At 34.7% G+C, this 115,343-nt stretch carries 76 protein-coding genes, 2 pseudogenes and 1 CRISPR repeat array (1 of these 79 running past the window's edge); of the genes and pseudogenes, 18 read left to right on the top strand and 60 right to left on the bottom strand.

The genetic code is table 11. The features are described from left to right. Positions 1 to 1,154, top strand: the 3' portion of a protein-coding gene (locus ACHRWY_RS03760; protein ID WP_395352649.1) for a TonB-dependent receptor. 1,747 nt of this gene lie to the left of the window's left edge; 1,154 of the gene's 2,901 nt are visible here — the last part of the coding sequence; its start codon lies off the left edge, out of view; its stop codon occupies positions 1,152 to 1,154. A gap of 27 nt (positions 1,155 to 1,181) precedes the next feature. Then, the gene (locus ACHRWY_RS03755; protein ID WP_395352647.1) at positions 1,182 to 1,997 is read left to right on the top strand and encodes a tyrosine-protein phosphatase; all 816 of its coding nucleotides are present in this window, start codon (positions 1,182 to 1,184) and stop codon (positions 1,995 to 1,997) included. 124 nt (positions 1,998 to 2,121) lie between these two features. Here ACHRWY_RS03755 and ppk1 read toward each other — a convergent pair whose 3' ends face one another. Next, positions 2,122 to 4,140: a polyphosphate kinase 1 gene (gene ppk1, locus ACHRWY_RS03750; RefSeq protein WP_395352645.1), complete on the bottom strand. Its 2,019-nt coding sequence runs from the start codon at positions 4,138 to 4,140 to the stop codon at positions 2,122 to 2,124. A 346-nt stretch (positions 4,141 to 4,486) separates the two neighbouring features. On the opposite strand from ppk1, the gene ACHRWY_RS03745 reads away from it, so the two are divergent. Next, positions 4,487 to 5,071, top strand: coding sequence for a helix-turn-helix domain-containing protein (locus ACHRWY_RS03745; RefSeq protein ID WP_395352643.1), 585 nt, complete (start codon positions 4,487 to 4,489; stop codon positions 5,069 to 5,071). A 63-nt stretch (positions 5,072 to 5,134) separates the two neighbouring features. On the opposite strand, the gene ACHRWY_RS03740 is transcribed toward ACHRWY_RS03745, so the two are convergent. From ACHRWY_RS03740 to ACHRWY_RS03725, 4 genes are all read right to left on the bottom strand, one after another. Then, positions 5,135 to 6,817 (bottom strand): DUF4983 domain-containing protein, encoded by a 1,683-nt coding sequence (locus ACHRWY_RS03740; protein ID WP_395352641.1) that lies wholly within the window; start codon positions 6,815 to 6,817, stop codon positions 5,135 to 5,137. Positions 6,818 to 7,032: 215 nt separating this feature from the next. Continuing rightward, positions 7,033 to 7,713: a phosphonatase-like hydrolase gene (locus tag ACHRWY_RS03735; protein ID WP_395352639.1), complete on the bottom strand. Its 681-nt coding sequence runs from the start codon at positions 7,711 to 7,713 to the stop codon at positions 7,033 to 7,035. A gap of 128 nt (positions 7,714 to 7,841) precedes the next feature. Further along, on the bottom strand, positions 7,842 to 8,999 hold the full coding sequence (locus ACHRWY_RS03730; protein ID WP_395352637.1) for a TIGR03364 family FAD-dependent oxidoreductase: 1,158 nt from the start codon (positions 8,997 to 8,999) through the stop codon (positions 7,842 to 7,844). A gap of 18 nt (positions 9,000 to 9,017) precedes the next feature. After that, positions 9,018 to 10,313, bottom strand: a complete 1,296-nt coding sequence (locus ACHRWY_RS03725) for a DUF5690 family protein (RefSeq protein WP_395352634.1) — start codon at positions 10,311 to 10,313, stop codon at positions 9,018 to 9,020. A gap of 303 nt (positions 10,314 to 10,616) precedes the next feature. Here ACHRWY_RS03725 and ACHRWY_RS03720 point away from each other — a divergent pair, with 303 nt between their 5' ends. Continuing rightward, a complete protein-coding gene (locus ACHRWY_RS03720; protein ID WP_395352632.1) occupies positions 10,617 to 11,693 on the top strand; it encodes a zinc-binding dehydrogenase in 1,077 nt (358 codons plus the stop codon). Positions 11,694 to 11,876: 183 nt separating this feature from the next. On the opposite strand, the gene ACHRWY_RS03715 is transcribed toward ACHRWY_RS03720, so the two are convergent. The 29 genes and pseudogenes from ACHRWY_RS03715 to ACHRWY_RS03575 form a co-directional block, all read right to left on the bottom strand. After that, positions 11,877 to 13,505, bottom strand: a complete 1,629-nt coding sequence (locus ACHRWY_RS03715; RefSeq protein ID WP_395352630.1) for a SusD/RagB family nutrient-binding outer membrane lipoprotein — start codon at positions 13,503 to 13,505, stop codon at positions 11,877 to 11,879. Positions 13,506 to 13,518: 13 nt separating this feature from the next. Continuing rightward, positions 13,519 to 16,851: a SusC/RagA family TonB-linked outer membrane protein gene (locus ACHRWY_RS03710; protein ID WP_395352628.1), complete on the bottom strand. Its 3,333-nt coding sequence runs from the start codon at positions 16,849 to 16,851 to the stop codon at positions 13,519 to 13,521. Between the two features lie 989 nt (positions 16,852 to 17,840). Next, a complete protein-coding gene (locus ACHRWY_RS03705) occupies positions 17,841 to 19,805 on the bottom strand; it encodes a KUP/HAK/KT family potassium transporter (protein WP_395352626.1) in 1,965 nt (654 codons plus the stop codon). Positions 19,806 to 19,900: 95 nt separating this feature from the next. Beyond that, entirely contained in the window at positions 19,901 to 20,578 is a 678-nt protein-coding gene (locus ACHRWY_RS03700) for a response regulator (protein WP_395352624.1), read from the bottom strand. Continuing rightward, positions 20,571 to 21,665 (bottom strand): ATP-binding protein, encoded by a 1,095-nt coding sequence (locus ACHRWY_RS03695; protein WP_395352622.1) that lies wholly within the window; start codon positions 21,663 to 21,665, stop codon positions 20,571 to 20,573. Before ACHRWY_RS03695 ends, ACHRWY_RS03700 begins: the two co-directional genes overlap by 8 nt. A 366-nt stretch (positions 21,666 to 22,031) precedes the next feature. Then, positions 22,032 to 22,430 (bottom strand): nuclear transport factor 2 family protein, encoded by a 399-nt coding sequence (locus ACHRWY_RS03690; protein WP_395352620.1) that lies wholly within the window; start codon positions 22,428 to 22,430, stop codon positions 22,032 to 22,034. A 68-nt stretch (positions 22,431 to 22,498) separates the two neighbouring features. After that, complete coding sequence (locus ACHRWY_RS03685; RefSeq protein ID WP_395352619.1) at positions 22,499 to 23,389, bottom strand: MBL fold metallo-hydrolase; 891 nt, start codon at positions 23,387 to 23,389, stop codon at positions 22,499 to 22,501. Positions 23,390 to 23,456: 67 nt separating this feature from the next. Further along, positions 23,457 to 24,077 (bottom strand): DsbA family protein, encoded by a 621-nt coding sequence (locus ACHRWY_RS03680; RefSeq protein WP_395352617.1) that lies wholly within the window; start codon positions 24,075 to 24,077, stop codon positions 23,457 to 23,459. A gap of 162 nt (positions 24,078 to 24,239) precedes the next feature. Further along, the gene (locus tag ACHRWY_RS03675) at positions 24,240 to 24,821 is read right to left on the bottom strand and encodes a Crp/Fnr family transcriptional regulator (RefSeq protein WP_395353203.1); all 582 of its coding nucleotides are present in this window, start codon (positions 24,819 to 24,821) and stop codon (positions 24,240 to 24,242) included. A gap of 219 nt (positions 24,822 to 25,040) precedes the next feature. Further along, positions 25,041 to 25,928: an SDR family NAD(P)-dependent oxidoreductase gene (locus ACHRWY_RS03670; protein ID WP_395352615.1), complete on the bottom strand. Its 888-nt coding sequence runs from the start codon at positions 25,926 to 25,928 to the stop codon at positions 25,041 to 25,043. Between the two features lie 57 nt (positions 25,929 to 25,985). Then, entirely contained in the window at positions 25,986 to 26,834 is an 849-nt protein-coding gene (locus tag ACHRWY_RS03665) for a helix-turn-helix domain-containing protein (RefSeq protein WP_395352613.1), read from the bottom strand. A gap of 384 nt (positions 26,835 to 27,218) precedes the next feature. Further along, positions 27,219 to 28,571, bottom strand: a complete 1,353-nt coding sequence (locus ACHRWY_RS03660; protein ID WP_395353202.1) for an efflux RND transporter permease subunit — start codon at positions 28,569 to 28,571, stop codon at positions 27,219 to 27,221. Between the two features lie 37 nt (positions 28,572 to 28,608). Further along, positions 28,609 to 29,244 carry an efflux RND transporter permease subunit gene (locus ACHRWY_RS03655; protein WP_395352611.1) on the bottom strand — a complete coding sequence of 212 codons (636 nt, stop codon included), beginning with the start codon at positions 29,242 to 29,244 and terminating at the stop codon, positions 28,609 to 28,611. Between the two features lie 25 nt (positions 29,245 to 29,269). Continuing rightward, positions 29,270 to 29,626, bottom strand: a pseudogene (locus ACHRWY_RS03650) (response regulator transcription factor); the annotation flags it as partial. A 98-nt stretch (positions 29,627 to 29,724) separates the two neighbouring features. Beyond that, positions 29,725 to 30,243, bottom strand: a complete 519-nt coding sequence (locus ACHRWY_RS03645; RefSeq protein ID WP_395352609.1) for a hypothetical protein — start codon at positions 30,241 to 30,243, stop codon at positions 29,725 to 29,727. 137 nt (positions 30,244 to 30,380) lie between these two features. Further along, positions 30,381 to 31,052, bottom strand: a complete 672-nt coding sequence (locus ACHRWY_RS03640; protein ID WP_395352607.1) for a GNAT family N-acetyltransferase — start codon at positions 31,050 to 31,052, stop codon at positions 30,381 to 30,383. A 310-nt stretch (positions 31,053 to 31,362) separates the two neighbouring features. Beyond that, positions 31,363 to 32,016, bottom strand: a complete 654-nt coding sequence (locus ACHRWY_RS03635) for a GNAT family N-acetyltransferase (protein ID WP_395352605.1) — start codon at positions 32,014 to 32,016, stop codon at positions 31,363 to 31,365. Positions 32,017 to 32,705: 689 nt separating this feature from the next. Continuing rightward, a complete protein-coding gene (locus tag ACHRWY_RS03630) occupies positions 32,706 to 34,937 on the bottom strand; it encodes a DUF6055 domain-containing protein (protein ID WP_395352603.1) in 2,232 nt (743 codons plus the stop codon). A 190-nt stretch (positions 34,938 to 35,127) separates the two neighbouring features. Beyond that, complete coding sequence (locus ACHRWY_RS03625; RefSeq protein ID WP_395352601.1) at positions 35,128 to 37,338, bottom strand: alpha-galactosidase; 2,211 nt, start codon at positions 37,336 to 37,338, stop codon at positions 35,128 to 35,130. Positions 37,339 to 37,375: 37 nt separating this feature from the next. Continuing rightward, positions 37,376 to 39,523: a family 43 glycosylhydrolase gene (locus ACHRWY_RS03620; protein ID WP_395352599.1), complete on the bottom strand. Its 2,148-nt coding sequence runs from the start codon at positions 39,521 to 39,523 to the stop codon at positions 37,376 to 37,378. 6 nt (positions 39,524 to 39,529) lie between these two features. Beyond that, positions 39,530 to 42,220 carry a DUF5695 domain-containing protein gene (locus tag ACHRWY_RS03615; protein WP_395352597.1) on the bottom strand — a complete coding sequence of 897 codons (2,691 nt, stop codon included), beginning with the start codon at positions 42,218 to 42,220 and terminating at the stop codon, positions 39,530 to 39,532. 83 nt (positions 42,221 to 42,303) lie between these two features. Then, positions 42,304 to 43,995: a DUF885 family protein gene (locus ACHRWY_RS03610; protein WP_395352595.1), complete on the bottom strand. Its 1,692-nt coding sequence runs from the start codon at positions 43,993 to 43,995 to the stop codon at positions 42,304 to 42,306. A gap of 116 nt (positions 43,996 to 44,111) precedes the next feature. After that, entirely contained in the window at positions 44,112 to 47,165 is a 3,054-nt protein-coding gene (locus tag ACHRWY_RS03605; RefSeq protein ID WP_395352593.1) for a beta-L-arabinofuranosidase domain-containing protein, read from the bottom strand. A gap of 24 nt (positions 47,166 to 47,189) precedes the next feature. Next, entirely contained in the window at positions 47,190 to 49,439 is a 2,250-nt protein-coding gene (locus tag ACHRWY_RS03600) for a DPP IV N-terminal domain-containing protein (RefSeq protein ID WP_395352591.1), read from the bottom strand. A gap of 226 nt (positions 49,440 to 49,665) precedes the next feature. Further along, positions 49,666 to 51,081 (bottom strand): APC family permease, encoded by a 1,416-nt coding sequence (locus tag ACHRWY_RS03595; protein ID WP_395352589.1) that lies wholly within the window; start codon positions 51,079 to 51,081, stop codon positions 49,666 to 49,668. A gap of 851 nt (positions 51,082 to 51,932) precedes the next feature. Next, positions 51,933 to 53,168, bottom strand: coding sequence for an NAD(P)/FAD-dependent oxidoreductase (locus tag ACHRWY_RS03590; protein WP_395352587.1), 1,236 nt, complete (start codon positions 53,166 to 53,168; stop codon positions 51,933 to 51,935). A 75-nt stretch (positions 53,169 to 53,243) separates the two neighbouring features. Further along, entirely contained in the window at positions 53,244 to 54,254 is a 1,011-nt protein-coding gene (locus tag ACHRWY_RS03585; RefSeq protein ID WP_395352585.1) for a 4-hydroxyproline epimerase, read from the bottom strand. A 3-nt stretch (positions 54,255 to 54,257) separates the two neighbouring features. Next, the gene (locus ACHRWY_RS03580) at positions 54,258 to 55,826 is read right to left on the bottom strand and encodes an aldehyde dehydrogenase (NADP(+)) (protein ID WP_395352583.1); all 1,569 of its coding nucleotides are present in this window, start codon (positions 55,824 to 55,826) and stop codon (positions 54,258 to 54,260) included. Positions 55,827 to 55,846: 20 nt separating this feature from the next. Beyond that, positions 55,847 to 56,761: a dihydrodipicolinate synthase family protein gene (locus ACHRWY_RS03575; protein ID WP_395352581.1), complete on the bottom strand. Its 915-nt coding sequence runs from the start codon at positions 56,759 to 56,761 to the stop codon at positions 55,847 to 55,849. A 138-nt stretch (positions 56,762 to 56,899) separates the two neighbouring features. Between ACHRWY_RS03575 and ACHRWY_RS03570 the strand changes: the two genes are divergently transcribed. After that, positions 56,900 to 57,742 (top strand): AraC family transcriptional regulator, encoded by an 843-nt coding sequence (locus ACHRWY_RS03570; protein WP_395352579.1) that lies wholly within the window; start codon positions 56,900 to 56,902, stop codon positions 57,740 to 57,742. Positions 57,743 to 58,275: 533 nt separating this feature from the next. Here the strand turns inward: ACHRWY_RS03570 and ACHRWY_RS03565 are convergent. Further along, the gene (locus tag ACHRWY_RS03565) at positions 58,276 to 59,883 is read right to left on the bottom strand and encodes a RagB/SusD family nutrient uptake outer membrane protein (RefSeq protein ID WP_395352577.1); all 1,608 of its coding nucleotides are present in this window, start codon (positions 59,881 to 59,883) and stop codon (positions 58,276 to 58,278) included. Positions 59,884 to 59,894: 11 nt separating this feature from the next. Further along, positions 59,895 to 62,882 carry a SusC/RagA family TonB-linked outer membrane protein gene (locus tag ACHRWY_RS03560; RefSeq protein ID WP_395352576.1) on the bottom strand — a complete coding sequence of 996 codons (2,988 nt, stop codon included), beginning with the start codon at positions 62,880 to 62,882 and terminating at the stop codon, positions 59,895 to 59,897. Positions 62,883 to 63,226: 344 nt separating this feature from the next. Between ACHRWY_RS03560 and ACHRWY_RS03555 the strand changes: the two genes are divergently transcribed. Continuing rightward, positions 63,227 to 63,532, top strand: a complete 306-nt coding sequence (locus tag ACHRWY_RS03555; RefSeq protein WP_395353201.1) for a zinc-binding dehydrogenase — start codon at positions 63,227 to 63,229, stop codon at positions 63,530 to 63,532. Positions 63,533 to 64,100: 568 nt separating this feature from the next. Here ACHRWY_RS03555 and ACHRWY_RS03550 read toward each other — a convergent pair. From ACHRWY_RS03550 to ACHRWY_RS03540, 3 genes are all read right to left on the bottom strand, one after another. Next, positions 64,101 to 64,430: a DUF4870 domain-containing protein gene (locus ACHRWY_RS03550; RefSeq protein WP_395352574.1), complete on the bottom strand. Its 330-nt coding sequence runs from the start codon at positions 64,428 to 64,430 to the stop codon at positions 64,101 to 64,103. A 132-nt stretch (positions 64,431 to 64,562) separates the two neighbouring features. Further along, entirely contained in the window at positions 64,563 to 65,303 is a 741-nt protein-coding gene (locus ACHRWY_RS03545) for a LytR/AlgR family response regulator transcription factor (RefSeq protein ID WP_395352572.1), read from the bottom strand. Beyond that, positions 65,303 to 67,258 (bottom strand): sensor histidine kinase, encoded by a 1,956-nt coding sequence (locus ACHRWY_RS03540; RefSeq protein ID WP_395352570.1) that lies wholly within the window; start codon positions 67,256 to 67,258, stop codon positions 65,303 to 65,305. The genes ACHRWY_RS03545 and ACHRWY_RS03540 overlap by 1 nt, the downstream gene beginning before the upstream one ends. Before the next feature lie 305 nt (positions 67,259 to 67,563). Here ACHRWY_RS03540 and ACHRWY_RS03535 point away from each other — a divergent pair, with 305 nt between their 5' ends. From ACHRWY_RS03535 to cas2, 7 genes are all read left to right on the top strand, one after another. Then, positions 67,564 to 68,013: a hypothetical protein gene (locus ACHRWY_RS03535; protein ID WP_395352568.1), complete on the top strand. Its 450-nt coding sequence runs from the start codon at positions 67,564 to 67,566 to the stop codon at positions 68,011 to 68,013. Positions 68,014 to 68,019: 6 nt separating this feature from the next. Next, positions 68,020 to 68,481, top strand: a complete 462-nt coding sequence (locus ACHRWY_RS03530) for a hypothetical protein (protein WP_395352566.1) — start codon at positions 68,020 to 68,022, stop codon at positions 68,479 to 68,481. Positions 68,482 to 68,533: 52 nt separating this feature from the next. Next, complete coding sequence (locus ACHRWY_RS03525; RefSeq protein ID WP_395352564.1) at positions 68,534 to 68,992, top strand: hypothetical protein; 459 nt, start codon at positions 68,534 to 68,536, stop codon at positions 68,990 to 68,992. 452 nt (positions 68,993 to 69,444) lie between these two features. After that, a complete protein-coding gene (locus tag ACHRWY_RS03520; protein WP_395352562.1) occupies positions 69,445 to 72,759 on the top strand; it encodes a carboxypeptidase regulatory-like domain-containing protein in 3,315 nt (1,104 codons plus the stop codon). 540 nt (positions 72,760 to 73,299) lie between these two features. Next, on the top strand, positions 73,300 to 77,346 hold the full coding sequence (gene cas9 / locus ACHRWY_RS03515; protein WP_395352560.1) for a type II CRISPR RNA-guided endonuclease Cas9: 4,047 nt from the start codon (positions 73,300 to 73,302) through the stop codon (positions 77,344 to 77,346). A gap of 2 nt (positions 77,347 to 77,348) precedes the next feature. Further along, positions 77,349 to 78,245 (top strand): type II CRISPR-associated endonuclease Cas1, encoded by an 897-nt coding sequence (cas1, locus tag ACHRWY_RS03510; protein WP_395352558.1) that lies wholly within the window; start codon positions 77,349 to 77,351, stop codon positions 78,243 to 78,245. Next, complete coding sequence (cas2, locus tag ACHRWY_RS03505) at positions 78,238 to 78,585, top strand: CRISPR-associated endonuclease Cas2 (RefSeq protein ID WP_395352556.1); 348 nt, start codon at positions 78,238 to 78,240, stop codon at positions 78,583 to 78,585. The genes cas1 and cas2 overlap by 8 nt, the downstream gene beginning before the upstream one ends. Positions 78,586 to 78,710: 125 nt before the next feature. Then, positions 78,711 to 79,041: a CRISPR direct-repeat array (repeat unit 36 nt; unit sequence ATAAGTAAAAATACAATTTTGAAAGCAATTCACAAC). Between the two features lie 550 nt (positions 79,042 to 79,591). On the opposite strand, the gene ACHRWY_RS03500 is transcribed toward cas2, so the two are convergent. After that, complete coding sequence (locus ACHRWY_RS03500) at positions 79,592 to 81,445, bottom strand: RICIN domain-containing protein (RefSeq protein WP_395352554.1); 1,854 nt, start codon at positions 81,443 to 81,445, stop codon at positions 79,592 to 79,594. A gap of 782 nt (positions 81,446 to 82,227) precedes the next feature. Here ACHRWY_RS03500 and ACHRWY_RS03495 point away from each other — a divergent pair. The 3 genes from ACHRWY_RS03495 (at position 82,228) to ACHRWY_RS03485 (ending at position 85,281) form a co-directional block, all read left to right on the top strand. After that, the gene (locus ACHRWY_RS03495) at positions 82,228 to 83,133 is read left to right on the top strand and encodes a helix-turn-helix domain-containing protein (protein ID WP_395352553.1); all 906 of its coding nucleotides are present in this window, start codon (positions 82,228 to 82,230) and stop codon (positions 83,131 to 83,133) included. A gap of 81 nt (positions 83,134 to 83,214) precedes the next feature. Next, the gene (locus ACHRWY_RS03490; RefSeq protein ID WP_395352552.1) at positions 83,215 to 84,216 is read left to right on the top strand and encodes an aldo/keto reductase; all 1,002 of its coding nucleotides are present in this window, start codon (positions 83,215 to 83,217) and stop codon (positions 84,214 to 84,216) included. 705 nt (positions 84,217 to 84,921) lie between these two features. After that, positions 84,922 to 85,281: a hypothetical protein gene (locus ACHRWY_RS03485; RefSeq protein WP_395352551.1), complete on the top strand. Its 360-nt coding sequence runs from the start codon at positions 84,922 to 84,924 to the stop codon at positions 85,279 to 85,281. Between the two features lie 145 nt (positions 85,282 to 85,426). On the opposite strand, the pseudogene ACHRWY_RS03480 reads toward ACHRWY_RS03485, so the two are convergent. Further along, a pseudogene (locus ACHRWY_RS03480) lies at positions 85,427 to 86,616 on the bottom strand (MFS transporter). Between the two features lie 298 nt (positions 86,617 to 86,914). Here ACHRWY_RS03480 and ACHRWY_RS03475 point away from each other — a divergent pair. Further along, a complete protein-coding gene (locus ACHRWY_RS03475; RefSeq protein ID WP_395352549.1) occupies positions 86,915 to 88,321 on the top strand; it encodes an MFS transporter in 1,407 nt (468 codons plus the stop codon). A gap of 344 nt (positions 88,322 to 88,665) precedes the next feature. On the opposite strand, the gene ACHRWY_RS03470 is transcribed toward ACHRWY_RS03475, so the two are convergent. From ACHRWY_RS03470 to ACHRWY_RS03395, 16 genes are all read right to left on the bottom strand, one after another. Beyond that, positions 88,666 to 90,024 carry a S41 family peptidase gene (locus tag ACHRWY_RS03470; RefSeq protein ID WP_395352547.1) on the bottom strand — a complete coding sequence of 453 codons (1,359 nt, stop codon included), beginning with the start codon at positions 90,022 to 90,024 and terminating at the stop codon, positions 88,666 to 88,668. 68 nt (positions 90,025 to 90,092) lie between these two features. Then, positions 90,093 to 90,878: a hypothetical protein gene (locus ACHRWY_RS03465; protein WP_395352545.1), complete on the bottom strand. Its 786-nt coding sequence runs from the start codon at positions 90,876 to 90,878 to the stop codon at positions 90,093 to 90,095. A gap of 59 nt (positions 90,879 to 90,937) precedes the next feature. Then, positions 90,938 to 91,789 carry a T9SS type A sorting domain-containing protein gene (locus ACHRWY_RS03460; RefSeq protein ID WP_395352543.1) on the bottom strand — a complete coding sequence of 284 codons (852 nt, stop codon included), beginning with the start codon at positions 91,787 to 91,789 and terminating at the stop codon, positions 90,938 to 90,940. 66 nt (positions 91,790 to 91,855) lie between these two features. Then, complete coding sequence (locus tag ACHRWY_RS03455; RefSeq protein WP_395352542.1) at positions 91,856 to 93,157, bottom strand: hypothetical protein; 1,302 nt, start codon at positions 93,155 to 93,157, stop codon at positions 91,856 to 91,858. A gap of 469 nt (positions 93,158 to 93,626) precedes the next feature. Further along, a complete protein-coding gene (locus ACHRWY_RS03450; RefSeq protein ID WP_395352540.1) occupies positions 93,627 to 96,854 on the bottom strand; it encodes a TonB-dependent receptor domain-containing protein in 3,228 nt (1,075 codons plus the stop codon). A gap of 147 nt (positions 96,855 to 97,001) precedes the next feature. Then, the gene (locus ACHRWY_RS03445; protein WP_395352538.1) at positions 97,002 to 97,853 is read right to left on the bottom strand and encodes a FecR family protein; all 852 of its coding nucleotides are present in this window, start codon (positions 97,851 to 97,853) and stop codon (positions 97,002 to 97,004) included. A gap of 221 nt (positions 97,854 to 98,074) precedes the next feature. Next, the gene (locus ACHRWY_RS03440) at positions 98,075 to 98,653 is read right to left on the bottom strand and encodes an RNA polymerase sigma factor (RefSeq protein ID WP_395352536.1); all 579 of its coding nucleotides are present in this window, start codon (positions 98,651 to 98,653) and stop codon (positions 98,075 to 98,077) included. Positions 98,654 to 99,075: 422 nt separating this feature from the next. Beyond that, the gene (locus ACHRWY_RS03435) at positions 99,076 to 100,218 is read right to left on the bottom strand and encodes a DUF7005 family protein (protein ID WP_395352534.1); all 1,143 of its coding nucleotides are present in this window, start codon (positions 100,216 to 100,218) and stop codon (positions 99,076 to 99,078) included. Between the two features lie 5 nt (positions 100,219 to 100,223). Further along, a complete protein-coding gene (locus ACHRWY_RS03430; protein ID WP_395352532.1) occupies positions 100,224 to 103,130 on the bottom strand; it encodes an NHLP bacteriocin export ABC transporter permease/ATPase subunit in 2,907 nt (968 codons plus the stop codon). Between the two features lie 15 nt (positions 103,131 to 103,145). Continuing rightward, positions 103,146 to 105,347 carry an NHLP family bacteriocin export ABC transporter peptidase/permease/ATPase subunit gene (locus tag ACHRWY_RS03425; RefSeq protein WP_395352530.1) on the bottom strand — a complete coding sequence of 734 codons (2,202 nt, stop codon included), beginning with the start codon at positions 105,345 to 105,347 and terminating at the stop codon, positions 103,146 to 103,148. Positions 105,348 to 105,355: 8 nt separating this feature from the next. After that, positions 105,356 to 106,618, bottom strand: a complete 1,263-nt coding sequence (locus ACHRWY_RS03420; protein ID WP_395352528.1) for an NHLP bacteriocin system secretion protein — start codon at positions 106,616 to 106,618, stop codon at positions 105,356 to 105,358. 17 nt (positions 106,619 to 106,635) lie between these two features. Beyond that, positions 106,636 to 108,204, bottom strand: a complete 1,569-nt coding sequence (locus ACHRWY_RS03415; protein WP_395352526.1) for a TolC family protein — start codon at positions 108,202 to 108,204, stop codon at positions 106,636 to 106,638. 30 nt (positions 108,205 to 108,234) lie between these two features. Further along, complete coding sequence (locus ACHRWY_RS03410; RefSeq protein WP_395352524.1) at positions 108,235 to 108,756, bottom strand: cyclic nucleotide-binding domain-containing protein; 522 nt, start codon at positions 108,754 to 108,756, stop codon at positions 108,235 to 108,237. A gap of 89 nt (positions 108,757 to 108,845) precedes the next feature. Beyond that, a complete protein-coding gene (locus tag ACHRWY_RS03405) occupies positions 108,846 to 109,184 on the bottom strand; it encodes an NHLP leader peptide family RiPP precursor (protein WP_395352523.1) in 339 nt (112 codons plus the stop codon). Positions 109,185 to 109,242: 58 nt separating this feature from the next. Further along, complete coding sequence (locus ACHRWY_RS03400) at positions 109,243 to 109,887, bottom strand: helix-turn-helix domain-containing protein (RefSeq protein ID WP_395352521.1); 645 nt, start codon at positions 109,885 to 109,887, stop codon at positions 109,243 to 109,245. A gap of 168 nt (positions 109,888 to 110,055) precedes the next feature. After that, complete coding sequence (locus tag ACHRWY_RS03395) at positions 110,056 to 110,724, bottom strand: hypothetical protein (protein WP_395352519.1); 669 nt, start codon at positions 110,722 to 110,724, stop codon at positions 110,056 to 110,058. A 351-nt stretch (positions 110,725 to 111,075) separates the two neighbouring features. On the opposite strand from ACHRWY_RS03395, the gene ACHRWY_RS03390 reads away from it, so the two are divergent. Continuing rightward, positions 111,076 to 111,840 carry a response regulator transcription factor gene (locus tag ACHRWY_RS03390; RefSeq protein ID WP_395352518.1) on the top strand — a complete coding sequence of 255 codons (765 nt, stop codon included), beginning with the start codon at positions 111,076 to 111,078 and terminating at the stop codon, positions 111,838 to 111,840. Between the two features lie 42 nt (positions 111,841 to 111,882). Here ACHRWY_RS03390 and ACHRWY_RS03385 read toward each other — a convergent pair whose 3' ends face one another. From ACHRWY_RS03385 to ACHRWY_RS03375, 3 genes are all read right to left on the bottom strand, one after another. After that, complete coding sequence (locus tag ACHRWY_RS03385) at positions 111,883 to 112,773, bottom strand: hypothetical protein (RefSeq protein WP_395352516.1); 891 nt, start codon at positions 112,771 to 112,773, stop codon at positions 111,883 to 111,885. Between the two features lie 35 nt (positions 112,774 to 112,808). Further along, positions 112,809 to 114,689 carry a type 2 lanthipeptide synthetase LanM gene (gene lanM, locus ACHRWY_RS03380; protein ID WP_395352514.1) on the bottom strand — a complete coding sequence of 627 codons (1,881 nt, stop codon included), beginning with the start codon at positions 114,687 to 114,689 and terminating at the stop codon, positions 112,809 to 112,811. Positions 114,690 to 114,834: 145 nt separating this feature from the next. Beyond that, positions 114,835 to 115,152, bottom strand: a complete 318-nt coding sequence (locus ACHRWY_RS03375; RefSeq protein WP_395352512.1) for an NHLP leader peptide family RiPP precursor — start codon at positions 115,150 to 115,152, stop codon at positions 114,835 to 114,837. Positions 115,153 to 115,343 lie beyond the last annotated feature (191 nt).

The following is a 115,343-nucleotide window of genomic DNA, read 5'->3' as shown; positions in this document are numbered from 1 at the left end:
ATGGTGATTTCAGCCAGTTTATCGTAAATCCATTGACTAAAGATCAGTTGTTTAACATGTACGGGCAGTCTTTCCAAACTGCTAACGGGTTTCTGGATTTTACATCCAAAACAAATGCAACTTCTTTTTATACTGGCGATGAAAATGTAATCGCTGGTTATGCAATGGCCGAAATTGATGCTACAGACCATCTAAAGATAGTGGGAGGTTTACGTAACGAATATACTTCTATGACTTTGAACGGAACAAAAGCCACTACACAAGGAACTCCTGCTGTAATTACATTAAGTCCGTCTGTGGTGGAGAATAATTATAATTCGTTTCTTCCAATGCTTCATTTAAAATACAAGTTAAGTGACAAATCAAATCTTCGTGCTGCTTATACACGCACTTTTGTTCGTCCCAATTTTGGAGACATGACACCTGGAAGTTCAACAAATACAACCTCATCTCCTCTAACAATTACACAAGGAAATCCTGATCTAAAGCCTACTTTCAGTAATAATTATGATTTAATGGGAGAATATTATTTTGACAATGTTGGAATTTTATCAGGTGGTGCATTTTATAAAAACATTACTGATGTAGTATTTACTGATGTAAGTATGCAGCATATTGACGGAAATGATTATTTAGTTACGCAGGCAAAAAACTTAAACAAAGCTTCTTTATTCGGATTTGAAGCCGGAATCAATAAAAGGTTTGATTTTCTTAATGGTTTCTGGAGTGGTTTTGGAGTAGAATTTAACTACACTTTTATAGACTCAAATACAGAGGTACCGCGCGTTAATGGAACTACTACTTATAATGACAAAACAAGTTTGCCAAATCAATCTAAAAACTTATTTAACGCTATTCTTTTCTACGAACGTAACGGCGTAATGGTTCGTCTTGCAGGCAATTACCGCGGAAAATCAGTAGAAACTATTAATCAGCAGCTAGGCCCCGATTATTATATCCGGACAGATTCTAACTTTACTATTGATGCTTCAGCAACGGTAAATATTAACAAAAAACTTAAGGTATTTATAGAGTTAAACAACTTAAGTGATTCTCCGGTTAAAATGTACATGGGGAACGATAAACGCCGTATTACTTCACAGGAATGGTACGGAAGCCGGGGTCAGGCAGGAATACGTTATGATATATTTTAAAAACAAATAAATTAATTGAAAATAAAAATGAAAAAAACAATAATTATCGCTGCCATTTTGGTACAAACATTGGCAAACGCACAGCTTACAGACAGCATAAAAAGACTGGTTCCGGTAAAAGGAGCATTAAATTTCAGAGATGTAGGCGGATACAAGACTACAGATGGAAAAGAGGTTGTTTGGGGAAAAGTATTCAGAAGTGCCGGAATTGATAAATTAACAAATGAAGATCTGGTACTTTTAGATAAAAAGAAAATCCATACCGTTGTTGATTTTAGAGGTGTAGCTGAATCGAAAGCTGCTCCGGACCGTCTGCCTCAAAATACGGATTACACTTTAAGTCCGGCAGGAAGCGATAGTATTCCAAATCCGGCACAAATGGTTTCACTTTTGAAAGAAGGAGGTTTTCTTGAAAAATTTTATGGTGTAGACGCTGTAAAATACAGCGGTGACAGATTCCGCCCATTATTTGTAAAACTATTAACCGCAGACAAAAAAGAAGCGGTAATGTATCACTGCACCGGCGGACGAGATCGCACCGGCATGGCAACAGCATTATTTTTATATGTTTTAAATGTTCCTGAGAAAACTATCGAAGAAGATTATGTTGCCTCAAATATCTATCTTAAGAAAATGAATAAAGGAATGATGGCGCCGCTTGCAAAAATGAGCGGCTTAACTGAAGCACAGGTTGAGAATGAAATGGCATTAAAACCAGAACTTATCCGTTCGTTTTTTGGAGGCATCAAAACACAATACGGAAGTGTAGAAAACTTTTTACAGCAGGAAATGGGAATTGGACCGAAGGAAATAAATCTCTTAAGAAAAAAATATACGAAATAAAATACGCATCTGTTTCTGCATAAAACACAATTTATAATAATAAAGCCTTTGCATTTGCAAGGGCTTTATTATTCCGACTATTTCAATACTGTGAATTATTACATCTTTTTTATCTCTACTAACATTATTCCATATTGCGCTCAGCAAGCCAATTATAAATTTCGGTCTGAGCACGTCTTGGTTCGTCTATACTTAGAATATCCAATTCATTATTTCCTTCGCTATTTATGATTCTTCGTTTTGTATTATCTTCTAGTTGTAACTGAATAATTGTATTAATTTCCGCAATGTATTTTTCATCATACAACGGAAAAGCCACTTCTATTCTTCTGTTTAAATTTCGGTTTAACATATCAGCAGATGAAAGGTAGATTTTTTCCTGACCATTATTGGCAAATTTGTAAATCCTCGAATGTTCTAAAAACATATCTACAATCCTGTAAATTTTTATATTCTCACTTACATTCTTAATACCGGGCAATAAGGTACAAATTCCACGTACGATCAATGTCACGTCAACACCTGCTCTGCTTGCTTCAATAAGTTTATCAATAATATCTTTCTCATCAACTCCATTTACTTTAAAAAATAGAGCAGCTTCTCTGCCAGCTTTTTTATTTTCTATTTCGTGATCTATTAATTCTGTCAACTTTTCTTTCATGTTGAAGCCTGCTGCCAGAATATATTTTGGTGCTCCTGCTTTTTTCCTGGTTTTTAAAAATGTGAAGACTTTTTTTAAATCATCGGTGTATTTTTTTTCTGAAGTGAAAAAACCAAAATCAGAATAAACATTTGCGGTACTTTCATTAAAATTTCCCGTCGATAAATAATTATAGTATTTTTTATTTCCGTATTTATCTTTCATGGTCACCATTGCAACTTTTGCATGAACCTTTAAATTTGGCATGCTTTGAATGATTTTAATCCCTGCATTTTTCATTTCACGGGACCAGAATAAATTATTGTACTCATCAAAACGTGCTTTGACTTCTACAAAAACAGTTACTTTTTTGCCATTTTTCGCGGCACTTATCAAAGCATTTGCAATTAACGACTGTGATGAAATTCGGTATAAAGTAATTTTTATCTCAAGAACATTTCTGTTAATGGCCGCCTGATTGAAAAACTGAAGTACATAATAATACGATTGATAAGGGAATTGCAGCAGTTGATTTTGTTTATCAATAATTTCGAAAATTGGCCTGCTGCTTTCAAAAGGCAGATGCTTGAGACCCGGATAATTTGCTCCCTGAAGATTTGGTTTAACAGGATTTGGAAACTTGAACAAATCATAAAGATTATGATGGCTTCCTCCTTTTATCATTTCATTATTTTTCAGGCGGAAAGCTTTTTTACATAGCGAAATCGTTTCAGAATCCATATTAGAATCATACAGAAATCTTGTAGAGGAACCACGCTTACGCTCTTCTATTTTCGCTTCAATCTTCGCTATCAAATCTCCTGAGTTTTCATCTTCTATCAGATAATTTTCATCGCGGTTTAATTTTATGGCATTACAGGAAACAACTTTTCCGGAAGGAAATATAAAAGACAAACAATTCTTTATTATAGTATCAATCGAAATAATATAATGCGTATCTCCCTGACTTTGCAATTGTTTGTATCGATCCAGTTTATCCGAAGGAATATTCAGGTAAGCATAGTTATAGTTCCCTGCACTATCTTTTAATTTTACCAAAAAATACAAACTGCGATTATTTAAAAAATAAGTTTTAGGCTGGTTTACTGAAATATAAATCACCTGAATATAAGACAAAATAATACTTTTAAAATAATACTCGATCTCATGAAGATGTTCTTCGATTAGCTCTTGATTTTCATAGTACACAATATTATCAGATGCTAATTCCGGTAGTATTGAACTGTTCCAAATTGCTCCGAATCTATTTTGCTGGAGATTTACTTCAGTTAGAATTTTATCTAATAAATCTTTGTTCTTTTTTGAATTTTTAATCAGTAGTTTTCTGATTTTAACCCTGAAAAATTCATCCAGATTAGACGAGTGAATGGCTAAGAACTTAATTCGTTCGTATAAAGAATTATTTAAATCATCAGCTTCATCCAAAATACAGTTATTAAAAGAAAGCCACGAAATTTCCGAAGGTATAAGATAGTTTTGCACGTTTAAAAAGATACGATTTTAAGAGAATATAATTGGTTTGTAATTTTATTAATACACTGGTAAATTACAGGAATAATTATCTTAAAATACAATATAGACAGGCAGTTAACTATAATTTAATGTATGGATAACATATCGTAATCTGTGCCTTATTCCTGTCATAACGTATGTATAGATGCTGTTATAACTCTAATTGAATATAATTAGACATCATTGTTTTCCCTGACTTCACAAACAACAAGTAATTCTGGCAGTGCTTAAATAAATTTTTTTTCTCCCTCTTATTATAAAAAAGATTCCTGATACTAATTGTATTATATTTACCCTTTAAAGTGAATGTAATATTATGGAAGATTTTTTAATTGGTATTGGAAAAAGGTTAAAAGAAATTAGAAAGAAAAGTGCCTTAACCATTCATGAAGTAGCCAGCAGAGCCGGAGTGAGCAATGGACTTATTTCAAGAATTGAAAACGGCAGAACTATCCCTTCTCTTCCTGTTTTAATAGAACTTATTCACTCTTTAGATACTGATGTTACTTATTTTTTTGAAGGAGTTAAGAACATCAGAAATGCCAAGTTTATCCACATAAAAAAAGAAGATTATCAGAAGATAGAAAAAGAAGACCGATCAGAAACAAAGGGTTTTAATTACTACCATATCTTCAGTAAAAGTATTAATTCTATCGGTTTTGAAGCTGTAATTCTTGAAGTGGAACCAGATAGTAAGCGTGAAAAAGTTATTACTGATGCGTGGGAGTTCAAATATATTATAAAAGGAAGCGTCACTTATATTATTGATGATGCAGAAGTAGTTGTAAACGAAGGCGATTCACTATGTTTCAACGGAAGGCTTCCTCATGTACCTGAAAACAGAACTCAGGAAAATTGTATCATGCTTGTCCTTTATTTTTATTCTGAAAGTAATATTTAAAAGGTTACCTCCAAAATGGAGATAACCTTCAAAAAAAACAATAAACACAAATTCTAATATAGTTTAGTTTCCTGCAGGAATCCAAGAACGTCCATCCAATAACCATCCTGAATTGATTGGTACGCCGAACCACTGCAGTGATGAATAGGCAATATCTACCATTTTAGGTACTACTCCATTAGCAGTTCCGCACTTTAAGGTCGCTGTACTTGTTGTCCAGGTTGGTGTGTCAGGAAAAGTAAGGGTAACTTGTTTTGAACTCGAATCTGTAAAGCTGTTACCTGATCCGTTATCGCCTTTCCAATACCCAATAAGATTGGAATAATCAGGATGAGAAGCTGTAACAGATGAACAGGTATAATTAAGAATGGAGGCTTCCGATAAGGCTTTATTCCAAACGCGGACTTCAGCAATATTTCCGTTTACGTTTGCACCGTAAGTCAAAGTTCCGTCTTGTCCTACTGCAAAAGGCAATCCAGAAGTTAAACTTCCAAATGTGCTGACAATAGCAGCTTGTCCAACAAAAGCTCCGTCTTGATATGTTTTCACCAATTTAGCAGTACGATCCACCACTAATGTTAAATGATGCCATTTTCCGTCATTGATTGTTCCTCCGGAAATGTCTACACGATTTTGGGTATCACCAATATTTACTTTCCATGTTCCTCCGGTGTTAGCACAAATCACAAATCCACGATTTTTACCACTTAACCAGTTTTTATTAGAAACTAAAGAGGGGTCGCCTGAGTAACCTGAAGTTTTTACCCTGCATTCAACCGTAAAACTTGAAGTTCCAAAATTATACAATGCATTAGTTGTCGATGCATATATACTATTCGTATTAAAATTGGCGAATTTACCTGTAATACTTGTTGTTGGATCAACAGGTTTTTCAATTTTAGTCGAAGTAAAATTTTTATTATTAAAGATGGTAAAAATATTTCGCTCTTCATAAGATGACCCTCCGTGAGATCCTGCTGAACCGGTAACAATTCCGCCATGATCTGGTGCAACAATAACCAGCCAGTCTTCATTTGCATAATTAGGTCTGCTTTTTAGCGCCGTTAAAATCTCGCCAATATAACCATCTGTAGTTTCAACAGAAGATTTATATTGCGGTACATTGATCGAAAACCCGTAGCTGTGTCCAGCGTGATCTACATCATCAAAATGCAGGAATAAAGCGTCCGGATTGTCGTTTGTTAATGCCGCAACTACTTCATTTTTTGCGGCTAAATCAGTTGTTAGAGTTTTCTCAACATCAATTCCGTCCACAATATAAGTGTTGATTGGAGCCCAATGTACAATTGACATTGTTCTTAATGCTTCATTATATATTTCAAGACGTTTTAGGAAGCTCGGGTAAGTTCCAAAATTTGGACTTGAAAATGAATTGTCTGTTACTCCATGTTTTAAATGCGTAACACCGCTTAGCATTGTCGACCAGCCATTGCCACTCCATGTTGGGGCTTCGGTTAAAGCATCTAAACTGTAAACAGCATTCGAAAGCAAACCATGAACATTTGGTGTATTTGCTCCCATCAAAACATCGCCACGACAGCCGTCGATGCCTATAATCAGTAATTTTTTAGTACCATTGTTTAATGCAGATTTGCCTGTTTTCGAATTTTCAACAGCTTTTGCTGAATTTTCATCGCTCGCAGGCATTGCATCATTAGTACAAGAAGCGACTAAAAGTACGCTTGTCAGAATTGTAATGTAACTTAATCTAAAAATCTTTTTCATTGATTTGAATTGTTTTATGGGTTACTATTAATTTACTTTTAAAATGCTGTTTAATGCTGTAAGCAATTATTTTTTTGATACATAAATTCCTTATCCACAAACTTTAAAACACATTATAACTCAAGAATAAATCAATGAGAATATGTATATTAAATAAGTGAAGACCTTGATTGAAATAAGTAATTCTATAAGGCTATATGCTGAAAAAAGGCTGTTTAGTTTGTAATGCTATACAATGAAGCCAGAGAATCCAGAATGTAATCCGGTTTTGCTTTTTCCAGCTGGACTCTGGTTTGAGCCCCTGATAAAACACCAATTGTAATACCGCATTTCGCATTTTTACCTTCTTCGATATCTATGGCAGAATCTCCGGCTTTTAAAACTTTTGAGGCGTCTTCAATTGAAAACAATTGCATGGCTTTATGTATCATATCCGGAAAAGGGCGCCCTAATGCTACATCATCAGCAGTTATTAAAGCATCGTAGTGCGTGTTTTTTTTCCAATTTAATTTTTCTAATAACGTATTGGCAACATGACCGCTGTATCCTGTATTTAAAACTATTTTTACACCATCTTTTTTAAGGTTTCGAAGCACATTTTCGACACCTTCTATTGGTAAAACTTTGGCTGAGAAATATTCCTTATCAAGGATTTCTTTGAAATATTCAAATATTACATTTGCTTTTGCATCATCATTAATATTAATGTGATTTAAGATATCTTTTATTGCCTGATACTTTTCTTTTCCAGCACCTAAGGAAAGTACCGTTTCAAGAGAAACTTCAATACCAAAATGGTTTATAGACTTATATAGCGTTTTATAAACTATATTTTGTTCATTGATTGTAGTTCCGGCCATATCAAAAACGACCATTTCAATTTCATTAATTTTCATTTTGTGTGTATTTATTTTTTTTCACTATTAAGAGATTAAATTATATTAAGAAGCAGAACTTCATTTTTCTTACTCGCTTAATGGTTTAATCTTTTTAATCCTTTAATCTCTAGCTCTATCTTTAATAGTTAAGTATTAAAAATTTTATCAATATTATGTTTAGAAAATCCTGCGCTTCCTGTCATTCCTTTTCCTCCTATTCCTGTTATGATGTGAATGTTTTCATCAACGGTATATTCAAAAATATCTTTGGTTTTGCATTGCGAATACAGACCGAACCATCTGTTTTGAATTTCGTACGTTGGCAAATCAATGATTTTTTTGGCTTCCTCAATCATAAAATTGTCAATATCCATATTCAAATCAAATCCCAGAGAATCTATATCTTTTGCTGGCGCGTATTCGTGAGAATCTCCCAAAATTACAGATCCATCCAGCGCTTGTTTGAATAATATGTGAACACCATACCTTTTCTCAAAACTATTCGGATTTTCTTTTTCTTTGATCGCTTTGTACGATTTACATTCTTCAAAAGATTCATATCTTCTAATTGTTAATCCTGTCAAAATAGAGCCGTCTAATCTATAGTTATTCTGAGGTTTGGTTTGCAGCATCTGAAGTTTAGAAACAATCAAATCGCTGTTGTTGTAAATTTCAGGATATAGTATTTTGAAATCACTTCCATTGCAAATAATGATTTTTGAAGCTTTATATTCTTCTCCCGCCGAAGTGGTTGCTACTACTCCATCATTTCTATTTTCAGTTTGCACAACAGTGGTATTCATAAATAGCTCAAGACCTAAATTTGCGGTCATATATTGATGTAACTTATTAATCATCGTTGAAGGTTCAACCGTTACTTCCTGCGGAAAAAATAATCCTCCAGTACAATAATCCGATCGTAATCCGGGATATTTAGCCAGACATTGCTCTTTACTCAACAAATTAGATTCATAGTCATTTGAGATATTTATTTGATGCAGTTCTTCTATCAATTGCATTTCTTCTTCGTTTGAAGCCAAATAAATAGTTCCGTTTTGACGAATGCTGATATCAAACTGCGACTGAATATCTTTGTAAATCTTTAAACTTTCTTTTCCGAAATTTTGCCATTTTCTGTCCATTCCTGACGGTACAACCTGACCAAAATTTCTAACAGTAGCGCCTTCTGGTTTACTGTTTTTCTCTAAAACAACAACTGACATTCCTTTTTGTAAGGCGTGATAGGCATGAAAAGTTCCTAATGCACCTCCTCCAATAACTATCAAATCATATTTTTTATCCATTCAATTTATCTTTTATATTTAGGGAAAAGCAACTATTTGTTTCTTGCTTTTTTCATGAACACGCTTGTTAAAATAATATAAAGAGCCTATCGCGAGTAGTAATAGTAATGCAGCCGATTCCAGATTTAGCCATATAAAAAAATGACTCCACGTTTGTTTAAATCCTATTACTTCTTTAAGCAAAAGCACAACAACACTGCCCAGATATCCCATGGCGTCGGCGATATAAAATAGGAAACCAACATTTCCTCTAAACTTCATAACGGCGACTAATCTTTCAAACACAAGACAATGAAATAGTATGTAAGGCAGATAGACTCCTATTCCGGTTGTGATCATCCAAATTACAGGAGATATAAGTCCTGCATTAAACAAAAAGGTAAAAAGCATAATAACAACTGCTCCGGCAGCGGTAAGATACATCCCTACACTAAATGCCTTTTTATTATTTTTTATCAGCACACCTGCTGCTGCTATTGCCAAAACAATTACAGCTACCGGAATTTCTGTAAGAGTTACAATTTGTGGAGAACCTGAATATCCTTTTTCTGCCCAAAATTCAACCATAAAATTGTCCCGAAAATCCCTAACCACTGTCAAGAGAACATAAATACCAACTAAAGCAAAATAACCTACTCCATTATCTCTTATAAAATCTTTGCGCTCTTTACTATACATAGGCACTCTCTCGGCCCTTGCTTTGATGTCGTTTTCATCCGGGTCTTGATTTTTGTTAAGAATCCATACTGACAAAAGGAATAAAGGAAAAAACAATAATCCTGTATAAAATGGCATCGTATATTCGTTTGCATTAAAATCTCTCATCAGCAGCAATCCCACCGTTTTTACCAGTCCGGTTGAAAATATAAATGTGGCACTTAAGGATGCGGCTAACATTTCTGTATTTTTTCTTCCTTCGATATAAGAAAAGACAATCCCAAAGACCATCCCTAAAGGCAGGCCATTTAAAAACAATGCCAGTATTTTCCACTTTCCTGGAACAATAGCAAACAACCCCAGCATTAACAAACCAAAAGAAATAAAGGCAATCAGCCATTTTGCTCTTTTAGACCTCGGCATTTCAGAAATAATTTTTATTCCTATAAATTTTGAAACCATATAGCCCAAAACCTGACTTATTACTAGTACTGTTTTAGCATCTAACCCATAGCCGAAAGCAAGTGAAAGATATTGACCTGCCAAAAATGATTTGCGTACCGCATACATCCCAGTGTAACATACAAACACTGAAACCACAATTGCAAAGGTAGATATTTTTTTACTATTTGTAAATTTTTTACTTTCTTGAAACATGCTAATATTATTAAGTTTTAGCAAAAGTAAGCCTCTAATCAAATATAAATATTATCTAAATGTAAAATAATAGTTAATAAAGTTTACAAATAGTAAATATTATTTCGTAAAAATAAAAAAGATGGTAATTTTGAAACTTATAGTAAAACCTATATATAACAATACTTTATCGATTCTACATTCAATTTAAACCAAGAAAGAACTCGGGTTTTAAAAGTAAAATAGATAAATATTCAAAAACATTTTTCACTAAGAGCATTTTTTAAAACAAAATATTACAAATAGTAAACAAATTAAAAAATAATGACAATAAAAGCAACTGCAATGGTTTTTTCAGAAGTAGGTCAACCATTCAAAAACCAAGAAGTAATTTTAAACGGAATAGATAGTAATGAAGTATTGGTTCGCATCCTTTATACCACTATATGTACCAGCGACGTTCATACCTTTACAGGAAAAAGATCCACTCCTTGTCCCTGTGTTTTAGGACATGAGATAATTGGAGAAATTCTGGATAAAGGAGAAAAAATAACCCGTGATTTTAATGGTCATCTGTTGAGTATTGGAGATCTGGTTACCTGGTGCGTATATGCTTTTGATAAAAGTAGTGAAATGGCTAAAAAAGGAATACCTCAAAAATCCGAAGGCCTCTATAAATACGGGCATCACCAATTTAAGCCCAACGATGGATTAAATGGTGGATTTGCTACTCATTGTGTACTAAAAAAGGGAACTGCAATTTTCAAATTACCTGATTTTTTAAGTTATAAACAAGCAGCCCCAATAAATTGTACACATGCCACAATTGCGGGAGCTGTACGCGTAGCGGGTTATCTTGAAAATAAAAATGTCATGATTACCGGAAGTGGTATGCTGGGACTTTCAGCTTGTGCAATGGCCAGAGAAAGCGGTGCCAAAAATGTATTTGCTATGGATATCAATCCGGAACGCCTGGTGTATGCTAAAAAATTTGGCGCTAATAAGTTAGTTGATGCAAATTTGTCGCCTGATGAAATTCGAAAACTTTATCCAAATGAAAAAATCGATGTTGTTATCGATACAACCGGAATACCTGCTGTAATGGAGCTGGGAATTGAAATTCTTAACATTGGAGGTACAGCAGTCTGGATAGGAGCTGTTTTTAATCAGCCTGCTACAAAAATAAATGCCGAGATGATCGTTCGAAATCTTATCACGATAAAAGGACTTCACAATTACACTCCAAATGATCTTGGTTTTGCTGTTGATTTTATTGCCAAAAATCATTCTAAATATCCTTTTGAAGAACTCGTTGGGAAAGAGTTTCTTTTAGATGAACTTCCTGAAGCTTTTGAATCTGCCCAATCAGGAAAACATTATAGAGTTGGAATTAGACAGTAAATTTGAAATCCTATTTTTTTTTTTGAAATTCAAAATTTCAAATATCTTGTCACTTTAGGATAAAAGAAAAATCCAGAATCAATTTAGATTCTGGATTTTTTATTGAAATCTGAAATTTAATACCTTAATTAAATTTCAGATTTCAATAAAAAAGAGAAGCACTTTTGGTCTTCTCTTTTTTAATTATTTGGTTAACCAGGCATCTTTTAACGGATCATCTGCTCCTCCAAATTGATCTCGTATTGCTTTTTGATAGTTTTGTGGATTGTATGCAGATTCTGTCGCCATATACATCCATCTGCGCGGCAAAATGCCATTTGCAGTTCCAATTCCTGTACCTCCGCTCAGCAATGCCGGAATTCCTGTACGACGGTAGTTATAAAAAGCTTCCCATCCGGAATTGTTAAACATAGCCATATATTTCTGCGTTAAGATCTGATTTAAACCTGTTGCATTATCACCTGCATAAGCAACATTGGTTAAAAACTGAGCAATATTCACTGTAGCAGTTCCCCAAACATCTCCTTGTTTAAGTCCTTTAGGATTAACCTTAACATTCGAAGAACTAATTGGAAAATTGATGCTAACAGTTTGACCTTCACTTAAACCGTAAGTTGCCAGCGAAGCGTTAATTCCTTTCAGGTACCAATCTTTAGCATTTTGGCCTGTTATCCAGCCTCTGTTAATTGCTTCAGCAATATTAAAACACATCTCCGAGTAACCTATAAATATAAAAGGCTCTGCATTTGCTCCGGTTTGAGAAACATAATAACGGTTATAGTTCGCAAAAGAGTACATACCGCTATCGGAATTATTAAGTAAAACTGCCTGCGATAAATTGGGATCAGAACCTATAAAAGCAGAAAAATCGCTTACAGCTTTTCCAGCCGATATTTCTGCTGGCGCCGGAGTAGAAGTAACAAAAATCCTTGGATCTTTTGTTTGTGATCCTATATTTAAATACGTGCCACCAGGATTTGAAAAATTATTATAAGCATTTAATTGCAAAGAATAAACAGGATATCGGTTTACGGCATTATAAACATATACCATATTATCACTGTTTCCTTCCATTATTGGATATTGTGCCGGGTTGCTAATGATATTGGCAAACTTTTGAGCTACTTGTAAATCGGCATTATCTTGCGCTCTTTTACTTAGGCTTACCAAAACACGTAAAGTGTAGGTATTAATCAGTTTTTGCCATTGCAGGTATGTAAAATTGAAAATATCACCGCCCGCATCTACTTTTTGAGAAGCCAGTGTTGGCGTAGCTGCAATTAAGTTTTTTATAAGGGTATTGGCATTATCAAGCATACCCAAAGCACTTTTATAAACATCTTTTTGATTATCATAAGCCGGTGTTAAGTTCTTTGAATCCCCTGCTTGCGAAAATGGAATATCTCCCACTCTTTGTGACAACCAAATACCTGAATACGCTTTAAAGAATTGCGATAATGCAAAATAAACATTGGTATTATTACCCGATTGTTTAACAGCTTGCGTCTCTAAGCTTAAAGCGTATTTTAGAATATCATAACTATCGCTGGTATTACCATAATTATAGTTATTATTAAATCTATAATATTGATAATTAGATATATTATACTGTGCACCACCAGCAGACAAAGCCCACGGTTGCTCATCAGTACGGATCAGTGTCGCTGTTAAATGGTTTAATAGCAAGGTTCTGGGAATAATTGCATCTGCATTTGCTACGTTAGGGTTATCAATCAAATCACCTTCCTGGCAAGAGAAAAAACCTAAACAACTGATGCTTAATAAGCTGAAAATTATATTTCTTAATTTCATGGAAATAGAAAGATTAAAAAGTTAAATTAATATTGAAACCATAACGACGAACAGTTGGACTAGAAAGATCGCTTCCTGCACTACCTCCAACCAAAGCTCTGTCAGAAGCATTATAACCTGATGCGTATTGATCCAAATCAATATCCTTACGCGCTGCGAAATACAGTAAATTTCGACCTACCAATGAAAATGTTGCTTTTTTAATGAAGGAACGGGCTAAAAATTTTGCCGGCAAGCTATATCCAAAAGAAACTTCTCTAAGTTTTGCATAAGAACGGCTAATCATGTAATATTCATCTGCGTTGGCACCAATACCACTAGAGATATAACTTTGTACCGATACTGGTAAATCATTTTTAGCAAAAGTTAAATCATTTAAATTATCAATTTGTCCATTGCTAAAATGAGGTGTACCTGATATAATTTTAACTCCGGGACCAATATAGGAAGGTGTTGCTGCTTTTGTACCATTTGCAGTACTGTTCCATTCAGCTAAACGGGCTGCACCGAAATCTCCCGTAGCAGTTTCCAGATCTGTACCGCCATTCATAGCATGGTAATAAACAAAATCATACATTTTACCACCTATACGACCATCAAATTGAAAACTTAAACTATAACCTTTATATTTAAAAGTATTCGTTATACCAAAAGAAAAGTCTGGATTTGCATGTCCTAAAAAACCGTTATTTGCAATACCTCCAGGCGATTGTAAAGGCAATCCACCGCTTCCGTTTACAATATTACCGCTTCCGTCTCTTACGAATTTGGTTCCGTAAATAGCGTCAAGTCTGTCCCCAACTACAAAATTGTGGCCGTTTTGCTGTAAGTACTGCTGATCTCCATAAATTTCTTTAAGTGTTTCTTTATAAGAAGAATAATTTAAATTCACATCCCAATTTAAACCTGCCGGATTTCTCAATACTGATCCCATTAATTCAAGTTCAACACCTCTTTTAAGTGTTGTAACTCCATTAATCAACTGATTGTTTGATGTGGTTGCCGTTGAAACTGGTAACTGAAAAATGTTGGGACCATTAGTTGTTGTAAAAAAAGTAGCATTTAAACCTAGTCTGTTCGAGAAAAATTTGACATCGAAGCCTGTTTCAATTGACTCTACGTTAAAAGGTTTTATATTTTCGTTAGCAATAGTGTTTGATAACGTGATTGAGGGTGTTCCGTTATAAAAAGTACCTGAAGCAACTGGCGATTCATTTACATAGGTTGGTCCGTTGTATGGTGTATAATTTTCTGTTCCGTAACCCAGTAAACCAAATACAGGCTTGCTATTCCAGCCTGTTCCTAATGCTGTAGAATTTAACGCATTATAAGAAGTACCAATTGTTGTAGCCGTCAAACCTCCTTTTACATCAGCATACGAAGCTCGTATTTTTAAGAATGAAATAGCCTCTGGCAATTTAACATAGTCTGAAATCGCAGAACTTATTGCTACTGAAGGGTAAAAATAGGTGTTATTTCCCTTTGGTAAAGTCGATAGATTATCTACACGATTAGTGGTATTAATATTGAAATAATTTTTATATCCAATATCAAACGAATAAAAACCACTATACACCTGCATTTTAGAACCAAAATTATAACTATACGGTTTAGCTGCTGAATTGTTCATATTATAAACTCCGGGAAGTGATAAACCCTGAGTTGTTTCCCATGTAGAATCATAAGTAAAAGAACGCTGGTTAGCTCCAACTAAAGCACTAAAATCCCAATTACCAAATTTATGTTTGTAATTTAAAATTAAATCGGTGTTGTTCTCTAATAAATTTCTTTGATCTCTTCTGTAATCCCCGTACCAGCCAAAACTATACCATGGCAAATACAAATTTAAATTGGCCGAAGCCGGAACGTCTTCTGTATTAAGCTGATTGTAAGTATTTATAGATTGTCTCAATGACAAATCAAAATCATTATTGAATTTATAAATAGCTTTTAAAGAGCCATAAACATCTGTTTTTGTTCTTCCCTTTAGCCATTCGTTAGCCATAAACCAGGCATTGTTCAGCCTTCCGTATTCTGGTGCATATTGAGTCAGTCCCGGAACACCTTGCGGTCCTTTGTAGTAATCTTTTAAATCATTAATATCAAAATCAGCAGAACCATAAACCTTAAACATATACACATAACTGTTAGGGCTATATTGTACATCTGGTACATTTGGAGAATATTGCAAATTTAAATTCAGGTCTGCCTCTACTCGTAATTTTTCGCTGATATTATATCCTAAATTAATTTTAAAATTATCTATATCTAATTTTGTGTTGGGAAAAATCCCTTTTTGGTAGGTATGCCCGTACGAAGCACGAAGATTGTACTTCTCACCGCTTGCTGCAAGGCTAATACTGTTAGTGCTTACATAACCGTTCTGTACGAACTTGTCAAAATTGTCAGCACCACGATTCAGCCAGGGTGTTTTTTGTCTATTACCTGTTACCGGATCATAAGGGCTATCATATTGCTGCGTTTCAAAACCACTATTAAAGCGAGGTCCCCATTCCGGTAAACGCTGTTTATTGTCATACAACACATTTCCATAAGTATATTGATAATTACTGCCTCGACCATATTCCGTCTGACTTTGTGGCAATACAATAAATCCTTTATCCAATTCAGTTGTACTGTTATAATCTATCTGCCAGCCATCACTTGCTTTTGTACCTTTCTTTGTAGTAATTACAATCGCACCGTTAATTCCTCTTGAGCCATACAATGCCGCAGCATTTGGGCCTTTAAGTACTGTATAGGTTTCAACATCATCTGCATTAAAGTTATACGAATCTGAGTTTACAGGCTGACCATCTACAACGTACAAAACATCTTTGCTACCACGCAACACTACTGTTGGCGCGCCATAAAACTCAGAACTTGCACCAATTTGCAAACCCGCAACTTTTCCGGATAAAGAGTTTATAGGATTAGCATCACGACCTAAAGTAAGATCTTCTCCTTTAATTTGTGATTGAGAATAACCTAGTTTTTTTACTTCTTTTTTAACACCTAAAGCAGTTACTACTACTTCAGATAATACTTCCTCTTCAGGAGATATGCTAATATTTAATTCAGACTGGTTATCCAGTAAAACTTTTTGAGACTTATATCCCAAAAATGTAACTAAAAGTGATTGACCACTTTTTGCATTTATGGAGAAATTTCCATCTATGTCAGTAGTAATGCGGGTATTAGAACCAACAATTTGTACACTTGCTTCTAGTACTGGTTGTTTTAACTCATCTGTTACACGTCCCTTATATAGGGTTTGAGCAAACAGCGTATTACATCCAAATACGAAAAAAAACAATAACCCTTTTCCTATTTTTTTTAAACTCATTTTTTTTCTGTTTTTAAATTCATTTTCTTTTTTTTAGCGGGGTATTAGCATTAATTTATTTTTTACAAAAAATGCGAAACAAGGGATGAAATTTTCACCTGATCAAGATGAAGTAATTTTATCAAAACAGATTTAAAAAGCGCATTTTATGAATCTAACCCTCGCCGCTTTCTAATGCTTATTTTTCAACCCTGAATTAAATTATTAGTATTAGTAAATTAATCCATGCAAAAATGATTTAATTTTTACCATTAGTAAACTTTTGCGTTTTAAGAAATTCTTAACACGTTATTAATCTTAGGTAAGTAAATTGTTAAGAGAGGGGGAAAACGACCTAATTCATTAAGTTTTTTGGAAAAATATTAATATAGAATATAAAAGCAGATATGCAAAAGTTTACAAATAGTAATATTTTATAGTAATTATAGAGGAAGTATTTGAAATAAAGATTTCATTTGGATCAAGCAGTTCTTATTAGCTACATTACCATCTACTGCTACTGATGGTAAATTTTTAAGAACATCTATCGCATTTCCATCCTTTGCGGATTCAAATTGATAAACTGGGATAATAACGCACAAAGATTGAATAATGTCGAAAAATTAATGATGTAAAATTATAGTTGGTAAAACTATAATTCCAAGTTCTGTAATTAATTAGAAAACAATATATTTCACGGTATCAATTACAAACTTTATAATAAAGGCTTATAAATATTCAATTGGCATTGATTTTAGTTAATGCTATTAAACAGGTAAAGCATTATTTGAAAGAATTTTCAAATAATGCTTTATTATCTTATCTCGAAAAATTTTATAAATATTAATTTAATATTCTTTCCAGATTATTTCATCCAATTAGAAAAAGTATAAAAATACTATTCTACTATTTCAAAAAGGTCAGAGTTTAATACTTCTTTGTCACAAACCTTATTGTAAATTTCTATCCTACTATTACAAATTTGCAGGGCACAATGGTTTCGTTTTTTTTTATTTTCGCTCTAACTGTATGTTACAAATTTTATTATATGCAACCGGAATTTGCTCAACCTGAACATCGCTCTTATCTAAACCGAAAGCTTTTTCATCACTCAACCCTAATTTTTTAAGAAAGAAATATCCTTTTAATAAGAAACCGTCACGTAATTCAAATTCATTTTCTACTGAAAGAAATTTTTCGATTACAACAAATTTAAAATCAGGTTCGTTGTTATATTTTGTCGAACCATCTGGACGGATATGTAAATTTAATTCTTTACTTGCTACTAATTCCTGTACAATTTTTTTGAAATACAATTCGGCTCTTGGCTGTACTCTAAAACCCACATTGATATTTATTTTTATTACTTTATCATCAACCAACTCCGAAACATCATAAGAAAGAGTAAATGGATCTTCGGTTCTGTTGATGTGAAGAAACCAATATACATCAGCACGTTTTGGTTTTTTTGCGAAAATTGATTTGATAATTTTTTCTTCTATTTCATGTCTTCTGTCAGCTTTAGTCAGATAGATTAAATGTGTTGCAAATTTTGGTATAACATCATCCTGGCTTAATTCGGTCAATTGTTCACTGTATTTTCCCAGTTCTACAAATTTAGTGTAGCTATTATTAATTTTTCGTGCATAATACCACACATACATTACCATAAAAATAAATAATTCGAAAAATAAAAACATCCAGCGTTCTTTTATTTTAGCAACATTGGCGATAAAAAATGATATTTCAATAGCTCCAAAAATAACTAAAAATCCTATTACATACATTTTATTCCATTTTAATCGATAATAGATAAAATAGCTTAATAATAAGGAAGTCATCATCATTGTGATGGTTATAGAAAATCCATAAGCCGCTTCCATGTGAGCACTTTCTTTGAAATAAACCATCATTAAAACACAGCCAAACCAAAGCATGGTGTTTACACTTGGTATGTAAATTTGACCTTTGCTGTCGCTAGGCTGGCTCACCGTAACTCTGGGCCAAAAATTAAGATTCATTGCTTCGCTAATTAAAGTAAAGCTTCCGCTTATTAAGGCTTGTGATGCAATTATGGTTGCCATTGTAGCAATTATAACACTAGGTAAAAGAAACCATCTGGGAATAATTTCAAAAAATGGATTTCTGCCATTCAGCAGTACTTCTCCCTGATGCATTAACCATGCGGCTTGCCCTAAGTAGGCAGTTACTAAACTTATTTTTACATAAATCCAGGTGATGCGAATGTTTTTGATACCACAATGTCCCAAATCTGAATATAATGCTTCAGCACCTGTTGTGCAAAGAAAAACGGCTCCCAAAAGCCAAAATCCATGTGGATAATTAATTAATAAATTATAAGCATAATAGGGATTTAATGCTTTTATAATATCGGGATGGATTAAAATTTCGTTAATTCCAAAAACAATTAGCATTGTAAACCAAAGTGTCATAATAGGGCCAAATGCCTTACCAATAACCTGAGTTCCAAAACGCTGAAAAAAGAATAAAAGTGAGATAATGGCCACTACAATTCCAATGGTTAAAGTATTTCCCGGAATAATAATATGTTCTAATCCTTTGACCATGCTTAAGCCTTCAATAGCTGATGAAACGGAAATAGGCGGAGTAATAATTCCATCAGCAAGTAATGTTGTTGCTCCCAAAATAGTTGGAATTACTAGTTTTTTGCCATAACGCCTAACGAGTGCATAAAGAGAAAATATCCCTCCTTCACCGTGATTATCTGCTCGGAGTGTAAGCCAGATATATTTAATTGTAGTTTGAAAAACTAAAGTCCAGAATACACATGAAACGCCTCCATACACTAACGTTAAATCTATATTTCGTGTACCAATTATGGCTCTAAAAACATATAACGGACTTGTACCAATATCTCCATATATTATTCCAAGCGCTACTAAAAGTGAAGCAATTGTTACTTTGTTTTTAATTCCATTTTTTGAAATATCCATTTTAATTTGTTAAAAATTTAATGGCGCAAAGTTCGACGAAATGGTATCTGTAAAACATAAAGAAGTACCGTTAAAATATAAAGATTTTATAAAGATTAACTAAAGCGATAGCCAACACCGCTTTCCGTAACAATATGTTTGGGCTGATTTGGGTTTTCCTCAATTTTCTTGCGTAATGTTGCAACAAAAACACGTAAATATTGTGTCTCGGTTTGATACCCAATCCCCCAAATTTCTCTTAGAAGGTATTGATGTGTTAAAACCCGTCCTTCATTTTTTATAAAAAGAGATAATAAATTGAATTCTGTTGCTGTGAGTTTTAAAATTTCATTACTTTTTTTTACAACTCGTGCACTTAAATCGATCTGCAATTCGCCAAAATTTGAAATATTACTATCTTCATTCCTTTGATTGCGTCGGATAACAGATCTGACTCTCGCCAATAATTCAGCTGTTCTGAATGGTTTTGCCAGATAATCAGTTGCGTGATTGTCTAATGCTTTTACAATATCTTGTTCACTATTTTGAACAGAAAGAATAATAATCCCTTTGGTGTACCAGGTACGCAATTCTTTTAAGACCTCATGACCACTTTTATCTGGTAAGCCAATATCCAGCAAAATTAAATCAGGCGGGTGGTTTACTGCCATTAGGATACCGCTTTTACCTGTTTCGGCCTGCCAAACTTTATAGTCGTTACTCTCTAAAGTGATTTCGAGCAGTTTTCTAATTGGTGCTTCGTCATCTATAATTAATATTTTGGCTTTATTCATTCTTTAAATTTTTTAAATAGGAAGTTTCAACAGGCAATTTTATTATAAATTTTGCTCCGCCACTTATATTGTTTTCCAATTCGATAGTGCCGTTGTGTGCTTCTACAAATCCTTTTACAATTGACAGGCCCAATCCACTTCCGCCGCTTTTACTGTTTTGCAGTCTGTAGAATTTATCAAAAATAAATTCTATCTCATTTTCAGGAAAACCACCACCATTGTCGGAGACAGAAATAATACAATTAGAAATCTCGTATTTCGTATCAATCTCAATAATTGTATTTTTTGGAGTGTAAAGTAGTGCATTATAGATTATGTTGTGCATTATCTCTTCGAGTAGGCCTGTATCTAATTTAAAAAAAGGCAAATTTTCGTTTGGTTGAAAAACTAAAATCTGATTATTGGATAATGGTAATAATTTTTGAATAACACCATTTATCAATTCATTAGTATCACACCAATCTTTTTTTAATTGTAATATTCCAGTGTCTAATCGGCTCATATTTAAAAGGTTTTCAACCTGCTGATTTAGCCTGATACTGGCTTTGTCTATTTCGTCTAATAAAACTTCTTGATTTTTTTCAGAAATAGCACTGTCTTTTTCTTTTAATAGATCGATAGCTCCTATTATTGTTGCAATTGGTGTCCGTAATTCGTGTGAAATTGAATTCAATAAGACATTGTAGAGTTTTATGGTTTTTATTTTTTCTTCTATATCTCTGGCTTTTTCTCTGGCTTTGTTTTCAGAATCCCGTATTTTGAAAGTTAAAACTGCATTTACTAACGCAATAATAATATACATCATAAACAGCAGTACATCTTCGGTGTTGGTAATTTCAAATGAAAAAAGTGGCTTAATAAAAAAGAAATTCAAAATTAAACCACTTAAGATTGCCGTTATTAAAACCGGAAAAATATCAAATAAGACTGCAAGAACCGAAACAGTCATTAGTAAAATTAATGCTGTAATTCTATAATCGATCAAATTTGAAGATAAAAAACAAAGTGTTGCAATTAGTAAAACTAATGTAATACTAATAAAGGATTGCTTTTGAATGGAGTATACTTTTAATGTAAATCTTCTCAAAGTAAAATATTGTTGGCCTGAGCAAAAGTAATTAAATATTAAACCGTTCTGGAATAAAAATTTTTATGTGTATTTAATTTTGGCTAACATATTAAGTTGTTAGTTATTTCGAAAATTTAACTCCTTTTTCGAAAGGTATAGAAACATTAGATCTATTGTAAAAAAAAAGATACCAGAACCTTAGAGAATATTTCACTAAGATATATTCCTGTCAAAGTCAACAAGTGCAATGAAATATCTGCCTAAAATACAAGATGAAAACAAACTTGCCCTTTGGAGTTATTGAATGGTTTCTTATTCTTTCAATACTGTGAATTTGAAGCGGTACAGGAATTAATATCTTTTTGCAAATTTTGTGATTTTATACTAAATGCATTTTTTCATCACCTCATAAACTGGCTGACTGTCTACAAACTGCTCAAAACTAATAATTTTTCCATCCTTCAATTTCCAAACATGTGCCACTCTGGCTTCAAACGGTTTGCCTGTAATTTTGTATGTGCCTGTATAAGTACCAAAAGCAACAACTTTATCATCACTTGCTACATAATCTTCGGGAGTAAATTTGTAATCGATCCATTCACTTCCTAATCGGCTAAAAACATTTTTGGTAATGTTTTCCAAACCAATGTAAGTTCCTCCGTACGGAAAACCTTTGGCTTCTGTCCATGAAATCTTATCTGCTGCATACTGCGCCAGATTTTTACCATTTTCCTCCGAAGTTTTTCCTTCGTATGTACTTTTTACAATTTCTAGATTTGTCATGTTATTTTTATTTAAAGAGCAACCTGACAATACAATAAGTATCGCCAGGCTAATCATGATTTTTAGTTTTACCATTTCATTTCTCCCGTGTTTACTTTGGCACCAATCTGCAAGGCTGTGTCAAAAGTAAGTGTTGGATATTTTGCTTTTATCGCTTTAATTAAAGCTTCTGAAGTTTTATTGGTTTTTAAAGCTTCTTCATAAAACTGGATATAGCTTTTTGTATGTTTTACAGCTGAAATATCAAACGGACTTTGAGAATTAGCGTGAGCAGGAATTACAATTTGTGGATGTAATGCTTCAATTTTGTCCAGAACATTAATCCATTGTTTGCGTGCAACTGGTGTCTGTGCATCTGCCATCCAAAGGTTAAAGGTGGTTCCAAAAACATTAATACCACCCACAACTGCTTTTATTGAAGGAATCCATACAAATGTTTTTGATGGAAATTCTTCTAATCCTGCAATTTCTAATTTCTGTCCTTCCAAATCAATACTGTTTCCTTTTAAAACCTGAGGTAAAACAATATTAGAAGTAATGGCTTTACCTAATCGTTCTCCCCAAACGTCTAATTTTTTCTGTGCAGTTGCTTTAATAGACTCGACTGTTGCCGGCGAAGCATAAGCGGTAACTTCAGGGAAATATTTTTTGAATACTTCCAATCCGAAGTAAAAATCAGGATCTGTATGTGAAATATAAATAGTGGTTAGTTTTTTGCCTGATTTTTTAATTCGTTCGGCTACTTTTTCAGCATCTTCCAGCGTAAACTGTGCATCAATCAAAACAGCATCTGTTTTTCCTGAAACTATTACTGAAGCGACACCAAAACTATTTTCGGATGCATTAAAAACTTCCAGCTTTAAATTATTGGCTTCAATAGTTTTGAAATTCTGTGCTTGTGTTTCCATATTAGATAAAATTAGTGTTAGTAAAAATACTGTTGAGATAATTTTTTTCATTTTTATATTGTTTAGAATGATCAATACAAATATGCAATCATTCTGTACAAAAAATCTTTAAACTAGTTTAATAAAGGAGTTCTTCAATTCTATTTACAATGGTTTCAAAACTGGCGTAACCTTGTTCTAAAACAAATTCTTCTTTTTTCTTTTCGACCAGTAAAGTTGGGTAAGAATTGGCATATTGCCTGGCCATTTCAAATGTTTCAAGCGTAGCATTTTTTATAAATTCTGAATCAAATACTTCAATAAATTTTTCTATATCCAACTTTAGGTCATCACAAATCTTCACATAAGTCTGGACTATATTCAGATCCTGACCATATACATATCTTGCTTTTTGAACCTCAGCAGCAAATGATACAGCTTGTTCAGTCCATAATTTTTTTACAGTAACAATTGCTCTTGACGGCACTTCACTGTCTAAAATAACATCTTCATTTTCAATTAACTTAAAATAAGCTTCCCCAAATGCAGTTCCTGTAGTATGCTCTACCTGAAGGTCATGCTTTTTAATATATTCTGCCATTGGTTTAGATTGCTTTCGGGCATTTGCACCGGTCCACATACCTGCAGGCAAGATTTCAAAGTCAAGGATCTCTTTATATTTGTTATACAGTTTTTGTGTATTGGCGGAGTTTCCATAACACCATCCGCAAAGTGGATCCATTACATAAATAAGTTTCATTTTTTTGATTTTTAGAAGCCGGACATTTGCATCAGAAAAGAAAAGGATGTAAATGCAATAATTTAATTTAAGAAACTATTTTTCAGCTGGGTTGATACTGTAAAGGTACTACCGCATAAACCCAAAAATCTTTAAACTATTTTAATAAATTATAACTGAAAATTATTTCTTTAATACGATTTTCTTCCTTATATTACTCAGGAAAACATTGGTAATACCAAGATAAGCAGCCACTTGAATATTAGAAAGACGCTGTCCCAGTTTAGGATATTTTTCTACAAATTCAATATAACGCTGGTCTGCTGTTTTACTCAAATTATCAATCATTCTTCGTTGTAGGGCAACATGTGTTTTTTGGGTCATTACCCTAAAAAGTTTTTCGATTTTAGGCAGGTTTTCGTAAGCAAATTCCTTGTCTTCTTTTGAAATTAAAAGCACTTCACTGTCTTCAAGTGCCTCTATAGAAAGCTGTGAAGGTGTTCCATTAGTAAAACTATCAATATCAGTAATCCACCAATTTTCTATCGCGAAATAAAGTATTTGGTCAAAACCATTTTGGTCAATATGATAAACACGCAAAAGCCCGCTTGAAACAAATCCTTCAAATTTGCAGACTTCTCCTTCCCGCAATAAAAACTCCTTTTTTCGAATCAGTTTTTTCTCAAATAAATCAACAAATGCTTCTGTTTCATTTTCGGAAAGTGAAATATGTTTCAAGATGTTTTCTTTGAGAAGCTCTTTCATTTTATTGGGTTTTTCTTCATTTGGCTGCATTATTTGTGTTTTCATGGAGTGTCAGTGACAGCAATCCGAAACTTAGTACCAAATTTAACGTTTTACGAAAATATAAAATAAAATATTTCGTAAAATTAAGATATGATAAAAACGTTTCTAAGTTTTGCCTAAAGCCAGGCTTTCAACGCTGAAATTTTCAGTTAAAATACAAATTACAAAAAACCGATGTTATTTGGTACCTTTTGCTGCAAGTTCTTTCTTTAATGCATTTTTGGTAGCTTTATCTATAAATTTTTGTGGTAATAATGAAATCAAAAAAGTCTGTATTGCGTGTTGCCAATAAGGCATTATGCTTTGCCTGCCGCAGCCTATTCTATTTAACACACATTTTGCATAAGTTTCGGCACTTGGACGCATAAGGGAAACAGGCTTTCTATTGCTTCCGGTATTTACGCTTCCTGTGAGCAATGAAATTACTTCTATATTTTCAAGTTCACGAGCCAAAGAAATAGAGAAAGCATTATTATAGGCTTTTGTTCCGGCATATACTGCTAAATAAGGCGGAGGTAAAAGCCCGGCATAAGAAGACACATTGAGTATTAAAGCGGGCTTTTTGAAATAAGGTATTAAATCATGTGTCAGTTGCGAAGGAAATGCAGTGTTCAGCATAATTGTTTTGTCAATTTCCTGATTACTCATTTTCGTAAGTTCAGAAATGGGACCAACACCTACATTATTTATTAAAATGGTTATCGGTAAATGGGCAATAGATGATACATTCATTCTACTGCTTTCGCTTCCATCGTGTATCAAATGTATAACCTTACAAGTTGTGTTTTTTGTTATAATTTCATTTTCTACCGATTTTAACTTTTCTGCGTTTCGTCCATGAATAATAACATTAAATCCATTATTAGCAAGTTCCATTGCAATTGCTTTGCCAATGCCGTCAGTTGCTCCTGTTATCAAAGCATAGGCATCTTCTGTTTTGTATTTAAGTAGTTGAGAGGGATGTAAATAGGGTATTATGAATTTAAAAAGTTGAAGAGACAATACCGTTAATGTAAGGATTCCAATGCTCCAAATAAGCTGATTTATCATAGTTGTATTTTTCATACAAAACTATCTCAGCTCTCTTGTATTAACAATAGAAATACAATGGTAATTATTGGACTATTTGCGGTATCTTACCCTAAATTGCAGCGGAGTCATCTTTTCCAAATTAGAAAAATAACGATTAAAATAGGCGGGGTCATCATAACCCAGTTGATAGGCAATTTCCTTTACTGTATTATCCGTGGCATACAGTAATCGTTTAGCTTCTGTTAGTATCATTTGTTGTATCCAATAGCTAACAGTTGAGCCGGTAATTAATTTAACAGCCTCATTCAGGTAAGCGGAAGTGATATTTAATTCATTTGCATAATTTACCGCACTTTTATGTGTTTTGAAATGCTTTAATAACAAACTCTTAAACTGTTTTGTGATGACATGCTTTCGGGAAATAGCGGTGTCACTAACTTTTATTTCTTTATAGGCTTGTGCAAATAGACAAACACACGTATTTGTAAGCGAATAAATTACTTCCAGACTTGTATTTAATTTTTCAGAAGCTTCTGCCAATTCTATGCAGGAATTAAAAAAATGGCTGGTAGTTGAATTTAAACTTATAGACTGGTAATCAAAGTAGTTTTCTTCGAAGATAGCTCTGTTTTTTTTACTTATTAGTTTTGAATCAACAGTCAATAAAGATGCTTCTGTGCCAGAATCTACCAAAATAACGTAATGTACTTGTCCCGGTAAAATGCAGATTATGGAATTTTCCGTTAAGGTGATTTCTTTAAAATCAACTACAATTTTACTATATCCATTTTTTTGAAGAATGAACAAGAAATGGTCATCCCTTCGATGTGGTATTTTTTCATATAAAGTGCTGTTGTCATCCGCGCCAACAAAATGAAAAATACTTGTTGCCTGGTTTGTAAACTCATTTAAAGAAACTGTAGGAATATTTTTTTTCATCCTATGCTTTGTTTATATCTTATACTTTGCAGTGCATATATCTATAACAAATTGTATTTACACTATGATGTTTCTGTTGCGATTGCACAATATTACTCAAAAAACAGATATAGGAATTGTGAAATTTTATAAATTAAAATTTATTTTTTCCAAAAATGGGATAACACACAAGTGTGTCTGTGGAAAAAGAGCTAATAAATAAATAACGCCACTGAAAGACAGTAGCGTTATTTGTCATTATGGCGGGCGATTAGGGGTTCGAACCTTACATCTATTTCAATTTCTTAGATTCCCTCACTGTGCTCCTCTAAGTACTCCGTTTTTGTATTAAAATTAAAACAAGGCTTCAAGACTTATAAAATTTTTATTTCTTTAAGTCTTTATTCATCCAAAAGTACAAGGGGGGATTAGAATTGGAGCGAACAAAAGAGTACTGGTCAATCCGCCTATAATTACTGTTGCGAGAGGTCTTTGCACATCCGATCCTATACCTGATGATATCGCAGCAGGAATAAGCCCCACAATGGCAACAATTAGAATAGACAATAAAGCTCTTAATTGTTCTTTTGAAGCTGTCAATACGTTCTCCTGCAAATCATTCTTTTCAAAAATTGTCTTCCTGTTGAGCGCCGATACAAGAAGTACGCCTGCCATCACAGAAATCCCAAAAATACTCACAAAACCAACACCGGCAGAAACATTGAAATAATATCCCCTAAGGAGTAAAGCAACAATTCCACCTCCTAAAGCAAACAAGATACAACACATTGTAATCATGGTGTGCTGGAAATTTTTGTACAGCATAAACAGAAATAAAAACACCATGATAACTGTCAAAGGAATCGTAAAAGCCAATTGCTTTCCTGCTCGTTCCAGATTTTCATATTGTCCTCCATAAATAATGTTATATCCTTTGGGTACTGTTACACTTTTTTCCACTTTTTCTCTCAGTTCTTTTACAAAACTTCCCTGGTCCATCCCCTTTATATTTGTTCGGACCGTAATCATGCGTTTACTGCCGTAGCGATAAATATTAGTTTGTCCTTGAACAAAATGTATGTCTGCCAATTGGCTCATTGGTATTAATGCGCCATTGGAAGATGGAACCAAAATATTTTTTACAGCATCAGTAGAATTTCGGTACTCGGGTAAAAACCGAACTACGATATCATAACGTTTTGTTCCGTCATATAAAGTCGAAATTGTTTTTCCGCCTATAGCCGCTTCAATCATATTTTGAATATCAGACACATTAATCCCAAAACGTGCAGCTTCTTCTCTGTTAATATCTATCGCCAATTGTTCCTGCTCTCCTTCCTGTTCAATATTAACATTGGCTGCGCCGTCAATCTTTTTCGCAATTTGAGCAATAGTTTCGGCCTTTTTTCTCATCATCTGTAAATCATCGCCAACCACTGAAATAGCAAGGTCAGCTGCGCTACCGTTTACAATCTCCATTACCTGATCTATGATGGGCTGCCCTGAAGAAAATTGTACTGATGGAATTTGCTGCTGTAAATCCGTTTTAATTATTTCAACCAAATCTTTTTTAGCAATGGTATCGCTCCAAAGTTTATAATCCTTTAGTCCCACTAAAATTTCATTTCTGTTGGCAGGAAACGGGTCAGTACCATCATCATTGCGGCCTGTTTGCGTTATTACATAGGATATTTGAGGATACTTAGCAATAATTTTTCTGATTTTCGGAGCGTATTTAGCATTTTCCTGTATCGAAATTCCGGCAGGGAAATTCCCTCTTAAAAAGATGGATCCTTCATCTAAAGGTTGGCAAAAATTCGGTTCCTAGTTTTAATCCGCATAAAATAAATACAGCTACAACCGAAAAACCTATGATAGTGGTTTTCTTATAATTATTTAAAAAACCTGATAATGTTTTTTCGTATGACTTGGTTAAAAAATCCAATACCAAATTTTTGTGTTCTTTAATAGGTTTATCAATATCTAATAATTCTTTTCTGTAAACAAACGAAATCAGCACAGCGATAAAAGTAAGTGCCGCCAGCATTGAACCTATAACTGCAAAAGCCAAAGTTAAAGCCATTGGAGAAAACAATTTCCCCTCCACTCTGGTCATTAAAAGTATCGGCATATAGGCCAATATAATAATGGTTACTGAAAAGAAAATTTCCCGGCCTACTTCCTGTGCGGCCTGCAGGGTGATTTTTACAATCCCTTCCTGTCTTTCCTGAGGTGTGGCAGTTCTATATTTCCTGATCAGATGTTCTGCCATTAAGCAGGCGCCATCTACGATAATTCCAAAATCTATGGCACCAAGAGAAAGCAAATTGGCAGGAATGCCTGTAAGTTTCATTAGAATAAAGGCAAACAGTAAAGAAAATGGAATTGTTAAGGCTACTACTAGTGCACTTCTGGCACTTCCAAGAAACAAATCCTATCTGGTGATTTGCATTATTACTGCGTTTTAGTAAAGCTTTTATGCGAACCAAAAGTTCTCTCATCTCAAAAGGCTTAGTAAGATAATCATCTGCACCGGCATCAAAACCTTCCACTTTATCATCAGTTGTGCCAAGCGCCGTCAGCATAATAATAGGTAAATCCGGTTTAGTCCTGCGAATTTCTTTACTTAAATCCAGTCCGTCAAGTTTTGGCAGAATAATATCTGTAATCATCAAATCATAGTCATTTTGTAATGCCAATTTCTTTCCGGATAGTCCGTCATAAGCTAATGTGGTTACAAATCCTTGTTCTTCAAGTCCTCTTTGAATCAATTCGGCTACTCTTTGGTCGTCTTCTATTACTAAAATTTTCATCTAAGCAAAGTTACAATAATGACAGCAGAATGGATAAAATATTTATTATTTGAAAATTCAGCATCAATAGGTAAAAGGTATGTACAAATTGCGGTCAGTTATTTTTTTAGATTGGCAGTGTTATTAGGCAACTTTAACAGAAGATTAAAAGCAAGTAAAAAACAAAGTATTCCTAAAATGGCAATCCAAAAATTAGAAATTTCTGTAGTATGCTTAACAATACCATTTTTCTCTTTAATAGCAAGCATATTCAACTTCATAATCTGAAAAATATCCTGACGAATCTGGTTTTTCAAAATGTCATTAGTACCATCTTTTTTAAAAGAATTAAAATTACTCTGTAGACTATAAGTAACTTTATCTTCACCAGATTCTGTAATATTTGCCATTTGTTTGGTGAGATTACTTTCAAATATTACTACTGCTTTTTCTTTATTCGAATTAATTTCGTCTAACGAAAGAAGCATATTTCTAGAATACTCAAGGGTATTATAATTGGCTTTTAAGATGCTTTCTGTGTCCTTTTCTATCGAAAAATTATAGTAAGCACTCACTAATGAAAGAGTAATTATCATTAGAAAAAGCAAACCAGCTCTTAATTTTAATGTAGTTTTCATCTTTTTGAATTATTAGGTACTGTCCACTGTGTTCGATTATTTTTACAGATATGAAACCTCATTTTCAATGCTTTATCATAAGCTCTAAATTACAACTCTTAATTTTTAATTCCTAATTTATAGCTTTATCCCCATTATTACAGCAGTTCACTATATTTAATGCCTTTCGGATCATACTTCATCGCAGTGCACAAACAGTTTTTTCTTTGTTTACTGATCAATATTGGACAATTAATACTGGATTTGCATCCCTCCCGGAAAAGTTCATCGGTTGTCAACTCAGAATAAGTAACCGGCTCAAAACCTAGTTCTTGGTTCATTTTCATTACTGCTAATCCCGATGTCGAAGTAAATATAATTGCCTCAGGATACATTTCCCGGCTCACTTCAAAAATCTTTCCTTTAATCATTTTTGCAAGTCCGGTATGTCTAAATTCAGGTGCCACAATAAGTCCTGAGTTAGAAACATATTTACCATTCTCCCAGGCAGAAATAAAAGCAAAACCTGCCCATCTCCCATCCGACGCAAAAGCTATTACTGCCTCTCTTTTTTTCATTTTTGTCTCCAGCAGTTCGGGTGAAGATCCTGAAATACCAATGCCGCGGGCTATCGCAGATGATAAGGTGACCTCGCATATCTGCTTTATCCAGAAAGTATGGGAGGACCTTGCTCGTTCTACAGCAAAATCAACCGGTTCCTCACTGTGTTTGACAGGCAATTTTTTATAGTTGTGAGATGAACTTGAATAGAAAAAACCTTTCTTGTTAAGGTTTATTATTGGATCTATTAATGGGCTTATAATCTTCATAACTTTAAAGTATTTGAGAGATCATCAGAACAGTAATAAAAAATACGATGGTAAATACCAATAAGTTTATAACCCTTTCTTTATTCCTTATCGATTTATTTGATAAATATAATTTTGTAAGTTCCTTGTTTCTTTTTTTATCTACTTTCATAGTTCTTTAAATTAATATTGTTTTGGGTTTATTCGAATTTGTTAGTACTGTCACGAATTTTTTAAGTCAATTTAGAATATTGATTTCAATTCATAAAGTAACTGATTTTATTATGAGTGAAAACCATTGAGAAAAAATTACAGAAGAGTTGAAAAGTCGTTAATGAGACTCATTTTCTTTTGGATTATACCGCATAGCCGTACATAAACAGTTTTTTCTTTCTTTATAAATTAATATGGGGCAATTGACACAAGACTTACAATCTTCCCAGAAATCGTTGTCTGCTGTCAACTCTGAATAACTGACCGGCTCAAAACCAAGTTCGTGATTCATTTTCATCACAGCCGAACCAGTAGTAAGACTGAATATTATCGCCTCGGGATATTTCTTGCGGCTCAACTCAAAAATTTTTCTTTTAATTCTTTTTGCAATACCTGTATGTCTAAACTCAGGAGCGACTATAAATCCTGAATTAGAAACATACTGATCATTATCCCAGGAAGATATAAAACAAAAACCTGCCCATCTCCCATCTGACGTAAAAGCAATAACAGCTTCACCTTTTATCATTTTTGTTCCCAGAAACTCCGGAGTACGTCCTGAAATTCCTGTTCCCCTCGCTTTAGCAGATGCTAAGGTCGCATCACAAATTTCTTCTATCCAAAAGACATGATCTGCATTGGCTACCTGAACCGTAAAATCTATTTGATCAGAAACTTTATCATTAAGCAATAGTATTGCTTTGCTTCGTACAGAATCAGGCCGAAGAAAATCTGTGCCTGAAAAATCTATAATGCGTTGTTGGGTTTTCATATTTGATTTAGTATTTCTCGATTTTGTTTATACTAAGTGAATGAGGAATACAAAAACATTCTATCCAAATTACATACCACTATTAGCTGTATAACAAACAAAAGCCTATATATCAATAGTTTGTATATAAAAAAAAATTAACCCTTATTTATATCCTTATCAAAATGATATGCTTTTATCATTTTGATCAAATTTTAGCAGCTCATTATTTACTAATCCCCAACAGGACGTCTAAACCAAAATGCAGAAGACATAAAAAAGTCCATTTAGAAATGGACTTAAATTAAGATAACTCAATACTATTAATTACAAATCCAGAAATTAAATTTTCATATTTTAAGTGCACCAAATACATTTTGAGGTGCAACTAAGAAACAATTTGAACAAGTATAGCATGATCTACAATCACACCTCTAATCTTCATTATTTCTTCAACATCCCGATAACTAAGTGTAAATCTTAATTTGAAATATACTGACTGAAGAATTATGTATTTTGGAAAACAATGACCTTTAGTATTCCTTTTTTGATCGGTTTAAAATTCTAAAGATAAAATTTATTCCCAGATGAGACAGCCCTCCTCATTGTAACCAAGAACATAATCACCAAACAGAACCTAAAATAGCCTGTAAAATAATATTTACAGGCTATTTATTTTTAAGTCGCTTTCTTTTTATAGAAGAATATGATTATTGTTTAACAAATGATTTATTGATAATATTAGCACCTTTTTGGATTCGTACCATATATATTCCTTGAATCAATTTATTACAGTTGTACGGAATCTCAATTCTGCCTACCTCATAAGTTTTATCTGTAATGATATCCAGTTTGCGTCCATTTATATCAAACAGCAAAATGGTTACTTTCTCTTGTTCGGTTTGCATAAATGAAATTGTTAGAATTTCATTTACCGGATTTGGATAAATACTCAAATCCACTTCTGAATCAGCAACTGCATTCTTAGCAGTAAGTGTGGTTACCGTACAATTTGGTGTTGTACTAAAAGCCATTTGCGCAGCTGTAAAGTTGGTAAATGTTGCATTGATGTCGATATTAGAAGTATCACTAGCGCCTTTGCCATCGCAATTGTCTCTTCCGTTTCTCCAATAAGGAAATTGCAAATAAACACCCGGAGTAGAACAGCTGCCAATTTCGGCATCGCCGCCTACTACAACTGAACTGCCAAAATCTCCTGCAAACAACATTGCATTTCCTTTTATATTGGCCGTGTTTTTTACAGAACCGCCTTCCATCCAGGCATTGCCTTCAACAATAGCGCTGTTTGATAAAGTAGCATTGTACACACAGGCATTTCCTCTTACAATGGCACTGCCGCTTATTGTTCCACCATCTACCATGGCATAATCATCGATACGGGCATTTCCTGAAATAGTTCCGCCTCTTACAATTGCATACGGGCCTACGTAAACTGTAGACGCAACAGTTGCATTATTAGATACCCATCCGCCACCGTTAGTATGCAAATGTCCGTTTGTTTTAAGAAAACTTCTAAAATTTGCGGCAGGCTGAAATCCTTCAGGAGTAGCATTTGCAATTTTTAATTCATAAGGATATCTTCTTTGTTTAGGGTAACCTACATCCATATTGTAATTGACATGCACTTTTGGCGCGGCAAAAACTACCAAATAAATATTGGCTTCTGTCGAAGTATTTAGCGCGAATGAAGCTTCACCATCTGTTTTATACATGGGGCTGTAACGCGAAATCGTTCCGTCTGTTTTTGTAGTTACAAAACCATAACGCCATCCTGCCTGAGTAGCATTAACTTCTGAATGTCCTTTAAATTTAATGGTAACTTTTTTCTGAGTGCCCGTACAGGTTGGGTATAACGGAATCACATTCAATCCGTAATCCTGTGGCGCCCAATCGTTGTTCGTGTAATATTGATCTGTTGTTCCCGTTACTTTTGTAAGCAAAGTATATTGTCTGCTGGTATAACGCGGCATATTCGTTTTTATGGCATTGTAAACGTTTCTGATGGTTTTTCCGAAATTACTGGTTGTGTTAATTTGAGAATTCCACTGAATAGGATAATCGAAGGCCGGCTGCCTTTGTGCATATCCCCAAAGGTAATCATCGAGCTGATCCTGTGTAAAACCTTTTAATCTTTTAATGGTTTCCAGCGGATGTTCTTCATTAGTCGATTCTGCCCACATTCGTCTGGTAAAATCAAATCCTTCTTTTTCCTGAACATAATACATCAAATGAAAATTCGTATAATGATGTCGGTTCGAGGACCACATAAAATGTTTGGTCTGAATCCAGCGGGTCAAAGTTCCGTCAATTTCTGCCCATTGCGGATAAGCCTGAGCACGCATAAAATTGGCATGACCTTCAAAAAACGGACCCGCCCAATCGTATCCCGAAAATGCTTTTCCGGCACCAGGATTTTCCTGAATGCTCATCATCATTTGCAGCGTATGGGCAAACTCATGAGATAAAGCCCCGCCATCTCTGGTGGCTTCAGGATGTACGAACATGGCGCCAATGGTATTACTAAAAGAACTCGCCTGCGCAAAAGCCTCTAATCGTGGATCTGTAGAATTCCAGGTATTCATCATCATGATAATGATCTTGTACTTCCCAAAATTGGTCGTTGACGCATTATTTACAAAATGCAAATCAGTGATATAGCGTTTAAAACTAGTCTCTAGCGTATCTGCAACCGATTGAGGCGTAAATCGTAAAGCAGCATCCGCATAAGCTGCAGGATTGGTACCTACTTTATCACCCCAGTACAATACGAAGTTCGTAGACTCGTATTTTCTGGAGTTGGACACTTTATTATAAAACTCATTATTGGGGTCACTCCATTCTGTGGGAGTAAAAAGCGTTTTCTGTGCAATTGCAAAATAACTGGATAGAAAAACGACAACTAACAGTAAAAGTTTTTTCATAGTTTATTTAATTAATAGGTTAAGAAATAGCATTCTTTTGTAAATGTATAAATCACACTTACAATTTAATAAGACAATATTACCTTAATTTAATACTATTTTACCTATTTTAATAAACATACTATTCTGTAAAACAAATAGTTAAATACAAAAAATTATATAATAAAGAAGTCGAAATTTGAACTTAACCCTAATTTTTAAAATCGACAGCTGTAATGTCTAATACCACACTGCTTTCCTGTTTAGAAGAAGAAACTTTCAAACCTACTTTCATCAAAAAATCACCTGAAAAAATTTTTCCTGAATCCTCAAAAGTATTTTTGGCATCCGGCATACCATTTATTTCTTTGACCTGGTATTTTTTCAAAGGATCAAGCCCTTCTAATCGTACCAGACTGTAATTAGGATCTGTGAGTGGATGCAGCGAATAAGAGAAAACAACCGACTTGGTTTTGTCCTGATTTACATACATCAATACGGCCCTGCTTTCTTCGTAAGGCGAAATCAAGCGATACAAATCGCCTTGCCAGATTACCGGACTTAGTTGTTTGTAATTAGCAACCGCTTGCTGACAAAATTGTAATTCGTTTGGTTTTAAACCGCCAACATGAATGTCAAAACCCAGTTTGCCCATCATGGCCACATCGGTTTTAAATTTAATGGACTGATTGCCCATAGAAGTCACGTGATTGCAGGTCGCCAATGCAGGATAAAAATTAGAATATCCCCATTGAATGAATACGCGATCGAACGGATCTGTGTTGTCGCTTGCCCAAAACTCCGTAAAATAATTCAGCATTCCGTAATCGACCCTGCCTCCGCCACCGGCACAAAGCATCATAGGAAGATTGGGGTATTTGGTTTTTATTCGGTCTAAAACTTTATACAAACCTCTGGTGTATTCTATGAATAAATGCGATTGCTGATTTTTAAGATAAGTCGAATACGCACTGGTCATCATACGATTGCAATCCCATTTAAAAAAAGCAACACCCGATTTGGTCTGCATGATATCATCGACCACCTTAAAAACAAAATCCTGAACCTGCGGATTACATAAATCCAAAACCAATTGCGTGCGATAAATACTTTTTTCCCTGTTAGGTAAACTCAATACCCAATCCGGATGTTTTTCGTACAGTTCTGTCTTTTCATTGATCATTTCCGGTTCTATCCAGATACCAAATTTCACATCGGTTTTTTTAGCCTGTTCCATCAAAAAACCGATTCCGTTTGGCAATTTAGATTTTGTGGCCTGCCAGTCTCCCAAACCTGATGTAGAACCGCTTCTTGGATATTTGTTGCCAAACCAGCCATCATCAAGCAAAAACATATCCACGCCCAGTGTTTTGGCATCTGTAAACATATTGGCCAGTTTCTTTTCATCAAAGTCAAAGAAAGTCGTTTCCCAATTGTTGAGTAAAGTAAGACGTGGTTTTTCGCCATCTTTAAGACCATACTTTCTGGCCCAGGCATGCAAATTTCTGCTCGCCTGCCCTTTTCCGTGATTCGAAAAAGTATAAATAAAAGCAGGTGTTTTGAAGATTTTTCCGGGCTCGAGATTATATTCTGATGCAAATTCGTTGATTCCGGAGATAATTCTCAATTCGTTATTATTATCAATATCAAATGTATATTTAAAGTTTCCAGACCAAGCGATTGTACCTGCAATTACTTCGCCTGTATTTTCCCCCGATTTCGAGTTTAAGGAAAGAAAAAAACTTGGCGATGTAAACATATTCGTTCGGACTCCCAGCTTCGAATCGATAACTTTTATACCTCTTGTAAGCTGACTTTCTTCCATTCGCACTTCTTCAACTACATCACTGTAAAATTGAGTCAGCCAATATTGGTCTGCATCCAGATGTAATGCCGATGAAGCATAATTGTACAGCATTACAGCTTTTTTTTCATTGTGCTGAATTTCTGTCCACGATTCGATTACATTTTCTTTATAAAAAGTTTTATAATGAAGGTTGACAAAAACCGGATACTGAGGGTCTTTTAATTTGATCATAATCTCAGCAGTATTATCATCAATTTTTTGAATAGTATGATTTTGATATTCTAATTCTAATGAAGGATTTCCGTCGTTATGGGTAATTCTGATTGCAGGTTCGAATAAATTATCGGTTCCAAAAGTGGGATATGCTGAATGGCGTAAATCGATTAAAGGATTCCCGTCATTCACCACAAAATTCTTGGTATTTTCCTTTGAAACGGCTTCGTATTCATCGCTATTATTGAGCTTTGTTCCCAAATACGTCTGATACAATTTTTTGTTTTTACCTATCTTTAAAACCAAAGCCGAACTTTCGGTCTCAATTTTAATTATGGAACTTTCCTGCGCCTGAACAGACAAACAGACAATGGTGAATAGTAACAGTAAAAATTGCTTCATTTTTTATTTTTTATTTTAATTAATTATAGTCTGTCTACTAATTTTCGGTTTTGGGTTTTGTCTGTTTCATTAATTGAAGCAGATCTTCCTGACCAAGCGCATAATCATACAAACGCAAAGAAGCCATAAAACCTGAATAATTCTCCCCTATATCAGATGCTCCAATGATAATTTTTGCTTTATCAATTGCCGATGATAACAGCATATTTTGAGAATTATCCAAAACGCCGTCTACATATATTTTCTCCACAACGCCATCAAAAGTAAGAACGATATAATGCCATTTATTGGCCTCCGGAATTTTATTGTAACGCATATCAAAATGTCCGTCTAAATGTGGTGCAGCTCCGTAATTGCTGCTGTTATAAGCCAAAGCATTGTACGAATTCGCTAAATTAAACTCGTTTCGATCGCACCACGATGCCAGAATTTCTCCTTCTTTGGCAACATCCGGATTTTTAACCCAGGTTGCTACCGTGTAAGAGCCATTCCAAGCCAAACTTTTGGGTACGGCTTTATCTAAGGTTAAAGCTCCGTTTTTAAAATGAAAAGCGTTAATTCCGTCCGTTTTTTCTAAAGTTATTTCTCCGCTTTTTGTGAAAGTTCCACCAATCGATCCTTTATTAGCAATCTTATTTATAGCCGAATTATTAGCAATTTTATTGGCGTTAAGATCAACTACTAATTTCTTAGTGCTTTTTACGGCAGGAAGTATTTTCGACGCTGCATTTTTCAAGGGTAACGGAACATCAAATAAGGAACTATAGATTTTTATGTTCCAGACTGCTGCGTACAATCCTCTTTTTTCGGTTCCTAAAACGGTCAGTTTGATATAACGTGCACTTACTTCATTATCATCAATCATTGGGCTTCCTGCGGTGCTGTTTTTGGATTTATCGGCATAAGGAAACCAGTTTTTTCCATTTACGGAATATTCCAGTTTGTACTGATAATAGTAACTGGCAAATTCAAATTGGGTCATTACTCTTTTTATCTTCTTTTCTGAACCTAAATCAATAGTTAAATCCTGAGGCGATGTGTTATCAGCCGCTTTCCACATTGTGGCATTATTATCATCTGTTGCATAAGAAGGTTTATATTCATAATCATATTCGGTCGATTTTAAATGATAAAAAGACGAAGCTGTCGTTGTTGCGCCAAAAGCAATATCATCAGGCACAACAGATCTGACAAGATCATCTATTCCTTTACTTGAAGGAAAAACTGCTTTAATTGTCGAGTCATTCTCAAATATCATTTTATCAATACAAACTTGTCTCGCAAGTCCGCCTCTGGTCATTGGGTAATCGTGTTTGTGATAGACAATGTAATAATCGTCTTTCTCTTTTAAAACAGAATGATGTCCCGGACCATGAACGGTTTTGTCTTCATTCGTACTTAAAATCGGATTGTTTTTTCCGGGTGTAAAAGGTCCGTAAGGAGAATCAGAATACGAATAACGCACATTGTAGGTTTCGTCATGACAAGAAGCTCCGGAATACATTAAAATGTATTTAGAACCTTTTTTCATCACATAAGCGGCTTCAAACGGCGCCGGAGTTTGCTCTAATGGAATGTTAGTGGAATGAGTCATTTCGCCCATTGTTTTTTTATTCAATTCACCCACCGCATAACCGCCATTGTAGTGAACCCATGTTCCCCAATAACCGTATATTTTGCCATCGGTGTCTGTAAAAAACTGTGCATCGAGAGAGGGATAACCTTCTCGTGGATATCCGTTTGAAATTACCGGAACATCCTGATCGCTTAATTTTTTCCACGGGCCAACGGGCGTGTCTGAAACATAGCCGTAAATATTACAGCCTATTTCGCAATTTCCAAAATACAAATAATATTTGCCATCCTCGCCTTCTATGATATCCGGAGCCCAAAAATTCGTGATCGATTTTGCTGAAAAAGACGGAATTTCCATGATATAATTGTACCAGTTTTTAAAGTCTTTACTATACCAGACTGTAGGAGCGCCCGATGCCAGCATTTCATTATCGGTCGTGGCATAGATATAATAAATATCTCCAAACTTTTTAATGGTAGGATCGGCAAACCAACCGGGCAAAATGGGATTTTTAGCTCCGGGAGTATTTACAGGAATATCTTTTTGAGCCAAAACAGTTCCTGTAAAAACAAGTATAATGAGACTGTAAAGCAATTTCTTATTCAGCATTGATTCTTATAGATTAATTTGAATCGCTTTTGTTTTCAAAGCAATTTTATAAGCGCCTCTTACTTTTTCATACGATAATTTTACCTCTTTGTCTACTCTTAAATAAGCATCCGGTGTATAGGCTGTTTTTGGATCTAAAGTAATTTTAACTGCGCCCGTTTTGGTATTATAGCTTACTTTTTTGAATGTTCCTGCGTCTAATGTCAGCCACATTTTCTTTGGTGCAATAAATACTTTCGATTTTGCCGCTGTTGTAATTTCTACTTCAACTTCATCGCCGTTTTCTTTTAAGTTACCTCCAAAAGCCAGCCATCCCAAGTCTTTTTCATTGGTGATAAAAGTGGCCGTATTTACCGCATAACCAAAGAAGCCGGAACCATAATCCCCGGATAAATAATCGATTCTCAGGGTTTCAGGATAAGAGTGAAATGCTGAAGGACCAAAACCATCCTCAGTAATATTAGAAATTCCGCCTAATAATCCTCCGTAACCTACTTTTAGCAAATGAAAATCTTCCGGTGTTTTTTTAAACTGTTCCAAAACCGGTATCGCATTCAAAGCTGAACCGTAATGATGAATCTGACGTTCTACTCTTGATAATTTTCCTCCGTATAAAAAGTCCCAATACCTGCGGGCATTTCCGTTGTACGCCCAGTTTGGCATTGTTGGCATGTAGGCCAAAATTGCATCCAGCGTAACATTTGCTTTATCTGTATAACCAAAATAATCGGACCACATATATACTTCTTCCTGACCTGTCGAATCCCACGGCATTTCACTTCCAAACGGATAATTCAGTGTTCTCCAATGATCGGCTCTTGCTTTCATTTTCGCTTCTAAATCATTTGCCATTTCAGTATATCCTTCCGTTTTTAAATCTTTCAAAATCAGTAAAAAAACCGTTCCTTCCATTTGCCCGAACTGAGCATAATAAGGGGCTAATCGTGTCATGGCAACGCTTGTTTCGTAGGCATTTTTCAAATACCAATCCCAGGTATGATTGGTTACCAGACCTTTGTGATATCTTGCCAAACGATACATTGTCCAGTGTGCAGCGGCAACGTGCGGATAATTGTATGATCTTCCCGGATCATCAGATCCTTTTTTGTCCCAGGCAGCCCATGTTTTATAATTGACGTCCTTGCTGTACGTTCCTTCCGGCATTAATGCAGGTTCGTAATAAAAAACACTTTTTTTAACGCCGTATTTCAGCGTATCAGCTGTGTTGTACTGAATTCCTCCCCAAAGTGTGTGGTCAACAAATTCTTCCAGTTTTACTATTTCCTCTTTGTTGGGTTCTATCAATTGTTTCATAATAGCACCTAACCATCCTCCTGCTCCGCCTTCGTCACTTAAACCTGCAATCCATACACGGCTGTCCTGCGTTATTTGTTTTTTGGTTTCGTAATCGTACGAGATTACAGAAGGGTTTCTGTGAAAAGGATCATTTTTTTCATTAAACCATTGTGCCGTTGTAGAGAAATGACCAAAATCTGCCACAACATCTTTCTCAGATTTAATTATTTTATAGTTAATGGTTTGCTGTAATCCATCTTCATAAGTTACTGTCAATCTGGCTCTGCCCCATTTTTTCCCGTGTACTGAATATTGAAAATATCCTTTGTCATTTTTACCTTTAGCCTCAATTGTCAAAGCACCTTCCGGTTCAATTTTAAATGATTTTACTGCTTTTTTATATTGTAAAAAAAGTTTGCCGTCTACATCTTCCGGCAATACATAACCCGGAATTCCTATCGCTACTGGACGTTCTTTTTCGATTAATGTTTTTTGGATATTTTTGATTTCATCAACCAAAACTAATTTTAAAGAAAAGTTTTTAGAAGCGCCTGGTTCCAAAATCAATGAAGTAGGTGTATTCCATTGTTCTGCAGATTTCCATTCGTTTTCTGCATAGGCTTTACTTAATGGCATCCATTCATGAAATCCTTCAAACACAATACTTCTTGGCGTGGCATCATCCAATAACGGGCGATACGCTTCAAATGGCATATTTTCTTCGGGAAGTAATAACAAAGCCGGACCATGACCGCTTAATCTTTTTACTTCGAGATAACCGGCATCTTTTCCTATGTACGGATCAAAAAATACATTTTGTGCGTGCGTGTCATCCAGTGATTTTCCTTCAAGAATATTATTAAAAACCATTGGAATTCCCAAAGCTCCAATTTCTATTGCCGCTGCTGAATTATTCGTAATTTCAAAACGCATTACCAAATCGCCGTTTTTATCTTCATAATAACGTTTTACGGTAAGCGGAGTTCCAGCCGGAAATGCATTCGATAAGTCTGCTCCTGCCAATGTAGTTCCTGAAACCGCTAATTCTTTTACCGAAGCTCGTTTGGCAGCACTCGAATAACTTTTCCAGGTCCCGTTTGCTTCTTTTATTCTAAAATTGATATCGCCCAGATAATAAAGTCCGTCTTTATCACGAATAGACAATCGTTCTCCGGGAGTAAAATCAAAGTTCTTGTTGCTTACCGGCGATAACGCAGCTACTGTTTGAGATGATTTTAATAATTTAAGCTGAAATGACTTGGTACTCAGATTAAGATATCCCTTATCAATTTCAAGTGTTGATTTCTGAGCTTTAATTTTATCCCAATACTCCTGCGCGTGTAGATTAGTTGAAGCCATTGAGCAACACATAATCGCAGCTAATAATGTTAGTTTTTTCATATTCTTATATTTTTTAATCCCTTTAAACCGACTTTTCAGCCTCTTTGTTTTATATTTTTAATGACCCATTTAAACCTTTTTAATTATTTGAAATCGGTCGAGAATTTCCAGTTTGTTTTATAATTTTCGTCAACAGGCAAATCTTCTAACAGAATTCTCAGCATTTCAACCGGCATTATATTTTCTTTTAAAACACGGTCGTGAAATTGTTTTTCTGTCCATCCTTTAGTCAGTAATTCGTTTCGTAAAGCATAAAACTGCAATCCTCCTGTCATGTAAGCGACCTGATACAATGGTGCGTCTCCGCTGGCGAAAGAACGTCTTACTTCGGCTTCTGCATTGGCTTTTTCATGTCCTACTTCATTCACTAATAAATCGATACATTGCTGTGGTGTCATTTCTCCTAAATGGTATTTTAATGAAAAAATGATTCGGGCACAACGGTGGATTCTCCAAAATAACATGCCTAATTTTTGCTCGGGTGTTTGCGGAAATTGTTTGTTCCAAAGGTTGATTTCCCAATACAATGCCCAGCCTTCCATCCAAAACGGAGTATCAAAAGGCTGACGATAGGATTTATAACGGCTGTTCATGAAAAACTGCAAATTATGTCCCGGTAATAATTCGTGCTGTACAGTCGCAAAGGAAAAGTTCGGATTATTACCGCGCATACTCATTAACTTGTCTTTCTGATCCATATCTTCGGTTGGATACGAAATACTGATTTCCCATCCTCCTGTAAAAAACGGATTTATTTTCTGGCGTTCCGGCGTCATCATAATCATCTGCCAGGTTTCTTTGGTCAAATCCGGCAAAGTGATTAAATCTCTGTCTTCAATAAATTTAACCGATTGATTGTATAAATCAGTAATGGCTTGTGGCTGTTGGCCTGCAGGAACATAAGTATCTTTTACATGCTCTAAAGCTTTTTTCCAGTCATTTCCATAACCTAATTCTGTAGCGGCTTTGATCATTTCTTTCTTGCACCATTCAAATTGATTTTGGGCTGTGGCAATCAATTCTTCCGGCGAATACGGAATATACTCGTATGCTAAACTTTTAATGATAGCATCTCTTCCAATTGGTTTTCCTATAATGCCGCTTCCATCATCTTTTATGCTTGTTTTAGAGTAGTTTGTTCTTAGAAATTCCTCGTAAACTTTGAGTTTTTCTGAAAGGTCTTTATACGGTTTTTGCATCCACCACGTAAAATCAGGATCATAACTGTAATAAAACTCATAAGCTTCTTTTAAAGATTTTTCGAAAGCCCCAACGGTTTTCGCTGCTTTATCTGCTGCAAACCAATCTTTGAAAGGTTTATTTTTTAATTGCTCTGTTTTCTTGTCAATACTCGTTCCGGCAAGATCAAAGGCTTTTGCTAATTGACTCGAAACCGGTCTTTTCCCTCTTCTTCTTTCCTGAATAAAAACAGTAATATCAGCTGAAAAATCCAAAACCAAAGACACTTCTTTATACGATTTGTATTCTATTTGTAAAAAATAATCTTCTTTACTGATCAGGTTTTTCAATAATAAATAATCAACTTTTCCGTCTTTTGATAAATTTTTAAAATCAATATTCTTTACGGTTTTAGCCCAGTCGGCGTAAAATTTAGAAAAACGCTCATAATATTCTTCTGATTCGTTATTCGAATAAAAATTCTGCAAGGCTGTTTTATCTGCCTGAAAAGTATTGATAACATCAATAAGATCGTTTGCAAATGATTGAGCTGCCATTGCTAAAAATAAAAAAAGGGTTAGAAAATATTTTTTCATGTTTTTAGTTTGATGATTCTGAATATTTTTTGCCACAGATTAAAGGATTAAAATGATTTTTAATCAGTGCGAATCTGTGTAATCTGTGGCATTATTTTTTAGCTGTATTACATATCCTATTTTAAGGTAACATCCAGATAAACCGAATGGCGGCCGTAGCTTTCGTAAAAGGGTTTGTACACAATTCCGTCGATATTGAATTCTAATTTCTTAGGATCTCCTTGTATTGATTTGCTGATATCTTTAACGTCTAATGTTACTTTGCGCCAGTCTTTTCTTGGTTCAGGTTCCTGCGCTGCAAGCAATATTGGGCCGTAAAATAAACTGGCGATATTTTGCTGATCCATTACCGATTCTAAATGAAACTGAAACGGCATACGTAACTCGATTGTATCTCCGTCTTTCCATTTGCGTTTTAGGGTAAGATAGCTTCCCGGTTGTGCCGTTACTTTTTCCTGTTTACCATTTATTTTTACGAAAAATCCTTTGGTTGCCCAATATGGTACACGAACTTTAACGTCAAATTTTCCATTCCCTTTAATAGTCAATTGGGTAAAATCTTCGTTAGGAAAATCAGTTGTTTGTACTATTGTTACCTTCTTTTCTGTCCATTCTAAAGTGGATGGCACATACAAGTTGACATACAATGTATTGGTATCTGCACTTTTAAAATAAATCGAATTCTGAAATTTTGTATTGCTTTCAATAGCCGTTCCGTTGCAACAAGTAAAACCCGTCATGTGTGCGTTGCCAAACTGTTTTACAGAGCCCGGACGTAACGGCACATGATACGTATTGGCAGGGCTGTCTTGTGCTACAGAAGCCAGAATGTGATTGTAAAGTCCGCGTTCGTAGTAATCCATATACTCGGCACGCTGATCGTAAAGGAAAAGATCTCCGGTTAGTTTCAGCATGTTATACGTAGCGCAAGTCTCGTTTTGACCTCCTGATGAAAAACCGTTTTCATAAATCGTAGCGGGCTGACTGATAAAACATTCTGCATTGGCAGGATTACGTGCGCCGGCAACTCCGCCAATCGTGTACATATAATCGTTTACGGTTTTGTACCAAAAGTTATCTGCTACATTGTAATATTCCGGTGTATTAGAATCGCGGTACATTTCCAGCGCTCCCATAATTTGCGGAATGTGCTGATTGGCATGCAATCCGCGGAAAGTGTCCACATTTTTAGCCAATCCGTGTGAATGATTTGCATCGCCATAAAATACTTTGATATTGTCAAAAAGTTGTGCAACTTCTAGATAATGAGGATCTTTTGTAATTCTGTACAATCTTGCCATGGCTTCATTCATTCCGCCAAATTCTCCCGCTATATATCGGTTCCACATGCTTATCAGGGTTTCGGTAGGTAATTTTTTCATACGTACATATACCCAGTCTCCCATACCTTTGGCCGTTTCAAGTGCTTTTTCGTTACCGCTTACTTCGTAGACATCCATTAAACCGGCAAGAATTTTATGCAACGTATAATAAGGTGCCCAAATTTGAGTTTTTTGTCCTCCGTAAGTGGCTCCGTTTTCAAGCATAATAAACTGATCCGGCGGGTAAGCACTAATGAATCCTTTTCCCCAATTCCAGTAATCGGTACGAATACCTTCCGGACTTAAATCTGAGTCATAGCTAGTTTTTCCGGGACCAAAAGGTACAGCTGTTGGATCTGACACAGATTTACCTCCAGCCTCTTTTGGTTGTCCGGATAACTGTTCTAACTGATATAGTGTATTCACCATATACTCCATTTTGTCTTTGAAATTAGCCTGAAGCGACTGATCATAACCTGTACTTGCATACGCCTGAGCAATTGCCGTTAAGTAATGTCCGGTGGCATGTCCGCGTAGTTTTGTTTCCTGCGTGTCCCAAACGCCAAGAGGTTCTGCTCCTGTTGGCTGTGCTTGCCCAAAGGCATTACGAAACATATAAAGAAATGAATCAGGGTCTGTTGTCGCCAGTGTGGTGATGAATTTATTGCGGTTCTCTATAAATTTTGTCTGGTTTCCGTCAAGGTCATTATTCAGGGAAACCTGATCGAGATGAAATACTTCTAGTTTACGTTCCGGTGTGGCGGTTTTTTTCGCATTTATTACGGTTACAATGGCCTTAGGTTTTAAATCTGTTCCGGCAATGGTTCCTGTTACGGTATATTGTCCCGTTTTTAATACCTGACTATTGTCTGTTGGTGCAGGCCAGATGACACGAACTTCAGGACCCTGAACTCCGTTTTTATACACTCCTTTTATATAACTTGGTAATCGGGGTAAAAAACCAACTCCGGTTTCTACTGTGATATCGGAGACGCTTGTTAAATATTGATTGTAAAGCTGTGGCGTAGTTTTAGAAAAAGATGGAAGGTCTTTTACCTGTTCTTCTTCTGTTTCTTCTTCCTGATTTTCTTTTAAGGAATTATGATAAATTCTGGCTATTTGTTTTTCGTTTAAAGGAACACGATAAATTCTGAAATCATGCAATTTAGCATTAAGAGAAGGCGCATCGGCTGTTAGTGATTTCCCAATATAAAGCGTATTTTTTTCTCCTGATTTATTATCGAATAACTGATCTAGATTCAGTGCTACGTTTTTAGTTTCGCTTACCTGCAATCCATTTACGTAAGTGCTAATTGATTTGGACGGAATATTGATGACCACTACCAAATGATACCATTTATCTGTTTCCAGAGCCGGGGCATTTGTTTTGTATTTTGCGCCTGATTCATTGTTTACTTCTGCCTGAAAGCCTGCACTTTCGGTTCCTGTTGGTGCAACGAATAAATGCGCATTGGTACTTTTTCCGAAATCAAAAAAATGCTGACCCTTTTGTGCCGAACGTAAATAAATCCATCCTGATACCGTAAGGGATTCCTCTCCTATCAAAGCTTCACCCGGAAGTGTCACAAAAGCTTTTGCATCAGCCGGCAAAGAAAGTACTTTACCAAACTGCTCGTCATTGACAAACTTGGCTTGAGAATCCTGAATTTTTCCGTGTAAATTATTTCTTGACCAGTCTTTTGCATTGCCATCAAAAATGTAGCGCGCAATTAATCCTGTTTCTCCAATTCCGTCTAAAATCTGATCGCCTCCTTGTGCCATTACAGCTGTTGAACCCGATGCCCAAAAACTTATCATTACACAAATAAATAGCCTGTATCTTTTCATAATATAATTCTTTTTACACGTTTCTTACTTATACACTTCACTCCATGCTGGTGGCGTAACTCCCAACAAATGCTGTACAAAATAGTCTCTGCGTTTGCGCTCGCCATAATCGCCTCCGGCCGAATGTCCCATTCCGGGAACAGTCACTAATTCGAAATTTTTATTGGCTTTAATCAAGGCGTTTGCAAATTGCATGGTAGATGCCGGATCAACGTTATCGTCTAATTCTCCAACAATTAACATCAGATTACCGTTGAGTTGTGCAGCATGGGTAGTATTCGAGCAAGCTTCGTATTCCGGACCAACAGGATAACCCATCCATTGTTCATTCCACCACATTTTATCCATTCGATTATCGTGACAGCCGCAAGATGCTACGGCAACATCATAAAAATCAGAGTTAAATACCAAAGCGGCTCCGGCATTTTGTCCTCCGGCCGATGTACCGTGAATGCCTACTTTATCAATATTCATATAAGGATATTTGGCTGCTGCAGCTTTCATCCAGAGTTTTCTGTCCGGGAAACCTCCGTCTTTTAAATTTTTGAAACAAACATCATGAAAAGCTTTTGAACGATTGGATGTTCCCATTCCGTCAATCTGCACTACAATAAATCCTAATTCTGCCAGCGAGGACATTGCCCAGTAATAAGGCTGAAAATTCTTTGGAACAAAGGAATCCTGAGGCCCCGCATAAATATATTCGATAATAGGATATTTTCTATTAGGATCAAAAGTTGTCGGACGCACAATAACTCCCCAAATATCTGTTTTTCCGTCTCTTCCCTTAGCAGTAAAAACTTCCGGTGCTACCCAGCCTGTTTTCTGTAATTCAGTAATATCTGCTTTTTGCATTGCTACAATAGTCTTTTGAGTATCGACACTTTTTAAAACCGTAATTGGTGCCTCATCGACACGTGAATACTGATCGACATAATATTTATAATCCGGTGAAAAGGTTACTTTATGATTCCCGTTTTCTGTGGTTAATCTTGTGAAGTTTTTTCCGTTAAAATCAATTCGGCAAAACTGCAATAAATACGGATCCTGATCTTTGTCTAATCCGCTTGCGGTAAAATAGATTTGTTTCTTTTCTTCATCTACTTTAATTACTTGTCTAACTGGCCAGTTACCTTTTGTGATCTGATTCTTTACTTTACCTGTAAGTGCATCGTATAAATACAAATGATTCCATCCATCACGTTCTGATGCCCAAATGATTTCGTTGCTTTTTTTGCTGTCAAAACGATATCTTTTTCCGCTGTATTCCACAAAAGTCGGGCTGGTTTCTTCTATAATAATTTTGACTTTTCCTGTTGTTGCATTTACCTCCAGAACACGATAAACCTGATGTCCTCTTTGATTGTATTCAAAAGTAAAACTGCTGCTGTCGTCTTTCCATTCTATTCCCGAAAGATCGTATTGCTGCTGAAATAAATCGGTTGCCACGGGAATCTGTTTTTTTGTAGCAACAACAAACAACTGCGGACTTTTAAATGGTAATTGATCGCCTGGTTTTAAATAATCCCTTGTTTGCAATTTTGGCTGAAACTGATCTTTTGGACTTGATTCTACAAAATAAATTTTATGTTCTTCGCCAGGTCTTACTTTGTACGCCATAATTTCGGCACTATTGGGCGACCATTGCATATATGATGAATAATAAAAACCTTTTGAGCCATCATAACTTAGCTGTGTTTCTACTTTAGTTTTTTTATTTTTTATATATAAATTATAATCCTTTATGAATGCAGTGTGCAAAGAATCCGGAGAACCTACGGGTTTATTTCCGAGTTCATCGAAGTTACCGCCCCAATAATCATTTGTTTTTAAAGGCTTTTTATAAGCACCTAATTTTTTTAATTCGTAGTTGTTTAAATTGTATGAAAGTTTCAGTGTATCTGTTGTAAAAACAAGTGTTGACAAGGTTTTGTCAAATTCTAAATTTTCAATCGGAAGATCTTTTGCGTCTACTTCCTTACCCAATATTTTTGAAAGGGACTGCCCTAATTTATGGTGATCAAAAGCTTGTACCTGTTTTTGCTGTTTGGTATCGACCAAAAGAAATTCTTTTCCTTTTAACAGGTTATTACTATACCACACATAGTCATTTCCAACCCAGTGAAACTCTTTTGGAGTATTAATTACTTTATTTTTGAATAAAGAATCTACAGCGTTCGCTTTCTTATATTCTTTCAAAGTTCCCTGAGCCTGAGCGATTAAACAATACGAAAGTGTTAAAAATACACTTATTTTTTTACTAGTTGTTCTCATAATTTAAATATTAATAAAAATATATATTATTTATTGAGATCTATGGGTTAATATTAACAAATACTAATATTATATTACCCTTCGAAATTAAAATGTGAGGAAAATCAGTTATTAAATGCATATCGTAGAGACAATAGCCGTGTATCTACCGCAAAGTTTGTCAATAGGCAAGGTATTGATGTATAAGACCTAACAGGTTATAAAAAACCTGTTAGGACGTGAAAGATTAATTTGGTGTTTTTTCTTTTATCAAATAATAGATTGGAATTCCCATCAGCATAATTAAAACACCCCAGCCACAGGTGGAGAATTTGGTAAACAATAACGAAATACAAACCGCCGAAGCAATTACAATATAGAGCAACGGTAAAAAAGGATATCCGATGGCTTTATAGGGACGAACTGCATCGGGCATTTTTTTGCGTAGAATGATAATACCGTAAATCGTAAGAATGTAAAAAATCAGTACTATAATAATGACAAAGTCTAATAAATCACCATATTTTCCCGTAAGGCATAATACAGAAGCCCATAAACATTGTGCCCAAAGTGCCCAGGCAGGAACGCTGGCATGGTTTAATATTGCTGCTTTTTTAAAGAACAAACCATCATTCGCCATGGTATAATATACTCTGGCTCCGGCCATAATCAAACCGTTATTGCAGGCAAAAGTCGAAATCATAATCATTAAAGCAATAATAAGCGTCCCGATATCGCCAAAAATATAATCCGAAGCAACCACAGCTACCCTATCTGATTTTGCGCCGGCAATTTCGCTAAGCGGAATAACCGCTACATACATTATATTGGTCAGTACATAAATGATGGTTACGATCAAAGTTCCCAGAAACATGCTTAAACCCACATTTCGTTTTGGATTTTTAATTTCTCCTGCTATAAAAGTTACCCCTGTCCAGGAATCACTGGAGAATAAAGTTCCTACCATCGCTGCAGAAATTCCCGAGATTAAAGCTGTTCCTCCTATTGGAAACCAGGAACCTGTTTCGGGATTAAAAGAATGCGGTGTCCACGCATCTGTCCAGTTGGCATTCCATACAGAAGATTTTGCGGCTAATGTTAATCCGAAAATAATTAATCCTAAAATTGATACTATTTTGATGATGGTCAGAATGGTTTGTAAAATCTTACTGTTTTTTACTCCCCGCGTATTTAGATAGGTCAGAAAAATAATGGTTACGATAGATACTATTTGCGCTACATTGAGCTTAAAGCTTCCCATTTCGTAGATAATATTCTCATCACTTACCGCCGGAATTAAATAGGCTGTAAATTTCGAAAATGCCACACCAACCGCCGCAATGGTACCGGTTTGAATGACAGCAAAAAAACTCCAGCCGTATAAAAAGGCGATTAGTTTATTATACGCTTCTTTAAGATAAACGTATTGCCCGCCGGCATTAGGAAACATGGCGCTTAATTCTCCATAACTTACTGCTGCAATCATAGTAATGATTCCTGAAATAAGCCATATCAAAATCAGCCAGCCTGTTGAACCTACTTGTCTGGCGATATCGGCACTTACGATAAATATTCCTGACCCAATCATAGAACCTACTACAAGCATGGTTCCGTCGAGAAGCCCGAGTTCTTTTTTAAATTCTTCCTTGTTATTGTCTGTCATTTTTTGGTTTGTTTTTTGGTTGTTTTTTGTTTAGGAATACGGTAATCTGTTTTTTAAATTTTAAATGTGGTTAGTATTTAGAATTTATGTTGTTAGTTGCTATTCATGGTGAAGCTCCAGAGGAGCGGTATATTTATAGAAAAATTCATACGTTCAGTATTAAAGCTTCAGCGGAACGGTATATATTGCTGAGAAATATGTCACCCCGCTGGGGTTTTACCAAACGGGGTAATTAATTTCTATAAATATATCGCCCCGCTGGGGCTGAAATTAATTCATACCATTAATAACAAATTATTTATCTCACAGATTTAAAGGATTAAATACATTTCAAAATAAATCTGCTAAATCTGTGAGAGAAAATAACCATCATGATATTAGCTCCAGAGGAGCGAAATATTTATAGCCAATTCATAGATCTCAGTACTAGAGCTCCAGCGGAGCGATATATATTTTGCTCAGAAATAGGTCACCCCGCTGGGGTCTTACCAAACGGGGTAATTAATTTCTATAAACATCTCACCCCGCTGGGGCTGAAATTAATTCATACCATTAATAACAAATTATTTCTCTCGCAGATTTAAAGGATTAAATACATTTCACAATAAATCTGCTAAATCTGCGAGAAAAATAACCATCATGATATTAGCTCCAGAGGAGCGAAATATTTATAGCCAATTCATAGATCAGTTCTAGAGCTCCAGCGGAGCGATATATATTTTGCTCAGAAATAGGTCACCCCGCTGGGGTTTTACCAAACTAGATAATTAATTTCTACAAACATATCGCCCCGCTGGGGCTGGGACTAAAAAAAATCAGCTTCAAGTTTCGTTAGAAATGAAGCTGATTTTTTAGAGTTGAAACATTTGGGTATCTACCGAAGTAGTTTTTCCGGAAATGATTTCTGCTACTATTTTACCCGTTGCAGGCGCCAGACTTAATCCCATCATGGCGTGTCCTGTGACTACGGTTAAATTTTTAAGTTTTTTATCTCTCGCAATGATGGGCATTCCTGATGGCGTACAAGGTCTGAAACCAAACCAGGTATCTTCTTCTTTTGGCATTTCAATTTTTAAATCGGGATAAAAATCATTTACCGAATTCACAATTCCCTGTAGCCTGTTTTGATTGATTTTGGTGTCATTGGTATGCGTAATTTCCATAGTTCCTCCAAAACGGATATCATTATTCATTGGGGTTACGGCAACTTTTCCTTCACATAGAATTGTTGGGATCGAAGGTTTATGGTTTTGATCGTTAAGCGTAAAACTATATCCTTTTCCCGGTAATATCGAAATATTGACATTCAGTTTTTTGGCAATATGCGGACTCCATGATCCTGTGGCCAAAACAACCTCATCGGTAGAAAAATTACCTTTGTCGGTTATGATTTCGGCAACCTCATTATTTTTTAAAACAAAATCATTTACGGTGGTTTGTGCATGAATTTTTACCTTCAGGCGATTGAGTTCGTCTTTGATGAATTGCATGAATTTTTGAGGATATACGTGTGCGTCACTTTTGTAATGTACACCGCCAATAACATTGGTAACGGTTCCTGTTTCTAATTTTGAAACTTCTTCTTTTGAAAGAAAATCAACTTCTAATCCTAATTTTTCTGCCAATATTCCTTCGTGTTGAATTTCTTCTCCCGTTTTTTCGGTTTTATAAAGCATCAGAAGTCCTTTTTCTTCGTAGAAAAACGAATTATTTTCTTTGGCTAAATCCTGATAGAGTTCTTTACTCAAAAGCGATAAGTTGCAAAGTGCAGGCATCGCTTTTTCGACATGACTTAAGTTGGCGTGTTTGTAGAATTGTAATCCCCATTTCATTAAATCCATGTTTAATCTGGGTTTTACATAAAACGGACTCTGGCTGTCAAACATCCATTTTATTCCCTGTGCAATCATGCCGGGCTGTGCAAGCGGAATTATATGCGAAGGAACGATCATTCCTGCATTTCCGTAAGAACAGCCGTCGCTCATATCTGATTTATCAAAAACAACTACTTCATAACCTTCTTTGGCTAAATAATAAGCTGAACACAAGCCTATTATCCCTCCGCCAATTATACTTACTTTTTTCATTAGTATCTAAATTTAAAAATTCATTGGCAAGAAGTTTTTCTGTAAACCAATGAATTTTTTATATTATCATTTTTTTTAAATCACCTGAAAACCAAAAGCATACGGATCATCATCTTCGTCAATGATGATATTATTATAACCGTACACTTTTGCCCAGCCCTGAATACTTGGTACTATGGCTTTGATAGCTCCTATAGAAGTTTCTTCTACTACCCTGCCAATAAATTTGCTCCCGATAAAACTTTCATGAATATAATCTTCTCCTTTTTTTAGTTTTCCTTTGGCATGAAGCTGTGCAATTCTGGCTGAAGTTCCGGTGCCGCATGGCGAACGGTCAATGGCTTTGTCTCCGTAAAAAACGGCATTTCTACCTGAAGAAGCAGGATCGATTGGATCTCCTGTCCACAACATATGGCTTACATCTCGAATGGTATCATTTTCAGGGTGAATGAACATATTAGGATATTTCTCGTTGATGCGTTTGCGGACTTCCTGACTGTACTGCACAATTTTTCCGGCTGTAAAATCCTGAATGCCTGAGAAATTCTTTTGCGGATCTACAATGGCATAATAGTTTCCGCCATAAGCGACATCAAAAACAATTTCGCCTAATTCCGGACAATCAACAGTAAGGCCTTCTGCTGCGAGATACGATTTTACATTGGTCAAACGTACCCAGTCTACTTTTTTACCGGTTTGCTGGTATTCGATCTGTACGAGACCTGCAGGGGCTTCCATCTTAATTTTTCCGGGAATTTTTGGGATTACCAAACCTTCCTCTATTGCAATAGTTATAGTTCCGATAGTTCCGTGACCACACATAGGTAAACAGCCCGAAGTTTCGATAAATAAAATTCCGAAATCATTTTCAGGATCACTTGGCGGATACAAAATACTGCCGCTCATCATATCATGACCACGGGGTTCAAACATAAGCCCTTTACGAATCCAGTCGTATTCTTTTAAAAAATGCTGACGTTTCTCACTCATATTGTTTCCAACCAAATTGGGACCGCCACCAGCTACAACTCTTACCGGATTTCCGCAAGTATGTGCATCAACACAAAAAAAGGTTTTTCTTGGCATAAATTATATTGGATTCTTTGTTAGTATATCGTTTACAGTTCTGGTAATATTTAACGGATTTTTATCCTGTAAAGCGTCTGGCAGTAACTGATCCGGCCAATCCTGAAAAGTTACCGGACGAACCCATCTTTTCACGGCTGTTAATCCTACAGATGTAAATTTGCTGTCTGAACTTGCCGGAAAAGGTCCGCCGTGTGTCATTCCTGAACAAACCTCAACTCCTGTTGGAACATTATTGAAAATTAATCGGCCTACTTTGTTTTTAAGGTTTTCGATTACTGCTTTAAAATCATCAAATTCCTGTACATCAGCATTTAAAACGGTACCGGTCAATTGTCCTTCTAAATCGTGTATAATTGTATTAAGTTGCTGAACATCATCACATTTGACTACTACCGAAAAAGGACCAAAAACTTCTTTGTGAAATGTCTTGTTTTTTAAGAAAGTTTCGCCATCCACCGTAATGACATTTTGCAAGGCATAATTTGGTTTGACTTCTTTATCTAAAGTAGTTTGCTGCGTATATCCTTCTTGCCCAAGCACTTCTGATTTTAGGCTTTCGTATTGATTTTTAATGTTGGGATGCAGCATGCAGGTTGGCTCTAATTTGTCTGTCTCTAAAGCTAAAATAGTAATAAAATGATCTAACTCATTGCTTTTTATTCCTAAAATAAGCCCGGGATTTGTACAAAATTGCCCTGTACCGGCAACGATTGAAGCAGCATAATTTTTAGCCCATTTTTCAGCATCTGCTTTTAAAGCTGAAGGAAAAACGAGTACCGGATTTATACTTCCCATTTCTGCATAAACCGGAATTGGAATAGCTCTGTTGGCGGCAATTTTGCAAAGTGCAGTACCTCCTTTTATGCTTCCTGTAAAACCGACTGCTTTAATTGATGGATTTTCGACCAAAGCTACACCTACTTCTATACCACGGCTGTTAAGATTAGAAAAAACACCATTTGGCATTCCGGTTCTTTTGGCGGCTTTGATAATTGCCGAAGCGACTAACTCCCCTGTTCCGGCATGAAGCGGATGTGATTTTACCACCACAGGACAACCTGCGGCTAATGCACTTGCCGTATCTCCTCCCGCTGTAGAAAAAGCAAGCGGGAAATTACTGGCTCCAAAAACAACTACAGGTCCTATTGGGATTTGCAATCTTCTAATATCGGGTTTGCCTTCTGTTTTATTAATGATCGCTTCTACCCATGAACCTTCTCTTAACATAGTGGCAAATGCTCTAAGTTGTCCGGTTGTTCTGCCCCGTTCACCATTTGCTCTTCCGGCAGGAAGACCTGATTCCTGAATATAAGTGGTTAATAAATCTTCGCCAAGGGCTTCAATTTCTTCGGCAATGGCGTCCAGGAAATCGGCTTTTTTTACGTCGGCAATTGTTCCGTATGTTTTAAAAGCTTCTTCTGCCAGTTTTACGGCCTGATTAATTTCTTCTTCTGTAGCTTCATAAAAAACAGTTTCGTTCTCAGAGTTTTGTTCCGGATTTATTGTTTTGTATGTTGTTTTACCTTTTGCGGAAAGCACATCTCCAATATAATTTTTTCCTGTAGTCATCGCTTTCTTTTAAACTTTAATTAAATACTTTTATAGGCCGGCAATACGGGTCTGTTTTTCATTGCTAAATCAATGATCGACAAAACACGTTCTCTTTCTGATCCTTGTAATGGTAATCTTGGTGCTCTTACGTTTTCTGTTCCAAGTCCTGTGGCTACTTCGGCCAGTTTTATATTTTGAACCAATTGAGGAGAAATATCCAATTCTAATAATGGCATAAACCATCTGTAAATTTCCAACGCTTCGGCTAGTTTCCCTGCTTTTACCAATTTGTAAATTGCCACTGTCTCTGCCGGATATGCTACTACTAAACCTGCAACCCAGCCATCGGCTCCGGCTACTAAACTTTCAAGTGCCAAAGTATCGACCCCACAAAGCACTTTTAATCTATTGCCAAAACGGTTTCTGATTCTGGTTACATTACTAATGTCTCTGGTGGATTCTTTTACTGCCTGAATGTTTTCGAGTTTTAAAAGTTCTTCAAACATATCAAGTGTGACCTCGATTTTATAATCTACAGGATTATTGTAAATCATAATGGGCAATGATGTGCTTTTTGCAATTTCTTTAAAATAAACCACCGTTTCGTGATCTGTTGCTTTGTATCGCATTGGCGGCAATAACATTAAACCGTTTACGCCTAGCTCTTCGGCACGTTTGGCTAAAGTTATGGCTTCACTGGTAGTTTGCTCTGCAATGTTTACAATAACCGGAATTTTTCCTTCGACAATTCTTAAAGTGTTGTTTATTAAAACTTCTTTTTCTTCTTTAGTCAATGTACTGGCTTCTCCAAGAGTTCCGCCAAGTATGATTCCATTAACTCCAGCATCAATTTGTGCTTTAATATTCTTCTCGAACATTACGAGGTCCAGTTGACCTTCTGCTGTAAATTTTGTTGTTACAGCTGGCATTACGCCTTCCCAATTTATTTTCATATTCTTAATTTTTATCAAAAATAAAGCTTAAACAAAATGGCTCCTGTGTGATTATTAGCCTTTATCAATACTATATTACCACATCTATTGTATAATCTGTTTTTTTTGTTAATATTTACATATCTAAAAAAAATCACGTTGAAAATCCTGCCTTTTAAAATACCCAAAACCGAAAGAGAAGCTCTAATTTATCAGGAAGACATCGAGCGTGTTTTCTACGATCAATTGCACCAGCATGAAGAAATTCAGATTAGTTATATTGCAAAAGGATCGGGAACTTTAATTGTTGGGGATTCGATAAACGATTATAAGGAAGAAGACATTTTAGTAATTGGTGAGAATGTTCCTCATGTTTTTAGAAGTAATGTCGAAGCAAGTCCGGAATCGGTTATGCTGACTTTGTTTTTTACAAAAACTTCTTTTGGAAAGGACTTTTTTAGTCTTAATGATATGAGTACTGTGGATGATTTTTTTAAAGATTCTGAGTACGGAATGAAGATCCTTTCGAATCAAAAGAAGATTACGCATCATTTTAATAAACTAAAAAAACAGAATAAGATTCAGCGTATTGCTTCTTTCCTGAAAATTATAAATATTATTATTTCTTCGGAAAAAACGCCTCTTTCTTCCTTTGTCTACAAGAAGAAATATACTGATGATGAAGGCCGCCGAATGAGTGCTGTTTTTGAATATGCGATCGAATATTACCACCAGAATATTACTTTAGACGAAGTGGCGGAAAAAGCGAATATGAGCAAAAATGCGTTTTGCCGTTATTTTAAAAAGCGTACCAACAAGACTTTCTTTCAGTTTTTGATTGAAATAAGAATTGAAAACGCCTGTAAATTGCTGCACAACAAAAAAGATCTTTCGATTGCTTCTATTTCTGAACTTTGCGGATTTCAGGATATTGCGAATTTCAACAGAAAGTTTAAGGAATTGAAAGGTATTTCGCCTTCGCATTATCGCGCGCAGTTTTAGTTTTTTACTTTGTAGTTTAATTTTTAAACACATAGAAACATAAGTTTTCTTTACCTAAAAAGGCGTTTCACTTATTTTAAACAAACATAGTTTTGTTGGGTATAAGAAATATTCTAAATTAAAAATTATTGAATAGCCCCCAGCTTTAGCTGGAGGTGTTTATTACGGAATTAAAAAGGCTTTAGCCGAATATTTGCATTTTTGGCTAAAGCCTATAGTTGTCTGCGCATTTTTGTCATCCCGAGGAACGAGAGATCTCCGTTAGTAGCTCGACAATTTATGAAGTACTGTGTGTGAGTTTCTTGCGAAGATTGCTTCACCAGTTCGCTATCGCTTGTGTCCTCGTTCCCCGGGATGACAAACTGAACGGTTATTCTTTGTCGAGTTTCTAGTGTGATTTCTCATTCTTCGAAATGACAAACTTTACAGTTAACCATTAAAAAATGAAAAGCCATTCCTAAAGAAGGAACAGCTTTTCACACACTTATAATTACAAGTAACCAACTTGTAATGTCTTAATATTTTAAGGCTGGTTAGTAACCAGGATTTTGCTTTAAGTTGCTGTTCTTAGCCATTTCTGACTGTGGAATTGGGAAAATAGCTCTGAAACTATCGTTAGCATCTCCTTTTTTAGAAAACCAGGATTTTGTTGAGTATATTCCAAATCGTATTAGATCTTGTCTTCTATGCGCTTCTCCAACAAATTCCCACGCTAATTCGTCAAGAAAACCACCATACTGAATATCTGCACCTCCTTCGTAATTGGTAATCACTCCGGCCTCATAAGTTCCGTATTTATACACACTTCCTCCTAAAAGTTTTGCACCTGATACTACAGCTTTGGCAGGATTGGTATTTTTAAAATTTCTTTGTCTGACTTCAGTAACAATGGCCGCGGCTCCGCCAGCATCGCCTTTTCTTAACAGGCACTCCGCTTTGATCATCATAGCATCTGCTAATCTGTAAAAAGGGACATCATTACTGGCTTGTCCTACAACACCCGGACCAATTTCATATTTCACCATTCTGTAACCTTCATTTGGCTCACAACCATCTACACTGGTCATATAATTGATATATTCAAATTGTGTTACTTTATCGTCTAACATTATTGGCTCTCCTTTACTTGTAAATTGTTTACCTCCTAGCCAACAGTCTTTTAATCGTTGATCATCCGGATCGTAAGTATCTATGAACTGAGGTATTCCGCCAGTTCCGTTCCAGGGACCTCCTGCCAAATCATAAGTGGCCTGACTTGCCGCTGCCAATGTTCTGTACGGCCAGCTTGTTCCCGGAGCTTTCACCTGATCGTAAGGGATTGATAATATTTGTTCTGTAGAAAATTCATTTTTTATAATGAAATTGTCTCGATAATTAGAGTTCAATCTAAAACCACCATTATTGATAACATCATTAACCTGAGCCAAAGCTTCATCCCATTTAGGTGTTCCTAAATAAACACCGGCATTGAGATACAATTTTGCCAAAGTCATTTTTACAGCCCACTGATTGATTTTACCATAAGTCGAAGAATTATTCTTATCGCTTAAATAAGGTAAAGCTGTTTTTAATTCTTTTTCTACAAAATCATATACTTCTTTTCCTGTATTTTGAACTGGTAAATATCCCGGAGGATTGACATATGAGGTTACAATAGGAACATTTCTAAAATTATCTAATAGCAAATAGTAATAAATTGCTCTTAATGCTCGTAATTCCTGAATGATATTTTCTTTGTTTTCAACACCTTCTATTTGCTGTAGTTGATATATCGCTCTATTGACTTTATTTACTCCTGTAAACATATAATACCAGTTACCTTCGGCCATAGGAAGCGCGGTACCCCAGGTATGTTTATGCATTGTAATGTAATAATCTCCCCAGCCAATACCGTTTCTTTGAGGTGTTACCATTAGATCTGATGAATCTTCATAAAGATTGTAAATAGCATCCCAATCTGAATAAATTTGTCTAAATGAGTTGTATGCTGGTGCAATAATACTGGCTAAATCTTCCGAAGTTAATTTAGTATCCTCGGCACTTACTTTGTCATAAACGGTCTCATCTAAATTTGTACATCCTGTTCCTAAAAGAAATAAGCCCGAAATAAGGATTTTGTATACTATATTTTTATTTTTCATTTTGATTTAATTTAAAAAGTTACATTTAAACCTAGTGTGATGCCTCTGGAACTTGGATATTTATCTCTATTATCCATTCCTTGGGACAAAGGTTCTTTTCTCTTTATTTCCGGATCTAACCCTTTATATTTTGTAAATGTGGCTAAGTTATTTCCAGACACATACAAACGCATTGCATTTATAATTTTGAATGGTTTTACATCAAAATTATACGAGAAGGTTACATTATCTACTTTTACATAATCTCCTTGTTCAACATAATAACTTACATAGGTTTGGTTGTAGTTTAATACGGCTTTATCATACACTTTATCATATGCACTATCTAACATATTATAAGCAATGGTTGGATTTTCGTAAAACATACGCTGTGTATTTAGTATTTGAAAATCGAAAGCTCCTGTTAATACAACACTTAGGTCAAATTTTTTGTACGTAAAAGTATTGGTCCACCCGGCATAATATTGCGGAATACCATTTCCTAAATATTGCTTATTATTGTCGTTATACATTTCTGTAGTAAGTGTTTTTCTTGTTCCGTCAGGCAATTCAACAATCCATTTTCCATCGGTAGTAATATCTACAGATTTTAATCCCCAAAAATTACCTATTGGTTGTCCTACTTCTAATCGATGTGTTTCAAATGAAATTGGATCTCCTGTATTTCCTGTATTCAAAAAATCTCCTTCAATTTTATATAAATCATTAGAAAGACTCGTCAGCTTATTTTTATTGTGCGAAAAAGTCATTGAAGAGCTCCAAAGAAAATCTTTTGTTTTAACCGGGATTGTATTAAGAAGAATTTCAAATCCTTTATTTTCCATTTTTCCAACATTTGCAGTAATTTGAGGAAACAAATAAGGAGGAGTTGGTACTTTATAATCCCATAACATATCACTTGTTTTTTTATTATAAACATCAAAGCTTCCTGTAATTCTATTGTCGAAAAATCCAAAATCAAGACCAATATTTATCTCAGCGGTTTTCTCCCAACGTAAATCAGGATTTGGGTTACTTACCGGCTCTAAACCTTTGACCCATTTTCCGTTACTAAAGAAATAGCCCTCATAATTGTACAAGGTCATTGACATATAAGGGTCATTAGGTATTACGCCTGTTTCTCCATAACCTCCCCTTAATTTTAAAGTATTTATAGCAGTAACATCTTTTAGAAAAGATTCTTTATTAATACTCCATCCTGCAGAAACCGCCGGGAAATTTCCCCATTTGTGATTCTCTCCAAACTTAGAAGATCCTTCTTGCCTGATACTAAATAACAAATCGTATTTGTTGTTATAATTGTAGTTTAGCCTGCCAAAAAATCCAATTAATTTACTGTCATTTTTATAACTATCCATGAATGCGATACCATCTGACAAACCATTTCCTGCTTCTAAATTATTATACGAAAAGGCATCGGTTGGAAAATCAGAATTCCTTGCCTCAAATCCCTCATTTAAGGTATATTGATAACTGTAACCGCCTAATATTGTAAAATCATGTTTGCCTAAATCTTTATGGTATTTTGATGTTATTTCTACATAATCATTATCTGTAACTCCTGTAGCTCTTGAGGCAACTCCATTTCTTTTATTTATGGTATTTGAATAATGTTGTTTGGTTTCGGCATATCCATTTAAAGCGGTATTTTTATTTTTTGAAAGCTGCGCACTTACATCCCAACCTGGCAATAAATCCAGAGTCAGATTAGCCGTAAATCTTTGCCATGTACTATTTCTGTCCTGTGTCGTTTCATTCAGAATGGCTACCGGGTTGTAATACTGAAGTTTGTTAGGATCTTCGTTATAAGTGCCATTTGGATTATACACAGGAGCGGTAGGATTTCTTATCATTGCCTGTCTGTAAGCATATGCAGCGATATCCTCTTCAATACCCATATCTTGTGTACCATTTAGCAAGCTTAAGTTGATCTTTAACTTATCATTGAACATGGTATGATTAACATCAAATGAAAATCGGTACTCTTTATTATAGGTGTTAATAAAAGCTCCTGTCTGGTTTACATAATTAAGGTTTACTATATAATTTGTTTTAGCAGTTCCGCCTTTTAAAGCTAAATTGTGATTTTGAGTAAATCCGGTTCTTGAAATTTCATCTAACCAATCTGTACTTGCACCGCCATCAGTAAAAGGCAAGGTAACGCCTTGAGAACGCAAACTTCTTTGTTGATTCGCATCTAAAAATTTAGCCTTGTTAGCAAAATTAGATGTCGTAGCAAATGTTGAGTACGTAATGGTTGGTGCTATTTCGCTATTTACTGTTTTTGTTGTAATAAGAATTACTCCATTAGCTCCTCTGGTTCCATAAATTGCTGCTGCCGAAGCATCTTTCAAAACATCTATTGATGCAATTTCATTTGGCGCTACCGTATCAATACTTCCGGGTACTCCGTTAATTAAGACCAAAGGCCCTGTTCCTCCTTTTAGAGTTGAGAATCCACGCAATGTAATATTTGGTGTTGACCCCGGGTCTCCTGAACCGTTATTAATACTTAAACCTGCAACTTTACCCTTAATAAGATCAGAAGCATCATTAATTGCCCCTCTTGTAAAATCTTTTTCTTTTACACTGGCTATAGCACTCGTAACTCTTGATTTCTTCTGAGTTCCGTATCCAACAACAACTACTTCATTTAATTCTTCTTTACTTTCCTGAAGCGCAACATTTACTACATTCTTATTCAAAACAGCAATTTCCTGAGTTAAAAAACCCATATAACTAAAAACCAATTTTGAATCTTTATTTTTAAGTGTAATCTGAAAGTTACCATCGAAATCACTTACAACGCCGTTAGACGTGTTTTTTTCTAAAACTGATACTCCCGGTATAGGAATGTTATTTGCATCTGTAATTTTACCGCTGATTTTCTGCTGAGAAAAAGAGCTAAAAACAACAAACAAAAACAAAATTGTGTAGAACATCTTATCTCTGTAACAGTATGCCTTTGTACTTTTAAAAGCTTGTTTGGTTGATTTCATAATTTAACAATATTTTAGTTAGTGTATTATTAACACTTGTAAAATTATGTTAAATTAGAGTTAACGAAAATGCTAATATTACCATATGATAAGACTATATTATCCTGTTTTACATATTTTATTAACTTTGAAAGAATTCTCCTTTTATTTATCAATAATTTTTATAAAAAAACATATTATCTTTATTTATAGCTAAAAAAAAGTACTAAAAAAATAGAAATGCTTAATATTAAAATGTCTGACTAGCTTAATTTCTTCTTTTACTATTTTGAAATAAAAATACTTAAATCATCCTATTCAGGAGGTGGTTACGCAGAATATGTTGTTGTTAAAGAGATCAGTGTCTGCCTATTCCTAATAGTTTAAATTTTGTAGAAGCTGCCAGACTTATTCATATTAATGCAGAAAATGGTAAAAACGTAGAACCTGATATCTGGCAATTGATGTTGAAAAGAATAAGTATTACCGGAAGTACGCTGTGTGCAAGAAATTACAATTACAAAAAACGATTAGCAAAAGAAGTATTTGCGAATGTCTGGCCATTAATTGAAAATGGAAAATCCAAACCCGCTATTTACAAAGCATTTTCTTATCGCGATGCTGTTAGCGCTCATGAATGTATGGAACATGGAAGCCATATTGTTAAATAATTCTCGACTGGGAATCATAAATTTTTTCAAAACACTGAAATAAAAGTACCTTTTTCAAACTCATAATTCATGACTATTTCATTAGTTAAATCAAAACCCTCTTTCAATAAAATAATTTTGGAGGGTTTTAATTTTCTCAGCAAAATGGTGTTGCTAAAATTGAGTAGATCCATAGTCAGGACAAATAATGCCTTTTGATAAAATTAGCGTTAGCTCTCGATTTAATTAACTTCAGTTTCATCATAATATCTGTTTGTTCATCATCTCTCAATTTAAAAAAATGTCTGTCAAATTCAACAAACTGTTCTTTTAAACGGATTGCTCCTGGATTTTCTTCCCAAACTCCCAGCCAGACAGATGTTCTGCAGTTAATTTTTCAAGTGAGAAACCTTCTTCGAGATCGTAATTCATGTTTTCCTGAGAATTTGAATTGGCCTGTAATATTATTAAAAACTACAAGTTAAAATAAAAAACAGTTTTGATACTTATCAATATACCCGGGAAAAGTATAGAAATAGATTTAATTTTCAAAAAACAGAAGCCTACATTAAAGGCGACAAAATGGATTTTAGTTTACAAAATCAAACTTATCTTCAAATATTTTTCCAATGACCGGAATTGGCTTCTTTTGTTCATTTGCCGCATTTATTATTCCGAAAATCCACAAAATTAAAATCGCATAGCCTACATAAGACAGAAAAAATAATGCAGGAACTATTGATACAACGACAGAAAGAATAATGTTGATGATGAATGAAATTAAAAAGATGCCGAAACCTTGTTTTAAATGATAGGTAACCAAATCACTTTTTGGAGTTACTTCTTTGCTTTTTACATAGGCTACTATCCAGCCAATAATGGTGATATAGCTTAGGATTGATAATGTTTTATTGTTCATGGTTCTATTTTATTTATATAAGTCAAAAGTAGGCTCACATAAACGAATTCCCAATGAACACTTTGTCGTTAGCTGCTTTAAATTGGTATTTGTCACACTTAAGGACGTATATTGCAATTCGGCTTCTAGAAACTATTCGTCTTTCATTAACTTAAAAAATTGTTCTTTTTTCCCTCTGGAAATGGGCACAACTGATTTATCATTCATATAGATCATTCCTTCGCGAGAATAACTCAAAATAAAATTTACATGGATGAGATGTGATTGATGCACACGAAAAAACTGAGGCGGGATTAATATATCCTCATAGTTTTTTAAAGGTCTTGAAACCATTATTTTTCTTCCGTCTGTTAAAAAGAAAGTAGTATAAGATCCGGAAGTTTCGCATCTAATAATTTGATCTAACTTTACAACATACATTGCTTCCTGAGTTGGCAGTACAATTCTGTCCGGGGTTTTAGAAAGATTATTTTTTAGTTCGCTAATTTGTTCTTTTTGCAAAACTCTTTCTTTCCAAACAGCAATACGTTCTATAGCCATTTTAAGTTCCTGCGCATCGATGGGTTTCAGCAGATAATCTACGGCGCTGTACTTAAATGCATTTATGGCATGCTGCTCATAAGCGGTGGTAAAAATCAGATTAAAGGAATTAAAGGAAATCTGCTGTAAAACATCAAAACCAGTTCCGTCTTTTAGCATAATATCCATAAAAACCAAATCCGGTTCTAACCTGTCGATTATTTTTTTGGCTTCTTCAACACTTTCTGCATATCCTATGATCTGAATTGTATCTCCCGCGACCATTTCAAGCATAATAGATAAGGCTTCTCTGAGTCTGTTTTCATCTTCAACGATTATTGTTTTATATATCATTACAGTATCGGAATATTTAAAATTACTATACAGCCGTGCCCCTCTGCTGCTGCATCACGTTCTTTAACCTGAAAAGAGGCATCGGGATTTTCTTTTTGCATTTTGCTTAATCTTTCATTGGTAATGGTTGTCGAAAGCGATTGGTGCGTACTGTCGGTTTTTAATTTTCTTGATGCCGCCAATCCTATTCCGTTATCTTTAATGGTACAAATTAAAATCTGCTGTTTTCCATCTAATTTAAAGTAAATTTCGATCAATCCTCTTGTAGTGGTTTCCATTGGTTTTATACCATGTTCTAAGGCATTTTCTATAAAAGGCTGTAATAACAGAGGCGGAATAAGTATGTCTTTTTCGATTTCTTCATCGCACTCAATACGATAATCAAAACCATTATTTAAACGAAGCTGCTGGAGTTCTATATAATTTTTTAAGGTATTTATTTCTTCTTCGAGTGAGATCGTTTCTTTTCTGGACTGCTCTAAAACCTGTCGGGTTAATTTTGCAAATTTATTTAGATATGAAACCGCAGGAACTGTATCTTTTTGCAAAATCATACTTTGAATATTTCCTAAAGCATTAAAAATAAAATGCGGATCCATTTGAGAGCGCAATAATCGCCGTTCGAGCGATAATCGTGCTGCCAAATTCTCAATGGTTTCTTTCTCCATAAGCTGCATTTTAAGTTCGCTGTTGGCTTGCTCCTGTTTTAAAAAATCTTCCCGGTTTTGATAATATCGCTGACGATAATAATAAGAACGAAACATAAAAACGAGTCCTATTAATAACGCGGCGGCAATTGTGTACCCTAATAATTTATTTTTCTGCTGCAATTCATTTTCCAGTTCAAGCTGTTTTATACGTTCTGCTTTTTGCGATGATTCGTATCTGGCTTCAGAATTTTGCAGCATTGATTGTGTTGACTCTTTATATTTTAACTGATTGTATTTTGTAAAAAGTGTATCATAAGCATAGTAAGCCTTAAAGTCATTCCGCTTGACGGAAACCTCTTTTAAAGAATTGTAAAAAGCAGCAAAAAGATAGTTATCTGTATAAGGCAGGCTTTTCTGGTATTTGATGCCGTCTGCAAATACAATTTCTGCCTGAGCATAATTTCCTTTTTGAGTAAGATAAAATCCTTTAAGACCAATAGCGCTGCGGTAAATAATTTTTATGTTATATTTTTTTGCAATTACCGTTGCTTTTTCAAGATTTTCAAGAAATGCTTTTTCATTAAGAGGTTTAGGTCCTTTTGTGTAAAGATCTGCCAGATTGATATAGGCAATTCCGATATTGCTTTTACTCACAATTTTAGCTGCATTTTTTTCGGCAAGCAAAACAGTTTCTTCAAAAAAATCAACGGCATTTTTCCAATCGGTTTCCGTACCGGTTTCCAAGTTATCGGTAAGGTAACTTCCAAAGGCAAGTCTTGCATAAAGCTGATTTTCAGGATCACCCAATTTATTTGCATACGCCATGGCTTCTCTGGCATATTTCTCAACCTTGGTTGGCGATGCAGGCGAAAAAAGATACGATATGTCTGACGCTATTTTAGCGCATTGATCATGCGCATTGACTTTAGAAAATAATCTGTAAGCTTGTAGTAAATAATTTAACGCCTGAGGCTGATCTTCTATATAAGATTTTAAAGATCCCATTGCAAGAGCAGCATGAGCTTTCGCCCTAATATTGTTTACTTTTTTAGAAAGATAATTTGCCGTATCAGCATAATGAATATATTCTTTCAAATTAATCAAACGTCTTTGAGTCAAAGCCAGATAAGCATAACAGATAACCTGGTCTTCTTCGCTTTTATTTTTTACTGCCAAGGCAAGTGCTTGCTTCTGAATTTTTATACAGGCAATGGTATCATCAAAACGTTTTGAATAACCCTGACTGGCCATTTTTTCAATGGAAGAAATGTTTTGTGCCTGGATATTGGTTGTAAATAATATCAAAAAAAATAAATATACCTTCTTAATTTTTTTCTGATTGAATATAAAAAATTGGCTCATAAATGGGGTTAAGTAATGGCAAAATACAAATTGTGATCAGACTCACCAAATATTTAAGCTGGGATTATTCCGCTATAAAACACTTAATTACAAACTATTAAAACTAAGATAAACATCTGAATTTTCTAATATATTTCAAAATTAACCAAATAAAAACCTAAACAAACCATTTACCAATTCACAATTGTTATTAACTGATGTATCCACTAATCTTGCTTCAATAAATAAATTTAAAAAAATACGCTATTATGAATAAGAAAAGTCTTTCATTGATACTAATTGTCTTTTGTTTTGTAACTGGATTTGTTTCTGCGCAACAGCCCGAAGAAAAACGTTTAAAAATAGAAATCACCGTAAAAGATGGCAATAAATCTATAACATCTCCGGTGCGTACTGCTACTTTTTCTTTTACCAAGCCTGCTGCATCTTCTACAGATACTTCACAAAAAAATTATTATCTCGCTATTGATTTTGAAAAACAAGATCTCAATATACTGCGCGCTTTCGCAAAAAACAAAAATGGTCTTGACGGTCAATTGACTATGGTAGATATCTACGGAAAAACTCCTGCCCGAAAACTTGAATTTAAAGGCGCAACATTAGATGCATTGAGCGATCAGCTTAATGGCGATTATTCAAGCAGTTATTTTTCGCTTAGCTGCAATTTGGTAATTATCGATGGTATAACAATAGAATAACCATTTATGACACAGCTTAAATATTTTATAAAAAACGGAAATCGCTATGTTATGAAAAAGGAATATGCTTTTGGTTTCATTATAAGTTTCGGACTTGCCGGTATTGCTCTTACCGGCATCTGGATCAATGAACTTAGCATAACCTGGATTTTGGGTATTTTATCAGTGCTATGCTTTATTTCGATTTGGTTAAAACATGTTATTATTGATCTTGATAAAAAAGAATTTGTTCTAAAAAGCGGTCTTATTGTTCCTTCTGTTTGCATTCCGTTAAAAGATTTTCAAAACTTTGAACTTGTCAGAACCAAGCAGTATTTAATCACGACCAATACTTCATTAAATATCTGTTATTTAAAAGACGGAAAAGAAAAATACGCCATTTTATCGCAGGGTTTTACCACTCAAAAAATGCAAAATCTTGCCAATGAAATTGATGAAATACTAAACGATAATGAACGTCAGGGATAAATACAATCTTCAGGAAAAAACAGATTTTATTTCGTTACAGCCTACAAAGTCATTGCAAAAATTATCTCAGTATTTTTTAACAGGCATACTTGCAGCGGCTGTTATCTTGCCTTTATTAGAAGATGTTTTGGGAGAAATATGGTACTATTCTATCTCTATATTACTAGGATATTGCGCTCTTCATAGTTTATATGATCTTTTAATCAGAGCCAAAATAGTTTATACTTTCGATTTGAAAAATAACGCTGTTTATAGAACTAGTCCTATTCATTCAAAGAAAAAAATAATGAAGTTAGAAGAGGCCGTTATTTTTGTAAATTCAGAAATGGGAAGCTGGCATTACAGACTGGGAGCTAAAAAAAGTCATTTTATAAAAAGCTACACTCTAAGTGAGAACTTTAGTTCTGGAAAAAAAAGTGAGACCAGGCAAAAAGAATATGAAGATCAGATTCTGGCAAAAATTTATAAAATAATAGATCCAGTGGATCCTTTTTTTGCCAAAAAATTTTAAAACTGCCTCTTTTTGTATTTTGTGGCGAAATTATATATAAACTAAATTGGGTTCTGCCGCATCTGTCAGAATCAAATATAAGAATTTAAGTGGTTTAAAAGTTAACGTGCCAATTTATAAAATGATTTAAATATTCATTTAATGTTTTTTTGAATTACTAAAGATAACAACTTATACATAGATGCAACAAAGCCAGTTATCCCTGGTATAACCTATTTGATTCTTTCTAAATATTTATGCAGAACTTCAATTCCGCTCAATATTCGTCTCGCTCATTTAAAACTTTTAAAGACTAATTCGTTTCGATGCGCCACTTGATAAAATGACGACCCTGTTCCAGAATGCGACAGAACCTGTATTCGTAATCAATACGTTTTGTTAATAATGTGTTAACATGATACTTTTTAATTGTTATAATTTTGCCAAAAACAAAACTATAACAAATTCAAAAAATGAAAAAAATTATTTTTATTTTGATTATTTTCCTTTCAGCCCTTGGTCATGCTCAGGTAACGAGCTCAGCTATGTCAGGAACTGTAAGATCAAACAAAGGAGAAGCACTTCCTGGAGCGACAGTGGAAATTGTTCACAAGCCAACAGGAACAAAATACTTCTCGACAACTGATTTTGATGGCGGATATGCTGCACAAGGTCTGAGACCAGGAGGTCCTTATACTGTTAAAGTAACTTACGTTGGTTACAAAAGTACAGAAATCACAGATATCAATGTTGGTCTAGGTAATAACCTGACAGTAAATGTCAAAATTGATGAAGAATCAAATGCTCTTCAGGAAGTTGTAGTAACAACAAAATCAACAGGAAATTTTAATAAAGGAAGAACTGGTGCTTCACAGCAGTTTTCAAACAGAGAAATTACAGCAGTTCCGGTTTTAGGGGCACGTTCAATAAACTCTGTGACAAAATACAATGCCAATGCCGGAGCAAACGGAACATTTGGTGGTCAGGATTCCAGATTAAACAACTTTACAATTGACGGTTCTGTATTCAACAACGGATTTGGTCTTGGGTCAGATTCACAAGCTGGAGGCCGAACTGGTTCTACTGCAATTTCATTAGATGCTATTGAGCAGCTACAAGTAAATATAGCACCTTATGATATCCGTCAATCCGGATTTTTAGGTTCAGGGATTAATGCAGTAACAAGAAGTGGAACAAACGAAATCGAAGGATCTGTTTATACTTCTACAAGAAGTAATAAAAAAGATTTTATTGGTACTCATGCTGGAGATGTAACCATTAAACCAGGTAAATTTGAAGAAAAAATATTGGGAGCTCGTATTGGAGCGCCAATTATCAAAGATAAATTATTCTTTTTTGGGAATTTTGAAACTATTGATAATACAAGTCCTGCAACAAACTTTACCTCTACCGGTTCTCCAAATCCAAGTGGTCAGGTTTCTCTTCCAACCTATACTGAAATGCAGACTCTTTCTAATTTCATGAAGGACAAATTTGGATATGTTACAGGTCCTTGGGAAAATTACGATTCTTCAAAAGAATCAAAGAAATTCTTAACCAGAATTGACTGGAATATCAATGACAATCATAAACTTACTGCCCGTTACGTATTCCATAATTCATCTTCTGATCAGTTAACTTCTAACTCAAACTCATTAGGTTTTGGTAACAGAACTAATAGTGGATTGGCAATGTCTTTTCAAAACAGTGGATATACAATTTTAGATAATACCAGATCGATTGTATTAGAATTGAATAGTAAATTAAGCAATTCCTGGTATAATAACTTCATTGGAGGTTATGACAAACAAATTGAAGACAGAGGTTTAATTGGTGGCGGTTTATTTCCAACAATTGATATTAAACAAGGAGCTGCTACTTATATTTCAGTTGGTTTAGATCCTTTTACGCAAGGAAACAAACTTTCTTACTCAACACTACACTTTACAGATAATTTGACTAAAACTATTGGAAAACACTCTTTAGTATTTGGTGCAAACTTTGAATATTTCAAATCCAGTAACTTATTCTTCTCAGGATCAAACGGAGTTTACGTTTTTAACTCTTTAGCTGATTTTTATGCTGCTGCAAACAATTCTATAGCAAATGGTGGTGCTCCATCAACTGCAACTACAACTTCTCCAGCTCGTTTTCAATACCGATATTCTGCTTTGCCTGGAGGTGCAGAACCAATGCAAATATTGAAATCTAACAAATTAGATTTATATGCCCAGGATGAAATGAAACTGAGTGATAAATTTAAATTAACAGTTGGTTTGAGAGCTTCCAGAATTTGGTATGCTAACACAGCATTAGAAAACCCAACAGTTACTGCTATGACTTTTGCTAATGGTGAAAAATTAAATACGGGTATAATGCCGGATGCAGCCTATTTATTTGAGCCTAGAGTTGGTTTCAATCTTGATTTAAATGGAAACTCTTCAACAATAATCCGTGGAGGTTCAGGAGTATTTACCGGTAGATCACCAGGTGTATACTTATCGAATCAAATTGGAAACAACGGTGTACTTACAGGATTTGTCGATGTAAGTGGCGCTGCTTTAGCTGCCGGAGGATATGGTTTTACACCAAAACCAGCAGATTATTTTACTCCAACTACAGCTACAGCCCCATCTTCTTATGATTTGTCTTTTAATGACAAAAAATTCAAATCTCCTCAGGTTTGGAAAACGACAATGGCAGTTGACCAAAAACTACCTTTTGGATTTACAGGTACAGTAGAAGGAATACTTCAAAAAAATATCAATGCAATCAGCTATTACAACGCAAACTTTGATGCTCCCGTTGGAACATTCAGTGGTACTGACAACAGACCAAGGTATTCACGTAATGATGCTGGGACTCGTGTAAATGACAATGTTTCGAACGGTATCGTTTTAACAAACTCTGACGAAGGATATTTTTATTCTACAACATTTAAATTAGAGTATCCTTACCAAAGAGGACTTTGGGGATCATTTGCCTATACACACTCTAATGCTACAGACTTAATGTCTCCGGGATCAGTAGCCTCAGGTTCATGGACAAGTGCAAGATCTATAAATGGAAATAATGATTTACAAGTTTCTAATTCAAATAACAATACACCAAATCGTTTAGTAGGGGTTATTGGATACAGAATTGAATATGGTAAAGGTCTTGGAGGTGCAACTTCTATCAACTTAGGGTATATTGGAGAACAAGCAAATCCGTTTTCGTATACTTACAGTGGTGATATGAATGGAGACAGAGTTAGTGGTAACGATCTAATTTACGTACCAAAAAGTGCGTCTGAACTTAGTTTTGCTCCTCTTCTCGTAACAAGTACTGTAGCTGGTGTTACAACTTCAAGAACTTACACAGAAGCTGAGCAGAGAACTGCATTTGATGCTTATGTTGATCAGGATAAATACCTTCGTACAAGAAGAGGTCAATATGCTCAAAGAAATGAGTCTGTTTTACCTATGTTACACAGGTTGGACTTATCTATCTCCCAAGATATTTACATTAAAATTGCAGGTAAAAAGAATAGCTTCCAATTTAGAGCAGATATCCTGAACTTTACAAACATGGTAAACAAAGATTGGGGTGTTTCGCAAAGAGCAACTAATGCAAATGTTTTGGCATTTTCTTCAGCATCAGGGGCTAATAAGCCAATTTATACTCTTGCTACACAAACAGATCCTAACGGAAACAGATATTTGATTAAAGATACTTATCAAAAAAACTCTTCAACATCAGATGTTTGGCAAGCGCAATTTACACTTAGATACATCTTTGGTAATTAATTGAGCTTTTATAAGATTCAAAAAAACGGCATTGACTTTAAGTCTAATGCCGTTTTTTCATATAATTTATGTTTTTTATCACAAAGAATAGTTCGAATTCCACTTTATTAAAAAGCCAATATAACCTTAAATTTATTTGATAAGCACTTTCAGGCATTCAAATGAATATGCCTAATAGTAACAATAAATGCCCGGAAATTTCAGAAAACCAGCAAACTGCTTTTCGAGCAAAAAAACTCAAAATTCAAATACTTTTATGCAGGTTGTTGCTTTTTTGTTGTCGATAGGCTGGAAATAAATCAATTTCAATACAAATTTACAGGACGTAATTAAAGACTGAGTAAAAAGACAAACTTAAAGATTATAAAAAAAGCGACCCCTTGAGGCCGCTTTGAATGTTTTCACAACGGAATAATCCTTATTGTGAATTGCTTCAAATTGTATTGCAATAATACAATAAAATCTCTATTTTTTAATTATGGTTTTCCGTAAATCAATTAATTATCTTTTACTTAATTTTTAGAAAGCAAATTTTTAGAGATGAAAAAAATAGTAGGATTAGATCTTGGAACAACTTCTATAGGATGGGCTTATATACATGAAGCTGAAAATAATGGTGAAACTTCATCACTAATACATGCTGGTGTTCGCGTAGTGCCACTAACTACTGATGAAGAAGCAGACTTCAAAAAAGGGAATACTATTGCTATAAATGGGGACAGAACATTAAAACGTGGGGCAAGAAGAGGTCTACAGCGTTTTAAACAAAGAAGAGATGCATTACTAGAAACCTTCGATAAAATAAAATTTATTCCTACTGGTTTTATTTATGCTGAAACAGGAAAATCAACTACTTTCTCTTCCTATCAATTAAGGGCGAAAGCAGCAATTGAAGCAGTCTCCAAAGAAGAGCTGGTTCAGGTTCTGTTGATGCTCAATAAAAAAAGGGGGTATAAAAGTAGCCGCAAAGCAAAGACCACCGAAGAAGATGATGCTATTGATGGAATGAAAATTGCCAAAGAAATTTTCAAAAATAACTGGACACCCGGTCAATGGGTTTATAATTCATTATCAAAAGGAAATAAATTTATTCCTGATTTTTATCGGTCAGATTTACAAAAAGAATTAGAAAAAATTATCCGTTTTCAAAATCAATTTCATCCGGAACAGCTAAATAACAAACTTCTGGAAGATATTCAAGGGAAATCAAGAACACAGACTTCTCAACATTTTTCAAAAACATTAAAAACTGAACTTGTAGAAAATAAAGGCACTGGAGAAGAAACCAAATTACAGCATTACAAATGGAGAAGTGAAGCATTAACAAAGGAACTCCATTTGAAAATTCTGGCATTTATTATTAGTGAGATAAATAATCAAATCAATCAATCCAGTGGCTACCTCGGTGCGATTAGTGACCGAAGCAAGGAATTGTATTTCAATCAGGAAACTGTTGGTCAATTTCAATACAAACAGCTTGAGAAAAATGCACACGCCAAACTGAAAAATCAAGTATTTTATCGTCAGGATTATTTAGATGAGTTTGAAAAAATTTGGGAAACACAGACTCAATTCCATCCCGAATTAAATGAACAACTCAAAACAGAAGTTCGCGACATTACCATTTTTTATCAACGAAAATTGAAGTCCCAGAAGCATTTAGTAAGCTTCTGCGAATTTGAAAAGGGACACAAAGCCATCCCCAAATCATCTCCTTTATTTCAGGAATTTAGAATTTGGCAGAATTTAAATAATATTGTTGTTAAAAATGAAACGACAAAAGAACCTTTTCTTCTGGATGAAGACTTAAAAAAAATCATTGCCCAACAGCTATTATTTAAAGAAAGTATTAGCGACTCTCAAATGTTATCTTTTTGTGAGTTAAAGAAAGGTACACATACCGTTAATTTTAGGAAAATTGAAGGAAACAGAACTAATACCGAGATTTACAAAGCTTTTGAAAAAATTCTGATTCTGGAAGGCTATGATGAATTAGACCTTTCCAGATTAGATAGTTTTGAAATAAATAAAATCATCAAATCTGCATTTTCTGATTTAGAAATTAATACTGATATTCTTGATTTTAATACAAATATCCAAGGGAATGATTTTGACAAACAACCTTACTATCAGTTTTGGCACTTACTTTATTCTGCAGAAGACGATGATTTTTTGAAAAAAAGTTTGATCAGTAAATTCGGCTTTAAAGAAAATCATATTCCATTTCTTTTAAATATAAATCTACAAGCAGATTATGGTAGTTTGAGTGCTAAAGCAATTAAAAAAATATTACCTCATTTGATAGACGGCCACATTTATAACAAAGCATGCTTGTTAGTCGGCTACAATCATTCATCCTCTTTAACAAAAGAACAGAATAATAATAGACTTCTAAAAGACACATTAGAATTGCTTAAAAAAAATAGTTTAAGAAATCCTGTGGTAGAAAAAATACTTAATCAAATGATTAACGTTATTAATGCTATTTTAAAGGATCCGACATTAGGGAAACCTGATGAAATTCGTGTAGAATTAGCTCGTGAGCTGAAAAATAACAACGAACAGCGCGGCGAAATGACAAAAGCAATAAACAAAAGTACAGCTGAAAACGAGCAAATCAGGAAATTATTGCATAATGAATTTGGAATCCAGCGTGTAACCCGAAATGATATTGTACGTTATAAACTGTGGAAAGAGTCTGACGGAATTTCATTGTATACAGGGAAACCAATAGAGCTATCAAAACTGTTTACAAAAGATTATGACATTGAACATATTATTCCAAAATCACGTTTATTTGACGATAGTTTTTCCAACAAAACCATTTGCGAACGTCAATTAAATATTGATAAAAGTAATAAAACAGCTTACTCTTTTTTGCAGGAAAAACTATCTGCTGAAGAATTTGATCAATTTGAGAAAAGAGTTAAAAGTCTGTTTGGAAAAATCAGCAGGACAAAACAAAACAAACTCTTAATGGCCGATAATGAAATACCTGAAGGTTTCATTGAACGACAACTAAGAGAAACACAATATATCACAAAAAAAGCAAAAGAAATCCTACTGGAGGTTTCAAGAAATGTAACCTCAACAACTGGAAGCGTAACTGATAAACTTCGTGAAGATTGGGAATTGGTTGATGTAATGAAAGAACTCAATTGGAACAAGTACGAAAAATTAGAACTGACTCATATTGAAGAAGGTAAAAATGGAGAGCGCTTGTATAAAATTAAAGACTGGACAAAACGAAATGACCACCGCCATCATGCTATGGATGCTATAACAGTTGCTTTTACCAAACCCGTTTACATTCAATATTTAAACAATCTGAATGCCAAAACAAAAGGCGATAAAAAAGCAGATGCTATTTTGGGAATTGAAAAAAAATATTTACGAAGAGATAAGAATAACAAACTTCGATTTATCGAGCCAATGCCTAACTTTAGGGAAGAAGCAAAAAAACAGCTCAAAAACATTTTGATTTCCTATAAGGCAAAAAATAAAGTCGTTACCATAAATAAAAATATTACTAAAAAAAGTGGTGGTACGAATGAGAAAACACAGCTCACGCCACGTGGGCAATTGCATAAAGAAACTGTCTATGGTAAACTGCAACAATATGCTACAAAAGAGGAAAAAACAGGTGTTAATTTTACAAGTGAATTCATTAACAAGGTTGCAAAAAAACAATATAGAGAAGCCTTGTTAACTCGTTTGTCAGAAAATGAAAATGATCCTGAAAAAGCCTTTACAGGTAAAAATACATTATCAAAAAATCCAATTTATCTAGATTCCAAAAAAACAATTGAACTGCCTGAAAAAGTAAAAATAGTTTGGCTAGAACCACATTATACCATCAGAAAAGATATTACTCCAGATCTAAAAATTGATAAAGTAATAGATATTGGTTTAAAATCTATTCTTCAAAGCCGTTTAAATGAATTTGGTGGAGATCCTAAAAAAGCTTTTATCAATTTAGACGAAAATCCAATTTGGCAAAATAAAGAGAAAAAAATTTCAATAAAAAGGGTGACTATTAGAGGCGTGAGCAATGCTCAGGCTTTACATACCAAAAAAGATCACTTAGGTACTGAAATCTTAGATGATGACGGAAATCCGATTCCAGCTGATTTTGTTAGTACAGGAAATAATCATCATGTAGCTATTTACAGAGATGCAAAAGGGAATTTACAAGAAAAAATTGTTTCTTTTTATGAGGCTGTAACTCAAATTAATTTAGGATTGTCAACTATTGATAAAAATTTTAAAAAATCTGAAGGTTGGGAATTTTTATTCTCTTTGAAACAAAATGAATATTTCATATTTCCTTCTGATGGATTTAATCCGGAAGAAATTGATCTTCTAAATCCAGGTAATTATGCTTTGATTAGTCCTAATATGTTTAGGGTACAAAAATTAGGCACAAAAGATTATAATTTCAGACATCATTTAGAAACTCAATTATTGGACAATAGTGAATTGAATAACATCGCTTATAAAAGAATTAGAAGTCCAAAAGAATTATCAAAGATGGTCAAAGTCAGGATCAATCATTTAGGTCAAATTGTGCAATTAGGAGAATATTAATTATGATAAAGCGTACACTTTTCTTTGGTAATCCAGCTTATTTGAGTACTAAAAATGAGCAAATTATAATCTCTTATCCTGATAAGGATCAAGGGACTAAAACTGTTGCCATTGAGGATATTGGGGTAATTGTCCTAGAAAATCAACAAATCACAATAACCAATGGTTTGTTAGAAAAATTAACTCATAACAATATTGCTTTAATTAATTGTGACCAGCAACATTTACCCATTGGCTTACTAATGCCTTTAAGTGGGCATAGCGAGCAAACGGAACGGTTTAAAAATCAAATTAATGCTTCTGTTCCACTCAAAAAGAATCTATGGCAACAGACTATAAGTTCTAAAATAACTAATCAGGCGGGCTTATTAAAAGAAAAAGGCATTCCAATGCGCAAAATGGAATTGTGGGCAAAAGAGGTAACCTCAGGGGATTCTTTAAATCATGAAGCACGGGCTGCTGTATATTATTGGCAAAGTCTTATAAAAGTGGAGAATTTCACAAGAGGTCAAAAAGGAATTCCTCCAAATAATTTACTTAATTATGGTTATGCTATTTTAAGGGCTATTACAGCAAGAGCATTAGTAAGCTCGGGAATGCTACCGACATTAGGGATCTTTCATCGCAATAAGTATAATGCCTATTGCCTTGCTGACGACATTATGGAACCTTATCGTCCGTATGTGGACTTGATTGTATGCCACATTATGGAAACGGTTGACTCTTATGAAGAGTTAACAATTGAGATAAAAAAACAATTATTGAATATTGCTACAATAGATGTAAGCATTGATGGTAAAAATAGCCCTTTGATGGTGGCTATGAGCAGAACAACAAATTCCTTACATGAATGTTTTGAGGGAAGTTCCAGAAGAATTTTATACCCTATTTATGTATGACGAGCATTATACACGTTTAAATCAATATAGAAGTTTGTGGATATTAGTTTTTTTTGATCTCCCCACCGAAACGCGTAAAGAACGTAAAATTGCCAGTAATTTTCGTAAGAGATTATTGGACGATGGTTTTTCTATGTTTCAGTTTTCAATATATATGCGTTTTTGTGCTAGTCGGGAAAATGCTGAGGTACATGCTAAAAGAATAAAAAACAGCTTGCCTGAGCATGGGAAAATTGGTGTAATGCAAATCACAGATAAACAATTTGGAATGATGGAACTATTTTACGGAAAGAAACCTGTAGAAACAGAAAAACCGTCTCAACAGTTAGAACTTTTCTAAAAATAGGATTATAAAAACGTATAATAAGCTATGTTTCAGGTATTAAATTAAGATGTTTTTCAATTTCAAAACAAACCCATAACTACCAACATATCAAACGATTAACTCGCGACATGTTGGGAATTATAAGTAAAAATACAATTTTGAAAGCAATTCACAACTAAGTCCAGTTTACTGTTTTCCGATATTAAATAAGTAAAAATACAATTTTGAAAGCAATTCACAACGCAAAATAGTTTTATAAGGCGTTTACCTCTGTTGGGAATTATAAGTAAAAATACAATTTTGAAAGCAATTCACAACTCAAAGCTACAACGCCCGTAACTGTTTGCTGTTGGGAATTATAAGTAAAAATACAATTTTGAAAGCAATTCACAACTTGTTCATGATTTTTCATCTCCTTGAATCTCGCTGAAAATTATAAGCAAAAATACAATTTGAAAAAAAATGAACATTATGGAATTATTAATATATAATTGTCTTTTTAGGTTCTTTATGCAGTTCAAGCAGTTCTATTTGTTCATGACTACTTTCTGCGCAAAGAATTCACGACCTGATTTGAATCCCGATAGCTATCGAAAGCAAAGGATTACGCAAAGTTCTCAAAGTTTTGCGAATTGCGCTTTGCTTTTAAATAATAAAAGAATTATGTTTAAAGCTTAACTTAAGGACATTATCCTAATGACTACACTTATCAATTAATTCAAATTCTCAGATAAATAATTCAGTAAAACAGTAATTCAATAAAAATTATTTAAGTACACAATTTTAGTATTTGGTCTAAAAAATAATGCCTGATAAACTAGCAACCTGAATTAATTAATGATTTGCACGAAGAAAGGCTGGGTGTATCTTAACTTGTTTGACCGCAAAGATTACAGGATGGTCGTTAAGTTTGGAGTAAAAAATAAAACCACTACTTTAATCTTAATTTAAAATAGTGGTTTTGCAAGGAATAAAATTATAAAGTTAATCTCAAAATCTATATGTATTATTTTAAAATAGGCTATTCAATTGCTATCTTTTTGGTTATTTTAGTTGAATTTTGAAAAATCATCGCCAAATATAAACCTCTGGCAAGTTTAGTTCTAATAACTTGATTAGTATTCGATTTTAGATTTTTTGTTTCGTATAATGGCTCCCCGCCTATTGAATATATAGTTAGAGAATAATTTTCGTCTGATTGTGAAGCGAAGTAAATATTAAACTCCCCACCCTTTGATGGATTAGGATATACTTGGACATCAGTATTTATTTCAATATTATTTATTAAAATATTTTTCTCATCTGCACTTTTTGAAGTATTTCCAATTTTATTGAACTTAAATAATTGACATGAAGTCCCGTAATATTCCCAAAGTTGAAGATTTGCTGTGCCATCCATATTACAATTAGAAATGTCCCAGCCTTTTGATGTATTTATGGCTGATTTTATACTATAATAACCATTACCCACATCGGTTACTAACCATTTTTGAGCATCATTACTATAATTATCCCAAAGTCTTATCGATTTTCCATTTGTTGGATCTGCACTATCAAGATCTATTACACGTCCTGTAGAACTTGCATTCGATTTAAAACGCCAATAGCCATTTCCGGCATCAATGGCAATCCATTGTTGTGCTGTTCCACCTAATCTATCCCAAGGATGAATTACAGCGCCATTTGCATTAGTCCCATATTTAAGATCTATTACTTTATTTGAATTTGTTTTAAATTCAATTTCATAAACACCATTGTTTATTAGTGAAGCACTACTACAGATTTGTGATGGTATATTATTATTTGCATATACAGAGAACCACTGCTTAGCTGGTGCGCCACAAGACTCCCAATCGTTATTGAAAGCAGTTGTAACATTATATGGATCTGCTTTAGTTATCAACCCTTCCGGTGCAAGTAAATTCCAACTACAATTTCCGGCAGCATCAATTCTGCCTTTCAGATTAAGACCAAAACCGCTTGTTGTACCAGTACCCCATGTTTCGGCACCAGTAGGAGACCAATCTGTTTCTGTTATCATAATAGGTGCTACGTTAGCAATTGGTTGCACGTTAGCGTTCCAGGCATTGTTAAAACTAGTGGTGTTTTCTGCATTAGCTCCCCAATATCCCGGATAAACATGAACAGCATAACCTATATTGCCTCCTGTTATCAAATGGTTTGGATATCCCTGGTAATGAGATTGATATCCCGTTCCTGGTATCCAGCAAACATTATTTGCGCCATTACCCTTAATTATATTTACTAAATCCTGAAAGTAATTATGTAAAGCGGCAAAATGCTCATCGCCCGTTGCCCCCCAATTTCCATTTGTTCCAAGTATTTCTACAGGTTCATTGGCTATTTCAAACATAACATTGTCTATATTCTTTAAATTTGGATGGTTCGACAGATATTGCCATACCGTTCTTAAATAATTATGGTAACTGTCCCCATAAGCAATTCGATTAGGACATACGCCAGGAGGACGAAGGACAACATAAAGTCCTCTGCTTCTGGCATGATTAATTAAAGGGATGATAACTTGATTTACGTAAGTTACTAGTCTATTGTAATCAAAGCATGAGATATCATTTTCTCCTGCTGAGCAACCAGGTGTATTGGTCCAATAAGGGTCAATATGAAGCCTTATATAATTTAATTTCCATCCGTTATTTGTATCCGTGAGCGCATCCATAACGGCATTATTATAATCTAGACAACCTTGAACATTATAGTTATCCCAACGACATTGATTATAGGAGCAACCATTAAACCAAGGACTAGGAGTAATGGCAACACCATGCAGTAAAATGTTTTTTCCGCAAGGATCCTTTAAATTTTTGCCTTCAATATGCAGAGGAGGCAGTGGCATTCCTGGCCATGCAAATAATTGCACTAAGGGAATAAATACTAAAAATAGAAAAAATAATTTTTGAACTCTTTTCATAACTTAAATGGTTTAATTAATAATTATCCTACCTTACCTTTGAGTAGGTTTTTTACTGCTAATTTAACAATAAAAATAATTAAAAAACAACCGATTGTGTTATTTATTTTATTAATTATAAAATATAATCACAATAAAATAGATTGTACATATATTTTTGGCTAAAAAATAATTAAATCACTAATGGTCTCATTTTTAAACTAAAGTTTAGAATTTCCAAAAAAGCTAATTGAAAATTTTACAGAAGAATCAAAAAAAACATAGAATTAGTTTTACAATTATCACAAATAATGAGTATTATTTACTTTCGATCATCTGCAATAAAGGCAAAAAAAACAGATACAAAAAAAACAACTGGTTGCTTAACGATGTACTTAAACGGTTCTGTTACATCTGTCAGAATGAAATATAAGAATTTATGTAATTTAAAAGTTAACCCGCCAATTTACAGAATGATTTAAACATAGATATCTCTGGGCTTGATATAGCCAAAATACTTGGGGATTTGCAGGTTCTCTATTCAGAGCAGTAAATCCTTCTATTGGCTTTACAATGGCATCAGCCCCTGCTTTGCTAAGGGAGGATGCCATAAAAAAACTGCCAATTTTCAGCTTAAAATCGGCAGTTTCTCCCTAGAATTTTTAATTATCACAGAAAACGTCAAGTTTATCCCCTGTAAAATTGTTTGATTTTTATAAATTTACAAAATGAAACAAGCAGAGAGCGTAAGCGATTTTTATAAGAGACTGCCCAGCCATGCTCCCACAGCTGTCCCACTGGACAATGCCGGTATTGGCCATATTAATGTATTTAGCAGAGAAACCTGCTCCGTGGTCAGCCCTTACAGCCGACGCGATTTTTATAAAGTTTCCCTGATCATCGGCACGGGCAGGATCTACTATGCCGATAAGTGGATAGAGATCGACCGACCGGCACTGCTCTTTTCCAACCCTTTTGTGCCCTATTCCTGGGAAGCAGAGTCCGCAGAGCAGTCGGGCTGGTACTGTCTTTTTACCGAAGAGTTTGTCCAGCACAGCGAGCGCATGCATAACCTGCGGGATTCCCCCCTGTTCCGGATCGGGTCTAATCCGATATTCTTCCCTGACCAGGTCCAGTTAGGCGAGCTTTCGGCTATATTCCAAAAAATGCAGGCAGAGATGGCCTCATCCTATCCGCATAAATATGATGTACTTCGAAGCTATCTGCACCTGATCATCCATGAGGCCATGAGAAGTAATCCCGCCGAACATTTCGCAGCCTACTCTAATGCATCTTCAAGAGTTTCTGCCTTATTTCTGGAACTCCTGGAAAGACAGTTTCCTATTGATTCTCCTCAGGTAAATCTTAAGTTAAAAACCCCGACGGATTATGCCGGGGCACTATCTGTTCATGTCAACCACCTTAACCGATCGGTTAAGGAAATAACCGGCAAGACCACCTCTGCGCATATCGCGGCGCGCATTGTCAGTGAGGCAAAGGCGCTCTTACAGCATACAGACTGGAACATCTCTGATATCGCCTACAGCCTTGGTTTTGAGTACGCATCCTATTTTACCCTTTTCTTTAAAAAACACAGCGGTATATCCCCCACCCAGTTGCGAGGTGTTGTTTGAATAGTATAACAATCCGTTTGATGGTTATAAGCCGCCACTTTACTTTCCTGCCTAAATTTGCAGGGAACAAAATCTTATAACATGAAATACAGAAAACTTGGAACAACAGGCGAGCAGCTCTCAGCACTTGGCCTTGGCTGCATGGGCATGAGCTTTGCTTACGGTCCCACAGATGATAAAGAAAGCGTGGCGACTCTTGAAAAAGCCCTTGATCTTGGCATCAATTTTTGGGACACGGCCGATATGTATGGAAACGGCATAAATGAAGAACTCCTCTCCAAGGTACTGGTGCCTAATCGTGATAAGGTCTTTATTGCCACCAAATTCGGATTCCGTTTTAAGGACGGGATTGCCGGACCTAGCAGTGCTGCCGGAACTTATTTTGACGGTTCTCCCGCCTGGATTAAGGTAGCCGTGGAGCAAAGCCTTAAACGCCTTAAAATTGACACTATCGACCTTTACTATGCCCACAGGGTGGATCCCAATGTACCCATAGAAGAAACTGTTGGTGCTATGGCAGATCTGGTTAAAGAAGGAAAAGTGCGTTATCTTGGGCTGAGTGAAGCTTCAGCTGCTTCGATACGAAAGGCACATGCCGTACATCCAATTGCGGCGGTGCAGAGCGAATACTCCCTGCTAAGCAGGGATGTGGAAAGCAATATACTCACAACCACCCGTGAACTTAGAATCTCACTGGTGCCTTATTCTCCCTTAGCCCGTGGTTTAGTGACCAATACCCTGAATATTGAAACCTTTGCCGATGATGATTTCAGGAGAACCCTGCCGCGTTACCAGCAGCAGAACATCGACAACAACAACAGGCTCATAAAAGAATTCTCAAAAATAGCACTGAATAAAGAGTGCACGCCGGCTCAGCTTGCCCTTGCATGGGTATTGGCTCAGGGCAATGATATTATTCCCATACCCGGTACAAAGAAAAGAATATACTTAGAAGAGAATGCAGAAGCAGTCAATCTTAACCTGACAGCTGCAGAGCTCATGGAGATTGAGCAACTGATCGTTCAGTATCCAGTTATAGGAGAACGATATAGTGAAGAGGCTATGAAAATGGTCAATCATTAAATCTGATTTCGCATAAAAAAAACAAAACTTTTGAAATCTTAGGGTTAAATCCGAAAACGCTCTAATGATACTATCCGGTAATTCGAAAAGTTTCAGGATTTTTTTTATTAATAACTGAATTTACATGACCAAAAAGAGCCGGTTACATTACCCGGCTCTTTTCATTTTCCTAATTTATAATCTTGGGTTCCGTAGCATCTAAAGCTTAGTTTTACCTTTTTAAATTACTCCAATTCTTATATTTGATTCTGACAGATGCGACAGAACCCAAGATTTAATTTCTAATGGATCCAAAAATAGTTTGAGAATCTTTTGGAGCAGATACCTTTTTATCACAAAAGTTAAGCTGGTTTTTAAAGATATTTCATCTGTTTAAGTTTTGTGGCAGAATCTTGCCACAAGCTATTTTTAACAATTAAGAATCCAGCTAAATCAAGGGTTAACGGATTTAGGCCCGATTATATTAAATCAAAGAACCTTTTTCTTTCAAATATATTTTATAGATTTGTCTTAACCACTGGATTAGTATGTTCTTAAAAAAGATATTAATACAAATTATCAAATAGCTTTCATTGATTTGGAATAATAGGAAAAAGTTTGCTTGCTTTTAGTTTGTTTTTATTTTGCTCAGATTAGTATCTTATTTGTACCTCTAAACCTGAAAGCGCTGTAAATAGAACTGTTAATTTCTGCATTGGAAAATAAATGACTGTACAAGATTTAATTGGTGATTATTCCATTTCAGGAAGTAATCAGGATGAAAGTAATGATATAACCTACACAGGTATTTTGAGTTTGTCATTAGACAAAAACAACCGAATTAATGCCCGATGGCTTATTAATAACTCACAAGAACAAAAAGGTTACGGTTTCTTTAAAGACAATATTCTGGTAATTAATTTTAGTTATCAGGGAGATCACAACAAAACCTACAAAGGAGTCGCTATTTACAGATGTATAACTAAAGATGTACTTGACGGTTTTTGGTCAGAAAAACACGGAAATCCCCTGTTTTTAGGTACTGAATATTGCTTAAGAATAGAAAGCACTGAACTATTAAACTAAATTATTATATCTACTATTCTATTGAAAGATTTAATATTGTTGTAATATATACCTACTGACAAAATAATCCGCAATGTAAAAACTTATCTAATCTTTGATATTGATTCAATACCTGATTTAAATAGCAATCTTTTACTTCTTTTCTTTAGTCAATAACCACTTTTTTATTCTTTCGAAACTGAATCCAGACATACCCCAAAGCCAAAAAGACCATTAGTGCACTGGCATACATTAGCATTGGAATTTTCGCAATCACATCCTGGTAAACCCATCCGGCGAAAAGGGCACCCAGGCCTATTCCTGCTTCCAGGGCAATGTACATGGTTGCCATGGCTTTACCGCGATGTTCAGGAAAACTCATATCGACTGTCCAGGCATTTAAAGCCGGTGAAACAATTCCGGTAGAAACTCCATAAACCGCAGCCCCAATCAAAAGTCCGGTAATCGACGTAGAAAATCCGACAATAACAAGTGATATAATTAAAAAGAAGAGTCCGATTCCTATCAAATGAAGGCGGCCATATTTGTCAGACGCTTTTCCGGCACCAAAACGAAGCATTACTGAAGTAACCGTAAAAACCATAAAAAATAAACCTTTATTGGTAATTCCTAAATGCTGACTCCAGTCAGGAATCAACGTTAAAATAACACCATAAGCCATATAAGAAAGAAAAGTCACTATCGCTGCCGGTAATACTTCGACGGCAATAATATCTTTTCTGGAGATCTTCAGGATACGCAGGCTAAAACGTTGCTTATGTTTTAAAGTTTCCTTCATATTCATTAAAATAACAATGGACAAAAGAGCAAAAACAGAAGAGGCATAAAAAAGCATATTCATAGAAAAATACAATTTAATAGAACTCCCAATAGCGGGACCAAGAGCCATTCCGATAGAAAAGCAAAGCCCGTGCAGGCCCAGAGCTTCCCCCCAACGTTCTCTGGGAACAATATCAGCAACATAAGCTGCCGTCGCTGTAGGCTTGAATCCGGTAGAAAACCCATGAATTAGCCTAAGGAATAAAAAACCGGAAACTGTTCCTAAAACCGGATATAAAATACCACAAACAAAGCAAACAACAGATCCTACTGCCATGACCGGTACTCTTCCTAAAGTATCTGTAAGCCTGCCGCTAAATGGTCTGGAAATTCCGGCTGTTAAGGTAAAAAGCGCTATAATTAATCCTTATATTCTGCTCCGCCCATATTACTTAGATATTCCGGAAGCTCAGGAATCAGCATATTAAAGCTCGCAGAAAAGAGTAATGAACTTAAACAGACTAATCCAAACTGGAGATTATAAATTGGGTGAATGGCTTTTACAGAGGGATTCATGAGCGATTTTTAAAAGTGCAAAAATAATGAAAACCCACTCCTTAAACTAGAAACGAACTTAAAATACCCATTCTTTTTTTAACCAAAATTATAAGATACATATTTTATGAAAGAGCATAAGGTATTGAAAAACTAATTTAAAAACCAAAGTGGTCATGAACCGTGCTATTACGAAATTTTTCAATTACATCTTATAACGGAAAATTAAGCCCTTTTATGTAATTTTGATAAAAGCGATAATTCAGGAACGCAAACAGAGGGGCAAACATTAGAAAAAATCTTTACAGCCAGGAAAAATATGAATGCAGACATTACAGAAAAAGAAAAACAAGCAACAAAAAAAATATTGCCCATTATTTTGGCGACTTCGATTTTTATGCAAATGCTGGATTCTACGATCCTTAATACATCTGTAACCTCTATTGCCAAAGATTTAAACGAGTCTCCACTGGAAATGCAAAATGCCATTATCAGCTATGTTTTGACACTGGCACTTTTTATGCCTGTAAGTGGTTTTTTATCGGATAAATTTGGGACCAGAAAAGTTTTTATTTTTGCTTTATTACTCTTTAGTATTGGTTCTTTATTTTGTTCGCTTTCCCAAAATTTAACGCATTTGGTTTTCGCGCGTGTTGTCCAGGGAGTTGGCGGAAGTTTAATGACTCCGGTGGGTAAACTTGCCTTAATTAAAACATTTCCCAAAAAGGAATTGCTAAAAGCCATGAATTTTGCGATTATTCCGGCTTTAATTGGCCCTGTACTAGGACCTTTAATTGGTGGCTATATGGTAGATTATTTATCCTGGCACTGGATTTTCCTGATCAACATTCCTTTTGGTATCATCGGTATTATTTTGAGTGTAAAATACATGCCGGATTATAAGTCTCCAATTATCGATTTTGATTTAAAAGGTTTTCTCATCTTTGCAGCAGCTTCATTATTATTGTCAATCTCTTTAGAATTATTTGGCAATACTGTTCGTGTGTCTCCTGTGTTACTGATACTGATGTCCGGTTTTTTAATGCTCTATTGGTACTATCGTCATGCTACAAAAGACAACAATCCTATTTTTCCTTTAAATCTGTTTCAGGTAAGAACTTTTCGGGTAGGTATCGTTGGAAACCTAGCTACCCGTTTGGGTTTTAGTTCTATCCCGCTTTTATTGCCCATGATGATCCAGATCGCTTATGGCCAGTCTGCAGTTACTTCCGGATGGATTGTTGCTCCAATGGCAGTCACGGCAATGTTTGGAAAATCTGCAGTAATTAAAATTTTAAATACTTACGGATACCGAAAAACATTAATGGTGAATACCTTTATCATTGGAGCCTTGATTTGCGCTTTAGCCATTCCTTCAATTCATACTTCAATCTTTTGGTATATTCCTATTATAGCGGTATTAGGCTTCTTTAATTCAATTCAGTTTACCTCTATGAATTCTATTTCTATTGCCGATTTAAGAAACTACCATACCAGTAGTGGTAATTCATTAGTTTCTGTAAATCAGCAATTGGCTATTGGATTTGGTATTGCCTTTGGTCTTTTGGTACTTAAAATCTTTCAGGGCGATGTAAAACTTATTCACAATGAAATTCACAATGCTTTTCGGTATACCTTTTTGGTTGTAGGTTTTCTGACTATTTTATCCGGTCTGGTTTTCAGAAGGCTTCATTTCAAAGATGGTGAAAATTTGAAATCAGCATGATGGACGCCCTTTCATTAAAAAAACAAGACGTTATTCTTCTGTAATTTTGTAGCTAACATCCTTATTTTCTTATGAAGAATACTTCTAGTCGACTTTTTTTTGAGTTCATAGTCTCTGGTACACTTCTCTAATTCTGCCATTAATAACTTAAATTTACAGTATAATACAGCAAGTTCTTCCATGTTCTTCTGAATATTGGAATCTTCTTCTGCTCCGATAGTATCTTTAGCCATGATCGACATTTGCTCATATTTATGAAATGCATCGAGTAAATTCCGATGTTCTCTATTATCAATTCCCTGCATATTATAATACTCAATATCATATTAAAATTAAATCTCAACCTATGGGATCATACGTAGCAAAGGATCTGTATCCAGATTAATAACAGAAAGCGGCAGTGATTGTGATTGGGCCGTTTTCATTTTATTCGTATTTCCAGTTATAGCATTAATCGCATTATTTAGTAAAACTTCGGTACGATTACCAAGAGCAAAAACTTCAGGATCCTGAAGTTCATCAACTTGCTTAACAGGATTTATGCCTTTAGAATATTCTCCTTCCTGTTTTGAATTAAATAATTTATAAATAGCAGGATACAATATCCAGCCTTTCTTTCCCGGAATTCGGTCATCTTCTATTGGAAAACCCGCTACATCTTTACCAAATGTTTTCTCCCCAATGGTGATAACATTCATATAGGGTTTGAGATTATTAATAATAAGTTCTGAAGCAGATGCTGTACGATTGCCACACAATATATAAACCTTGTTGATTGAGGGATGAACATTTTGCAGGGCCTCAAAACTTATTTTAGATTCATTGCTTTGTAATGCCTGCAAAAACGACTGATTAATCGTACCACCATTAGCATTTCCTTCAAATTTTATAAAAAGGTCGCCGGATCGGATATTTGGAGCCAAAATAATACTTAAAGCAGTTGCTGATGAGATATCCCCTCCTCCATTATATCTTAAGTCCAAAACTATTTCGGTAACGTATTTACTTTTTAGCTCCTGAAAAATTTGCAAATACAATTGTGCCTGTCCAACATCAAAATGGGGAATTTCTACGTATCCTATTTTAGTTTTTTTATCTTCAATTATGGTATACAAAACAGGTTGTGAAAAACTTAATCCCTGTAATAATGAAATTTCTTTTGAAACGGAAAAACCTGATTTTGAGGAATAAGAAGTAATTTGCAATTGTACATGATCTGAAGCAACGATCTTTTGATACAATTGGTTATAATTTTCCTTATTTAATTTTACTCCATCAATCTCTGTAATGAGCTGGCCTCTTTGTAAGCCGCTGTTTTTGGCCGGTGAATCGGTCAACGTGTACAAAATTACCCCGTAATATTTTCCCTGAAATTCTAAAAAAGACATATCAAATCCAAATCTTCGTCTGAGACTTTGTGGTGCCGTTTCGGGTAATGCAGGGTGCATCGCATACGAATAAATGTCGTTTTTTTGTAATAATCCTGCAAAATAATATTTTGGCTCAACCGATAAATTCCCCGGATCAGGCATTGAAGCATTCCATCGATAATATTTTTTCATTTGCTGATATATCCAGTCATTCACATACTCATTCGTGTCTTCTTTATAAACAGGAGCTAAAGGATCATCCGGCGTACACGAAGAAACAATCGTTATTAAAAAGAATAGTAGCAAAAACAAAACGGGCAGGAATTTCTTCATTTTACACTTTTGAAATTTATCTGTATGAGGTTTTAATTTGATGTTTAAAGCAAGGCAAACGTTTCTAATTATTTAAAAACAAAATAATCCATTAAATTCAAAGTCCCTTCTACTGCAGAAAAAGCACCGTTAGCATCTCGCTTTTCTTCCAGTATTATTAATTTAGATTTATTAACGGACATTGTCATATTGATCGTTATTTTCTTGCCGGGAACATAAGATTCGGTTGTTCCGTGTTTTACCAATTCCATTATAATAGTGGGTGGCGAACTAAACGGAAATTGAATAAATGAGCTGTATTGTTCTTTGTTTATATTTTCTGCCACGCCAAGCACCTGACCGTTAATTTTTCGGATAATTCCGTCCAGTTTTCCAGTGTACGCAGTTTTAGTATATAAATTCATTGTAGGGAAAATAAATTTAAAACCGCAATTAGCCGGTGCACTTAATACACCAGGTTTTAATAACAAAACTTTATCTAGCCAGACATTTTCTTTGGCATAAAACGAAAGTGTATCTTGAGGCTTGTCTGCACTAAAATGATAGGTTCGTAATAACTCTTTTGTTACTTTATTAGTAAATTCAAAAACTTTCTCCTCGTTTCCATGATATACAAAATCATATTCCTTTTCGATTTTTTTTACAAAAGCAGTACGTTTCTCTTTTCCTATTTCAACTAGTTTACCATTGACCGTTATTTGTATCGAATCACTTAAAGCACTATATCCCGTAATAACTACTTTACCGGGTTGATTTTTTTCAGTTCCATATAATGGTGTTAGCTCATCATTGGCACATGATGTAAGAGTTGTTATAATTGTAAAAATTAATACTCTTGTCAATATATTCTTCATATTCATTTTTGGTATTGAGTCACTATAGTTTATCCAAAAATTGGACATTGGCACTATTCTTATTTTTTAATAAATTTTAATTTCCCTGAAATATTATGGTCTGATATCACCAGAAAATAAACCCCTTGTGCCAGCTCATTAACTGCTAAATTTTCCCTGATATAAGGTGTTTCTTTAACCAGTACACCATTGCTATTATAAATTTTTAATGATGTTTCTTCAGTCTGAAATTGTTCTCCCAATTCTACTTGCAAATATTCTGCAACCGGATTTTGATTTATTTTACAAACTTTTGATTCTAATTCGATATCATGGAGTCCTAATAATGCTTGTGCGTTTACAGTAATTTTATCTATTTCATAACCAATAAAACCACTGGAAAGATTATTTCCCAATGCTATATATACGGCCGTTTTGCCTGAAAATTGCGAAATATCCACCGTATAATCCTTAAATTCCGGATCATCTAATGTTGTTCTTTCTAAAGTAACTTTACTGATAAGTGTAAACGATGCGGGATCCGGTGATGTCGATCCGTATATGTATAAATCTTCATTGCTGTCATAAATACTAGGTTGCGCATTTAGAATTAAGGAAACTTTACCCGAATAAAATGACAAATCGATAACCGGTGATATCGCAAGATTATCTTCTAATGTTTCAAGCGGTGATCCTCCTCCTGAAAGATCGATATTATAAGTACCTAAAATATCAAGAGTACCGCCTTCGATTCCGTTTTGCCCCAGTTTGATATTTTTTCTGGAAATCCAGTTACTTCCGTTTCCGTCTCTATCTAACAATATCCAGTCTGAAACATCAGCATCATCAAAATCATCTTCCCAAACTGTAAATTGAGCAGATGAAATACCTGAAACCATAATAAATAATACTAAAAGTAGATTTTTTTTCATTTTTTATATTTTTAAAAACATGGGCAGGAACATTCTGCCCATGTCTAATTTTAATAATTGACCTAATTAAAAATTTGTAAACTTAGTCCAACTGTTAGTCCAGTTAGCTTCTGTTCTAAAAGCACCGGTAGCACCTGTAAAGTTTAATGCGCCATTGTTAAAGAATGGCTGGCTTAATGACCAGCTAGTTGCCGGATTTACTGTTGAAGTAGCATTACCAATACCTCCTAAAAGAGTTCCTGCAGGTAAAAGTGGGTTATCAAATCCGTGGATTGATACTCTTGTCCAGGCAGAACCACCAGGTAAAGAAGGCGAATCCCATCTAATCCCTGTTTTGTATCCTGTTACAGTAGCATCAGTAAGGCTAATGTTACCTGCTCTGCGAACATGAATAGCATTTTCATATAAAGCAGCTACAGTAGAAGAACTAACTCCAATGATTGATAATTGAGAAATAACCGGGCGCGTAATCAAAGTTGTAGCAGTTCCTGTCGCGTTGTTGTCTAATTCTATACCATTAGAATCAGGGCTTCCACCACTTAAACTGTGGGTAGAATTACTATCTGCAATAGCAATTGCTTTTGTAATAGTTCCTGTATAACCAAAATCGAAATCGAAATTGTCATCATCCGGCGCAAAAGAAACTAAGTAGCTTGCATTTACTTTACCTCCAAAGAATTCAAAAGAATCATCTTTACCATAAGATACCTGAATATGATCGATTGTTGTTCCATTACCTACTCCTGCTAATGTTAACCCGTTGATCTCAACATCAGTATCTAAGATACGTCCGGCAAATTCGATACGTACATAATGCAAGGCACCTGCGTTATGTGCATTATTTGAACCTCCATAATAGAATTCGGTAAAATTAGGCTGATCATCCAGTCCTTCTACAATATTTGTAACTGAACCAGTGTTTACCTCGGCATCTCCCAAAAGCACTACACCTCCAAAATCTCCAGGAGCTGCTGCTGTGTTTGCGTTACCATCTAATAATTTATAACTTGTAAAAACAATTGGTGCAGCTGCAGTTCCCTGCGCATCAATCTGACCTGTTTTAGTGATAACAAGTACTCCTGTAGCGATACCATCTGCTAAAGGTTTTGCTTTAATATAAGTCCCTGCCTGAATAGTAAGTTTAGCACCATTTTTTACAGTAATTACACCATCGATTTCCCATACTCTGTCGTTTGTCCAGGTAGTGTTGGTTGTTATAGCACCGCTTACCGTTTGAACTGTTGCAGGATATCCTGTGTAATCAGCACCAGAAGCTTTCATTGAAAAAGAAGAATCTGCAGAAGACTCATCATTTTGGCAAGAGCTCACAAGAAGAGCTATCATTGCGAATAGAAAAAATTTTTTCATAATAATTTAATTATTGCTATATTTGCCGCTATTACAAACTAGGCCTTTGGAGAGAGCAGCAAAATATCTTTCCTTAGGTCTTTCTCTTTTTGGTAAAGATCTTTTTGATAAACTTTTCCGCTTTACCATCGGGGTTTATACCTATCCCTGCTTCTTTCACTCTTAGGATTTTTTAACGCAGTGAAAGGTTTTCTTTCCATTCTTTTAAAATTTTTCAAACAATAAAAAAGGGCTTAAACAATTCCATCTTTTTTTGACTTATTGCCGGGTGAGCTTTTATAATTGCTGTTTAAATTTTAAAAGACGTTCAAAGTACTTTTACTTTTTTTTTGGTTCATGCATTCAATCAAAAAAGAAATCCGGTACCTTCTACTTCATACATTAGCTTTTGAAAAACTAAAAAATCACATCTCTTTTTATTGTTAACAGTTTCTTAATATGTAAGAATTATAGACAGCCTGTTGGTTATTTAAAATGAATAATTAAGGGAGATACTTATCGTTCGTCCGCTCCAGGCTTTAAATACAACCTGATCAATATCGGGATCATATTTTTTAGTAGCGTTTGCTCCCAGACTAAATTGATCTCTCGGATTCGAACCATAGGGAACTTCCTGAATGTGCGAATAGCTATTAGCATTGTTATAGGTTTGAATTCCGGCATCAAACATATTTTTCATACTGCATTTTAATTCCAGGTTTTTTTCTTTAAAGAATTTATAGCTAACCTGGGCATCCGTTACGGCGTAAGGCATACGTATTTCTTCTTTTGAATAATCAAATCCTACTAAAATATATTGGTCTCCAATCGCATTGTGCCTGATGCTAAAACCCATGCGCTCTCCTACATAATCTAATCCTAAATTATAGGTATAAGGTGATTGTCCGTAAAGCGGTCTGTTGGCTTCATACAGTCCTCCTGTTCCGTCTACATTGACATACGATGTTACTTTTGTATTGTTTAAAGAAGCATTTCCTGAGATGAATAATTTTTCAAGAATGGGTCCGTCTCCCAGAAAAGAAAGATTTTTGTAAAATTCCATCTCTATTCCCCAAAGCTTAGCATTATAAGAATTAAGATTATAAATGATGCCTGAATTTCCATTTACAGTGCCTATAGATTCTATAGGATCGCCTATATTTTTATGATAGACTCCAAAAGACAGAATTTCGCCTCCTGAAGGAAACCATTCTAACTTTAAATCATAATTATCAGATACACTTGAAATCATACCTGCTGACCAGTTTAGTATTTTGGCCGAACGAATAGGGTCATAATATGGAGTTCCAACGCGTTCTGCAAATTGAGGCCTTAAAACAGATCTGTTATATCCCAGTCTAAGATTCGTTTTATTGGTTGGACTAATTGTTAAACTGGCCGATGGTAAAAATTGCCATTTCTTATCTTCCTTTTTTAATGGAAAAACCCCCGGAGCCTCAAACTGATTTGATATTTCATTATAAATATAACTTTCTGCTCTGGCACCCCAAACCAATCTTACCAGGCGGCCTATTTTATGATCCAGCATTAAATAAGGTGAATGAACTTTTACATCTCCTTCGTATTTATCTCCGTACTTACCATAATCCTGCCAGCCAAAACCACCATAATAATATTCAGAACCATCCAGAAACTCTGAAAGAGGATCATATATATTGGCCCTGTCAGTGCCTTGCCCAACAGTTACTAATTTAGCCGATCTTTGCTGATTGGTTGCTTTTTTGTAGGTTCCAAAATAACCTGCTTTTATATCATTTTTGGATACCTCGCCAAGATCAAAAGAATAATCAAAATTAATAGCCCAATTGTAATCAGATTCATCATTCGTATAATTATCTCTGCTAAATGGAAATCTTCCTCCGCTATTATATACTTTGTGTAAAATCAGTTCGTCATCTCCCGCTTTTTCTCTAAAAGTTTCTAAAAAAGTAGCATCTTTAGTGTCTTTTGTTATACTGCCGTAACTACCGTACCAGTTAATTTCGAGTTTTTCAAAACGATGGTTTCCTTCTATTTTATTCTGAATAAAAGTCTGATAAACAGGATAATTACTTTCTGTGGTGGTAGGAAGCCCCGAACCATCTAAAATTTCCGGAACACCGGTACCTTTGTCCCAGCCGGTAATTTGATTTAGCTGATTGTTGTAAATATGCATAGCTGTATTCCGGGTAGTAATTTTATGGTTCCCTAATTGAATAGCAGCATTAAACATTCCTCCTAAAGTTGAATTATAATTGTAATTCGCTCCTGAATTTCTAAAACCAAATTTTTCAAAAACTGAATATTGCTTTCCTCCTGTTCCTTCCTGCGAAAATCGTGTATTGGTTAAAAACCTGCCTCTTTCGGTATGTTCTATCTCAAGCGTTTCCTGTGTATTTTTGAAAAGTAAAGAACCTACAAATCCCCATTTATTATTATCTTTTAAATTATAAGAACGTCCTATCGCAAATTGCAAAGTGGTTCCCGGTGCAGCATACGTTTTATAAGTTGAAAAATTATCCTCAGTAAATTTTTTAGACTGTTCTATAAACGGGCCCGATGATGCTTCACTGACAGGTACCTCCAAAGGCAGCATATTGGGATAATCACGTCTTCCGTCATCAAAACCTAAATAATCATAGGCCCCTTCCGCTTTTGTGAGTCTTTCCTTGAAAACACTACGGCTATTATAAGAGGAACTGATAGAAAAGCTGGTAAAATTTTCTTTAGGGATATCTTTTGTTTTAATTTCTACGTACCCTCCTGCAAAATTGGCATACATATCTGGTGTTGCAGATTTACTAACTACAATACTTTCGACCATAGCCGTAGGAATAATATCAAAAGAAAAATTTTGCTGGTAAGCATCTGTACTGGGTAACGTAATTCCGTCCATTACTGCCTGGTTCCATCGCTCTCCCATAGAACGAACGACAACATACTTATTATCAATTGTTGTTACACCTGTAATACGCTTAAGTGAACTTCCAACATCTTTGTCCGGTGTTCTTGCAATTTGCTCAGCAGAAATACCATCAGAGAATTGTGCTGCCTTTTTTTGTTGTAATAGCATTCCCTGAACCGATGCTGTCGCTTGTTTATAATTTTGAATAATCACAACCTCATTCAAAGACTGTGCGTCTTCTTTTAAGGCTACAACCAAAGGGGTATCAGTCGCTTCAATTACTTTAACTCCGGTAATTTTTTGCGACTGAAAGGAAATAACACTTATCTCAATGGTATATTCTCCGGGATCCAATTCTAAAACATAATTACCATCGATATCTGATTGTGTACCCAAAGCCAGTTGTGCAACTTTTATATTGGCACCGGGTAATGAAAGTCCGTTAGTGTCCACCACTTTACCCGTTATTTTTCCTTTCTTTTTTTTTTTGCCGCTATCCTTACTATTTACGGCTATATTATTCTCATTTCTTCTAAAATTTAAGTTTGAGAGACTTTGCAGGTCACTTAAAATTTCATCTATTGAAACGTTCTCTTTTTTTAGCGTAATAAGTGGTTCACTTAAATTTAAATCTTTCTGATAAATGAACTGATAAGGCGTACGCGATTTCAGGTTATCAATAATTTTTTGAGGTGACGAATTTTTAAAATCAACCGATACTGTTCCGGTTTGTGAATAAAGAGTATCTACTCCAATAAAAAGTCCAAAAAATAAAATCCAAAAGGCAAATTGCCTGGAAAAGTCATTGTTCATAATTGATGATTGTTAGTTTTATTTAAATTTGTTAATACGATTAAAGGTTACTACCGTTGCGTATAGGCAACAATTTACCTGTAGCTTAAAAGCAGGTTTTTTATACCTGATTAAGCCACAATAAAAATTTTAAAATTTTATTTCGTTTTATCTACTTATTAAATAAGTATTATTGCCAGTGGGCCTGATTTTAATTTCTAAAGCAAAGGCAATAGTTTGAAGCATCTCGTACAACCCTTGTCTTGTGTCAAGAGTTCCCTGTATGGTCAGATTCTTCAAATCTTCATCCAGATAATTGACTTCAAATTGATTATCTGATTTTAGTTTACTTAAAACTTCCTTTAAGGTTAGTCCATCAACATATATTAAAACCTTTTTCCACTCTGGTTCTAATACAGTTGTTTTTTGTTTTTGGAGTAAAGAAGGAGTTTCTGCTCTGTAAACCGCTTTATAACCTCTCACGAGCAAGACTTCATTTTGTAAACTTTCAACCCGCACTTTACCTGTTCTCACATTTACCTCTGCTTTATGGTTGTCATAAGCCTTTATATTAAATGAAGTTCCCAGAACAATTGTTTTTATCGCTCCGGAATGAATAATAAAAGGTCGTGCCGGATCGCGTTTTACTTCAAAAAAGGCTTCTCCTTTTAGCTTTACTATCCTCTCCTTTTTTAAAAATCTGACCGGATATTCAATTTCCGAATTTTGATTTAACCACACTCGTGTTCCGTCTGATAAACATAAAAGTCGGATATCTTTATCAAATGTTTTTGCAGAAGTAATTTCAACATTGGTTTTATTTACCTGAACGAAAACCTGGTAACCTGTAACAGAAAAAATAAAAATTATACAAGCTACCGCTGTCCAGTTATAAAAAGCTTTGTATTTATCAATTGTAACATTCCGTATATTATTCCACATACGGGACTTTGTTTCATCTGGAAGAATGCCTCTGTTAGGTATTGCGTTCCATTCTTCTCTTAATTTTTTGGATTTCATTACAATTAACATTTAATATTTAAAAAACTTATACCTGAATTTTATCGATTCAACTACATTAGATTTTCAATCTATTAAATATCATGGGGCAATATCTTTATTAACGTTTTCTTAATCCAGGAGAAGATTATGCTTTTTCTGATTTTGGACTATAAATTAGATTTTACCATACAAAAAAGTCTCAGTTGGCGCACGGTAATCCGAAAATATCAGGACTAAAATTATGATATTAATTCTGACTGGCTGATAAAGAATAATGCAAACCAATACAGTTCATTATTTTTTACTGCATTCTTTTTAAGGAATTGTAGTGTTTTTGAAATTTGATTGGCTACAGCACTTTGAGACATATCCATTTCTGCTGCGATTTCTTTATAACTTCGGTCTTCAAATTTATGGAGACTAAAAATTTTCCTTCTTTTTTCAGGGATTTGATTGAGCAAATATTCAATTTTTTCTAATTTGGCACTGATATCCTCCTCTGTCTCCGACGCTATATCAAGCTCTTTAATTAATTGATCGTTCTCGACTGAAAAAATCCTGTTTTGTTTTTTATACCATTTTGAAATTTCCTGCTTGGAACTTTTAAAGAGGATGGCCTCTAAATCTATATTCGGATCGAGTTTAGTTCTGTACTTCCAAAGATGAATAAATACATTTTGTGTCACATCTTCGGCATCTGCAAGTTGTGCAGTATATTTTTTCACAAAACAAAATACTTTAAAATGATACAAATCATAGATTTCTCTAAAGCTGGAATCATCTCCTGCACGTAAGTAAATTAGCAAATTAGAGCTCATAATGTAATTTTAAATTGTTAAAGAAGACCCTTACAAAAGTATAATAAACCTGTTTTGGTATTTTTATGAATTGGTCATTTAATAATTTGTTAATATTGAGCGGTGTTCAGGAATCAACGATAGCCTTCTCCAAAATATTCACGAAGAATACGCTGCCAGAACACAACTAAACACATAATAATCAATTAATTAAACTCAACAATCAAACTAATAGTTACTATAATAGTCAATTAGCCCTTTTGCTTATAAAAACATCGTTTATCACCTTTCTATCAAAAAATAAAAACGGTTGCTTTTTAAATTATAAAATGCATTTTTTATGTAAGGTTAACATTTAGCCCAAAGCATTAAAAAAAAGTCCCGTTTCAAATGAAACGGGACTTTTTTTTAATTGTGAATTTTCTATCTCCTGGTTGTAAATTTTAAAATAGTACCCTGTGAAAATTTTCATAATAAATCTCAATCAGTAATTCCGCACCTCTTGGAGATGCTAAATCAATCAATCCTATTTCGCAGAGGGCATCTATTCTGCACATCTGATCTTTATTTGACTTTAATTTACCCAGATTTTTATCAAAAATTGCAATGTTTTCAATAGCATTTTTAACTATTGTAATCAATTGCTTAAAATCAGCCGAAGATAAATTACTTTCTTTGACATAATTTTCTAATCTTGCTCCTTCTCTGTAATGCGGGTAATTTTCTAATCCCATAAAAGTCAACATCCAGACTTTATTATAATTCCAGGTAGTTTTAATAATTCCTATATAATCTGCGATTAACTCATCATGAAGATTATTGGTCGCATGTCCGTATTTTTTAAGGGTATATAAATGCGTAAATTCATGTTCCTTTCGGATGGAAACCGAATATGAAGTCCATAAATCTTCTGTCAGCCCCAATTGACTTGCAGCTACATTGCTGTACGGTTTTGCACTTAAAATGACCAGTTTATCTTTATATAAAGATTTATTGGGTGCAATATTATCTAAAAACTCTCCGTTCCAGTCTCCGATGGGATTGTTTTGTAACCAGTTTTTTTTAATGATATTTAACCGTTTCCAATTGTTAAGGCCATTTAGTAAAACTGCTCCCATTGATGGAGGAATGGCGACAGGGTTGTTTTTATAGATCAGCGACTGCAGTATTTTTACAAAATCTTCTTTGTTTGGAATCATTAAAACGGGAATTCTTCCGGTAATACTTGGGTGAAGTTCTAAACTGATGTTTTTTGAATCTGCCAATTTTAAATATGCGGCTAATTTTATATCATTTGTCTTTCCTCTCAAAACAACATCGTTGTAGAGCTCAATTTTATCTATTTCTTTTTCAATTAAAAAGTTCAACTGTGGGTAACATTCTTTTAATGCATTAAAAATATCTTTTCCATTAGAAAAGCTCCTTAAATATTCTTCCCAAAATTGAATTTCCGGATCTTCTGTAAAAGTTGATGTTGTATACTCATCATTTAAAGAAAATTTATTAAACAAATAGTTTTTAAGTTCGTCAGATAAACCAATTAATGCAACTTGATTAACTGGTTCCAGTGGAAATAAATTATTCATGATCGTTACGAAATTTGACGTTTAGCCAGTTGGGTAAATAAGCCATCTTGTTGCATTAACTCTTCATAAGTACCCGTTTCTGTAATTTCTCCATCATTCATTACATAAATACGATCTGCATTTTTAATGGTACTTAATCGATGCGCAATCACGATACGTGTAGCCTGGAGTTTGTCCAGACTTTCGGCAACAATATTTTGGGTTCTGTTATCGAGTGCACTTGTAGCCTCATCCATAAACAACAATCTGGGTTTATGAACAATTGCCCTTGCAATCATAAGTCGTTGTCTTTGTCCGCCGGAAAATGTTCCTGCACCTTCACTAACAAATGTGTGCATTTCCATAGGCATATTTTTGATATCCTCTTCCATTCCTGCCATACGGGCTGCATCCCATGCATCATCTAAAGTCAACTCTGAATTTCCTACAATATTCTGATAAATGCTGCCTGCCATAAGCGCCCCATGTTGCAATACAACACCAATTTGTCTCCTTACCAGCTCTTTATTCATGGTATCAAAAGTATTTCCATCATAAAATATAGACCCTACTTCAGGATGTTCAAACCCCAAAAGCAGTCTCATAATTGTTGATTTTCCGGAACCTGAAGCCCCGACAAAAGCAACCATTTCTCCCGGTTTAATTTTGAAAGTAATATTTTTTAAAATCAAAGGCTGGCTTTCGTGGTATCGAAATGAAACTGAATTCATCTCGATATCGCCTGCCAATTCTCCGGGATCAATACTGTGATCCACAGATTCCGGTTCTTCTTCTAAAATGGGCTTAACCCTTTCGTACAGCGGAATAACATTTAATGAGGTAATAAAAGCCATACTTAATCGTAAACTATCTCCCAGAAACTTATTAAAAGCTGTAATAAATGCCATAAAGGAACCTACAGACATCATGCTTGCTCCTGTTGCAGTAGAATGAATCACAGTATAGTAGATAAACGAGAAAAAGAAAATACTGGTAAAAAGCGGATAAGAACTATTGAAAATTTCGACAAAATTCTGATAACTTCCGGAACTAAAACCTAACTGTTTTAGTTTTGAAAATTTTGCTGCCCAAAGGGTAAAAACTCTTTTTTCGCCGCCCGATATTCTTATTTTGCTGATTCCCGATAAAAACTCAAACAAAAACCCCTGAATTTCTCCCTGGTATTCAGAAACCTGTCTGTCATATTTTAACTTCAAACAACCAATTGTGATCATAAAAGTAACAGCCACTGCAGCTAACCCGACACCAACCCATGCTAAACTGGAATCATAATAGAAAAGAAGTATCAGATTGACAAAAGAGAATGCGCCACTTAATAGCGCCGTCATTAATGTGTTGGATAGAATTTGTCGTATGGCATTGATACTTAAAACCCTGTTCGTAAGATCTCCCGCTGTATATTTTTTGTAAAAAGTTACCGGCAGCCGTAATATATAATCCATTACACCAGCTTGTAAATTGATACTGGATTTTGACTCTACTCTCATTTGCAATACCCCCTGAACCAACTGTAGTCCGGCAGTTACCAAACCTATCATAATCATAATACTGAATATTTCCACATGTATCGATCTGTCTGCCGTGGGAATGATATCGTCAAAAATTACTCCTGATAAAATAGGTACTAATAACCCGATCAAACTTCCTGCTAAAGAGGCCAGAATTAATAGTTTAGCATCCTTTTTTACTCCGTTCATGGCAAAATTCAGCACCTTTTTCATCGAATCCATTTTGACATCGAAACCCGAGAAGAACATATAACCAATGGGTTCTAAAGAATCTGCTATTTCATTATTTACAATAGATTCAGAACCGGTTGCTACATTTTTTATCCAATAAGAACCGGACGTTTTTTGTATAAGGGCGACAGGTTCGTTTTTTTGTTTGGTAAAGGCCAGTAAGTGTCCGTTTTCTTCCTTCCACCATACGTCTCTCAGAATGATTTTTCGGACTCTTATTTTAGAACTTTTTGCGATAGCGTAAAGCAAACTTGTTGGTCTGGTTTCGTTTTCGTCAATATGTTTGGGTTCTTCAAATTTAAATTGACTGTGGTCTGCTATTACCTGACAGGTTGCATAGAGGATACTTTGCTTATTTAGTTTTGAAGCTGCTACCTGTGGAGCACCTTTTTTATTGCCGGTTACTATAGATTTTATTTTTTCGAGCGTGTTTTTTAATTCATCTTCTTCGCTGGCCAGTTTAGCATTAAAATGAAGGTTTTCAAAAATACTGTTGTTTTCTATCGCTTTACCAAGCTGCGCATAAAAATGAGATTGTATTTTTTCTAAAGAAATTAAAAAATTAACTTCTTCTTCGATCACTTCGCGTGTACTTAATATTTTTACTTCGGTTTTGGCAGATAGAGATTTTATCCATAATTTATTAGATACCGGAATTGGGAAATTAGGTTCATCATCAAAATTAACATCTATATCTGTCGAAAACACAGAGAGTCTTCCGCTATTTAAGTTCACCCAATTGACACCGTGTGAAGGATATGCAGTGGTATTTTCTTTTAAATTTATAATATCAAAATCATCCAGTGCCGTATAAACCCTTGGAGCATTTTGAAAATTTAATTCAGAAGATGTTTTTGATATCCATTTATTAATCATGTTTTTCAGAAAAAAACGATCAATATCCAGAAGGTCACTTTTTTTTATTGCAAGTAATTTGGCATCATTAGAAAAAACGATCAATCTAATATTATCAGTCGATTCCGTAGATAATAAGCTAAATAAGAGTTCTCCTTTTTTTGCAGAATACAAATATTTTAAAGCGCATAAATAGGCTCCGTCTTCATCAATTTTAGTATGAAACACATTTACTTCACCCGAAACCACCATCCAGAAACGGTCGGTATGATTAAGAATCAATGGATTTTCAGCTCCTATGTGTATTTTCTCTTTCATTGAAATAGTTTAAATTTATTTGGATTCGATTAGGTGTGCATAAACGCCATTTTGCCTTAACAATTCCTGATGCGAACCACGTTCTACAATTTTCCCTAACTCCATTACTATAATTTCATCACAGTCAATTATGGTACTTAATCTGTGGGCCACAATAAGACAGGTACAACCTCTTTTCTTGATATTGTCCATTACCGTTTTTTCGGTAGTAGGATCCAGTGCACTGGTGGCTTCGTCCAAAACTAAGATGGTTGGGTTACCGGATAAGGCTCTGGCAATTTCTATACGCTGACGTTGTCCACCACTAAAATTGGCTCCGCCTTCCATTACTTTACTGTCATATCCGTCAGATCTGGCAGCTATAACGTCATGGATGGCGGCATCCCGGGCTGAATTAATTATATGCTTTTCAGGGATCATACTATCCCAAAAAGAGATATTTTCTTTGATTGTGCCATTAAATATATTGACATCCTGATCGACTACGGCCAATGAGCTTGTAACTGTATATCTTGCTATAGTGCTTCTGTTTTTACCATCAAGCAAAACCTCGCCTTTCCAGGGCTCATAAAGTCCCGACGCAATTCTGGCAACGGTCGATTTACCGCTTCCTGAACCTCCAACTAAGGCGACCCTGCTTCCTGGTTTTAATTTTAAACTGAAGTTTTCTATTAATGCCGGCATGGTAGTGTTATAACCAAATGTGACATCTTTCATTTCAAAATATCCTATCAATTTGTTTTTGATTACTCCATCAGGATCAGGCTGAACGTTTTGATTGGGTTCTTTTTCTATAAACTGACTGTCGATTTCATAGTCGAGTACGTCATCAATACGGCTCATATCACTTTCTGTTTCGTGCAGCATATTACCCACGGTGATCAATTGATTGACCGGTGTTATAAAATTGTTCATCAGGTACGTAAAGGCCACTAAAGATCCCAAGGTCATTTCGCCGTCCATAATACGCAAAGCTCCAATTCCAAGAATTAGAGAGTTTGTTAACGATGTGATCAAATTGGGCAGAACATTAAGCCTGATGGTTAACCAGCCCAGTTCTTGCTGCGCGTTCATTACCTTGGCCAGATATCCAATCCAGTTGGTAAAAAAATCATTTTCCCTTCCCGAGGCTTTTAGCGTTTCAACCATACTAATTCCTGAAGTTGTGGTTCCAAGCAATTTTCCTGTTTCATTGCTTAATCTTCGGCTTCCGTCTTTTCTGGCTGTTGCCACGCATTTTAAAATCACAATGTTTATTGCTGCCATAAAAATACCAATCAGCGTAAGGGTAATGTCATAAGAAAACATTAGCACGGCATAAAAAACGACTACTATAACATTTAAAGCGGCATTGGCTAAATCACCACTTAATAATTTGGCCACTTTATCATTTAAGGAAACCCTGTTACCTACTTCACCGCTGTAACGCTGTGTAAAAAAAGCAATAGGCAAATGAAAAACGTGCCACAAAAATTTACTGGAAGTAACTAAAGCCAGTTTTGTTTCGAGTTTAAGTAAAAAGTATTGTTGAAGGTATACTAAAACCGAATTAATAATTAAGATTGCTCCCATAATTAACAGTAGCGGCATTACAAATCCGGAAAAACTATTGATTAGGTACTTATCTATAAAAACGGTCAGAAAAGAAGGGATTATTAAACCGGGAATTACTAAAAACAGACTGGCTATAATGATATAAATAATGCTGGATTTAGAACTGGCAACCCTGGAAAGCAAAGAACCTATAAGTCCTTTTTTCTCATTTCCTTTCTCAAAATTTTCGCCAATATCAAACGTCAGTACAACTCCCGTATAAGAGTCATCAAATTCCTGATGCGTTACAGTATATCTTCCTTGTGCGGGATCACTTAGATATACTTTCTTTTTGGTGAAACCTTCGAGTACCAGGAAGTGATTAAAATTCCAAAAGATAATAGCCGGTGTTCTAATCTGCATGAGCTTTTCGATCGATTTGGCATATCCTTTTGATTCTAATCCAAACTCTTTAGCTGCTTTAATAATATTTGTTGCTTTTAGTCCATCTCTAGAAACGCCACAAGCTATTCTTAGTTTTTCTAAGGGAACAAACTTACCAAAATGGCCTAAAATAATACTCAAAGCTGCCGCACCACATTCTACACTTTCCATCTGTAACACAGTTGGAACCTTGACTGGCCGGGCTTGTTTTTCAATAACAAAATTTGTACTGTCTCCCATCCGTATTGTTAGTATAAGTCAAAAAATTTCTTAAATGCAGGAACTATTATCGTAACAGGCGGCTCTTGTCTTATGGTCACTTTTCCCATACATGATGTACCTTCTTTTATAAAAATTTCCGGTCCTTTTGCCGATGTCCATTTAAATCCGCTAGTCGATTTTGGATCTTTTTCAAAATCTACATGCACTTCAAATAAGGGGCCTTTGGCCAAAAGTCCTTTGGCAAGCTGATCATTTTTAATAGATGTAAGCATACCTTGTTGTGTAACCGGAAAATCAGATACATAGGTTACTTTTCCTTTTATGAACCCGTATTCCTGTGGCTGTACGGTTGATGGTACTACCAAAGCCTCCATTCCTTTTCGTATTTTTTTCCCGTCCTGAGACGGAATATATAAAATGCCTGTGAGTTGGGCGAGTTTCTTTTCGTTCAGGTTTTTAAGTTTAAACAAAGGCGTTCCCGCGGTTACAACGATTCCTGCGTCGGTTAAAACCTCCACAACTTCCCCGTCATAAGGACTTTTAATATTCTTTTGGAGCTCATAACGTTCAGTTAAAAATTGCAGATTTCGTTCAGCTTCAGCGATTCGTTGGCTTTGCAATGTTACTTTTTGCTGCAGGTCAAAGCCTAAATTATGCTGTTGGGTCGATGTTTCTACTTTTTGTCCTTTCAATCTTTCAATAGCATTTTTTGAAGTTTCTATTTGCTGTTTGGTTACTGCTACTTCAGATTTGGTTATTAAACCTTTACTAAGCAAGCCATTCTCTGCGTCTAACTGATTATTAAGGAATAACAATTTTTTCTTTTCTGTTTCAATTTCTCCCTGAATACTTACGCGGGTTTGCTTGATCAATTCGCTTTGCAATTGTGTCCCCTGGCTCCCGTAAGTAGATAATTTTCCCATTTCAAACTTTCGGTCTGACATTACGGCTTTTGCGTCTTCTATTTGTTGTTGTAGTTCCGGCTGTTGTATATTGGCGATAATATCTCCTTTTTTTACGTGATCGCCTATCGCTACTTTCAGTTCAACCAATTGTCCCTGCGATGTTGCTACTACTTCATGAACTTCTCCTCCCTGCACTACTCCTACTACATCCAATTTTGTTTTTACGGTTCCCATAAATGCCCACAGTACACCTGTAAAAAGTATTGCTGCGACCGTTACCAGTGCTATCCAGGCTTTGGGGCCGGTAACTTTTATTAACTGGTCTAATTTTTCTGGAGTAGAAAGCTTTTCTAAAGCTGATTTTCTGAAAAAACTTGCTGACATAGTTTCCGTTTTTTTTATTAATTTTCTGTATTTGGAACCGTATAAAATGCATTCTGGATAATTTTGAAATCCAGGCTTTCTTTAGAAACAAGCGTACCGGTTTCGTGTCTGAGACTTATAAGTGCATTAGAAAACTGTTGCTCTGCACTGAGGTATTCCAGTTCTGAAAAGGTAAATCTTTCCTGAAACAGCATTAAATTTAAAAGTGTCGTTAAACCCATTTGAAATTTTATTTGTTCGTTATCAAAAGCTGTTTTATGAAATCCCATCGATTCTTTTGCTTTTTCAAGGATTAAGACACTGTTGTTTAAATTATTAAGTGCAGCATTGACATTTAAATCAACGTTTCTCCGGGTATTATCGCTTATTACGGCCTGGTCTTTTACGGCAATTTTGTTAATCGAATAATTTCCTTTTGCGAGATTATTATTCAACGCAAATGAAAAAGTCAATTTCGCCCCTGCACCAAGATCCTGACCCTGGTTGTTTACAAATGAAGAAAGAGTTTTGTCTACTCCATTTCCTACGCTGGTGCTTCCGTAATATGCAAAACCGGTTAAATCCAGCTGGGCTTTCAGGTTATTCTCGGCCAATTGGTATTGAAGTTCTACGGCTTCAGTGACCTTTTGCAGGGCTTTTAAATCTCCACGATTGTCTTTCGCTTTTTTAATAAGTGTGTTTTTGTCGATATTTTCCTTGTATCCACTTTCTGTAACTATAGGAAAATCACTTATAGGGTCACCCAGTTGTTGGCTTTCTTCGTCAGATAAACCTATGGCCCTGCCTAAATCTAATCTGGCATTATATAAATTTTGCCGGGCCACAATTGTTAATCTTTCCTGATTGGTTAAATCAGCATTTACCTGAGCCATATCACTCTCCGGTTTTTTGTCTGCTTTTATTAACTCTTTAGTCATTTCTAATACGTTTCTTACTCTGCTTTCGTTTTGTATATAAACATCCAGGCTTTTAAAAGCGGTATAATAATTCCAATAGGCAATACCAATCTGAAGGATTTCATACGAATTTGTAAACTCGTAATCCAACTTGTTTTTATCAATATAAAGGTTTGCCACCTGTTCTCCTGTTGTGGTTACTTTTTTTCCTCTTCCTCTTAAAAGCGGCTGAGTTAATGAAAAATTAAGCACTCCGGTGTGGTTTCCGAAAAAAGGCCCCACAAGCTGATCGAATGCATTGTACGGAAAATTACTGTCGTTATAGAGGTATTTTAAACTTACCTCTGCTATTTGCGACGTTCGGAATCTTTTTTGCAAACCCACCGAGAAATCTACTGCATTTGACTTTAACGATCTGTCGATATACTGATTTCTGGGATCAGCATCATACAGATTTAGCCTGCTGTTTTTATAGGAAAGTGCCGAATTTAATTTAAAATCAAATGTGCTCCATTGTACCTGAAGTTCTCCTTCGGCATTTTGTATCGCATAATAATTTCTTTTAATATTGGGACTTTTGTCAAAAGCTATGCTTGAAATTCCAATTAAATCACATTTAATTTTAGATTGACTTTGTAAATTAGTAACACCAATAATCAGTACGGTAAAAAAGAAAGGATTAAACCTCATTTAAATCTGATGTTTAGAGTTAGTAATTATCTATGCTTCTGAAAACCTGTGCAGAATCTGACCAAAATGTGAACCGGCTTGTGCTACTCCGTCTAATATTTTAGTATCTATTAAATCTTCTTCTTCCGGCATACCATATCCTAACTGATCTGTTGTTTTTCTCAATCTGTTAGAAAGGAACAAAGCCAAAGCATAATAAAAACTGGCTTTGAAATCCGGATTTGAACTAAGTCTCAGTTCTATCACATTTCGGGATATTTTATATACTACTGAGGTCTTTCTGGCAATTACAGAAACAGATGGTGGTCTTGTTTCCAGGAAAGACATTTCACCCACAACCTCCCCGCTTCCTAATGTTGCAATGTCTTCTTTATCACCATTCTCTGCACATACAGACAATTGACCTGATAATACGATGTATAAGCTATCAATAAAATTACCTTTCTGGATGAGTTTTTCTCCTCCTCTTAATTCTATTTTCTGACCATTGTTAATCAACCATTCTACATCTCTGTTATTAAGCTGACCTAAGAAAAAAAGTGCTCTTTTCATAATTATATTCTTTTAAAAGTTATACTAATTATTTAAATTTTATTTGTTGATTAAACGTGGAGTCTGTTATAGCTGACCGTTGAAAAATGCTATTTATACATCTCCCGTAAAGAATTGTACAGACTTTCATAGTCTGTAATACTAGAGCCCTTAGAGGTTCCTCCGCTTAATTTGTCTAATTTTTTTTCGTCTAATTCCTGATCCTTTTGCTGTAGCTTTATGGGGATATTGATGTACAGATACTCCGGGTCGGACTGATCTGTTACTTTAATCTTTTTACCGCTTGGTATCCTTCTCCCAAAAAACTTCTCTAATGTTTCTTCGGGGTTTGTGATTAATGATTTCTTAAAATCATCGTTTTCCCAGGCTTCGGCAATTATCCTAAAAAATACATCCTGACCTTTTTTTTGTTCTTCTGTTAAAATCATTTTATTTATGCTTAAAATTTTACTTGTGATCCGTGCTTATACTATTGTTAATCAATAGTTATCTCAAAGAGTTTATTAATTCCTTAGGTGAGATATCATATTGGTTCAAAAACAACTTTGAGAAATAATGTACATCATTGTACCCTACTGAATATGCTACTTGTGAAATTGAGTTTTGAATATAGTTATCAATCAGGTGTTTGGCTTTATGCAGTCTCAATATGCGTATATACTTGTTGGGTGTAAGGTGTACTAAATTTGCAATCTTTCTATGCAGTTGTCTTTCGCTCACTGCCATTTTATACGACAGTTCATACAGGTTCATATCATTTTGGTTAATCGAACTATAAATTTCCTTTTCCAGATTCAATAGCCAGTCGTGATCTAATTTTGTTATTTTCTGCGGATTAATTTTATTTACACACAAATCCTGAATATTTTTATTGGATTCATAGATGTCAAAAATTTCCGGCCGGCCCTGAATGGTCAGGTTTACAGACTTCGATTTGATTTCATCTAAGATTTCTTCAATCAGGTCATTTATTTGTTTGGTACTCGAAAAAATAATCTCATTTTGCATTTCATTATGTTTTGTCTCAGGTTTACTGGCCGCAATAATGCTGTCGAGTGGATTTTTAATATTCTGGACTATCTGATTTAAAATATCAGGAGAAGACCAATCTATGGTAGTGCTTCTTGTCATCTCATTCATCATTTGTGGTGGGAATTAATTGTTAGTCAAAAAAATTAATCATTTGGACAACCTTATTTCATTTTAAGAAATTGCTTCTTCCATTGTGCAGTATGAACTCTTTGCGTTGATTTGATTAAGATCAGGACGCTTTCTTGTTATGCTGCTATTGATAAAAAATTAGCATGCGTGATATTGATACTCCTTATTCTGAAATGTTTGATCAGACATTTTATCAATGTATTGTGAGGTTACTAAAGATTTATTGTTCTGATAAAAATCTTTCAAACCATCGTAGCTCATGGCTATGGGTATTGTTTCAGATCCCAGATAGTTAATCGAAGCGCCTATCACTTCTGCTTTTATTCCAAGCAGATTCATAATTCTTAAAAGTTTACTGTCGCATTCGGCAAAAGCAACACCATTTTTTTGTTCACATATAGGCGCGATTGCACACACCATTAATCTTCTAAATAGTGTTTTATCAGTATTGTTTCTCTTAGTTGCAAATCGGCCAATGTGCCAAACCGAGGATAATTTTTCAGAATAATCGAAAACACTTAAAGGGTCGATATTAAAAATTTTCTGAAGAGGCAGTTTGGTTTTATAATCCCATTGGATTACTCTGATGGATCCCTGAATACTTCCTGAAAAATCTTTCGCAACAAAAATTTCAGAATCTTTGAAATAATTTAATTCTTCATCATAAACTTCCTGCGTGTCTGCAATAAGTTCATTCGTATTTACATTTTCACAATGATGATTAAAGTTTTCTTCAACCACAAACTTGGCTAATTCATTTAGCTGGTTCAGTTCTAATCTTTCTAGGTAATTTTGATTTATAGTCATGGGGGTCTATTTGCTTTTGGTTAGTAACAAAGCTAATTGTCACTTATCGTTCTGCCGCTACCCTAAATAGTAGTATTCTGTTAATAATCAACAAACTACCTTTTAGGGTAGTACCTGATCTTAGACTATAATTGTTAAAAAGGAAGGGAACTTGATGAGATAATTCATCTCTTTTTTAGGAACAAGCTGAGGTTTGACGGGCTTTAAAGTAAAATCTGACAATCATTTTAAACTTGAAAAACATTGTAAGAAATGGAAATCAATTAAGGCTATCGTTCTCATTTTTACAAGATTTGCGTAATTCTTTTCATACATAATAAAAAAAAATTAAATTTGATGAAAATTATCCAGATGAAAGAACAAGATTTAAATTCGTTTTTTGATTCCAGAAATATAATCTATAATTTGTCAGATGAAGAAAGGGCACAAAAATTTGATTATTTAGAACCCGTAAAAGCATTTGCAAGAGCTACTTATACGAGTATTTATGTTATAGATTATCTGGAGCAGGGATTTGAATTTGTTTCCGATAATCCGTTATTTCTTTGTGGAAATACAGCACAACAAGTTCTGGAAATGGGATACGCTTTCTATTTCAAGCATGTTCCCCCGGCAGACTTAGACTTATTATTAAAAATCAATTCTGTGGGATTTGATTTTTATGAAAAAACACTTCTTGAAGAAAGGATTCTTCATACCATCTCTTATGATTTTCATTTAAAAAACCAGGAAGGAAAATTAATTTTAATCAACCAAAAGCTTACCCCTGTTTTTTTAACCAGTACCGGAAAAATATGGAAAGCGATATGTATCATCTCGTTATCATCTGAACGCAAAGCAGGTAACATTAAAATACATAAGAACGGAGAGAATAAGGTCCTTAACTATAATCTTGCTACAGATCGTTGGGAAGACTCTAAAAAAATAACGTTATCCAAAAGAGAAAAAGAGATTTTACACTTTTCGAGCCGCGGCTTTACAATAAACGAAATAGCAACCGAAATATTTGTTTCGCCGGATACTGTAAAATTTCACAGAAGAAAGCTCTTCGAAAAATTAGAAGTAACTAATATTTCAGAAGCCATTGTTTTTGCCACCAGCAATAAACTCATTTAAACAGCTTCTTTTTATTTGGTTATTTTAAGCTTAAAGAGGCTACTAACGAATCCGTTTGAAAATTATTTTTTGATTTTTGTCTGTTTGAATGGTTAGGGATTTTTGATCTAGTTGATATTTTCCTTTCAGCAATGTTATCATTTGTGACTGATCCGGATTTAAAATAGAATTCTCTTTATCATTACTCAATTTATCCTGGTATTTTTTTGTAAAAGTTCTTAAGAAAATGGAATCTTTTGTAAAAGAGTACAGTCCTTCATTCACTTTACTATTATTGCATACTTTGTTCACCTGAAAAGTACTGAGGGCTTCAAAATTCAATCTCTCAAATTCTGAATTACCAGTGGTATTTTGCCATGTTCCATAAAACTCATTTTGCCCCATTAGCTTATTTTTCAAATAACTTATTCCGCCATAAAAGCCTATAAATACAACGGCAATATAAACCCATTTTATCTTTTTAAACCGGTTTATCCACTTTGGAGTTTCCTGATCAGAAAACAAAGGTGGTTCTATAATAAAATATTTATAAAAAAGAGGAAATTCTGAAAAGAAAACAAAAAGCCCCATAACGGTTAATATAGTGGCCATACCCTGTGCCCCTTTTATATGGTACGCAAAGTCAATCAATAAAATATTAACCATAAAAGTTAAAAATAGAACTACCCCAATTCTGGTTGTTTTTCTAAAAAATAACAGTATAGCACTTATTATTTGTGATACGGCTATAAATGTCCCGTACCAATGCGAAAAACTATAGTAATACCAGGTTAATTCAAACCCGCTTAATGATCCCACAGGCTTGTCAAATGTACTGGGCTGAGCTATAAATTGTGTTCCCAGAATTTTTGAAAAGGCGTACGAAAGAATCATTGTTGCCATAAAATAACGACAAAATGTATATAAATAGTAATGAGCTTTTTTCAAATCCATAAAATTAATTTTTAAAACTTTTATTCTTTTTTTTATTAAAGTTTAACCGAGTCCGTAATCAGCATTAATTGATTATCAAAATCTTCCGTACTTGCATTTTTAACTTTATCCTGTATGTTTTCGATAGCACTTCTTTTTATCAAATTCATACTTTTTTTATTGGGGAAATTGATACAATTATCTAATGCGTTAATATAAAATACAGGAATATCATCCTGTAACATTTGCTCTCGTTCAGCATGTAATATAGGTCCTCCATTATCAAAAGAGGTATATGCTTTTGCCAGAATCTCCAGTTTTATCCCGTATTTGATCGAATCAGCCAGATATTCGGGCTTGTTTAGAAATTTTAAGATCTTAGCGTACACTTTTGTGTGGCGGTTGATAAAACGAATTTTGGAACTATGAAAATTAGTAAGGGGAGAATATTCAGACTGCAGATGTTTTTTATTTTTTAGGATTAAATGGTATAACTTTTGAAATCCTGCCTTAAATTCTTCTTCGTATTCTACAAGGTTTACAACAGAATTGTTCAAAAAGGGTTTATTTAATTTGTATAATTTTTGCGTTTCCATTTCAGAAATTACACTCATAGAATCCTTATTTGCATCTTTAATTTTTAAAACAGGAAAATCAGATTCCAACATTTCTGAAGAACCAAAACCGTACATATAATAGGGTAAATTTAAATGCCTTGTCGGAAGCAATGAGGCCTCAAAAACTGATCTGAAAATAGCGCCCTGCGATTCCTGGTTTTCTCCGTTGAGCTGTTTTAATGCCGGGCTCAGAATAGTTTCATGATCTATTAAAACGGGACTGTTTCCCGAAGCAATTATATTCTCGCAGTGAAAATCTTTAGCATTCAGAAAATAAGTGACTCCCAGTAAAATGCCGGCTCTTTCATAGTATTGCTTTACATCGTCTATAGTAGTACAAGGCGAATTTTCAATAAATTCTAACCAGCCATAAACTCCTTTATCCAGAATTTTAAAGGTTTTTAGGTTTTCATCCAGGTTTTCATTGATCCAGTTCAGGAATACATTATAAGAATTTGTAATACTCAGGTTAGTGGGTTTGTAGACTATTTTTTGTGCATTTTCAAATTCAATGATAACAGTCGATTCTCCATTGTGCTGATCTCCTGAGCTTAAATGAATTTTTCTAAGCTGACCGAACTTTTTATCCAAAAGCAATTCCAAATCAGGTTTATCCGTTTCAAGTCTTCTAAAAACAGTAGTTATAAACGCAATATAATCTGATGTTTTTTTAGAAAGTTTTCGGGCAAGCATCGGATACTTTAAAAATAAATCCTGAAACTTATTAGATAAAGTACTGAAAACAAATCTCTTATAATAGAAATCTTCTGATGCATCATGAGATGAATTTTCTGTTTTGGTTGCATTAAATTCATGAAACAAAACTAAATCAGACAAATTATAAAGATCTTGATATAATTTTATACGTAACTGGTCAACAACATCCTGATTAGGTATTGGTATATTTACTGCGATCAAATTTTGGCTCAGCTTCTTAAAAAAGTAATCCAGAAATGGTAAAAAAAGATGATAAAATGCTTTTTGAGAATGATGGTGATCAAACAGGTCATTTTTTTCATCTATTTCATTTAAAACGTCTTCTAATGCAAATATCCATTCCGGAAAATCAATATTTTCTTCGATATCAATTATATTTAATATCATTTTAGAAATGTCTTCGCCAGCCAGATTATTTGAAGTACAGTATTTTTGAAAAATTTCTTCTGAACCATCGTTAGCTATCGTTTTTTTCCAGTAATCCAGATAATCCAACTCTCCATTTTTTTCAAAAGAACATTGATATTGCTTACTGATATTTAATATTTCGAAAGGAGTCAGCGATTTAAAGTATATGTTTTTTAAGGATGGAGAACGCTTCATAAATAGGGATATAAAAGGTGAATAAACGATGTTATGCTTTTAAAAAAATAGGCATTGTTAATTTATCAATAGTGAAGACTATAGTAAATTAACAATACCTAAAGAAGTTCTTTTTCAGATGTTATTATCTAAAAATGATGTGAAATTAGTTCCCCCATCCAATACAGATTCCTGTCCAAAGAATCTCTAAGTTAAATTGTCCACCGGCAACAGCTTCCAATTCAGCATCTGTTAATTCCATGTTTTCAGGATTAGCAGGGATATTGATATACACCGCAGAATAATCTGTCTGATCTGTTACAATTAATCTTTTACCTTTTAAATCTAATGGTTTACCAGATAATTTTTCGATTGCCTGAACCGGGTTGCTTACCAATTCTTGTTTGAAAGCTTCATCTTCCCAAGCTGCTTTGATAATTGTTTTTAAGTTTTTTTCTGCGTTTTCTCTTTCTTGATTTAACATGATCTTATGTTTTAAGGGTTGTTTTAAAAAAATATAATAGTTTGATTTTTATAAGCTTTTGTGCTGAATCAGGAATTAATTTCCCCATCCAATACAGATTCCTGTCCAAAGAATCTCTAAGTTAAATTGTCCACCGGCAACAGCTTCCAATTCAGCATCTGTTAATTCCATGTTTTCAGGATTAGCAGGAA

The organism is Flavobacterium sp. FlaQc-48 (assembly GCF_044007335.1).
In the GTDB taxonomy this organism is placed as follows: domain Bacteria; phylum Bacteroidota; class Bacteroidia; order Flavobacteriales; family Flavobacteriaceae; genus Flavobacterium.
Note: the sequence above shows the minus strand (reverse complement) of the source record. Positions and strands in the feature narration are given on the sequence as shown.

Coding starts and splice junctions, on each gene's coding strand:
- ACHRWY_RS03700 (WP_395352624.1), bottom strand. CDS start 20,578: ATGAATAAAGCCAAAATATTAATTATAGATGACGAAGCACCAATTAGA.
- ACHRWY_RS03735 (WP_395352639.1), bottom strand. CDS start 7,713: ATGAAAATTAATGAAATTGAAATGGTCGTTTTTGATATGGCCGGAACT.
- ACHRWY_RS03405 (WP_395352523.1), bottom strand. CDS start 109,184: ATGATTTTAACAGAAGAACAAAAAAAAGGTCAGGATGTATTTTTTAGG.
- ACHRWY_RS03640 (WP_395352607.1), bottom strand. CDS start 31,052: ATGAAGATTATAAGCCCATTAATAGATCCAATAATAAACCTTAACAAG.
- ACHRWY_RS03675 (WP_395353203.1), bottom strand. CDS start 24,821: ATGAAAGAGCTTCTCAAAGAAAACATCTTGAAACATATTTCACTTTCC.
- ACHRWY_RS03680 (WP_395352617.1), bottom strand. CDS start 24,077: ATGAAACTTATTTATGTAATGGATCCACTTTGCGGATGGTGTTATGGA.
- ACHRWY_RS03715 (WP_395352630.1), bottom strand. CDS start 13,505: ATGAAATTAAGAAATATAATTTTCAGCTTATTAAGCATCAGTTGTTTA.
- ACHRWY_RS03580 (WP_395352583.1), bottom strand. CDS start 55,826: ATGACTACAGGAAAAAATTATATTGGAGATGTGCTTTCCGCAAAAGGT.
- ACHRWY_RS03585 (WP_395352585.1), bottom strand. CDS start 54,254: ATGCCAAGAAAAACCTTTTTTTGTGTTGATGCACATACTTGCGGAAAT.
- ACHRWY_RS03450 (WP_395352540.1), bottom strand. CDS start 96,854: ATGAACAATGACTTTTCCAGGCAATTTGCCTTTTGGATTTTATTTTTT.
- ACHRWY_RS03755 (WP_395352647.1), top strand. CDS start 1,182: ATGAAAAAAACAATAATTATCGCTGCCATTTTGGTACAAACATTGGCA.
- ACHRWY_RS03625 (WP_395352601.1), bottom strand. CDS start 37,338: ATGAAGCAATTTTTACTGTTACTATTCACCATTGTCTGTTTGTCTGTT.
- ACHRWY_RS03670 (WP_395352615.1), bottom strand. CDS start 25,928: ATGAAAAATACAACTATGATAAATCAGCTTATTTGGAGCATTGGAATC.
- cas9 (WP_395352560.1), top strand. CDS start 73,300: ATGAAAAAAATAGTAGGATTAGATCTTGGAACAACTTCTATAGGATGG.
- ACHRWY_RS03635 (WP_395352605.1), bottom strand. CDS start 32,016: ATGAAAACCCAACAACGCATTATAGATTTTTCAGGCACAGATTTTCTT.
- ACHRWY_RS03550 (WP_395352574.1), bottom strand. CDS start 64,430: ATGAACAATAAAACATTATCAATCCTAAGCTATATCACCATTATTGGC.
- ACHRWY_RS03520 (WP_395352562.1), top strand. CDS start 69,445: ATGAAAAAAATTATTTTTATTTTGATTATTTTCCTTTCAGCCCTTGGT.
- ACHRWY_RS03440 (WP_395352536.1), bottom strand. CDS start 98,653: ATGAGCTCTAATTTGCTAATTTACTTACGTGCAGGAGATGATTCCAGC.
- ACHRWY_RS03445 (WP_395352538.1), bottom strand. CDS start 97,853: ATGAAATCCAAAAAATTAAGAGAAGAATGGAACGCAATACCTAACAGA.
- ACHRWY_RS03465 (WP_395352545.1), bottom strand. CDS start 90,878: ATGAAGAATATATTGACAAGAGTATTAATTTTTACAATTATAACAACT.
- ACHRWY_RS03490 (WP_395352552.1), top strand. CDS start 83,215: ATGAAATACAGAAAACTTGGAACAACAGGCGAGCAGCTCTCAGCACTT.
- ACHRWY_RS03545 (WP_395352572.1), bottom strand. CDS start 65,303: ATGATATATAAAACAATAATCGTTGAAGATGAAAACAGACTCAGAGAA.
- ACHRWY_RS03475 (WP_395352549.1), top strand. CDS start 86,915: ATGAATGCAGACATTACAGAAAAAGAAAAACAAGCAACAAAAAAAATA.
- ACHRWY_RS03630 (WP_395352603.1), bottom strand. CDS start 34,937: ATGAAAAAACTTTTACTGTTAGTTGTCGTTTTTCTATCCAGTTATTTT.
- ACHRWY_RS03575 (WP_395352581.1), bottom strand. CDS start 56,761: ATGAAAATAAATTGGGAAGGCGTAATGCCAGCTGTAACAACAAAATTT.
- ACHRWY_RS03560 (WP_395352576.1), bottom strand. CDS start 62,882: ATGAAATCAACCAAACAAGCTTTTAAAAGTACAAAGGCATACTGTTAC.
- ACHRWY_RS03710 (WP_395352628.1), bottom strand. CDS start 16,851: ATGAGTTTAAAAAAAATAGGAAAAGGGTTATTGTTTTTTTTCGTATTT.
- ACHRWY_RS03530 (WP_395352566.1), top strand. CDS start 68,020: ATGACACAGCTTAAATATTTTATAAAAAACGGAAATCGCTATGTTATG.
- ACHRWY_RS03400 (WP_395352521.1), bottom strand. CDS start 109,887: ATGACAAGAAGCACTACCATAGATTGGTCTTCTCCTGATATTTTAAAT.
- ACHRWY_RS03720 (WP_395352632.1), top strand. CDS start 10,617: ATGACAATAAAAGCAACTGCAATGGTTTTTTCAGAAGTAGGTCAACCA.
- ACHRWY_RS03500 (WP_395352554.1), bottom strand. CDS start 81,445: ATGCCACTGCCTCCTCTGCATATTGAAGGCAAAAATTTAAAGGATCCT.
- cas1 (WP_395352558.1), top strand. CDS start 77,349: ATGATAAAGCGTACACTTTTCTTTGGTAATCCAGCTTATTTGAGTACT.
- ACHRWY_RS03740 (WP_395352641.1), bottom strand. CDS start 6,817: ATGAAAAAGATTTTTAGATTAAGTTACATTACAATTCTGACAAGCGTA.
- ACHRWY_RS03415 (WP_395352526.1), bottom strand. CDS start 108,204: ATGAGGTTTAATCCTTTCTTTTTTACCGTACTGATTATTGGTGTTACT.
- ACHRWY_RS03705 (WP_395352626.1), bottom strand. CDS start 19,805: ATGGATATTTCAAAAAATGGAATTAAAAACAAAGTAACAATTGCTTCA.
- ACHRWY_RS03615 (WP_395352597.1), bottom strand. CDS start 42,220: ATGAAAAAACTAACATTATTAGCTGCGATTATGTGTTGCTCAATGGCT.
- ACHRWY_RS03565 (WP_395352577.1), bottom strand. CDS start 59,883: ATGAAAAATAAAAATATAGTATACAAAATCCTTATTTCGGGCTTATTT.
- ACHRWY_RS03645 (WP_395352609.1), bottom strand. CDS start 30,243: ATGAAAACTACATTAAAATTAAGAGCTGGTTTGCTTTTTCTAATGATA.
- ACHRWY_RS03375 (WP_395352512.1), bottom strand. CDS start 115,152: ATGTTAAATCAAGAAAGAGAAAACGCAGAAAAAAACTTAAAAACAATT.
- ACHRWY_RS03745 (WP_395352643.1), top strand. CDS start 4,487: ATGGAAGATTTTTTAATTGGTATTGGAAAAAGGTTAAAAGAAATTAGA.
- ACHRWY_RS03390 (WP_395352518.1), top strand. CDS start 111,076: ATGAAAGAACAAGATTTAAATTCGTTTTTTGATTCCAGAAATATAATC.
- ACHRWY_RS03685 (WP_395352619.1), bottom strand. CDS start 23,389: ATGAAAAAAATTATCTCAACAGTATTTTTACTAACACTAATTTTATCT.
- ACHRWY_RS03460 (WP_395352543.1), bottom strand. CDS start 91,789: ATGAAAAAAAATCTACTTTTAGTATTATTTATTATGGTTTCAGGTATT.
- ACHRWY_RS03395 (WP_395352519.1), bottom strand. CDS start 110,724: ATGACTATAAATCAAAATTACCTAGAAAGATTAGAACTGAACCAGCTA.
- ACHRWY_RS03595 (WP_395352589.1), bottom strand. CDS start 51,081: ATGACAGACAATAACAAGGAAGAATTTAAAAAAGAACTCGGGCTTCTC.
- cas2 (WP_395352556.1), top strand. CDS start 78,238: ATGTATGACGAGCATTATACACGTTTAAATCAATATAGAAGTTTGTGG.
- ACHRWY_RS03435 (WP_395352534.1), bottom strand. CDS start 100,218: ATGAATAATTTATTTCCACTGGAACCAGTTAATCAAGTTGCATTAATT.
- ACHRWY_RS03600 (WP_395352591.1), bottom strand. CDS start 49,439: ATGAGAACAACTAGTAAAAAAATAAGTGTATTTTTAACACTTTCGTAT.
- ACHRWY_RS03690 (WP_395352620.1), bottom strand. CDS start 22,430: ATGACAAATCTAGAAATTGTAAAAAGTACATACGAAGGAAAAACTTCG.
- ACHRWY_RS03495 (WP_395352553.1), top strand. CDS start 82,228: ATGAAACAAGCAGAGAGCGTAAGCGATTTTTATAAGAGACTGCCCAGC.
- ACHRWY_RS03610 (WP_395352595.1), bottom strand. CDS start 43,995: ATGAAAAAATATTTTCTAACCCTTTTTTTATTTTTAGCAATGGCAGCT.
- ACHRWY_RS03535 (WP_395352568.1), top strand. CDS start 67,564: ATGAATAAGAAAAGTCTTTCATTGATACTAATTGTCTTTTGTTTTGTA.
- ACHRWY_RS03725 (WP_395352634.1), bottom strand. CDS start 10,313: ATGTTTCAAGAAAGTAAAAAATTTACAAATAGTAAAAAAATATCTACC.
- ACHRWY_RS03665 (WP_395352613.1), bottom strand. CDS start 26,834: ATGAAAAAAAATATTCCTACAGTTTCTTTAAATGAGTTTACAAACCAG.
- ACHRWY_RS03730 (WP_395352637.1), bottom strand. CDS start 8,999: ATGGATAAAAAATATGATTTGATAGTTATTGGAGGAGGTGCATTAGGA.
- ACHRWY_RS03605 (WP_395352593.1), bottom strand. CDS start 47,165: ATGAAAAGATACAGGCTATTTATTTGTGTAATGATAAGTTTTTGGGCA.
- ACHRWY_RS03455 (WP_395352542.1), bottom strand. CDS start 93,157: ATGAAAAAATTTTTTCTATTCGCAATGATAGCTCTTCTTGTGAGCTCT.
- lanM (WP_395352514.1), bottom strand. CDS start 114,689: ATGAAGCGTTCTCCATCCTTAAAAAACATATACTTTAAATCGCTGACT.
- ACHRWY_RS03385 (WP_395352516.1), bottom strand. CDS start 112,773: ATGGATTTGAAAAAAGCTCATTACTATTTATATACATTTTGTCGTTAT.
- ACHRWY_RS03485 (WP_395352551.1), top strand. CDS start 84,922: ATGACTGTACAAGATTTAATTGGTGATTATTCCATTTCAGGAAGTAAT.
- ACHRWY_RS03590 (WP_395352587.1), bottom strand. CDS start 53,168: ATGAAAAAAGTAAGTATAATTGGCGGAGGGATAATAGGCTTGTGTTCA.
- ACHRWY_RS03620 (WP_395352599.1), bottom strand. CDS start 39,523: ATGCTGAATAAGAAATTGCTTTACAGTCTCATTATACTTGTTTTTACA.
- ACHRWY_RS03410 (WP_395352524.1), bottom strand. CDS start 108,756: ATGAAAAGAGCACTTTTTTTCTTAGGTCAGCTTAATAACAGAGATGTA.
- ACHRWY_RS03425 (WP_395352530.1), bottom strand. CDS start 105,347: ATGGGAGACAGTACAAATTTTGTTATTGAAAAACAAGCCCGGCCAGTC.
- ACHRWY_RS03430 (WP_395352532.1), bottom strand. CDS start 103,130: ATGAAAGAGAAAATACACATAGGAGCTGAAAATCCATTGATTCTTAAT.
- ACHRWY_RS03470 (WP_395352547.1), bottom strand. CDS start 90,024: ATGAAGAAATTCCTGCCCGTTTTGTTTTTGCTACTATTCTTTTTAATA.
- ACHRWY_RS03420 (WP_395352528.1), bottom strand. CDS start 106,618: ATGTCAGCAAGTTTTTTCAGAAAATCAGCTTTAGAAAAGCTTTCTACT.